This window comes from Prevotella sp. P5-50, assembly GCF_002251295.1.
Taxonomy (GTDB): domain Bacteria; phylum Bacteroidota; class Bacteroidia; order Bacteroidales; family Bacteroidaceae; genus Prevotella.
Window position 1 is genome coordinate 1 of sequence record NZ_NPJA01000013.1, and the last position, 115,343, is coordinate 115,343.

The 115,343-nt window shown below is 45.8% G+C and carries 87 protein-coding genes, 2 tRNA genes and 1 pseudogene; 37 read left to right on the plus strand and 53 right to left on the minus strand.

Going from position 1 to position 115,343, the window contains the following annotated elements; all coding sequences use genetic code 11:
- Positions 1-625 precede the first annotated feature (625 nt).
- The 3 genes from CIK88_RS01765 to CIK88_RS01775 all read right to left on the minus strand — a co-directional run bounded on the left by CIK88_RS01765 (position 626) and on the right by CIK88_RS01775 (position 5,046).
- Positions 626-2,953, minus strand: a complete 2,328-nt coding sequence (locus CIK88_RS01765; RefSeq protein ID WP_094390836.1) for a transglycosylase domain-containing protein — start codon at positions 2,951-2,953, stop codon at positions 626-628.
- Positions 2,954-3,091: 138 nt separating this feature from the next.
- On the minus strand, positions 3,092-4,426 hold the full coding sequence (locus tag CIK88_RS01770; RefSeq protein ID WP_094434129.1) for an outer membrane beta-barrel protein: 1,335 nt from the start codon (positions 4,424-4,426) through the stop codon (positions 3,092-3,094).
- 5 nt (positions 4,427-4,431) lie between these two features.
- Positions 4,432-5,046 carry an RNA polymerase sigma factor gene (locus CIK88_RS01775; protein WP_094434131.1) on the minus strand — a complete coding sequence of 205 codons (615 nt, stop codon included), beginning with the start codon at positions 5,044-5,046 and terminating at the stop codon, positions 4,432-4,434.
- Between the two features lie 152 nt (positions 5,047-5,198).
- Here CIK88_RS01775 and CIK88_RS01780 point away from each other — a divergent pair, with 152 nt between their 5' ends.
- From CIK88_RS01780 to recA, 6 genes are all read left to right on the plus strand, one after another.
- The gene (locus tag CIK88_RS01780; protein WP_094434133.1) at positions 5,199-5,801 is read left to right on the plus strand and encodes a DUF4840 domain-containing protein; all 603 of its coding nucleotides are present in this window, start codon (positions 5,199-5,201) and stop codon (positions 5,799-5,801) included.
- Positions 5,802-5,833: 32 nt separating this feature from the next.
- A complete protein-coding gene (locus CIK88_RS12260; protein ID WP_144269564.1) occupies positions 5,834-6,061 on the plus strand; it encodes a hypothetical protein in 228 nt (75 codons plus the stop codon).
- Positions 6,062-6,116: 55 nt separating this feature from the next.
- Positions 6,117-7,202: a tRNA 2-thiouridine(34) synthase MnmA gene (gene mnmA / locus CIK88_RS01785; RefSeq protein ID WP_094390840.1), complete on the plus strand. Its 1,086-nt coding sequence runs from the start codon at positions 6,117-6,119 to the stop codon at positions 7,200-7,202.
- Between the two features lie 57 nt (positions 7,203-7,259).
- The gene (locus CIK88_RS01790; protein WP_094390841.1) at positions 7,260-7,856 is read left to right on the plus strand and encodes a DUF6621 family protein; all 597 of its coding nucleotides are present in this window, start codon (positions 7,260-7,262) and stop codon (positions 7,854-7,856) included.
- 49 nt (positions 7,857-7,905) lie between these two features.
- Positions 7,906-9,141, plus strand: a complete 1,236-nt coding sequence (locus CIK88_RS01795) for a saccharopine dehydrogenase family protein (RefSeq protein WP_094390842.1) — start codon at positions 7,906-7,908, stop codon at positions 9,139-9,141.
- 63 nt (positions 9,142-9,204) lie between these two features.
- Positions 9,205-10,233 (plus strand): recombinase RecA, encoded by a 1,029-nt coding sequence (gene recA / locus CIK88_RS01800; RefSeq protein ID WP_094390843.1) that lies wholly within the window; start codon positions 9,205-9,207, stop codon positions 10,231-10,233.
- 92 nt (positions 10,234-10,325) lie between these two features.
- Here the strand turns inward: recA and CIK88_RS01805 are convergent, their stop codons facing one another.
- The gene (locus tag CIK88_RS01805) at positions 10,326-11,489 is read right to left on the minus strand and encodes a hypothetical protein (RefSeq protein ID WP_094390844.1); all 1,164 of its coding nucleotides are present in this window, start codon (positions 11,487-11,489) and stop codon (positions 10,326-10,328) included.
- Between the two features lie 244 nt (positions 11,490-11,733).
- Here CIK88_RS01805 and dnaK point away from each other — a divergent pair, with 244 nt between their 5' ends.
- Together dnaK and CIK88_RS12535 are read left to right on the plus strand one after the other, a co-directional pair.
- The gene (gene dnaK, locus CIK88_RS01810) at positions 11,734-13,674 is read left to right on the plus strand and encodes a molecular chaperone DnaK (RefSeq protein ID WP_094434135.1); all 1,941 of its coding nucleotides are present in this window, start codon (positions 11,734-11,736) and stop codon (positions 13,672-13,674) included.
- A 213-nt stretch (positions 13,675-13,887) separates the two neighbouring features.
- A pseudogene (locus CIK88_RS12535) lies at positions 13,888-14,010 on the plus strand (DNA-binding protein); the annotation flags it as partial.
- Between the two features lie 370 nt (positions 14,011-14,380).
- On the opposite strand, the gene CIK88_RS01825 reads toward CIK88_RS12535, so the two are convergent.
- The 10 genes from CIK88_RS01825 to CIK88_RS01870 all read right to left on the minus strand — a co-directional run bounded on the left by CIK88_RS01825 (position 14,381) and on the right by CIK88_RS01870 (position 27,726).
- Complete coding sequence (locus CIK88_RS01825; protein ID WP_094434139.1) at positions 14,381-15,808, minus strand: ATP-binding protein; 1,428 nt, start codon at positions 15,806-15,808, stop codon at positions 14,381-14,383.
- A gap of 37 nt (positions 15,809-15,845) precedes the next feature.
- On the minus strand, positions 15,846-16,235 hold the full coding sequence (locus tag CIK88_RS01830; protein ID WP_094434141.1) for a (deoxy)nucleoside triphosphate pyrophosphohydrolase: 390 nt from the start codon (positions 16,233-16,235) through the stop codon (positions 15,846-15,848).
- 2 nt (positions 16,236-16,237) lie between these two features.
- Complete coding sequence (locus tag CIK88_RS01835) at positions 16,238-19,411, minus strand: DUF3427 domain-containing protein (protein WP_094434143.1); 3,174 nt, start codon at positions 19,409-19,411, stop codon at positions 16,238-16,240.
- 17 nt (positions 19,412-19,428) lie between these two features.
- Entirely contained in the window at positions 19,429-20,259 is an 831-nt protein-coding gene (locus CIK88_RS01840; protein WP_094434145.1) for a hypothetical protein, read from the minus strand.
- A 9-nt stretch (positions 20,260-20,268) separates the two neighbouring features.
- Entirely contained in the window at positions 20,269-23,922 is a 3,654-nt protein-coding gene (locus CIK88_RS01845) for an ATP-binding protein (RefSeq protein WP_094434147.1), read from the minus strand.
- Positions 23,906-24,463 carry a hypothetical protein gene (locus tag CIK88_RS01850; RefSeq protein ID WP_094434149.1) on the minus strand — a complete coding sequence of 186 codons (558 nt, stop codon included), beginning with the start codon at positions 24,461-24,463 and terminating at the stop codon, positions 23,906-23,908. The genes CIK88_RS01845 and CIK88_RS01850 overlap by 17 nt, the downstream gene beginning before the upstream one ends.
- Complete coding sequence (locus CIK88_RS01855; protein WP_094434151.1) at positions 24,453-25,652, minus strand: hypothetical protein; 1,200 nt, start codon at positions 25,650-25,652, stop codon at positions 24,453-24,455. Before CIK88_RS01855 ends, CIK88_RS01850 begins: the two co-directional genes overlap by 11 nt.
- A 6-nt stretch (positions 25,653-25,658) precedes the next feature.
- The gene (locus CIK88_RS01860) at positions 25,659-25,865 is read right to left on the minus strand and encodes a hypothetical protein (protein ID WP_094434153.1); all 207 of its coding nucleotides are present in this window, start codon (positions 25,863-25,865) and stop codon (positions 25,659-25,661) included.
- A gap of 36 nt (positions 25,866-25,901) precedes the next feature.
- Positions 25,902-27,431, minus strand: a complete 1,530-nt coding sequence (locus CIK88_RS01865; RefSeq protein WP_094434155.1) for an RNA-binding domain-containing protein — start codon at positions 27,429-27,431, stop codon at positions 25,902-25,904.
- A gap of 79 nt (positions 27,432-27,510) precedes the next feature.
- Positions 27,511-27,726, minus strand: a complete 216-nt coding sequence (locus CIK88_RS01870; RefSeq protein ID WP_094434157.1) for a helix-turn-helix domain-containing protein — start codon at positions 27,724-27,726, stop codon at positions 27,511-27,513.
- Between the two features lie 477 nt (positions 27,727-28,203).
- Here CIK88_RS01870 and CIK88_RS01875 point away from each other — a divergent pair, with 477 nt between their 5' ends.
- On the plus strand, positions 28,204-29,460 hold the full coding sequence (locus tag CIK88_RS01875) for an ATP-binding protein (protein WP_094434310.1): 1,257 nt from the start codon (positions 28,204-28,206) through the stop codon (positions 29,458-29,460).
- A 325-nt stretch (positions 29,461-29,785) separates the two neighbouring features.
- Here CIK88_RS01875 and CIK88_RS01880 read toward each other — a convergent pair whose 3' ends face one another.
- The 4 genes from CIK88_RS01880 to CIK88_RS12685 form a co-directional block, all read right to left on the minus strand.
- On the minus strand, positions 29,786-30,298 hold the full coding sequence (locus CIK88_RS01880; RefSeq protein WP_094434159.1) for a macro domain-containing protein: 513 nt from the start codon (positions 30,296-30,298) through the stop codon (positions 29,786-29,788).
- Positions 30,299-30,398: 100 nt separating this feature from the next.
- A complete protein-coding gene (locus CIK88_RS01885; protein WP_144269565.1) occupies positions 30,399-30,812 on the minus strand; it encodes a hypothetical protein in 414 nt (137 codons plus the stop codon).
- Positions 30,813-31,347: 535 nt separating this feature from the next.
- Positions 31,348-31,797 carry a hypothetical protein gene (locus CIK88_RS01890; RefSeq protein WP_094434163.1) on the minus strand — a complete coding sequence of 150 codons (450 nt, stop codon included), beginning with the start codon at positions 31,795-31,797 and terminating at the stop codon, positions 31,348-31,350.
- The gene (locus tag CIK88_RS12685) at positions 31,797-31,922 is read right to left on the minus strand and encodes a hypothetical protein (RefSeq protein WP_256387684.1); all 126 of its coding nucleotides are present in this window, start codon (positions 31,920-31,922) and stop codon (positions 31,797-31,799) included. The genes CIK88_RS01890 and CIK88_RS12685 overlap by 1 nt, the downstream gene beginning before the upstream one ends.
- A 223-nt stretch (positions 31,923-32,145) precedes the next feature.
- Between CIK88_RS12685 and CIK88_RS01895 the strand changes: the two genes are divergently transcribed.
- Entirely contained in the window at positions 32,146-32,733 is a 588-nt protein-coding gene (locus CIK88_RS01895) for a hypothetical protein (RefSeq protein WP_144269566.1), read from the plus strand.
- On the opposite strand, the gene CIK88_RS01900 is transcribed toward CIK88_RS01895, so the two are convergent.
- Positions 32,670-33,626 (minus strand): NAD-dependent epimerase/dehydratase family protein, encoded by a 957-nt coding sequence (locus tag CIK88_RS01900; RefSeq protein ID WP_094434167.1) that lies wholly within the window; start codon positions 33,624-33,626, stop codon positions 32,670-32,672. The two genes, CIK88_RS01895 and CIK88_RS01900, sit on opposite strands and share 64 nt — an antisense overlap.
- Before the next feature lie 174 nt (positions 33,627-33,800).
- Here CIK88_RS01900 and kbl point away from each other — a divergent pair, with 174 nt between their 5' ends.
- The 5 genes from kbl (at position 33,801) to CIK88_RS01930 (ending at position 39,557) form a co-directional block, all read left to right on the plus strand.
- Positions 33,801-34,988 (plus strand): glycine C-acetyltransferase, encoded by a 1,188-nt coding sequence (gene kbl / locus CIK88_RS01905; RefSeq protein WP_094390869.1) that lies wholly within the window; start codon positions 33,801-33,803, stop codon positions 34,986-34,988.
- 379 nt (positions 34,989-35,367) lie between these two features.
- Positions 35,368-36,177 carry an N-acetylmuramic acid 6-phosphate etherase gene (locus CIK88_RS01910; protein WP_094390870.1) on the plus strand — a complete coding sequence of 270 codons (810 nt, stop codon included), beginning with the start codon at positions 35,368-35,370 and terminating at the stop codon, positions 36,175-36,177.
- A 291-nt stretch (positions 36,178-36,468) separates the two neighbouring features.
- On the plus strand, positions 36,469-37,071 hold the full coding sequence (gene rfbC / locus CIK88_RS01920) for a dTDP-4-dehydrorhamnose 3,5-epimerase (RefSeq protein ID WP_094434171.1): 603 nt from the start codon (positions 36,469-36,471) through the stop codon (positions 37,069-37,071).
- Positions 37,072-37,156: 85 nt separating this feature from the next.
- Entirely contained in the window at positions 37,157-38,407 is a 1,251-nt protein-coding gene (locus CIK88_RS01925; RefSeq protein WP_094434173.1) for an adenylyltransferase/cytidyltransferase family protein, read from the plus strand.
- Positions 38,373-39,557: a sugar MFS transporter gene (locus tag CIK88_RS01930; RefSeq protein WP_094434312.1), complete on the plus strand. Its 1,185-nt coding sequence runs from the start codon at positions 38,373-38,375 to the stop codon at positions 39,555-39,557. Before CIK88_RS01925 ends, CIK88_RS01930 begins: the two co-directional genes overlap by 35 nt.
- 505 nt (positions 39,558-40,062) lie before the next feature.
- On the opposite strand, the gene CIK88_RS01935 is transcribed toward CIK88_RS01930, so the two are convergent.
- From CIK88_RS01935 to CIK88_RS01975, 9 genes are all read right to left on the minus strand, one after another.
- Positions 40,063-40,150 (minus strand) — tRNA-Ser (locus CIK88_RS01935).
- 133 nt (positions 40,151-40,283) lie between these two features.
- Positions 40,284-41,075, minus strand: coding sequence for a TatD family hydrolase (locus tag CIK88_RS01940; protein ID WP_094434314.1), 792 nt, complete (start codon positions 41,073-41,075; stop codon positions 40,284-40,286).
- Positions 41,075-42,052, minus strand: a complete 978-nt coding sequence (locus CIK88_RS01945; protein ID WP_371327163.1) for a polyprenyl synthetase family protein — start codon at positions 42,050-42,052, stop codon at positions 41,075-41,077. Before CIK88_RS01945 ends, CIK88_RS01940 begins: the two co-directional genes overlap by 1 nt.
- A gap of 31 nt (positions 42,053-42,083) precedes the next feature.
- Complete coding sequence (locus CIK88_RS01950; RefSeq protein ID WP_158214624.1) at positions 42,084-42,812, minus strand: energy transducer TonB; 729 nt, start codon at positions 42,810-42,812, stop codon at positions 42,084-42,086.
- A gap of 143 nt (positions 42,813-42,955) precedes the next feature.
- Complete coding sequence (locus CIK88_RS01955; RefSeq protein ID WP_254046305.1) at positions 42,956-43,894, minus strand: 4-hydroxy-3-methylbut-2-enyl diphosphate reductase; 939 nt, start codon at positions 43,892-43,894, stop codon at positions 42,956-42,958.
- Entirely contained in the window at positions 43,891-44,997 is a 1,107-nt protein-coding gene (gene meaB, locus CIK88_RS01960; RefSeq protein WP_094434175.1) for a methylmalonyl Co-A mutase-associated GTPase MeaB, read from the minus strand. Before meaB ends, CIK88_RS01955 begins: the two co-directional genes overlap by 4 nt.
- Before the next feature lie 90 nt (positions 44,998-45,087).
- Complete coding sequence (locus CIK88_RS01965; RefSeq protein ID WP_094434177.1) at positions 45,088-46,182, minus strand: DUF1573 domain-containing protein; 1,095 nt, start codon at positions 46,180-46,182, stop codon at positions 45,088-45,090.
- Between the two features lie 14 nt (positions 46,183-46,196).
- Complete coding sequence (locus CIK88_RS01970; protein ID WP_094434179.1) at positions 46,197-51,617, minus strand: alpha-2-macroglobulin family protein; 5,421 nt, start codon at positions 51,615-51,617, stop codon at positions 46,197-46,199.
- 375 nt (positions 51,618-51,992) lie between these two features.
- On the minus strand, positions 51,993-53,318 hold the full coding sequence (locus CIK88_RS01975) for an MATE family efflux transporter (RefSeq protein ID WP_094434181.1): 1,326 nt from the start codon (positions 53,316-53,318) through the stop codon (positions 51,993-51,995).
- 112 nt (positions 53,319-53,430) lie between these two features.
- Here CIK88_RS01975 and CIK88_RS01980 point away from each other — a divergent pair, with 112 nt between their 5' ends.
- A complete protein-coding gene (locus CIK88_RS01980) occupies positions 53,431-55,491 on the plus strand; it encodes an acetate--CoA ligase family protein (protein ID WP_094434183.1) in 2,061 nt (686 codons plus the stop codon).
- A 40-nt stretch (positions 55,492-55,531) separates the two neighbouring features.
- Complete coding sequence (locus tag CIK88_RS01985; protein WP_094390515.1) at positions 55,532-58,027, plus strand: GH36-type glycosyl hydrolase domain-containing protein; 2,496 nt, start codon at positions 55,532-55,534, stop codon at positions 58,025-58,027.
- Positions 58,028-58,193: 166 nt separating this feature from the next.
- On the opposite strand, the gene CIK88_RS01990 is transcribed toward CIK88_RS01985, so the two are convergent.
- The 12 genes from CIK88_RS01990 to rsfS all read right to left on the minus strand — a co-directional run bounded on the left by CIK88_RS01990 (position 58,194) and on the right by rsfS (position 71,069).
- Positions 58,194-58,763, minus strand: a complete 570-nt coding sequence (locus CIK88_RS01990) for an aminodeoxychorismate/anthranilate synthase component II (RefSeq protein WP_094390516.1) — start codon at positions 58,761-58,763, stop codon at positions 58,194-58,196.
- Positions 58,760-60,184 carry an anthranilate synthase component I family protein gene (locus CIK88_RS01995; RefSeq protein ID WP_094434185.1) on the minus strand — a complete coding sequence of 475 codons (1,425 nt, stop codon included), beginning with the start codon at positions 60,182-60,184 and terminating at the stop codon, positions 58,760-58,762. Before CIK88_RS01995 ends, CIK88_RS01990 begins: the two co-directional genes overlap by 4 nt.
- Positions 60,171-61,379 (minus strand): tryptophan synthase subunit beta, encoded by a 1,209-nt coding sequence (gene trpB, locus CIK88_RS02000; RefSeq protein ID WP_094434188.1) that lies wholly within the window; start codon positions 61,377-61,379, stop codon positions 60,171-60,173. Before trpB ends, CIK88_RS01995 begins: the two co-directional genes overlap by 14 nt.
- A 36-nt stretch (positions 61,380-61,415) precedes the next feature.
- On the minus strand, positions 61,416-62,192 hold the full coding sequence (trpA, locus tag CIK88_RS02005; protein ID WP_094434190.1) for a tryptophan synthase subunit alpha: 777 nt from the start codon (positions 62,190-62,192) through the stop codon (positions 61,416-61,418).
- Between the two features lie 60 nt (positions 62,193-62,252).
- Entirely contained in the window at positions 62,253-62,876 is a 624-nt protein-coding gene (locus CIK88_RS02010; RefSeq protein WP_094434192.1) for a phosphoribosylanthranilate isomerase, read from the minus strand.
- Positions 62,873-63,679 carry an indole-3-glycerol phosphate synthase TrpC gene (locus CIK88_RS02015; protein ID WP_094390521.1) on the minus strand — a complete coding sequence of 269 codons (807 nt, stop codon included), beginning with the start codon at positions 63,677-63,679 and terminating at the stop codon, positions 62,873-62,875. Before CIK88_RS02015 ends, CIK88_RS02010 begins: the two co-directional genes overlap by 4 nt.
- Before the next feature lie 4 nt (positions 63,680-63,683).
- Positions 63,684-64,685, minus strand: a complete 1,002-nt coding sequence (gene trpD / locus CIK88_RS02020) for an anthranilate phosphoribosyltransferase (protein WP_094434320.1) — start codon at positions 64,683-64,685, stop codon at positions 63,684-63,686.
- A gap of 313 nt (positions 64,686-64,998) precedes the next feature.
- Positions 64,999-66,051, minus strand: a complete 1,053-nt coding sequence (locus CIK88_RS02025; protein ID WP_144007363.1) for a hypothetical protein — start codon at positions 66,049-66,051, stop codon at positions 64,999-65,001.
- Positions 66,052-66,707: 656 nt separating this feature from the next.
- The gene (locus tag CIK88_RS02030; RefSeq protein WP_094434322.1) at positions 66,708-67,661 is read right to left on the minus strand and encodes a glycoside hydrolase family 5 protein; all 954 of its coding nucleotides are present in this window, start codon (positions 67,659-67,661) and stop codon (positions 66,708-66,710) included.
- Between the two features lie 63 nt (positions 67,662-67,724).
- Positions 67,725-68,594, minus strand: coding sequence for a phosphatidate cytidylyltransferase (locus CIK88_RS02035; protein WP_094434194.1), 870 nt, complete (start codon positions 68,592-68,594; stop codon positions 67,725-67,727).
- A complete protein-coding gene (gene ftsH / locus CIK88_RS02040) occupies positions 68,591-70,657 on the minus strand; it encodes an ATP-dependent zinc metalloprotease FtsH (protein ID WP_094434196.1) in 2,067 nt (688 codons plus the stop codon). Before ftsH ends, CIK88_RS02035 begins: the two co-directional genes overlap by 4 nt.
- A 52-nt stretch (positions 70,658-70,709) precedes the next feature.
- Positions 70,710-71,069, minus strand: a complete 360-nt coding sequence (gene rsfS / locus CIK88_RS02045; protein WP_094390525.1) for a ribosome silencing factor — start codon at positions 71,067-71,069, stop codon at positions 70,710-70,712.
- Between the two features lie 147 nt (positions 71,070-71,216).
- Between rsfS and CIK88_RS02050 the strand changes: the two genes are divergently transcribed.
- The 3 genes from CIK88_RS02050 (at position 71,217) to CIK88_RS02060 (ending at position 72,770) form a co-directional block, all read left to right on the plus strand.
- Positions 71,217-71,287: transfer RNA gene (locus CIK88_RS02050), tRNA-Gln, on the plus strand.
- An 824-nt stretch (positions 71,288-72,111) separates the two neighbouring features.
- The gene (locus CIK88_RS02055) at positions 72,112-72,438 is read left to right on the plus strand and encodes a type II toxin-antitoxin system RelE/ParE family toxin (protein WP_094434198.1); all 327 of its coding nucleotides are present in this window, start codon (positions 72,112-72,114) and stop codon (positions 72,436-72,438) included.
- A 2-nt stretch (positions 72,439-72,440) separates the two neighbouring features.
- On the plus strand, positions 72,441-72,770 hold the full coding sequence (locus CIK88_RS02060; protein ID WP_094434324.1) for a helix-turn-helix transcriptional regulator: 330 nt from the start codon (positions 72,441-72,443) through the stop codon (positions 72,768-72,770).
- 217 nt (positions 72,771-72,987) lie between these two features.
- Here the strand turns inward: CIK88_RS02060 and CIK88_RS02065 are convergent, their stop codons facing one another.
- Positions 72,988-73,635, minus strand: coding sequence for an OmpA family protein (locus tag CIK88_RS02065; RefSeq protein WP_254046829.1), 648 nt, complete (start codon positions 73,633-73,635; stop codon positions 72,988-72,990).
- 1,102 nt (positions 73,636-74,737) lie between these two features.
- Between CIK88_RS02065 and CIK88_RS02070 the strand changes: the two genes are divergently transcribed.
- Complete coding sequence (locus CIK88_RS02070) at positions 74,738-75,904, plus strand: FprA family A-type flavoprotein (RefSeq protein WP_094434200.1); 1,167 nt, start codon at positions 74,738-74,740, stop codon at positions 75,902-75,904.
- A gap of 13 nt (positions 75,905-75,917) precedes the next feature.
- Here the strand turns inward: CIK88_RS02070 and cmk are convergent, their stop codons facing one another.
- From cmk to surE, 5 genes are all read right to left on the minus strand, one after another.
- Positions 75,918-76,616, minus strand: coding sequence for a (d)CMP kinase (gene cmk / locus CIK88_RS02075; protein WP_094390527.1), 699 nt, complete (start codon positions 76,614-76,616; stop codon positions 75,918-75,920).
- 306 nt (positions 76,617-76,922) lie between these two features.
- The gene (gene porQ, locus CIK88_RS02080; protein ID WP_094434202.1) at positions 76,923-77,867 is read right to left on the minus strand and encodes a type IX secretion system protein PorQ; all 945 of its coding nucleotides are present in this window, start codon (positions 77,865-77,867) and stop codon (positions 76,923-76,925) included.
- Between the two features lie 37 nt (positions 77,868-77,904).
- Positions 77,905-78,630: a DUF5020 family protein gene (locus CIK88_RS02085; RefSeq protein WP_094390529.1), complete on the minus strand. Its 726-nt coding sequence runs from the start codon at positions 78,628-78,630 to the stop codon at positions 77,905-77,907.
- Between the two features lie 6 nt (positions 78,631-78,636).
- Positions 78,637-79,752: a lipid-A-disaccharide synthase gene (gene lpxB / locus CIK88_RS02090; protein ID WP_094434204.1), complete on the minus strand. Its 1,116-nt coding sequence runs from the start codon at positions 79,750-79,752 to the stop codon at positions 78,637-78,639.
- Positions 79,749-80,519 carry a 5'/3'-nucleotidase SurE gene (surE, locus tag CIK88_RS02095; protein ID WP_094434206.1) on the minus strand — a complete coding sequence of 257 codons (771 nt, stop codon included), beginning with the start codon at positions 80,517-80,519 and terminating at the stop codon, positions 79,749-79,751. Before surE ends, lpxB begins: the two co-directional genes overlap by 4 nt.
- 111 nt (positions 80,520-80,630) lie before the next feature.
- Between surE and CIK88_RS02100 the strand changes: the two genes are divergently transcribed.
- The 7 genes from CIK88_RS02100 to CIK88_RS02130 all read left to right on the plus strand — a co-directional run bounded on the left by CIK88_RS02100 (position 80,631) and on the right by CIK88_RS02130 (position 91,224).
- Positions 80,631-81,410 carry a ParA family protein gene (locus CIK88_RS02100; RefSeq protein ID WP_094390532.1) on the plus strand — a complete coding sequence of 260 codons (780 nt, stop codon included), beginning with the start codon at positions 80,631-80,633 and terminating at the stop codon, positions 81,408-81,410.
- Positions 81,410-82,333: a ParB/RepB/Spo0J family partition protein gene (locus CIK88_RS02105; protein WP_094390533.1), complete on the plus strand. Its 924-nt coding sequence runs from the start codon at positions 81,410-81,412 to the stop codon at positions 82,331-82,333. Before CIK88_RS02100 ends, CIK88_RS02105 begins: the two co-directional genes overlap by 1 nt.
- Before the next feature lie 48 nt (positions 82,334-82,381).
- Positions 82,382-83,173: a DUF5683 domain-containing protein gene (locus CIK88_RS02110; protein WP_254046772.1), complete on the plus strand. Its 792-nt coding sequence runs from the start codon at positions 82,382-82,384 to the stop codon at positions 83,171-83,173.
- 42 nt (positions 83,174-83,215) lie between these two features.
- Entirely contained in the window at positions 83,216-84,502 is a 1,287-nt protein-coding gene (locus CIK88_RS02115) for a lytic transglycosylase domain-containing protein (protein ID WP_094390534.1), read from the plus strand.
- 75 nt (positions 84,503-84,577) lie between these two features.
- Entirely contained in the window at positions 84,578-86,848 is a 2,271-nt protein-coding gene (locus CIK88_RS02120) for a bifunctional (p)ppGpp synthetase/guanosine-3',5'-bis(diphosphate) 3'-pyrophosphohydrolase (RefSeq protein WP_094434208.1), read from the plus strand.
- Between the two features lie 43 nt (positions 86,849-86,891).
- A complete protein-coding gene (locus CIK88_RS02125) occupies positions 86,892-87,866 on the plus strand; it encodes a pectinesterase family protein (protein ID WP_094434210.1) in 975 nt (324 codons plus the stop codon).
- An 85-nt stretch (positions 87,867-87,951) separates the two neighbouring features.
- Complete coding sequence (locus CIK88_RS02130; protein WP_254046830.1) at positions 87,952-91,224, plus strand: S41 family peptidase; 3,273 nt, start codon at positions 87,952-87,954, stop codon at positions 91,222-91,224.
- A gap of 191 nt (positions 91,225-91,415) precedes the next feature.
- On the opposite strand, the gene CIK88_RS02135 is transcribed toward CIK88_RS02130, so the two are convergent.
- A complete protein-coding gene (locus tag CIK88_RS02135) occupies positions 91,416-91,766 on the minus strand; it encodes a MerR family transcriptional regulator (protein ID WP_094434214.1) in 351 nt (116 codons plus the stop codon).
- A 578-nt stretch (positions 91,767-92,344) separates the two neighbouring features.
- Between CIK88_RS02135 and CIK88_RS02140 the strand changes: the two genes are divergently transcribed.
- Genes CIK88_RS02140 through CIK88_RS02160 form a run of 5 tightly spaced genes read left to right on the plus strand, consistent with a single transcriptional unit; the run spans position 92,345 to position 101,042 of the window.
- The gene (locus CIK88_RS02140) at positions 92,345-95,650 is read left to right on the plus strand and encodes a SusC/RagA family TonB-linked outer membrane protein (RefSeq protein WP_094434216.1); all 3,306 of its coding nucleotides are present in this window, start codon (positions 92,345-92,347) and stop codon (positions 95,648-95,650) included.
- Positions 95,651-95,691: 41 nt separating this feature from the next.
- The gene (locus CIK88_RS02145; RefSeq protein WP_094434218.1) at positions 95,692-97,323 is read left to right on the plus strand and encodes a RagB/SusD family nutrient uptake outer membrane protein; all 1,632 of its coding nucleotides are present in this window, start codon (positions 95,692-95,694) and stop codon (positions 97,321-97,323) included.
- Positions 97,324-97,346: 23 nt separating this feature from the next.
- On the plus strand, positions 97,347-98,237 hold the full coding sequence (locus CIK88_RS02150) for a putative zinc-binding metallopeptidase (RefSeq protein ID WP_094434220.1): 891 nt from the start codon (positions 97,347-97,349) through the stop codon (positions 98,235-98,237).
- Positions 98,238-98,247: 10 nt separating this feature from the next.
- Positions 98,248-99,558 carry a DUF4302 domain-containing protein gene (locus tag CIK88_RS02155; RefSeq protein ID WP_094434222.1) on the plus strand — a complete coding sequence of 437 codons (1,311 nt, stop codon included), beginning with the start codon at positions 98,248-98,250 and terminating at the stop codon, positions 99,556-99,558.
- Positions 99,559-99,590: 32 nt separating this feature from the next.
- Positions 99,591-101,042 (plus strand): BACON domain-containing protein, encoded by a 1,452-nt coding sequence (locus tag CIK88_RS02160; RefSeq protein WP_094390543.1) that lies wholly within the window; start codon positions 99,591-99,593, stop codon positions 101,040-101,042.
- A gap of 245 nt (positions 101,043-101,287) precedes the next feature.
- On the opposite strand, the gene CIK88_RS02165 is transcribed toward CIK88_RS02160, so the two are convergent.
- Complete coding sequence (locus CIK88_RS02165) at positions 101,288-102,577, minus strand: ATP-binding protein (protein ID WP_094390544.1); 1,290 nt, start codon at positions 102,575-102,577, stop codon at positions 101,288-101,290.
- Between the two features lie 634 nt (positions 102,578-103,211).
- Between CIK88_RS02165 and CIK88_RS02170 the strand changes: the two genes are divergently transcribed.
- Together CIK88_RS02170 and alaS are read left to right on the plus strand one after the other, a co-directional pair.
- Complete coding sequence (locus CIK88_RS02170; protein ID WP_094434224.1) at positions 103,212-103,565, plus strand: helix-turn-helix transcriptional regulator; 354 nt, start codon at positions 103,212-103,214, stop codon at positions 103,563-103,565.
- Between the two features lie 754 nt (positions 103,566-104,319).
- Positions 104,320-106,983 (plus strand): alanine--tRNA ligase, encoded by a 2,664-nt coding sequence (gene alaS / locus CIK88_RS02175; protein WP_094434226.1) that lies wholly within the window; start codon positions 104,320-104,322, stop codon positions 106,981-106,983.
- A 455-nt stretch (positions 106,984-107,438) separates the two neighbouring features.
- Here alaS and CIK88_RS02185 read toward each other — a convergent pair whose 3' ends face one another.
- Genes CIK88_RS02185 through CIK88_RS02195 form a run of 3 tightly spaced genes read right to left on the minus strand, consistent with a single transcriptional unit; the run spans position 107,439 to position 110,024 of the window.
- The gene (locus CIK88_RS02185; protein ID WP_371591474.1) at positions 107,439-107,960 is read right to left on the minus strand and encodes a peroxiredoxin family protein; all 522 of its coding nucleotides are present in this window, start codon (positions 107,958-107,960) and stop codon (positions 107,439-107,441) included.
- Positions 107,961-107,991: 31 nt separating this feature from the next.
- Positions 107,992-108,555: a 4'-phosphopantetheinyl transferase superfamily protein gene (locus tag CIK88_RS02190; RefSeq protein WP_094434230.1), complete on the minus strand. Its 564-nt coding sequence runs from the start codon at positions 108,553-108,555 to the stop codon at positions 107,992-107,994.
- Positions 108,552-110,024 carry an ATP-dependent RecD-like DNA helicase gene (locus CIK88_RS02195; RefSeq protein ID WP_094434232.1) on the minus strand — a complete coding sequence of 491 codons (1,473 nt, stop codon included), beginning with the start codon at positions 110,022-110,024 and terminating at the stop codon, positions 108,552-108,554. The genes CIK88_RS02190 and CIK88_RS02195 overlap by 4 nt, the downstream gene beginning before the upstream one ends.
- Before the next feature lie 281 nt (positions 110,025-110,305).
- Between CIK88_RS02195 and CIK88_RS02205 the strand changes: the two genes are divergently transcribed.
- The gene (locus tag CIK88_RS02205) at positions 110,306-111,115 is read left to right on the plus strand and encodes a DUF3822 family protein (RefSeq protein WP_094434236.1); all 810 of its coding nucleotides are present in this window, start codon (positions 110,306-110,308) and stop codon (positions 111,113-111,115) included.
- Positions 111,112-111,660, plus strand: coding sequence for a 16S rRNA (guanine(966)-N(2))-methyltransferase RsmD (rsmD, locus tag CIK88_RS02210; protein WP_094434238.1), 549 nt, complete (start codon positions 111,112-111,114; stop codon positions 111,658-111,660). The genes CIK88_RS02205 and rsmD overlap by 4 nt, the downstream gene beginning before the upstream one ends.
- On the opposite strand, the gene cls is transcribed toward rsmD, so the two are convergent.
- Complete coding sequence (gene cls, locus CIK88_RS02215; RefSeq protein WP_094434240.1) at positions 111,635-113,083, minus strand: cardiolipin synthase; 1,449 nt, start codon at positions 113,081-113,083, stop codon at positions 111,635-111,637. The two genes, rsmD and cls, sit on opposite strands and share 26 nt — an antisense overlap.
- 13 nt (positions 113,084-113,096) lie before the next feature.
- Entirely contained in the window at positions 113,097-115,025 is a 1,929-nt protein-coding gene (gene dnaG, locus CIK88_RS02220; protein ID WP_094434242.1) for a DNA primase, read from the minus strand.
- Between the last annotated feature and the right edge of the window lie 318 nt (positions 115,026-115,343).

Consider the following 115,343-nt stretch of genomic DNA (forward strand, 5'->3'; position numbering starts at 1 on the left):
CTTCTTAAAGAAGTGTCGTGTCTCTGTTCAGAACGAATCTCATATCCGGTAGTATCATGGATCATAAAGCACCTTGATTCCTAAAAATCGACGGTTCGTAAATTCACCCAAGACTGTACTCATAAAAGTAAGTCTCGCTTCTTGTACTACTACTTCTCTGTTTTTATGTAAATCTTTCAAAGAACTCTTCCTTCAGTGCTTGTCAGGTGTTGTATTCCTGAAAGCGGATGCAAAGGTACGGCTTTTTTCTGAACTACCAAACTTTTTCGAGAAAAAAAATGCAGATTGCATGAAACTTTTTTGCAGAGATTGATTTCTGTCAAGCCGCAAAACGGGAACTCCTTATTTATTATATATAAAGGACGTGTGGACGCGCACAAATCTTTTTCTTCATTTCCGATGGCTGAAAAAGCACCCGAAACGCACCAATGCCGCTATTCCTGAATTCCGTTTTTAGAGGGAAGCTTTGCGGAAATGTGCAAAGAACGGGGGGAAATTGATTTTTGCAAGGTCACTATTTGAGTCAATAAAGGACTATTATGGTTGCGATGGGGAGTTGGGATAAAAAGCACCCCCAAGAACAATTTCGCTCTTGGGGGCAGTTTTTCTTTATATCACAACGAGACTACTCGAATATATCTTCTATGTTTCCACCGGCATTGAAAGTTGCATCCAAACCACTTTCATCCATTTTGCATGGATTGTAACCTGGTGGCAGATCGAACACGGCTTCGGGTGAATAGCCTAAGCGCTTGTCTGCATAAACACTTTTCATGAAATAAGCCCAAATGGGGAGTGCACCTGATGCACCCTGGCCGATACTGGTCATGGAAAAGTGAATGTCGCGATCATCACCTCCTACCCAACAGCCGCTAACGAGGTTGGGAGTAATGCCCATAAACCATGCGTCGCTATTATTGTTGGTTGTTCCGGTCTTTCCTCCGACTTCTCCCGTGATATTATACATATAGCGTAATCGTCCACCGGTACCTCCATCAATAACTGCTTTAAGCATATAGAGCATTTTGTGGGCGCTTTCTTCGCTGATGACCTCGTTCATGCGTGGTCGGAACTGTGCCACTACATTGCCTTCATTATCTTCAATGCGTGTTACGAGAAGTGGTGCGGTGCGGATGCCGTGATTGACGAATGCAGTATATGCGCTAACCATTTCTGCCACTGTAATATCGCATGGACCGAGGCAGAGCGACATGGATGGGTGTATTTCCGGATTATTGATGCCATATTCTCGCAACAGGGTTACGAATGCCTGCGGATTGAGTTTACTCATGAGATAAGCCGAAATCCAGTTGTTCGACTGCTGCAATCCCCATTTAAGCGTGACCATTTCGCCATAACGGGAATGGCTGCTATTGCGTGGAGTCCACGGTTTTCCTGCCACCATATAGGTTTGTTGGACATTCGGTGCGAGGTCGCATGGCGAGAATCCATTTTCCATAGCGAGTGAATAGAGGAATGGTTTGATGGTAGAGCCCACCTGTCGTCGTCCTTCCATACACATATCGTATGCGAAATGTGTGAAATTGAGTCCACCTACATAGGCTTTTACGGCTCCGTTTTGGGGGCACATGCTCATGAATCCGCAACGCAGGAACGACTTATAATAGCGTATGGAGTCAAGCGGTGTCATGATAGTATCAACTTCTCCATGATAGGTGAATACCGACATTTCTGTTTTGGTATTGAACGACTTTCGTATCTGTTCCTCAGTAGCTCCCGACTCTTTTAGCACGCGATATCGTTCGCATTGGCGTACGGAGCGCATCAGGATTTTGTTGACTTGCTCCATGGTAAGGTTACCGGAATACGGTGCACTCTTCTTTCCTTTTATCTCGCGGTTGAATGCGGGTTGCAGATATTTTACAACATGTTTATATACGGCCTGTTCGGCATATTCCTGCATACGCGAATCGATAGTGGTATAGACACGTAGTCCGTCAGAATAGAGATTGTACGTTTCACCGTTTTTCTTTCTATTCTTATTGCACCATCCGTAGAGTGGATCGTTCTCCCAGTTGATAGAATCCTGATGGAAGCGTACCATGTTCCATGATGGATAGTCGGAGCGCTCTGGTCTTTTGGCCATCATGTAGCGGCGTAGGTAATCGCGGAAATATACGGCGACGCCATCTTTATGATCGTTGACATGGAAATTGAGTTTGAGCGGTTCTGCAGTATATCGTGCACACTCTTCTTCTGAGAGGTATCCTGCTTTCTCCATCTGTGAAAGTACTACGTTTCGGCGTTCGGTACAACGGTCGGGATGGCGCACAGGATTGAAATAGGATGGGTTTTTGCAAAGTCCGATGAGTACTGCCGCCTCGTTGACAGTAAGGTCTTTTGGTTCTTTACCAAAATATGTACTTGCCGCGGTTTTGATGCCCACGGCATTGTGTAGGAAGTCGAAATAGTTGAGATACATGGAAATAATCTCGTCTTTGGTATAGTTGCGTTCCAACTGTACGGCGATAACCCATTCGATGGGTTTCTGGAGCAGACGTTCGATTACACTATGTGCGGTAGATGAATAGAGCTGTTTGGCGAGTTGCTGTGTAATAGTCGAACCACCTCCGGCACTCTTGTGTCCAAGTAGTCCACGCTTGACTATGGCGCGTCCGAGTGCGAAGAAATCGATTCCAGAATGTTCATAGAATCGCACATCTTCGGTAGCCACCAGTGCTTGGACCAGTGCTGGTGCGAGTTGTGAATAATCTACGAGGATACGGTTTTCACGGTTGTAATTCCATGTTCCCATGATTTTTCCATCGGCACTATATATCTGTGTGGCATAGCGATTGATAGGGTTTTGGAGTTCTTCGATGGGTGGCATATAACCAATCCATCCTTTCGCAATGGCCCAGAAAGCCACTACAGCGGTCAGAACCGATGCTCCAAGGAAAGCCCATAGGCATCGCACAAATATCTTTCTCATTATCAGTTAGTGGTGTTTTTATATTTCTGTGCAAATGTACTGCTTTTTGTTGAAATACGGAAACTTTTCGGTCAATAATCAGCAATACGGCACTTCCAAGGTCGGAAGCGCCGTATTCATCAATCAGAACATTTGCCATTATTTCCAGTTAAACCTTAGTCCCATGGTGAGTCCAAATCCGAAAGGATGTTCCTGATAATAGGTAGGTATCTTTGACCCGTTGTCGAAATGATAATTGACCGTTGGTTCTGCATAGATACTAAACTGCCGGTCGATCATGAATTCGCCTCCGAGTCCACCGTCTATTGACAGTTGGAGTGGACGTATGGTAACTTTTTCACTGGACATGGGGTAGCTTTCACTGTCAGGGTTTGATGTGGCGCATCGGCGTCCACTAACCATTTTCTCGACTGTGCCGCCTGCTTTGGCATAGAAGTGCAAGCGTCTGCTATTCCACAGCGTATAGTTGACATGAAGCGGGATTCCCACATAGTGCAGTTTCTGTTCCATCTGTTGAACATAATGCATGCTCTCTCTGGTGAAATCTGCCGTAAGGCGAGTGTATGAGAGTCCTGCCTCGACACTCCACCGATTGTTGATATAATAACGCATAGATACTCCAAAGCGCAATGGGAAGTGGTGTTTATAGTGTTCCTTTGGTGTAGCCGAAGCCAGTTCGATAGGTCGTAATATATCTGGACCTTTCGCCCCAAAAACCTGAGTATCAGCAGGTGGCATTGCGTCGTACACGACAAGTTCTCCCCCTTTGTTGCCATCATTAGAGAATCCGTTGGAGAAGAATGCCTGCGCCGTGAGACGTTGGCTGTCACCATAAGCATCGTTGCCATGGGTATGTGAGAGATATTCAGATGCCTTCCGCTCACGTCCCGATACATTGGCAAGCGTGAGGCGGTTGGTTTTCGATGTGACCGGTTGAGTCTGCTCGTCGGTAGGGTTCGAGGCTGTTGCAGCAATCGTTTCAGTTGTTTCAGTTACAGCTTTGGCTGTTGTTTCGTCTGTCGCTGCCACAGCCAACGAGGATTGTTCTGTGTTTTCCACATCCACACGTTCGTCGGTTGTTAATATCCGTCGGGATTCCTTCGGCAACCGTTCGGCTTTCTGCGAATGTTGTTCGGACAGAGAAGCCAACAAGGGTTGACTGTCTGACAGAAGCTGCTTTTCTGTTTTTGCTGACAGCTGAACGCCTTGTTTTTCTGTACCGACAGAAGTCTGAATACTGGACTGCTGCGGGTTGAGGTGCGCTGGATTCCACAACAAACTGACTGCCACGCCAACACACAGGATGCCTACTGCCGCCACAGCTATCCATCGTTGACGGTAGAATACAACTTTCTTGGCTGGGCGCTGCTGTGCTGCCACGACTTGCTCCAACTCATCCCATGACAGGAGGGGAGCTGGCTGCTGATAGTCAGCCATCTTGTCTTGCAATTTTTTTCTCCACTGTTCTTTCATAGAATCTATTGTTGGGTGTTTGTATATTGTCTTATCATTTGTGCCAGCAGATTTTTCGCTCTGCTGAGTTGCGATGCCGAAGAGTCTTTCTTGATGCCCAGCAGTTGGGCTATTTCCTGATGGCTTTTGTGTTCGAAGACGTAGAGGTTGAATACCGTTCGGTATCCCGTTGGCAACCTTCTGACCATCTGTTGTATGACATCGGGGGGAATGTCGTTGACAGGCGGATCGTCTTCTTCCGGCACATCAGCCACGTCCCAGTCTATTGTCTGCCATTCGCGTCGTTTTTCTTCGCGCAGATAGCGTAACGCTTGAGTTACCACTATCTTGGTGGCCCATGCTCGGAGCGACCCTTCGCCACGATACTTAAAATCGGAAACATGGGTCAAGAGCTGCACCATACTGTCTTGCATCACATCTTTCAGACTTTCGCTATCAGTAATATAGCGCGCGCATACGGCAGTTAGCAGTCCACCATAACGGTCGTAGAACACCCTCATCGCTGCGGCATTGCCACAGCGAAGTTGTTCGGCCAACTGCTGTTCGTCTGTATCAGTATAGTGCTTCACGATGTTTTCGTTTCTATCGTTATAAAGTGCAAAAGTGGGAAAAACTTGCATAACTGCAATGGTTATTTTTGTTAAAAGACGTTAACTTATAGATTTTCCATGCAAGTTTTCCGCAACGGCAGTCTTTATGTTGACGGAAAGAGGCACCACGATGGTGTTCTATCGCCAAAGAATTTATTAACAAAACAAATAACAGAAAAGACATGACAACAAAGAAAATTATCACTATGCTGATGGGTTGCATGGCCGCCTTTACCTTTGTGGCTTGCAACAGCGACGATGAACCCGCACGTCTGACACCTGCTGAGATTGCTCAGCGCTACGATGTTATCAAGGGTGTACACGACGGAATGATGGTTTATGCACTTTCGGGCGAAGGCACTTCAAACTACAAGACCGATACTCTTGATGTAAAAATCGACATGTACAGCGACTCTGCTTTCGTAATAAAGAACATTCCTCCCAAGGCTTTCACCGTTAATCTGCCCGATGGCGATCTGAAGACAGCTATGGTGAATGCACAGCCTGTGGATCTGAAGTGTGTATATGGCTTCATGCCTTCTACTCAGATTCAGTTTCTGTTGAACCCCTCTACCATGGAATACCATCTTACCTACGGCGACAAGCCTCACAAGGTTAGAGTAGCATTCTACATCAACAACTATAGTTCGTATGGTCTTTGGGATTCAAGAAAGAACCTGATGTACATGCAGATGGTTGTGGCTGGTGTATTTGAAGACGATAGCAACACCAACAAACTGTCGAAAAACCAGGTTGGTCTGATGTTCTATACCAAGAAGAAATAAAACTCATCACTAATACTGAAAAACTTACACTGTTGTCACCGGTCGCAGACACGAATCTGCTGATCGGTGACTTTTTTGTAGCCCGTCATATTCCCATGCAGGCCAAATACATCCAAAACGACCAGTCAATCCCCCATCTACCTATCCATCGAGGCAAAGGCCGGCAAGCTGCCCTGTCACCTACATACAACCCCAATCCATCAATCGGGCAAGTGGATATGATCAATATCATGCAGAAATACCAAAGAAGAAAAAGATGAAAAAAAGATGGAAGAAACGATGGATAACTCATCTTTAATATGTAACTTTGCACACATGAATATAAAAGAACTACAAGGAAAACGCATTGCCGTGCTGCTCTCAGGAGGAGTAGATAGTTCGGTAGTGCTCCACCAACTGGCTCAGCAAGGATTGCACCCCGATTGCTTCTACATCAAAATCGGTCCTGAAGAGGAAGAAGAATGGGACTGTTCGTCGGAAGAAGACTTAGAAATGGCCACAGCCGTAAGCCATAAATACGGTTGTAAACTCGAAGTAATAGACTGTCACAAAGAATACTGGGAACAAGTGACCACCTACACCATGGATAAAGTAAAGGCAGGACTGACACCCAACCCCGACGTGATGTGCAACAGACTCATCAAGTTTGGAGCCTTCCACGACAAGCGTGGCAAGGACTATGACCTTATCGCAACAGGTCACTATGCACAGACAGAAATAGACAGCGAAGGAAGAAAATGGCTCACCACAAGTCCTGATCCGGTAAAAGACCAAACAGATTTTCTTGCACAGATATATGACTGGCAATTGAAAAAGGCACTCTTCCCCATTGGACACATGATGAAGGAAGAGGTGCGCGAAATTGCAGAAAGAGAACATCTGGTAAACGCAAAGCGCAAAGACTCACAAGGCATCTGCTTCTTAGGTAAGATCAACTACAACGACTACATACGCAGATACCTCGGAGAAAAGCCAGGCGAAGTGGTCGAACTGGAAACAGGAAAGCGCATCGGACAGCACCAAGGACTATGGTTTCACACCATCGGACAGCGCCACGGACTGGGTTTCGGAGGCGGACCATGGTTTGTGGTTAAGAAAGACGTAGCAGAAAACATACTCTATGTCAGCCACGGATACGATCCCAAGACTGCATACAAGCAGGATTTCAGAGTGCATGATTTCCATCATCTCACACTCCCACTCGATCCACAGCAGACCCATATTACCTTCAAGATACGTCATACACCAGAATACCATCCCGCCACTATCGAGCATGAAGGCGAAGGACAATTCACCGTACACTCCACACAACCCATCCACGGAGTGGCACCAGGACAATTCTGCGTTATCTACGACGAACAGCACCACCGCTGCTTGGGATCGGGAGAGATAACCGTATGAAAATAAATCGACGAGAATGTTTTGCTATTCGTCACTTTTAATGTAACTTTGCAAATTATGATACAACCCTCCATCGACAATACAACATGGAAAGAAAACGTCATCCTGGTTGATGCAGACTATATCGACAGGGTGACATTCGACCTTATCGTCAACTTTGAACGCATGATTGGGCGCCAAATACCCAAAGCCGACATGGCAAAATGGATTGACTGCATCGCACTCGACGGCGGTATGCGCGAGGGAAAACACGAGACTCAGGTCATACTGATACACGGCAAAAACAAAAAAGGCATGGATAATTTCATGCCTTCAACATTCGACGGAGAACTTGATGGAAAAGCTTTCAGCGATTCGCTCGGCGAATTTCAAATCAGTTGCGTAACCGTAGAAGAACTCGTTTCGGCAGAAGAACTCTTCACCGATGCCATGCAAATCATCGCAAATAGCGCCGACGTGAAACGAATGATGATTATCCCTGATGCTGAAAAAAACATCGAACAGGTGAAACAGGGACTCCGACATGCCGACCCCGAAAAGCACATTACCGTGTTTAGCATGCAACCCATAGCCGGAGGAAACTTCCGACAGGAAATACTCGGATACTCGCTCATGGCAGCACTCGGCATTAGGGGAGACGAAATAAAACCCTGAAACGATAACATAACTAGAAAATTATAAAAACAATAATAAAAATAAGAAAATGGGAAAAGTACTGATGATTGGTGCAGGTGGTGTGGCCACCGTAGCCGCATTTAAAATCGCACAGAATACCGACGTGTTCACCGACTTCATGATCGCATCAAGACGAAAGGAGAAATGCGACCAGATAGTAGAAGCCATCCACAAAAAAGGATACACCATGCCCATCAAAACCGCACAAGTAGATGCAGACGATGTGGAACAACTCAAAGCGCTATTCAACGACTACCAGCCCGAACTGGTCATCAACCTCGCACTGCCATACCAAGACCTCACCATCATGGAAGCATGTCTGGCTTGCGGATGCAACTATCTAGACACAGCCAACTACGAGCCAAAGGATGAAGCTCACTTCGAATACTCATGGCAATGGGCCTATAAAGAACGATTCGAACAAGCTGGACTATGCGCTATACTCGGTTGCGGATTCGACCCAGGTGTCAGCGGCATCTACACCGCTTATGCCGCTAAGCATCATTTCGACGAGATGACACAACTCGACATCGTCGATTGCAACGCAGGAAACCACCACAAAGCATTCGCAACCAACTTCAATCCAGAAATCAATATCCGCGAAATAACCCAAAAGGGACTCTACTACGAGAACGGAGAATGGAAAGAAACTGATCCTCTGTCAGTACACAAAGCACTCACCTACCCCAACATAGGACCACGTGAGAGCTATCTCATGCACCACGAAGAACTGGAGTCACTCGTCAAAAACTACCCATCAATCAAGTTGGCACGCTTCTGGATGACCTTCGGACAGCAATATCTCAACTATCTCGATGTGATTCAGAACATTGGCATGAGCAGAATCGATGAAATAGAATATGAAGCTCCACTGGCTGACGGAACAGGTACGGCAAAGGTAAAAATCGTTCCTCTGCAATTCCTCAAAGCCGTTTTGCCCAATCCACAAGATCTCGGAGAAAACTATGAAGGAGAGACTTCCATCGGATGCCGCATCAAAGGAACTAAAGACGGCAAACAGCGCACATACTACGTATATAACAACTGCTCACACCAGGCAGCCTACGAAGAGACTGGCATGCAGGGCGTAAGCTACACCACTGGTGTGCCTGCCATGATTGGCGCCATGATGTTCCTCAAAGGAATATGGAAGAAACCAGGCGTTTGGAACGTGGAAGAGTTTGATCCAGATCCTTTCATGGAACAACTCAACACACAAGGACTGCCTTGGCATGAAGTGTTTGACGGAGACTTAGAACTCTAATCCACAAACACTACACCTATTTTATAATTTTATAATATATACATTTAGATACAGAAACCTACCATGGCAAAAAAAGAAAACGAAAACGAGACCATCAACGCGCAAAGCGAAAAGATGAAGGCCCTGCAAGCGGCCATGTCGAAAATAGAAAAAGAATACGGAAAAGGCTCCATCATGCGAATGGGTGACGAACAAATAGAGAATGTAGATGTCATACCAACAGGAAGCCTCAACCTCGACCTCGCACTCGGAGTGGGAGGATATCCACGCGGTAGAATCATTGAAATCTATGGTCCGGAATCTTCTGGTAAGACCACACTGGCCATACACGCCATTGCTGAAGCACAAAAGGCAGGCGGCATCGCTGCATTCATCGATGCAGAACATGCCTTCGACAGATTCTATGCGCAGAAACTGGGAGTAGATATCGACAACCTCTGGATATCACAACCCGACAACGGAGAGCAGGCACTTGAGATTGCCGACCAGCTCATACGATCATCTGCTATTGATATATTGGTGGTCGATTCAGTAGCTGCACTCACTCCGAAAAAGGAAATTGAAGGAGACATGGGTGACTCGGCTGTAGGACTGCATGCGCGTCTGATGAGTCAGGCACTACGCAAACTCACAGCCACCATCGCTAAAACAAACACCACATGTATCTTCATCAACCAGTTGCGAGAAAAAATCGGAGTCATGTTTGGTAACCCCGAAACAACTACTGGTGGTAATGCGCTGAAGTTCTACGCTTCTGTAAGACTCGATATCCGCCGCGTCAGCCCCATCAAAGAGGGTGACCAAGTCATCGGAAACCAAGTGCGCGTAAAGGTAGTGAAAAATAAAGTAGCTCCCCCATTCCGTAAAGCTGAGTTTGAAATAACCTTTGGCGAAGGAATATCGAAAGTAGGCGAAATACTCGATCTCGGCGTACAATACAACATCATACAGAAGAGCGGATCATGGTTCAGCTACGACGGACAAAAGCTCGGACAAGGACGTGATGCTGTCAAACAACTGATGAAAGACAACCCTGAACTCTGCGAAGAACTTGAAGCTAAGGTTGTTGAAACCATCAAAAACGAAGAGTAATACACAGATCACATAGATGAAAAGGCGCATCGGAAATATCCGATGCGCCTTTTATCATAGTCCCGTCTCTGGACCATATATACAATCCGAGATTATCTGCGACGACGGGTATGAGTCTTAACAGGAGTTTTACCAGACCCTTCCGAGAAAAGATACCCGAAATAATCTTCCTTCTGACCATCTATATCACCTGTCACATTTTCATTCTTAAAAGTCACATTCTTCGTATAAAGGCGACCTGTAACAGTTTCGGAAAGTGTCAAAGTGACATACCGGCTATTACGCACAGGACGCATACCGTCAATGCGGAAAGTGGTTTCCTTGGCCATTGTCACCACACGACTACCCGCACCATTGCGGATAACCTTCATGGTAGTAGGATACTTCAAATGAACTGTTTTGTTCATATATTGGGCATAATCACCCAAAGAAGCTGACTGCTGGCGCTCGTCTTCTTCCTCAAAAGTAAACGAACCGTAGAACAGATGTTTGGCATTGTCAACAATAAACTCATCATCGCGCATACCACAATTGGTTTTGCTCATGGCCACATTCTGGAAGAATTCACTGCCATCCTTACCCTCAACGATAATCTTTACAGGGAACGAGCGAGTTCCAACACCAACGGCAACAACCTTCACTTTCTGTCCCTTCTCTACCTTCACCAAATCAGCAGCATCGCTTTCATAATCGGTATCAACATAATAATCAGTAGTGGTAGTTACCAATGTCTTGCCAACAAGCAATGAACGAGCAATATCTACATCACCCAGATAGGCTAACGTTGGCACACCTATCTTATTATAGCAATAGTCTTCATAATTGCCGTTGGGCAACTCAAAATAATACTGTTTGTTGTCATCTTGGCAAGTAAAGTTGAGCCGTGCACGACCGTTACTGCCAACAGCATGGCCACGATACACCATCACCTTGCGACGGAAATAACCGTTGCTCACCTCCTTATTATTACTTTCGTCACGGAAGGTATTCACCAACATGTCATATTTTTCAGGCAAAACCATGAAACGCATGCCATCTTGCCAGTCGCACAAACCATATCGAGGAAAGTTACGACCTACGAAATCCTGAGGCTTGTCTGCCTCTTGTGTTGTAGAACCTGCCACCTGTTTGGCATCAGTTTTTGGTGTCTCCACCTTTTTCACTCCTTTCGTCTTCACGATATAGGAATCACTTCCCTGTGCCATAACCGTTGTGGTCATTAGCGCAAGAATACCCATTGTTATCAGCTTTTTCATAATAGTTGTTTATAGTTAACGCTTGCAAAGTTACGATTTAGTAAGGGAAAAACCAAATTTTAAAGCAACAAACATGACCGAATACTATAATTAATATAAAAGCGATAGTACATCATGACACTAATACATGCCAAAATGTCATACAACACCCACTTTTAACAGCTGTCAAACACCATTTGGCACACGCTTTGCTATTAAGTTATCGTTAACATTACGAATATTAAAAATTAAAAAGAAATACATTATGGGAAAAATTATTGGAATCGACTTAGGAACAACTAATAGTTGTGTTGCCGTTTTCGAAGGCAGCGAACCAGTTGTAATTGCCAACAGCGAAGGTAAGCGTACAACACCTTCTGTTATTGGTTTCGTAAAAGACGGCGACCGCAAGGTAGGTGATCCTGCCAAGCGTCAAGCTATCACAAACCCCAAGAACACCGTTTATTCTATCAAACGTTTCATGGGTGAAACATACGAGCAGAGCCGTAAAGAGGCTGAAAGCATGCCTTACACAGTAGTCAACGAAAACGGATATCCACGCGTTGACATTGAAGGACGCAAATACACTCCGCAGGAAATCTCTGCCATGGTGTTGCAGAAGATGAAGAAAACCGCAGAAGACTACCTCGGACAAGAGGTAACCGATGCAGTTATCACCGTACCAGCATACTTCTCTGACTCACAGCGTCAGGCCACTAAAGAAGCCGGACAAATTGCAGGTCTCAATGTGCGTCGTATCGTCAATGAGCCTACTGCTGCCGCTTTGGCATATGGTGTAGATAAGGCCAACAAGGATATGAAGATTGCAGTATTCGACCTTGGTGGTGGTACATTCGATATCTCTATCCTCGAATTTGGTGGTGGTGTATTCGAAGTGCTCTCTACTAATGGTGATACACACCTCGGTGGTGACGACTTCGACCAGGTCATCATCAATTGGCTGGCAGACGGCTTCAAGAGTGAAGAAAACGTTGATTTGCGCAAAGATCCTATGGCCATGCAGCGTCTGAAGGAAGCTGCAGAAAAGGCAAAGATTGAACTGTCAAGCTCTACATCTACCGAAATCAACCTGCCATACATCACCGCTGTTGACGGTATGCCTAAGCACTTGGTTAAAACTCTGACCCGCTCACAGTTCGAGCAGTTGGCACATAACCTCATTCAGGCATGCCTCGTACCTTGTCAGAAAGCAATGGCAGACGCAAAGCTCTCTAACTCAGACATCGATGAAGTAATCCTCGTTGGTGGTTCAAGCCGTATCCCTGCCGTACAGGAGCTCGTCAAGAACTATTTCGGTAAAGAACCTTCTAAGGGAGTCAACCCTGATGAAGTAGTTGCCGTAGGTGCTGCCATCCAGGGCGCCATCCTCAACAAAGAAGAAGGTGTAGGCGATATCGTTCTGCTTGACGTCACTCCACTGACCCTCGGTATTGAGACCATGGGCGGTGTGATGACCAAACTGATTGACGCCAACACTACCATCCCCTGCAAGAAGAGCGAAGTATTCTCTACCGCAGCAGATAATCAGACCGAGGTTACCATCCACGTTCTGCAAGGTGAGCGTCCTATGGCCAACCAAAACAAGAGCATTGGCCAGTTCAACCTGACAGGTATCACTCCTGCCCGTCGTGGTGTTCCTCAGATTGAAGTTACCTTCGACATCGATGCCAACGGTATCCTCAAGGTATCAGCCAAGGATAAAGCCACCGGCAAGGAGCAGAGCATCCGCATCGAAGCCTCTTCAGGTTTGAGCGAAGACGAAATCAATCGCATGAAGGCTGAAGCTGAGCAGAATGCCGAAAACGATAAGAAGGAGCGCGAGCGCATCGACAAGATGAATCAGGCCGACTCTATGATTTTCCAAACAGAGAATCAGTTGAAGGAATTGGGTGACAAACTCCCCGCAGACCAGAAACCCGCTATCGAGCAGGCACTGCAGCAATTGAAGGATGCCCACAAGGCAGGCGACGTTGCCGCCATCGACAATGCTATCAATGCACTGAATGCAGCATGGCAGACCGCTTCACAGCAAATGTATCAGAATGCCGGTGCACAGCCAGGAGCTGGCGCTGGAGCAGGTGCTGGACAGGAGCAGGGCCCATTCTACAATGACCAGCAACAGTCACAGCAGAACACCCAGAAGGATGACAACATCCAGGATGCTGACTTCGAGGAAGTTAAGTAATGCCAAAAGGTAAACACATAATATACAGTAAGCAAAAGCGTGCAGCTCAATGAGTTGCACGCTTTTTGCATTTATGAGGTTCTTGTTTCTTATGCCTTTGTTATGCGCTTGTTTATCGCTTATTTGCAGCACATTTGCAACACAACAAAAAAGTAGATAACGTGGGACTTGTTCCTACCAATACATACTAATGCATACTTAAAAGTAGAAAATATGCCAGCAATAGGATTTGAAATCAAACGCAAGTGTAAGGTCTGTGGTGAAGTTTTCCTTGCCAAGACTCTTGACAGCCAGTATTGTTCGCCTAAGTGCAGCAAGGTGGCTTGGAAACGAAAGTATTGCTGTCCGCTAAATCTTTTTTTTGAGCATAAAAAAATTAGGGCTAGATTCCTCGGTTGGAATTCAGCCCTTTTAGTTACCTTTGTTTCTTGTTGTAAATTTCAATTCAAGTAACTATGAACAAAGGTACACATTTTAGCGGACAGTAATAAATCAGAATGAAGAATTGCTGTCACTCATAAAGTCGGGCAAAGGGGTATACCCGCCACCCAAAGTATTCTGGTGGTGGGTAGGCATTACGTATTTCACCTCGCTATATTCTCTCTGGTGTCTTTTGCAATTGATTTTTCAATGGTTGAAGTGGTAATCGAGTCTTGTCTAATATAGACAAACGTTGAAACCACTGTCGCATTTCGCGACGGTGGTTTTATTCTTTGTCAAGTACCTCCCAGTGACCACTAAAGCCACTACCCACATAACGGATGTGTGGCATTTTGGCAAGGTGACGTTTTATGGTTTTTGAACTTCGATTACTCAATTTGGCCAAATCTTCTGTCGAGATTTGAGGATTGTTTCTGATTTGTTTCTCTATCCAATCATCAAGTTCTTTATCTTGAGGGACACCTTGAGGGACATCTTGAGGGACACCTTGAGGGACACCTTGAATATCACCCTTTGCCGGTCTCATGAATGTTACCACAACAAAACCACCATTGATAGACCATATAGGGGCTGCTACACCTCTCTTTTGACAAGCCTCCATGATGCGCTTCACACCTGACCCCCAGTTCTCAATATAGGTTGTACTATACAACACATTAGCTATAAGCGGATTGTATGGATATGAAATATGTGGCTGTAGGATATTCTCAGGTGTAATCTGTGGGGGCAGTACACCAGGATTCTCGATTTCGATACGATCATCATAGATGGCAATACCTATGGTCAGATTATATCGTTCGTATTGACGATGGCAAAGTGCATTCAATACCACTTCACGCAGAGCTTCAGCAGGGACCTCCAGATATTCATCACGAACGAGCCCGACTATTTTACCATGCATGTTCAGGTGCTTGCGGAAGAAGTTCATAGCCTCATTGAGTAGTACGAAAATATTTCCCTCCACACGTTGGTTGTCGATAAACTCATTCTTATCAGTTCCTTGAAAACGAGCCAAGCGCATAGTGAACTGCGTGTACATACCTGTATCTTTTGTAAAGAGTGCGGTGGCAGCGTTTAGAGGTTTGTTACCTGTCGTCAACTTCCATTTTCCTAACACATCCTCAATGGGTTCTGTTAGAGCCAGATCAGACAACCTGCCTCTTTCAACACCAAGACGCACGACACCACGTATCAGTTTCTCATCCAATGAACTGATGTCTGTAAACTCTGAAGGCTGCCTTTCCCAAGCAAACATGTCTGGCTTACTTCTACGCAATCGTTCTTCGTACATGTCGCGTGGCATCTCCTTCGTTGTACTCTCCACCTTGTAGTAAGGACAACCATGATAAGTATAAGGCACCATTCCCCACGCCCATCCATCAAAGTGCATGGCAATCACTTTGTGGTCTGGCCGATCAGGAATGTCGATATACTCGACCCGCACATCAACTTGCGGTTCCATGTAACTCAGAGCCTGGGCAATCTCCCGTTGGGTGTTGTCAGTAACCTGCTGACCCTGAATCTTCAATGATTTGGGAGCAACACCGAAGATGAGCCAGCCACCTTCGGTGTTCAAGAAGGCGCAAGCAGAATGCATACCATCCTTCAATTCACCTGTGGTCTTCTTCAACTCCAGCTGACGATGCTCGTCACTCTGTATCTGTATTTTCAGTTCATCTATTGTAAGTGCCATATACTAATAACGCCTTTACTCGTCTTTATATTATTGCTTATATTATTTCGCATCTCACTTTCTCTATTACCTTCAAATCCGCAGGCAACCAGTTGACGTTCTCCAGTTCATCCTTGTTGAGCCACTTCGCTGCCTCGTGTTCTTTCAGTTCCAGATGTCCGCTCTCCACATGACAGAGGTAGCAATGCATGGAAAGATGAAATTGAGGATAATCCCATTCCACCGTCTCCACTAGATTCTCTACCACAATCCGCGTTTCCAGCTCTTCCCATATCTCACGCCTCAATGCCTCTTCAGGTATCTCACCCGCTTCCATCTTCCCACCAGGAAACTCCCACCAGTCTTTCCACTCGCCGTATCCTCGCTGTGTGGCGAATATCTTATCATCTTTGCGAATAATCGCAGCTACAACTTCTATCTGTTTCATAATTATGCCATTTCTTTCATTCGTGCGAAATGCATCACGCTGCCGGGAATCGGTTCCACCATATTCCAACGTATCTGCATTTGCATCCTATTTCCTAAATTCTTGTACTCCCAGTCGCTCAGGGTAACACGACCCAAATAAACATATCCCATTGTGCGAGTCTTGTCCTCAACAAAGTTCTTTTGCTCACGGACAAAGAGCAGCATGGTCTGTGTCTGATGGATATAAGCCTGACCTTCATTTGATTCAGGCTTTACTCGGTTCCGAGTATCCCATTGGAATAGATAGGGTGACAACGCCTTGTCGTCGTAATCAGTCGTAGAGCCCTCTTCACGATTCTTGATGATATCGACAAACATAGCCTCCACATTCAGCAGTTTGTTGCGTTCCATACCCTCGCGAGCTGGCGATTTTCGTGCCAACGTCGATGTTCCGATAGCAACCTGAATCTGTGCCTTTGTATATACGCCATGGAGCTTCAATGGGAAATTTGGCAACAGGGAGTTATCCGGCTTCTCGTAGGCTTTGTTCTCTTGAAGCATCACTCCTATCACCTCAGCAAGCTCTTCAAAGAATAGTTTGTCAGCAGCAAGGGTATCAACCATATCTTGGAGGCTTACAAATCTTCCAGCCGTCTCAAAAAGGTCGTAGTAGAGCATCAGCAATCGCTTTTGATCAACAGCATTCATTCTGTTTACTCTCACTTTGAACGCTCGTTTTGCAAGTTGTTCGATAAAGCTCAAATAGGAATACGAGTCCGTTGCAGACCACTTACGGAATACGGCACGACTTAGCTCCTCATTAAAACGAGATTGCTCTTCGCCCACCCCAGCCTCAAACAATATCTGATTCCACGTTCTCCCTTTGTAGAGCTTATCTACGGGCATCTGATAGATTCTTACGAAATTGGAGAGCGTAAGCGGAACTGAGTGATGTCTCTCGAAGTTCTGTACCAATGCGATGACCTTTCGTACCGTAAAACGCTGAATAGCCCCCTTGATATTGTTCAGGATATGCTCCTTTGCCTTTGGCTCCAGTATAATTCGGCAACCTAAAGGCAAGTGAGGGCAATCGCGTTCCATTTCCTCTACGACACTCATTGACGTTCTGCCGAGCATCACACGCATACGGTCGGTATAATTGAATTCAGCTCGACTGTTACCTACAAAATCAAGTATATTAACATGTGTCTTTCCCTCTGCTTTGCGGAGACCTCGTCCAAACTGCTGGATAAACACAGTGAGACTCTCCGTGGGACGAAGGAAAAGAATTGTATCAACCTCGGGTATATCTACACCCTCGTTGAACATATCCACTACAAATAGATAGTTGATTTCCTTATTCTTCAATCGTCTGTAAAGCGGTGCTCGCATCTGTGCGTTTTCACTGGTCAGCACATCGGCTTTCAATCCACATAGCGTAAATTTGGAAGCCATATATTTGGCATGTTGCTGGTCAACACAGAAACACAAAGCCCTGACATTACGAATATTGGTCAGATACTTCTGCAAAGACTGCAAAATTACAGCAGTACGTGCATCATTGTAACTATAAATACGAGAAAGCTCAGATGCCACATAATGACCTTTATCCCAGGCAACCTCTGAATAATCAACGGAGTCTGTTATACCATAGTAATAGAACGGAGCCAGCAAGCCTTTGTTCAGTGCATCATCAAGACGTATCTCAGCAGAAATGGTACCATCAAAGTCTTGTGTAATGTCTTCTCCATCCATTCGCTCAGGAGTAGCCGTCAATCCTAAAAGCACTTTAGGTCTAAAGTGGTTGATTATCTTACGATAAGAAGATGCTGCCACATGATGAACCTCATCAACGACAATATAATCATAATAGTCTTCAGGTAATGACAAACTATCCAAACGGTTGTTCAATGTGTCCTTTGAGGCGAACACATATTCATAATTTGCAGGTTCTTCGCCTCCATACCATTTCTCGCCAAAATTATAGTCAGAAAGTACTTGCCGGAAAGTCTGGAGACTCTGTCGGAGGATTTCTTCCCTGTGTGCCACGAACAACAGACGGGCACGTTCGTGTTTTTCTGCAAATGCCTTGTAATCGCTGGCAGCCATTACGGTCTTGCCTGTTCCAGTTGCAGCGACCACCAGATTCTTCCAATGATTCCGCACCTCGCGTTCAACCTGAAGTCGTTCTAGAATCTCTTGCTGATAATCGAAAGGACGAATTAAGCCCTTAAGTGTCGAGAAATCTATTTCATTATCCACTTCTTTGTTTAAGGCTGCTTTCAGCCTCTCGTTATCTTCGCCATTCACAAAAGTCTCGTAACCATCTGCCCACCATGAAGCATCAAATGCACCAAGAATGGTCTTCATCATTCGTGGCTGCTCCATTTGCGTTACCTTCACATTCCATTCTGCACCTGTATCAAGTGCTTGTTCGGAGATATTTGAAGAACCTATATATGCTGTATTAAAGCCTGTATCACGAAGGAAAACATAAGCTTTTGCATGAAGGCGCTCAGAGGAGACATCGTATGTAATTTTTATTTCTGTATTCTTCAACGATGATAGCTGGATAATGGCATCATAATCAGTAGCCTGCATATAGGTTGTTGTGATTACCTTCAGTTGCCCTCCTCTGTTGGTAAACTCTTTCAACCGTGGCAAAATAAGAGCAAGCCCACGTTTCTTGATAAACGACACCATCAAACGGATTTCATCAGCTGAGGCTATTTCTTTCTGTAACTCCGTATACATCTTCATCCCCTTGCCTGTAAACAGAGCCCCGTTTATGAGCCCCTTCATTGGCATCATCTCCTCCAGACGTTTTGCCAAATCTGGATAATCCGATTGAGTCTTATCAATTACTGCTGTCAAAATCTTGGCCTGAGCAGAAACCAAGTTGCCAGAATCCAAATGGAACTCATTTACCAGTTTACGAATGATGGAATTGGCTAACTCCAGCCCCCTTTTGACAGATGAATCTTTTTGTTCGTCTTCTTCATCAGTCTCATCATTTATATCAACCATATCCGACAGCACCTGTTCAAAGATGCTCGTCAAATACATCGACAGCAACTTTGCCACCTCATCCTTCTTAATGACCCGCTTCCCGATGTAAAACCGGTTCTGGTCAATCGAAGAGATTTTCTCTTCGAACAACTGGTTGATTATCTGCTCATAAATTCCAATCTTCATATGCGTAACTATTGTTTTTATTTTATAATGTACCCTTCCTGGTCATAACATTTATGATAATTCATGATCAACCCAATCAACGACTGCAATTTTGTATCAGTACACCGAAGTGTATGAAATTTGTTGTATTGAATATTATACCTAGTTGCAGAACCTTGAGTCAATCGTTGTTCAATATCAGAAGGGATTAAGAACGATGCACGATCACCAAGATATTTTTGGAATTCTGTCAGGAAGATGTGAATTCCTGCTAAATCGAAATCACCGAAGTGTACGTACCTATTTGGAATACCCATAAGCCAATTACGCAGGTCTGTCGATTGTGGATAGCGAGAGACAAACAGCAGCGGCATATTACCCAGCACAGATTCAAACAATTTCTTTTGCTGACGAATCCTACGGAAGTTCTCCATGTTCTCAATACCCACAACGACTATGTCTTGAGGAATAGAAAATTGCCGCCAGTTGTCGATGAACACAAAGCTGCCTTCATGTGGATTGACAACAAAATCTTTGTCGCAAAGTGAACATGAGATGGGCTCGTAGCTATTAACAGGGAAGCCAGGGCAAGAGCGAACTGTCATTAACTTAGAGTTTCCTGTTTCTGCCGCCAAAGAAGCACGAGAATCGAAACTGCTGACTTCAAGCGTTCGATAGCTTTCATCCTTGTCTATGAGACATCTTTTCAAAGCCTCAACGTCACGAGCGCGATATGATTTTCTCGAACCATGAGTCACCACTGACAACAGCCCTTCTGCCATCAGTTCATCAAGCAGTTTGCTGCTTAGCTTTGAACCAGCCACCTGCTCACCAGAAATCAATGCTTGTATGGATGCGCTTATTGCCATAATTCAGTCCTATTTTGTTCGTTTCAACAATTTGTCCACTCTTGTCTTTACACCATGCTTACTGAGTAGATAGGTGTATTTGTAATCGTATGGGTTATATGACGTTGGCGAACTGTTAATGAGATAGATGTTACGCGAATTGGCAAACTGTAGAATGCCTTTGATGTTATTGGGATGAAGTCGCCCAATCTCATCCATCATACAATGTACGATGAAATTGCCATTCTTCCTTTCTGCTTTCTTTTTGAACACGTTGATAAGCATGATATTCACCATTGCCTTAACCAAAATATCAGTTCCATCAGACCCCACATTATTGATACGTTCTACCCAGTTCGTATCATTATCGTTTTCTTTCACTCTGAACTGCAGACGGAATGCATCGCCAAGTGATACCGTTGGGCGACTTTGTTCATCCTGCAACTGATGGGAGAGACTCTTCAGGTAATCTACAACCTTGCGGTTCACCTCGTCACGATTGTCGCTTGAGAAAAGGTTGAGTTCACCAATCGACAACGCATTATCCACTGTATAGTCATGAATGGACATGAGCAACTGCATGAGTCTGTCGGATGACTCATTGGCTCTGAGTTCGATACTTTTAATGACACCAGCAAAGTTCTTCTCTACAAAATCCCTGTTGATATCGAGTATCACGCTGTCCACATCTGACCTACGCTTCATTAGCGCACCAATTTCTGTAGAGATACGTCCCAGAATATCTTTATAATGCTCACTGGTGCGACGGCGGAACTCTTCAATTTTGTTGTTGTCCATAAAGTCTTGCAAATCAACAGCAATCTGCAAATAATCATTATCTGTTACAGGCATCGTATTGAAATGGAACGCATTCTGAGGCTTGAAGTTGCGATTGAAGTTGATAACAGTATCCTTCAGTTTTTCTATCGTTTCCCGCTTCTGATTGACTATTCCTCTCAATTGGCTGATGAGTTGTTGACAGTCCTGATGGCCCACTATCAGTTTGTCATCTGAGAGGAATGTGTCTGGCACAAGATGCTCGTTCTCCACCATTTGATGGTATTGGTTTAGTCCCTCACGTCTGTGCGTCAAGTCCTTCAGAATCGACTTCTGACGTTCTTCCAACTCCTGCTGTTTCTTCTCGATACGGGTACGCTTGTCTTCATAGCGTTGACGCATCATTGCAAGCTGTTGCTCAATGTCCTTGATACTCTTCTTGATTACAGGTTCTTTCGCAAACAGATTTTGCTCTGCATCACGATATCTGATGACCGTTGGACGTTCTGCTTCTATCTGTTTCGACAATTCCTTGAGAGCGTCTAAAGCTTTGCGGTATTGTTCCAGCAGCGTCACATCCACGCCATTTCCTGCCAGTTCTGCTTTCTGCTGTTCGTCAAGTTGAGACATTTGAGCATCGAACTCTTGATCTCTAGTGGTCGCTTCTTTGTCCTGCAACACCTTGAATGCACGCAATTCTTCGTCAAGGGCTTTTGAGGTTTTGTTGAAGGCTGTATCAAGATCTTTGAGTTCCTTTTTATTCTTAGCCTCTTTCGCCTCGCGAACTTCTTTTTCTGCCTGTACTTTAAGCAGAGCCTCATTGAAAGCCCGTTCACGCATTTCCTTTTCCTGTGCAATCAGATCTTGCTCTTCCATCTCCAACTTGTGTTGCTGATTTTGCAGATCCTGACGCTTTACGGGAATCTGTTCTTCTTCCACTTTCAACAATGTTGCTTGCTGACGGAGCGGATTGAGCTGAACAGCATATTTCTTTCCAAGTTTCGAAATGTCCTCTTGAAGTGTGACAGGCAGTTGTGTCAGTTCTCGGTTTGTCTGTTGCAGTTGCTCTTCCAAATGTTTCTTCTCTGTACGATAATCATCGGGGGTACGATGTACGGCATCAATGTTGTCTAAGTTCAGCTTGACACCAAATAAGCCATCAGATGCTGCTTTTACAAATTGGGGTTCAAGTCCTCCGGCATATAGGATTCTTTCTTCATCAACCACTTTTCCGATGGTCTCTTCCCAACCTTCAGCATTTTCTGTTAACCATTGATACAACGAACCGTCAAGATTTGAAAGCAATTCTTCAATCTTGGTGATTTGCTCTCTATACTGTGATCGGTTAGTTTCTAAACGTTCTTGCTCGCGCTGAGAGACCTGTTTCAGTTCTGCTTCTTTCATCTCATACTCAGTGGTGATCTGAGCAATCTGACTCTTTACGGCTGTTTGTCGTGCAGCGTTCTCCTTTTCTGTTACCTCCAATTTCCGAAGCTGTTCCTTTATCTGAGTCACTTCATAAGCCTTGGGATGCCACAAGCGCAAATCTTTTACGGCATTGTCAGCCCTGTTTTGTTCTTTCTGTAACAACTCCAGTCGCTCATCCGATTCATGCCGCCAATTGTTGAAGGCATCCATTAGTGAGTTTCTGTTTTTCGTTCGTTCATCCTCTAGCAGCTTTCGTTCCTTTTGCAATGACTCTTGCTTCTGATAATAGGCTTCTTTTTGAGCATTTTCAAATGACTGACGGGCATTCTCCAGCTTCCCTTTGGCGATATTGTATTTTTCCTCTATCGACGCATGGGTTTTCAATAGGTCATCCAATAACATTTGCTTATCAGCAGTCTCTTGTTTGATGCTTTCTTCACGAGCGGCCAATGCAAGTTTCTCTTCGATACCCAGTGCTTCAAATTCTTTTCTTGCCTGAACGATCTCTTTCAGTTTACTCTTTTTGCCTCCCAATTCTTGGTTCAGCGCATCTTTTTCCTTTTCATATTCTGCTGTAAGTTCTTTTTCACGGGTGCGCTCTTTATCGATGTCTGTTTTTAGTTCAGTAGCCTCAGATTCCAAGAGTGGTATCTTCTCTTCGCTTTCAGCCACAGCGTGATTCAACATCCGCCATACATCTAATAATTGCTGGTCGAGAGCCACGATTCTCCTCCCCTGTTCAGCAATCTTCACTGCCTGTTGGCGCACAGGGTAGTTACCGTCACGAGTCTGCCTGAACCAGCAGTCTATTTCGTCATACTCGCGTTCAAAGTCAGTCACCAGTCTTCTATAAGTCTGCAGGTCGATGGGAAGATCCTCATCTGCCATAGATTGTATGATGGTGTTCTTCACGAAGTCGGCATCCAGTTTGGTGTTCAGAAATACGTTCTGAATGCTTCGTGGAATATTCTGATAATGGGCACTCTGCACCAAGGCATAGCGAGTGTATTTGTGGTCGTGAGTATTGCCAAAGATGATATCCTTAAACATCACGCTAGAATCTATTCTTGCAGATACAGACACGTTTTTGTCGATTCGCTCGCGTATTTTAACCCAATCGCTCAACACTTGTTTGTCTTCATCTACGAGCCAATCACGCTGATAAGGAGCATCTATGAATCGCCATGAGGCACGTCCCTGATAACGGCTCACCAAAATAGTGTATGCCCCATTGTCGCGCATTACCTCGTAAAGGATATAAGAGTTTGACTGGCGGAAATAGAACTCGTCAAACGACTTTTGAGCTTGCTGTATGCCAAGGCGATGCTTATCAGCATTATAAAAGAAAAGTAATGCCCTCAGCACAGTACTCTTGCCCACACCTTGGGTTCCCGTGAAATGTACGTTGCCATCTACAGAAATTTCAGCGTAGGGTATATTGGCGCTATTGATAAATATGATCTTATTCAGGTATTTCATCTTCGTTGGCTATTTGAATCATGTTAACCAGTTCTTCAGCATAGTGAAATGCAGATGTAATCTTATAGGTTTCGTCCTGCTCACTGACACACTCGGCAAAGCCCATACTCTGCATTTCCTGCAACAGTTTGTTCACTATCTCTAAATAGGAGCCTACGCCATATTTCTTATAGAGATGACCTGCTTTCTCTTTCAGTTCAATGTCCAGGCTGATCTGCTCTATCAGATTGCTCTTTCGGAACTGATAGCCCGCCGTAAACGACTGGTTATAGGTCTTCAGGAAGTCCAGATAGTCAAGCCATTTCGAAAAACTCTCTAACTTTTGTTCTATGGATTGTTTACCCTCACCAATACGTGAGAAGTAAAAGTAGCCGTTGCCACTCTCCAATTGCAAACCAATCTCTTTGAAGAAGTCTGCATAATCGTCGAAGTTCTCCTCAATATCCTCGTACAGATGACGGATAGAGGCTTCAGTACTGTCCACCGAAAGGAATTCTCCGCGGCTCAGTCGCTCGTATATTCGTTGAGTATTATTTCGCATAGATGATAGGATATTCAATGTCTTGATAGGTGGCGTATTTCCCTGTCATTCGGCATTCTTCAGGATGCAAAATGACCAGTTGGCAAAAGAGAGCTGCGTGATCTTCTATATCACGCTTGGTCTTATAATCATATCTCAGGATGAAATCAAACAGGTTGTAGCTCGAAGCAGAAAAGGCATTCCATACCTCAGCAGGATCGACACCTTTTAACCGCTGCACATGGTCTTGCAAGTCCTCGTCTGTCAGCGGTTCCGCCTCTGTCCTGGCTGTTTTCCGCAGACCATTGCGCTCGGCTATCCGTCTCAGAATGCTTACTATCTGGTCATTCTCTCTAAGCATTTCCAAAGAGAGCCTTATTTTGCTGTATTGGCGGGATTCCATCCATAGCGGATTACTTTCATCCAGCACCTGCACCAGATTGGTATCTGTCTTGATAAGCAACTGGTCTTGCAGATATTTCAGCTTACGTATCTTCTTATAGAGTTGGTTCTGCTGTTCTATCTGGTTGATATAAACAATAATCTGCCTGTCTATTTCCATCAACGCATGGTACGCCTCTACAAAGTCGTGTTTCACGTCGCTGCACGTCTTTGCCATGTGTGGATCATTGGCCATCAGGAAGAAGGCGTACTCATTGTCCATCAGTTTCTCACATTCACGTATCATCGAACGGATACTGTGACTTTTCTCATCAAGGTTCTGAAGTTTCTTTTTCTTGATAATATAGTTAGGCTCTTGCTTATACGCATTATCCATATTGCGTTTCAGGTCCACCACATTCTTCAGAGTCCTGAATCCCGTTTTCTTCAGTAGTTGCCGTACACTATCCTGATATCCTGCCTTACGGTTAGTATTCGTTTCTTGTAAGAAATAGCCAATGTGTTCTTTTAGAGTGTTGATACATTCCTGTACGCTCAGAACACTAATTTCCTCGTTCACGTTCAATACTTCTTCAAAGAAATTGAGATAGTCACTCTCAATCTCTACTGTATTACCCGTTTCCACTAGTACACCATAATCCAGCAGTTTTCTCAGTCGGGCTTCATTACCACCCACCAATTCCAAAGCCAGTCCTTGCGGAAACTTCATCAGTTTCCGCTTCTCAAACATCTCGCTCAGTAATCCTTGTTCTCGCGAGAGTGTTTTAGTAAGCTCTTCTATGGTTCTGAAATGTGATAGTATCTCCATAAAGTATCAAACTTTCAAATGTTCATACAGCTTCAGCCGCAATACCTTACCATTTGGGAACTCGAACTGGAACTTCTTGCGGTTGAAGTGTGGATTGTTCTTGTGGATGATACGGTGGTAATTGGGACTGATGATAATGATGTTCGTGGAGTTGTCATTCAGCAACGACCAGTCCACCGTCTTCTGCAATATGAATCCATTGTCGTAATCCATCAGAGTTATATTTCGTTTTTATATTCTTGTTTACTTCTAATAGTATTCTTGGGTATCTTTCTCCAAAGACTGTGGTGCTATTATTTCCCAGTGTCCACCTTTATCTGGCCCAATGCGACGGATAACACATTGTTCTTTCAATTTGGTCATGATACGCTGTACCTGTCTTTCAGAAAGAGAACACATCGCTGCCAGTTTTTTTGTGGATATGGTTGAATTCTTAGATATGCTTGCAAGAATGTTTTCTACGACATTTTCTATGTTTTCTACGACATTTTCTACGACATCTGAGGTTTTTTCTACGTCATTAAGATCTTTTCCTACGACATTTTCTACGATATCACCGCCATCTTTACCGCCATTGTTATTGGTATAACTCTGTGAGACTCTCACATCAACCTTGAATGCCGTGATAAGATTAACGTTGAACTCTGCGGGTTGGTTGCCATTTTCCTTCAAGTCTGTCTGGACTTGTCCTACACCTCGATTGAACATATTGACATAGCCCAGCGTCTTCATGGCACTGGCTACAAGTGGGTTGCGATAGTCGTTCACACTGGGGAAATTCTCTGGGCGTGCGTTTCCATAAAGCCCTCCAGCATTCAGTATTTCCAGATGGCTGGCAAACTCATAGAAACGCAATGGGGTATTGCTTTGTAGATCGCGATGCATGCAGGCGTTGAGAAGAAGCTCTCGGATAGCCAGATAGGGGTAATTGCTGACCATTTCCTCGCGTAGGATAGAAACAAAAACAGGTTTCTTCTTGATGACAGACAACTCCAAAAGCGATTCTATACGTGGCAGCAGTTCGCAATAATTGCCTTCCAACTGCATTTCGTTCTCTACCTCACTGGTCACGTCTTCACCCTTGAAGCATACATACTGCACATAAAGACCTGGCATGAAACGGCGTGGCTTGTAGCCAAACAGTACGACTGCTGCATATGTGGGGCATTGGTGCTCCGTGTCATACATGCCCACAGCGGCCATCTGTTCCTCGATGGGACGAGTATCAGATTCCACTAACTCATTGCCTAATAACGGTATCAGATACTTTGTATGCAGCAAGTCCGTGTTGACATCATTCAGTTTGGCAGCCAAACAAGGCATGGTATCGAAGGTGGCCATGAATGACATTCTTCGTTCTGCAAGGATGCGCTCTTCTGCTTCTGTAGCTATGTCACGACGAGGACCGATACGAATAAAAGTTCGTCCACGATAGCGCACAGGTGGCAGGTCAGACGGACTGACCTCAGCAACCAGCAAGTCACCTTCCGGGAACTGGAAACGGTCAACACTCATAACAGGTATAGGCAGGATGTTTCCGTTGCTGCGTATGGCTGCAATCTTCTTCAGTAAGTCATCAGTGACCTTCAACCCCGACAACTCTCCGTTGTCGTAAGCGCCCAATATCAGGTAGCCATTCTTGCGCGAATTGGGCAGATCGTTAGCAAAGGCACAGATGGCCTCTTGGAACTTATCCATGTCACCTGTTGACGTGGTTAGCTCCACACGATAGGTTTCCGTGCTATGCAGCAGTTCTTGTATTTCGTCTTTTGTTATCATTTGACTTCGTCTTCTTCCTTCTTGCAAGGCATAGCCAAAACAAGCTTTGACTCTGCTCTTGCTTCGTTCGTCAGTTGACTTATTTCTCTTGATTGGATTCTTCCTGTCTCACCAACTCCTGCACAGGCACTTCAAGCGCATTGGCTATTGCAATGAGGGCTTCAAGGCTTGGCTGGGTGGTATTGGTGACCCACTTGGACACAGTAGCAGGATCCTTACCGAGTTTGTCGGACAGCCACTTATTGTTCAAGTCGCGTTCTGCGAGAACAACTCTTATACGATTTAACTTTGCCATGATAGATTTCTGTTGTTTGACGGCAAAGTTAAAAAAAATAATCGAGACAAATGCTGATATGCTCAAAAAAACTCCATAAATAAGCCAAAATTTGATTAAAAGACCAATCTTTTGATGAGTACATGACAATATTCATGCTTATTATTAAATATAATGTGTATTTGAAATATCTTTTGAAATGACTGACAACCATATGGTTTTCTCCGCGGAAATCGCATTCATATATGGAGGCAATGATAGTTCGGAGGAGGATGTATTTGGTTCGGAGAAAAGTTCAGAGAAAATCATAAAAAGTTCGTTTCTCCAAATGCTTTGAGATTGCCTCAATTTGAAACTAAATTTTGGTCACTCTTGCTATCTCTGCATTAAAATTATGTCAAGATTGGCAGTTTTTTAATGTAAAACTTGTGTAGTAGAATAAAAAACGTTATCTTCGCATCATAAAAAGTTGCCAATACTGGCAAAAATATAATGCAAATGATGGAGATAAAAAGAGACAGGTATCTAAAGCAGTTGATAGAAAGCCGTCAGAATGGCTTTATCAAAGTTGTAACAGGTATTCGTAGATGTGGCAAATCATATCTGCTGAACGTCTTGTTCTATCACTACCTATTAGATAATGGAGTGGCTGATGACCACATCATCCGCATTGACCTTGAAGACCGCATGAACAAGGAACTGAGAAATCCAGACACTATGCTTCACTATGTTCATGACAGAATCAAGGACAAAGAACTGTATTACATCATTATTGATGAAGTGCAATTGATGGATGAGTTTGTTGATGTGTTGAATAGCTTCCGGCATATTGATAATGCTGACACATACGTGACAGGCAGTAACTCTCACTTCCTATCATCAGACATTCCTACGGAATTTCGTGGTCGAGGAGAGACTATTCATGTTAATCCATTGTCTTTTGCGGAGTTTTATTCTGCCGTTGGCGGTGACAAGCAGGATGCATGGCGCGAATATTATACCTATGGAGGTTTGCCACTTATACAGTCTTTTGAAACCGAAGAAAAGAAAATCAACTACTTGAAGGGTTTGTTTGAAACAGTTTATTTGGCAGATATTATCGAAAGGCATAAAATCAAAAACGATAATGAACTGCGTGAGTTGGTGCTAATTTTGGCTTCGTCTATAGGTGCTCCATGCAATCCTACTAAATTGTCGAACACCTTCAAAAGCGTTAAGAATGTAAGCATTGGCAGTCAGACGATTGCGAATTACCTCACCTATCTGTCTGAGTCGTTCCTGTTAAATAAAGCAATACGCTACGACATAAAAGGTAAGAAATACATCAACACGCTATCCAAATACTATTTCTCTGATATAGGTCTGAGAAATGCCATCTTAGATATGCGCCAACAAGAGGAAACGCACATCATGGAGAACATCATTTACAACGAACTGATCACACGCGGCTATAGCGTAGACGTTGGAATGGTGGAGATTAAGAAGCAGGACAAGAATGGCAAGTGGGTTCGTATCCAACTTGAAGTGGACTTTATTGCCAGCCTCGGCAGCAAGAAATATTATGTGCAGTCTGCCTTGTCCATCCCTGACAGGGAGAAAGAGATACAGGAATCTCGCCCACTTACAAACATTAATGATTCTTTCAAAAAGGTTATCATTGTGAAGGACCACATCATGCCACGTCGCAATGAAGAAGGCATACTAACAATAGGTCTTTTCGACTTCCTTCTAAAAGAGGATAGTTTGGATTTATAGAACAAATAGTCCCTTACTTGGGATTTCTATTTTTGTTTGGCTTTACAGCCCCTTTTACATTCTCTTATCGTTTACGCGTATTTGTAATCGCATGATACACAATAGCGTTTAGATTTGAAGAAGTGAAGTAAGTATAGATAACTACCGAAAGGTATAGATAAATAAATCCGCATAGCTCAGGTGAGTTATGCGGATTTTCTTTTTAGTTATTCCTTTCCAATAATAGAACGATACATGAGTAATTATGTTTTTTCTAGTATCAAGCCAGACTTTGCGATGCAGAATGAGTGATATTTAAGGAGCTGAGCTATAAGGCCCAGTTCCCCTACAGATAATACCGGGCATCATCTTCAGAGAAGCAACAAATGATAACCTCTCCATCATAGCCGTTTCGGATATGTTCGCAGATAACACGTTTTGCAATTTGTGCTGCTTCAGCTTTCGGAAAGCCAAATACTCCGGTACTGATACATGAAAAAGCAATACTCTTCAAATGATGTTCCTCTGCAAGTTGCATCGCGGTATCATAACAAGATTCCAGCATTTTGCGTTCATTGTCAGAGCCACCATACCATATAGGTCCAACGGTATGAATGACTTTCTTACAAGGCAGTTGATATGCTTCTGTCATTTTACTTTGACCCACATTACAGCCACCTAAGGTTCTACACTCTTTCAGAAGTCCAATACCAGCGGCTTTATGAATAGCGCCGTCCACGCCACCTCCACCCAGCAGAGTCTTGTTGGCAGCATTAACGATGGCATCTACTTCTAACTTAGTTATGTCACCTACAACAATTTTTATTTTCTCTCCGGTTTCAGATGTAATCGTTTTCATATCTTATATTTACTTGATTTTATGCCACAAAATTACGAAAAAAAAATCGAATGTTGTTCAAAAACATACCTATAACAGATACTTTTCTTCATTATGCATTTTACAATTCCTCTTCAGAATAAGAAAACATCAGAGAAATCACCAAGAGATGTGGCATGTCTGCCGACTCTTCCGTTTGCCAATACGTTGACTCTTGCAGGTCAAAAGCTTTGTCTCCAGTGTGATTTCCATTTTCGTTCTCGCTATTAACATATTTCACCTGCCATTGGTCGCGTGCAATGCGTTGCCCGTTGACATCTCTCAGATATATCTCAGCAACAGAGAGCGGAGTACCGTCTTGTGTATCGAAACACTGTAGAGCGATATATCTGCCAGTTGCCGGTTTGCCAAACTTCACACTCTGCCATCCGTTTCCTGACGCCATAGCGCCGGTAGTAACGGGAATGACAGAATTGAGATCGGGCCTGTTGCCTATATTATTGTGTTTGTTAGTCTTGACAAGGGTATCGTCCAACGTTTGGCAAGGGTATTGTCCAACGTTTGGCAAGAGTATTGTCTAACGTTTGGCAAAGTTTTTTTCAACGTTTGACAAAAGTATTATCCAACGTTTGATAAAAGTATTATCTAACGTTTGATAAAGGTATTATCTAACGTTTGATAAAGGTATTATCCAACGTTTGATAAAAATATTATCAAGGTTTGAAAAAGCGTTGATAAACATCAGCAACCCCAATTAGACATCGACACCATGGCCCACTTAGTATATCTTGTTTACGATAGATGAAAAAATTCGCGTGGTCGATGGTGGTCGATGGCGATCGAATACTTTAGGCTTCGACCACCACTTAAATTTCAAACCTACTGCATGTTATACTATAGGTATGGTCGAGTGGTCGAAATTTTCTTGAAAACTGAATTTTCTGTATGCGAACATTGCGCCACGCCTTGCATTATGGAATCAATACTAAGAGAAGCGAATAGGGTTGGATTCCACATTGGGAAACCAGCCCTATCTTTCACATCATACAAATGTAATATGACGAAACATATTACTTTTTCTTCTTGCCAAACACGCCTTTGACTTTTCCAAATGCACCTTTAGCCGCATCTTTCACTTTATCGGCAGTTCCTTTGGCACCTTGTTCCTTCACATCTTTCACGCTGGTAGGAGCATTCATTTTGCCTTTGCCGACAGGCATAGATGTGTCGGTAGTGGGATTGCCAGCCAATCCATTGAAATATTTTTTCAGTCGATCGTCTTCATAATCACTTCCCAAAGTGTTTCTTACCTTACCCGAAAACTTCTGCACACCATAGGATCCCTTGCCCGAAACGATCAGTTCCACGGTTTTGTCACCATCCACAATAAGTGTGGCATTATAGGTTGCGGGGCTTCCATCATTTTCTTTTTCCTTGCGTTTCAGGGTAAATGTTTCCTTATTGCCAGCCTTTTTATAGTTCACAATATCGAAACAGGGATCCTCGTCACCGGCATCCATCAAGTAGAGTTTTTATTACGTTCGATAACGTGGCGACCGCCGTCAAAAAACAGCAGTTGCACCTGTGCTGACGCTGACATCGCCATGGCGAGGAGGGCAAAAGTCATTAAACCTTTAATTTTCATAGTTTTCTGTGTTTTTTAATTATTATTGTTTTTCTGCAATCTATCTGTTTACATTCATCATGATGCAAAATTAGGGGAAAAAACAGGAATAACAATACTATCGGTAATAAAAATTTTATTTCATTACTTTTTTATTTTTGTTTCCAAAGTTTTTTCATTACCTTTATCACTTCAAACAACCTATGGACTATGAATACGAAATACGACATCACCCGATGTTATCTTGAACACAGTTTATACACAAGGCGCGCAACAAAGGCTTCATACCAGTGGTTACCACAACGGTACTCTCCTTTCACAACGCTCTGACATGCTGGATGCCCTACCCCACAAACTGCAAATTTCACTCCATTCGCGCGAAGGAAACAACACAGACAATCCTCAACAGTACATCAACGAAGTAATAACATTTGCCCAAGAGGCTGCCCGCCGAGGATGTATTGTTGTTTTACGTCTATGGAACGAAGGGGACCATAATCAGATGAACGATTCCATTCTGAGAATGATAGCCGGTTATCAGCCTCAACCGTGGACTTCGAGAAACGACGGATGGAAACTTGCAGACAATCTGCTTATCGAAAATGACAACATGTTCGACTGGTCTGACCTCCAGCAGAAGAGCTATGGAGATGAAGAAGTGTTGGATTTCATCCTTCGTTTTCTCGCCATGGCAGAATTAAAGCGAGCTTTATTCTGCTCATTTGGCTTAACGAAAACGTTCTCCACTTGTATGTGCTTTCGATATGTTTATCCTTTGAGCTTTATGGTAAGTTTCTCAAGCATATCCTTTGTCATGGTGTCGAGGTCGTAGGTCGGACACCAGTCCCATTCATTTCGAGCGCAAGAGTCATCCATGCGATCGGGCCAGCTCTCTGCGATGCTCTGTTTCAACGGATCTACATCGTAAACCATTTCAAACTCAGGTTTGTACTTCTTGATTGCAGCAAAGACGGTCTCTGGTCCAAAGCTGAGCGAAGCGATGTTGAACGCGTTGCGGTGAACAAGGCGTGTGGGGTCTGCCTCCATAATGTTGATGGCAGCCTTCAATGCATCTGGCATGTAGATCATGTCCATGAGTGTGCCCTCCTTAATCGGACAGACAAACTTCTCGCCACGAACGGCTGAGTAGTAGATGTCAACAGCGTAGTCTGTAGTGCCGCCGCCTGGAGGTGTCATGTATGAGATAACACCAGGATAGCGCACAGCGCGAGTATCTACACCATACTTGTTGAAGTAGTAATCGCTGAGAAGCTCTGTTGTTACCTTTGATACGCCGTAGATGGTGCGCGGACGCTGGATGGTGTCCTGCGGTGTGAGCATCTTTGGCGTGCTCAAACCAAACGAACCGATTGAACTCGGAGTGAATACAGCGCAACCGCACTCGCGAGCTACTTCGAGGATGTTCCATAGGCCGTCAATACCGATTTTCCATGCCAGGCGTGGCTTCGACTCTGCAACAACAGACAGTAATGCTGCGAGGTTGTAGATGGTGTCGATGTTGTACTTTTTCACTACATCGGCAATCATCTGAGGATTTGTTACATCGCATTCTGCCATTGGTCCTGCCTCTGCAAGTTCCCCTTTAGGCTCAGCGCCTTTTATGTAACCAGCTACAACATTTGCGTTTCCGTAAATGCTTCTTAACTTCCTTGTAAGCTCTGAGCCAATCTGGCCTGTTGAGCCTATAACCAAGATCATGTTCATAGTATTATGTATTTTAGCGTTTATAGGTACAAAGGAAAGCATTTTTTTCCAAATAGCAATACAAAACCGCTCATTTTTTTGTTCTATTGAAAAAAAACACAAAAACCTTTTTTAGTTTGAAAAAAAATGAGTTATTTTGCATTTCAACAACTAAAACTTTTAAATAATCCTATTATGTACGGAAAAGTAAAAGAACATCTCGCAAGCGCTTTGGAGAATCTGAAGCAAGCAGGCCTCTATAAAGAGGAGCGTATCATTGAAAGCCCACAGCAGGCAGCTATTCAGGTAAAGGGCAAGGAAGTGCTCAACTTCTGTGCAAACAACTATCTTGGTTTGGCTAATAACCCACGCCTCATTGAGGGTGCAAAGAAAATGATGGATCGCCGTGGTTTCGGTATGTCGTCGGTAAGATTCATTTGTGGTACACAGGATATCCATAAGGAACTTGAGGCAGCCATCTCAGAGTATTTCCAAACAGAAGATACTATCTTATATGCAGCATGCTTCGATGCCAATGGTGGCTTGTTTGGCTCGTTCCTCTCTGAGGAGGATGCTATCATCTCTGATGCACTCAACCACGCTTCTATCATCGACGGTGTGCGTTTGTGTAAGGCAAAGCGCTACCGCTATGCTAATGCAAACATGGAGGAATTGGAGAAGTGCTTGCAGGATGCCCAGGCTCAGCGCTTCCGTATCATTTGCACCGATGGTGTGTTCTCTATGGACGGCAATGTGGCACCTATTGATAAAATCTGTGACTTGGCAGAGAAATATGATGCTCTTGTCATGGTTGACGAGTCTCACTCTGCAGGTGTTGTGGGTGCAACGGGTCATGGTGTGAGTGAGCTTTGCAAGACATACGGTCGTGTAGATATCTATACCGGCACTTTGGGCAAAGCCTTCGGTGGTGCTCTCGGTGGATTCACTACTGGTCGTAAGGAGATTATCGACATGCTGCGCCAGAGCAGTCGTCCGTATCTCTTCTCCAATTCGTTGGCTCCATCAATCATCGGTGCAAGCCTTGAGGTGTTCAAGATGCTGAAGGAGGATAACACCATTCACGATCGCCTCGTAGAGAATGTAAACTACTTCCGCGACAAGATGCTCGCTGCCGGCTTTGACATCAAACCTACTCAGAGCGCTATCTGTGCTGTAATGCTCTACGATGCTCCGCTATCTCAGCGCTATGCAAACCGCCTGCTTGAGGAAGGCATCTATGTTACGGGATTCTATTACCCCGTAGTTCCGAAAGGTGAGGCTCGCATCCGCGTTCAGCTCTCTGCCGGTCATACACGTGAGCAACTTGACAAGGCTATCGCTGCATTTATCAAGGTGGGCAAGGAACTTGGTGTGCTGAAATAGTATTACATCATTAACTGAGCCCACTTTGAAAAAGGGCTCAGTTAATGATGTAATCTGAAACAAACTGCAAATTTGAAACATAAAATCTCCCGATATATTACTAAGAGGGTGCATCAAAAGTGATGTATCCCTCTTTTGTTTTTCTGAAAAGTACCTTATAATACTTTTCTCGCCATGGCAGAGTTTAAGTGTACTTAACTTCGTTGACTTTCCTCACGTTCGGAAAACTTCAAGCGAGCTTGATTTTTCGCTCACTTAAACGGAAAGTTAACTCTGCTCATCTGGCTTAACGAAAACGATCAAAAAAAACATCCTAATATGAACATGGTTCAATAATTTATTGTATTTTTGCACCTAACATCCAAAAAAGCATCACACAATGGACAAACGAATTACAGAGCAACCATCACACTATGACCATCTCGAACAAATGACCATAGCACAAATCACAGCTGATATAAACTGCGAGAACATGAAAGTTCCCGTTGCCATAGGCAATGCACTACCGGCAATCAACAAACTCATCGCTACGATAGAACAAAAACTTAAGTGTGGCGGAAGGCTATTCTATGTGGGATGTGGAACTGGCGGACGACTTGCAACACTCGACACCATAGAAGTGCAAAACACATACGGCACTGACGGCACACAAATACAAGCTATATTCCCTGGCGGAACGGAGTGTCTGACACAAACACGTGAGTCGCGTGAAGATGACACAAAAAACAGTTGGCAACAACTGATCGACAAAAACATTTCCACTGCCGACATCGTTGTAGGCATCTCAGCCAGCGGAACCACTCCGTTCGTACTTGCAGCATTGCAACACTGTCGTGCTAACGGCATCACAACAGGATGCATCGTCAACAACCCCAACTCACCCATAGCCAGCCAAGCCGACTATAAAGTGGAGGTTATAACAGGACCCGAGTTCGTCTCGGGAAGTACCCGAATGAAAGCCGGCAGCTCACAGAAACTGATATTCGACATGATAAGCACCACAGTACAGATACGTCTCGGACGTGTTGAAGGCAACAAAATGGTGAATGCAAAACTCATCAACGCAAAGCTCATCGACCGTGCTGTGAGAATTTTCATGGAGCGCAATCCCAAATACAAAGACTATGATGAAGTTAAAAAACTCATATTAAAAGCCGGTAGCGTGAAAAAAGCCGAAGCACTTCTATAAGACATAAAACGTTTTTTAACCATTCAACAGAGGCTATTGCCATCAAGACATTCGTCACATCACCGGCAATTCCCATACTTATCATTACTCATAGACAATGGCTGTTTTGCAGATGCTGACAACAATACAGAACACTTTTCCATCATCTGCTATGAAGAAACACAGCAGCAAAAATGCAACAATAAATTTTGCAATGTCACAATAATACGCTAACTTTGCATGATACAATAATATCATATCGTTAGCGAATACATCGCTATTTCCTATCAACCCCTATAGAACAGGGTCATTATGAATGTAATAAAAACAAATATCGAAGGCGTACTGATTCTTGAACCAAAAGTGTTCAACGATGCACGCGGCTATTTCTTCGAATCCTTCTCACAGCGCGAATTCGACGAGAAGGTCGCACCAATACTGGGCCACACTATACGCTTCGTACAAGACAACGAGTCGATGTCAAGCTATGGAGTCATGCGCGGACTGCATTTCCAACGACCACCATTTACACAAAGTAAACTCGTGCGGTGTGTCAAGGGAGCTGTACTCGACGTTGCAGTAGATATACGTAAAGGATCACCTACATTTGGTCAACACGTTGCCGTAGAACTGACAGGAGACAACCGCCGACAGTTTTTCATCTCCAAAGGATTTGCACATGGTTTCGCCGTACTATCGGAAACGGCAGTTTTCCAGTATAAGTGTGACGAATTCTACCACCCAGAGGCTGACGGCGGCATCTCTATCATGGACCAATCGTTGGGCATCAACTGGAAAATACCCACCGACCAAGCCCTACTGTCGGAAAAAGACACCAAACACCAGATGTTGGCCAACTTCGATAGTCCGTTCAATATAAATACAAATCTATATATTGAATCAGAGACACGCTGACGCTATTACCACTATAGAAATACAACCCAAAACTCATAAACAGGATGCACTTGTAACGTTGTATCCACCTATTACAACAAAAAACATGAAGAAAAAAGTATTTGTAAGCGGCTGTTACGACCTACTACATTCCGGACATGTGGAGTTCTTTCAGCAAGCAGCACAATATGGCGACCTATACGTGGGCATCGGATCCGATGCCACCTATTTGGAATATAAACACCGCAAACCTATGTTTCCGCAAGAAGAACGCCTCTTCATGGTGAAAAACATCAAGGCGGTAAAAGAAGCCTATATCAACCAAGGAAGCGGAGTGATTGACTTTCTACCCACACTCGACTTGGTGAAGCCCGACGTCTTTGTGGTCAATGCAGAAGGTGGTTCTGACGAGAAACGTAAACTCTGCAAAGAAAGAGGTATAGAATATGTGGAATTGCAACGCACACCACACGAAGGACTCCAAGCACGTTCGTCATCATCACTAAAGGCTGAACTTGCCAAAGGGCAACAAGAAACAGATACGACACAGGCTGGAAGCACAAACGGTGAATCTATCCCCACCCGACTGGACTTGGCAGGCACATGGATAGACCAACCATACGTGAGCATGCACCATCCCGGATGGGCAATCACCATCTCACTCGAACCAACATTTGAAGTAAGAGACCGTTGCGGACTATCAACGTCAACACGAAAAATGATACAGAAGATATGGCCTGTGAAGCTCCCTAATATGGATCCGGAAATGTTGGCGCGACTGGTATTCTGTTTTGAAAACAATCCTGAACGCCACGATGGAATCATATCAGGCGCACAAGACTCAATCGGCATCTGTATTCCAGGACTCTGCCGACACTATTACGACCACAATTTCTGGCCGGAAAAGATAGAGACAACACAGGACGAAATGACACTCCGATTCCTTGAAGACCATCTCGTAATGATACCGATGGCTCCCAGACGACCAGGATGTAGTGTGGTAGAGGATAAAGACATCACCCCCGACAAGGTGAAAGCTCTGGCTGATGCTGCTGATGCCTGCTGGACTGCCATCCTCGCACACAATATTGACGATTTTGCCGCAGCTTACAAAGCATCGTTTGAAGCACAAATTGCCATGTTCCCTGGCATGGTCACCCCCTCCATCAACGGCGAGAAGCTCCACGAAGCAAGCGTACAACCCACAATAGACCAATACAGCGCCATGGACGATGTACTGGCTTGGAAAATGCCTGGTGCAGGTGGAGGAGGATATCTCGCCTTGGTAGTAAAGGACAGTAAGAAATTTACAAATGCTCACCATGAAGCCATCAATCTTCAAATACGAAGGGCATAATTACCTTATCCCCTTCTTGCTCATCAGCTCCCTGTTTTTTATGTGGGGCTTTGCACATGGTATATTGGAAGTGTTAAACCCTCACTTCCAGGAATCATTCCATATCAGCAAAGCCATGTCGGCACTGACACAGGCTGCTGTCTATGGAGCTTATTTCCTCATGGCACTACCCGCAGGATGGATTATTCAGAAATGGGGATACCGCAAAGGGGTAACGACTGGACTCATGTTATTCGGCATCGGTGCACTGATGTTCATACCTGGATTACTGGTTAATAGCTTCTACTATTATGTGTTGTCACTATTCGTCATTGGGTGTGGACTGACATGTCTTGAAACAAGTGCAAACCCATATACTACCGTTCTCGGACATCCCGACAAGGCAGAGAGTCGCATCAACCTATCACAATCGCTCAACGGCATAGGATGGATTGTGGGACCGTTGGTGGGCGGTCAGCTGTTGTTCACTGGAGTAAGCATCGCCGTTCCCTATGCTATCGTTGGCATACTTGTACTTGTCGTGGCATTTATATTCTCTCGTGTCAAACTACCTGACCCTCGCAAAACCCATGAAGCGGAAACGCAAGAAACGAGAAAAGACATACCGATCAACGTTGTCGCCTTTACTTTCGGCATGCTCACTTTGTTTCTCTATGTAGCCGCTCAAACTGGCGTAAACAGTTTTTTCATCAATTACGCCGTAGAGTGTATCCACATCGAAAAACAAGAAGCCAGTATGTATCTTGCTTTTGGCGGCATGGGATTGTTTTTTGCAGGACGCCTGATAGGAGGAGTGTTGATGAACTATATCAAACCCAAATATATATTAATGGTATGTGCCATGCTCACCATATTCTCCACTCTTGTCATTGTCACTTGTAACGGTTTGGTATCGCTTGCCGCCTTCTTCACTTTATATTTTGGTGAGAGCATCATGTTCCCTACCATTTTTTCCTTGGCATTAAGAGATGCAGGAACCCATACCAAGATAGCCTCATCGCTGCTCATTATGACCATTGTGGGTGGTGCCGTTGCCCCAATACTGATGGGATATATTGCCGACACAACAGGCAGCATGGCTACATCATTCACCATTCCCCTACTCTGTTATGTCGTAATTGCAGGATATGCCGCAACAAGAAGGAAATAGCGAACAACCATTCCACGTCAAGCATAAGAATTACTGTGTAGGCGGTATTTTCCCTTTCTGACCGTAACATCTCCCATCTATTTCCCATATTGCCCGTAAGTTCATTGGGACTTACTTAGGAGTTTCAGCGGACTTACTTAGGACTTACTTAGGAAATAGCACGCACAGGGAAGGAAGATTTCCTTTGGGCTTTTAACAATACAAAACGATATACGTATGTAAAGAAACAATATCAGAATTAGATATTTTACATCGTTACAGTTTTACAGTTTTACAGTTTTCAAAAACGTTTTTTGAGGCTCATTAGATAGTTTTTTGTGGTTTTTAACTGGTAAAAACGCTACGAACCCATCGTTTTTGCTTTTCAAAAACTGTAATACTGTAATACTGTAACGGCATGATGTTTTATACAAGTAAACATATTTCCACATCAGCACTCTATTAAAAGGTTTTCTAACAAGCACACAAAAAGGGAACCTGATTGATTCCCTTTAAGATAGAAAAGCGGAGAGAGGGGGATTCGAACCCCCGAACCGGTTTTGCCGGTTACACGCTTTCCAGGCGTGCCTCTTCAGCCACTCGAGCACCTCTCCTTTGCGTTAGCGGATGCAAAATTACTACTTTTATTTTGCATTGGCAAGAAAAAGACAGAATATTTATATCCCGCAAACATCAACTTCGCCATGCGAAACAACCATATTATTTACCAACAAATAGACTGTTATTCTACTGACAGGCGGCAAGACGAGGGAAGATGCGCAAGACTGTCGATTCAGTGACTTCACATATCTTCTCTTCACTAACACCATACGCTTCTGCCAATCTTCTAATAATATGCTGAATGAATGCCGGTTCATTACGCTGACCGCGAAGAGGAACAGGAGCCATATAGGGAGAGTCGGTTTCAAGAACGATACGGTCAAGTGGAACACAAGCAGGAAGAACCTCTGGCAGATGGCTTTTCTTGAATGTTGATACTCCGCCGATTCCCAATACAAAACCAGGAAAATCCAACAACTGACGAGCCTCTTGCTCATTTCCTGTGAAGCAATGGAATATGCCACCAGGAAGTTTGTCGGCATATCGACGGAGAATAGCCACCATTTCGTTTTGTGCCTTACGACAATGTATCACCAAAGGCAACTGCATCTCTACAGACCATCTAACCTGCTCTTCGAACACTTCAAGTTGTTCTGTTTCAAATTCACGACTCCAATAATAGTCGAGCCCCACCTCTCCAATTGCAATATAGGATGGATTGGTTAGAAGTGATTCGTGCATTTCGCTTAACACATCATGCCAATCAGCCTTCACCTCTTCCGGATGCAGTCCCATCATAGGAAAGGCATAATCAGGATAGCGCAGACAAAGAGCCGGCACACTCTCAAGCGAAGATCTGTCGATAGCGGGAATAAGAACTCGATGACACCCAGCGTCCTTTGCGCGCTGTACAACAGCCTCAAGGTCGTTTAGAAATTCCTCGCCATCAAGGTGTGTATGAGTATCGGTATAGTGCATCATTTGTTACGATGAAGCAATTGATCCATATACTGACGGAGCATCTGTTTTCGTTCGCCATCAACTCCAACCTTATCAAGACTCTCTGCTGCCTGTTGGAAATAATCATTGATTTTCTCCTCACAGAGTTGACGTATGCCAATCTCATCGTAGAGTCTGGTCACGGCAGCAACCTTTTCTTGTCGATCGAATGTAGTGGCCTCAACCCATCGAGTCAGTTCGGCACGTTGTTTGTCGGTTGCTCGGTTGAAAGCATTGATGAGCATATAGGTTTTCTTATTAGAGGTAATGTCGCCACCAATAGCCTTACCAAATACTTTTGAGTCACCATATACATCAAGCAGGTCATCTTGCAATTGGAAAGCGAGTCCCATACGTTCACCAAAGCGATAGAGATTTTCGACATCTTCTTTAGGTGCATCAGCCAATATAGCGCCAATCTTAGTAGCACAAGCCAACAACACCGAAGTTTTCAAGCGAATCATTTCGATATATTCCTCTTCGCGCACGTCATTTCGGGTTTCAAATGCCATGTCGTATTCCTGTCCTTCACCTATTTCCAATGCAGTCTCTGTAAAGCAGTCGAGCACCTGCGCCAGTTTTTCAGCAGGCACCTGTGCCATGCGCTGATAGGCCAAGACCAACATTGAGTCGCCCGACAGAATTGCTGTATTGGCATTCCAACGTTTGTGAACGGTCTCATGACCACGTCTGAGGTCAGCATTGTCCATAAGATCATCGTGCAACAACGTGTAGTTGTGATACGTTTCCAATCCACATGCAGGCATAAGGATGTCCTCTGGTTTATCCTTGTAGAGGTTGTATGCCATCAGCATCAGCACAGGTCGAATACGTTTGCCACCGAGCGACAACACATATCGGATTGGGTCATAGAGCGACTGTGGTTTACGGTCATACGGAAGTTTTTCCAAGAAATCGTTGACCGCTTGAAGGATTTCGTTTGATGATAGTATCATTGTTATTCGTTTTTATTGTTTCAAGAGTTTTTTATAGTTTAAAGACGATAGGTATGCACACCTTAGTGCGACATGGCTTGCCGTTCTGAATGCCAGGTTTCCATCTTGGCATCTGTTTTAGTACTCGTAGTGCTTCATCGTCACATTCTTTCGACAACGACTGATGGATGGTTATTCCCGTGATTTTTCCATCTTTCTCCACATAGAAGAAAGCCACCACCTTGCCTTGTGTTTTGCGACTTTGTGCAACTTTTGGATAGGTCAGATTACGTGTAAGCCACTTCATCAGTTCTACGGCACCCCCAGGAAACTGTGGAAGATCTTCCACAATACGAAACATTAAGGGATTGTTGTTAGGGTCGATACCCACAGGAGTTAGCACCTTTGGGTCTTCTGTATCCACCTGCTGTGGTACAGAAGAATCATCTTCCCCATTTTTATCGCCATCAGTATCGTCTTGCTCATTTTTCTCTTCATGAGCCAGTTCCACATTGTCATCCACCACTCGCAGTTGTTCACTCTCTTCTGCTTTGGCTCTGGCCGGTGGCATCTCAGCCATCTGCTGTTCGATGGACATAGGCACCAGTTCGTCTTCATGGACCAGTTCGCTGATATCCATATCTTCGTCTGTCTCCACATTGGGCATACTGTTCCATTCAAGTGAGACAAACAGCAGAGCCAACACCAGTACTAGTCCCAACAGGAAACCTGTGGTTCGCTGGTGATCGAGATCAACCTGTGGTATCTTTTTCTGTTCCATTTGTGCAAAGGTACGATTAAGTGAGCGAAAAACCAAATCCATTTGAGCTTTTCAGAACGTGAGTACCTAAAATCCGAAGGATTAAAGGTACGATTAAGTGAGCGAAAAACCAAATTCATTTGAGTTTTTCAGAACGTGAGTACCTAATCTGTCAACGCAACAATAGCATCACGACATTGTTCCATAAGCCATTTTGGTGTACTGGTAGCTCCACAAATGCCTACGGTTCCTATGCCTTCTAGCCATTCCGGTTGTATTTCCTCTGGTCCTTCTATGAGATGCGAATTGGGATTGATATGCAGGCATTCGTTATAGAGCACTTTTCCGTTACTGCTTTTCCGTCCACAGACAAACAGTATGAGGTCATGGTGTGTTGCAAACTGTGAGATATTAGGCATACGGTTAGCGACCTGTCTGCAAATAGTATCGAAACTCTGGAATACTGCATTAGGCTGAATATGTTCTTGAATATAGTCAATAATGCGGTGAAACTCATCGAGTGATTTTGTAGTCTGTGAGTACAGATAAATATCTCGTTCGAAATCAAGACACTTCACATCGTCGAATTTCTCAATGACGATAGCTTCGCCTTGAGTTTGTCCCACTAATCCAAGCACCTCTGCATGTCCATTTTTTCCGAAGATGACAATTTGTCCTCCGCCAGCCTCATATTGTTTTTTGATGCGTCTTTGCAACTGCAATACTACCGGACAGGTTGCATCTATAATTTCGATATTGTTTCGTTGTGCCAAGACGTAGGTTTCTGGCGGTTCGCCATGTGCTCTAAGTAACACTTTTACGTTGTGCAACTGTCTAAGGTCGTCATGGTTGATGGTGACAAGTCCCATCTGTCGCAATCGTTCGCATTCCATTCCATTATGAACGATGTCTCCTAAACAATACAACTTCGTTCCTTTAGCCAGTTCCTCCTCTGCTTTTTTTATGGCAGTAGTCACACCAAAACAAAAGCCGCTCCCTTTGTCTATTTCAATTTGGATTCCTCCGTCATTCCTTTTTACGGGAGACGTAGAGGAATCCTTTGTTTCACACGAATTGTTCATTTTCGGTTGTTCGTTCTTCATTTACCATTTTTGAGTTGTTCGAAATACAAATCGAGCAGATTTTGTGCAGCCACAAACGATGTCTGCTGTCCAGCCAAGACTTCCTTTTCTGCCTCTTGCATTCGTTTCTGTATGAGTGCATCATTATAGAAATTGAGTCGCAGATGCTCGTTGATACTTTCATACATCCAGTATTTAGCCTGCTCATTACGGCGATAGTTGAAGTATCCATTGTCTTTGACAAAGTCGATATACTCATAGATCATATCCCATATTTCCTTGATACCCAAGCCATAGAATCCACTATAACATAGTACCTTGGGCAGCCAACCACTCTCAGGCATAGGGAAGAAGTGTAATGCATTGCGGAAATTGGTTGCAGCCAGATGACATTTATCAACATTTTCGCCATCACACTTATTGATAACAATACCGTCGCTGATTTCCATAATACCACGTTTGATGCCTTGAAGTTCATCGCCCGTACCAGCCAACTGTATGAGTAAGAAGAAATCGACCATAGAATGACAAGCCGTTTCGCTCTGTCCTACGCCCACCGTTTCTACAAAGATTTTGTCGAATCCAGCAGCTTCACATAGGATAATCGACTCACGAGTTTTACGTGCCACTCCTCCCAAAGACCCTGCCGTTGGGCTAGGACGGATAAAAGAATCTGGATGAATAGACAGTTTCTCCATGCGCGTTTTATCTCCAAGGATACTACCTTTAGAGCGTTCGCTACTTGGGTCGATAGCCAATACTGCGAGTTTTCCCCCTTTCTCTTTCAGCACATGTATGCCAAACTCGTCGATAGACGTTGATTTTCCTGCCCCCGGTACGCCACTTATACCCACACGGATACTATTGCCGCTATAGGGCAGACACTTATTGATAACCTCCTGTGCCTTAGCCTGATGATCAGGATTGACACTTTCTACGAGTGTGACAGCCTGTGAGAGCACAGTCACATCGCCTTTTACGATACCCTCCACCATTTCGGCAGCAGTCAGCTCGCGGCGTTTGAATCTATTACGTTTGAGATAAGGATTGATGATAGACGGCTGCTCTACGCCACCGTTCACTTGCAGTCCTACAAATTCTGCGTTGTTTTCGGGATGTTCCATATATCGATAATTATGGGTTACGAATATTTTAGTCAATAATAGTTTCTTTTACATTGTAATGCCTCACATGCTTTTCCGTTAGGCTGACTATCAAGTTGCGCTAACCGGTATCACGACTTTCGAGTGGTCTGGATCGTTGGTAATCATCAGAATACGTGGTTGTGTACGTGCCTTTTTGATTTGGTCGCGCAATACAGTTATCTTCAAGCGTGCGGTTTCTCCCGGTTTAAGAATTCGCTTATTGAGCGACACACGCAATCCTACGGTAAAAAGTTGTATGGACGAGATTTTCAATTCGCTTCGTCCTGTATTTGTTATGTTGACGACATCACTCTTTTTTGATTTTCCTGCCATTACCACGTCCACCTTCTCTTTCGACAATTGCATGTTTGGTGCAAACTTTCTAAGTTCAGATGTCATTCCCTCGAATGCTGGCAGCAATACTGTAGATACTCCAACGAGATTGTCTGCCGTAGCTTTATCGCCCGGATTAGTTGCGAGATAGATGCTTGATTGCGTCAATCCGAATCCTCCGACCTTTTCCGACTGCAACGTGACCGATATGGTTGCGGTACGTCCTGGGTTGATTTTCTCAGGGACGACAGTTGCAGAGAGATACGATGGCAGGTGCATAAGATTAGGACGGCATGGCTTGTCGCTGTTATTATATACTTGTATCTGCTGTATAGGATGTTCTCCTTTGTTGACGTTATCAAACTCCAGTTCATTTTTGTCGGTTCTCAATTCTCCAATCTCTATAGGGAAATTGCACGACACATCTTGATAGTCTGCCAGCACGACACCTTTCATACGTATATATACAGGTTTCTTAGTACCATTACTGATAATAGCTGCCTGCTTGTCGAAATGTCCAAGCATCCGTGCATCGTATGTCATCCGTATCTGGAAGCGTTCTCCCATACCAACCACGGTCTTAGGATATTCTACTACTGTACAGTTACAATCTGGATCTACCTTTTCGATTTTCAGTCGTCTTATGCTTTTGTTTCTGAACTCGAAGACAGCAGTAACGGGTTGTTGGAATCCTGTCTTACCCACATCTATTGTAGTTTTCTGGGCAATCAGTTTCTGTGCCATAGCCCCGAAGGGCAGCATTGTCATCAGGCAACAGGCTGCAAGCCATCGCCATCCATTTGTTGTCTTTCTTTTGTTTTTTAAAATCATTATTTCGTTTTTTATTATTCAATATTGAGTGTCATCGAAGCGCCAGTTGCTTGGTATTCGGGGGCATAGGCACATTGTGCCGTACAAGTTCCCGTTTCATAGCATCCCGCTCTATCAACATAGTATTCTGTTTCTATCACATGTTTGCCTTTTGGCAGTTTTTCAAAGAAATAATGTGTGGCTCCATCCTTAGGTGCGCAATAAGCTCCGCGAAGGTATCCTGACAATTGACCGACAGGTTCGAGACATGCCGCCCGCTTTTCCACCACCTCAACGAAGTCGAGGTTGCGCTTTGTTTCAATGGTAATACGCACCTTGATACGGTCGCCCACGTGCAACATGCTTGGTCCGCCCACCAATTGACGCTCTATGGTCAACGCCCCATTAGTTGCAGTAATTTGCTTAATGGGCTGTAAGGACTGTGCATAGACCGCTCCCCACGAAGCGTTATTGTCTGGCTTACGGATGGTGAGAGTCTTACCTTCCGATGGTTGAATAGTTGTTTTCACATAGCCCATTCCTGCAGTAGCCTTAGGCAGTTCCAATGGCTTCCCGTCAATCTCCATCTGTACCGGCTGTGGTGTTGCCAACACCTGTTCATTCCCTTGCAAGAACGCATAGATGGCGTTAACCGTATTGATAGGAGTATCCCATTGTTGGGTACGTTTCTGCTGAAGTAGCCAACGTCGCATCTCTTCGATGGTTGTTTCGTCATCGGGAGTCACCATGTGCAAGGCCTCGATAGCCGCAACCTCCGTAGGAATCTTATAACTATACCACGAATTGAATGCCCGTGGTGTATCGAAATAGCGCCCCACCTCTTTGTTATAGACTGAATATTCCTTGATGCTCTTCACATCGTTGGCTGCCTCCGTATGCAAACCTTGCTGATGAAGGATTATGGCCTGCGTTGCCTTTCCATAGATGCTTATGCGCTTCGATTCTTTGCGCAATAATGTTATAAGATAGTCGCTTGCCTTGCGAACCGATGTTGAAAGTTGGCGCTTGCTTATAGCGTTGACATAGAGCCAACGGAAAGCATTATCTCCAGGGAACGTAATGCGCTCACGTTTTGCCTCTCTGCGTTTGAGTTCTGTCACGGTTTCAAGCATTCTCTTGTCCATATAGTCCATGGCTTTACGCAGTAAGAGATTAGTTCTACTATCTTCGCCGGTCAGGAGCGACAGACGTGCGAGCATCTGTGCCACCTCCATCGTAATATAGTCGTTGGAGCGCATACTTTCATACCACGCGAAGCCTCCATCCGCATTTTGCAGACGTTGCAATTGTTGTCGGTTCTGCTCCAGTCTGTTGCTGACATTATAGTCGTTGAAGAAGTCTGCCAACTGACGTTTTTGTTCGCGTTCATTATCTGCTTCGATCGCCCATGGTGTTTCATCGAGCAACAGGTCGCGGAGTTCTTGATTCTTCATCAGTTGCGCTTGGAGCGAGTTCGTTTCTTCTGTTTCGCGGCGCCATAGTTCAAACACATGCTTTACCTGCGGCAGTCGGTCAACAAGTGACTTGGCGAGGAAATTGGAATAATAGGCAGCCGCTTGTCCAATAGCACTTTTCTCTGAGGGCTGTCCTGCTGCCGCTAACGCCTGAACCATCATCCACACAGGGTTGTTGGTATATTCTATTGTCAATTTGCGATGTGTTGCTGTTTTGGCAAATAGTTTGTCGATATTCAGCGTCATGCCTCCGGCTTCGTATTGCGTGATAGGTTGTGTCACGATGACACGTTCGGTAGCTGGAAGCACAGCCAAATAGCGCTGTTCACCATCCGAATGGTTTTGTCCATTGGCGATGATGCGACAAATGAGGAGCGGGTGATTCCCGTCTGCCTGATAGTGGAATGTCGCAGAAGTGTTTTTTCCAGCATCGACACTAAATGTGGTATCTTCTGTATAAACCACTTTTTCGGTTTCAGCGTCAAGCAGTTCAAGTCGCACCGTTCCTGTCTCTACACTATTGCTGAGATTAGCAATGCGCACATTCCACTGGCTATTGTCGCCCTCACGAATAAACCGTGGCAGATTGGTCTCTACCATGAGTTGTTTCTGTGCCACAATCTCACTCTCAATATATCCAGTACGGATGTCTTTGGTATGGGCTACTCCCATGAAGCGCCACGTGGTGAGCGTCTCAGGCATGGTGAAACGAATAGTTACCATACCTGCTGTATCTGTAGCGAGAGTTGGATAGAAGAATGCTGTTTCTGTCATGTTCTCGCGGAGGGCAACAGGCTTGTGCGTATTGTTTTCGTCAATTTTCGCCATTCCTGAGTCCTTCATTTTCGATTCCATAACAACACTCTCCATGCGGTCTGCACTTTCTTCTACAGCCTCATATACTCTCCCCACCTGTTTGGCCATTTCCTTCATTCTTATTCCATTTGTAGCGAACGAGCGCAACACCATTCCCATCATGCGATAGGGATAGACCGAATGATCGAACACGCCAACTGAGCGAATATCGTTTACAACATAGGGACAGGGAAGACTGTAATCGAGAAAAAGGCTGGAACTGTATAAGATTCTCCAGTTGCCATACGGCACTTGATAATAAATGCGGGGAGTGAACGACCATTGGTGTTTGGCGAGTGCATCAAGACTTTTATCGTATAGCACAGCCATGAGTTGTGCCGTTGCCGAACGTCCTTTGCTGTCTGCGACATGCAGTCTCCACTCTTCCTGCTGACCAGGGAGCAGACGGTTGCGGAAGGTTTCCCATCGCAGAGTCAATTTATTGTCTGGTTCCGGTGCATACAAAGTGGTTGTATGGCGATGATATTTTCCATTTTTCACCCATACGAACGAGAGCTGGATACCGTCGCCATATTCCGGTTTGTAGGTCAGTTTGCGATTCCACAATGTGCCGTTTTCACGGCGGAAACCTTTTTCCACCACTTTATTGGCAACACAGATCTCGTAGGCCATATAGACGTCTGCATCAGAAGAACCCACTTGTAGGGTTACCGGACTACCGTCAGCTGGGAAACGATCGTGACTCACATAAAACCATTCGTCGGTCTGGACGGCAGGACGGTGGTCGTCGAGTGAGAACAACACAAAACCATGCTGCAAAGTATCGCCTTCGCATACGGCTTCGAGATGATGCTTGCCCGACGTATAAGCGGTCCATGATTGTCCAACCGTATCGTTGGCTTCTACGGTCTGCCATGGGTTTTGGTCAATACGGTATTTCATCTTTCCACCGATAGCTTGTCCGGCAGCATTGAAACGATTGATGCGCCATGGGGTATTTTGGTCTTTTCTGATTTTCGAAGGCAAGGTTGTAGTAAGCACAGAGGACCGTGTTCCCAACGGAAGCGACATAGTGGCTTGGCGGGTTTCTCCCTGCAAATCGGTAATATCTGCTTCTACAACAAACTGATAAAATCTTGGAGTTTTATCCTCTTTCTTCGATAATACTAATGGAACATTTACCTTCAATAGTCCATCGGCATCGGTTGTAGTTTCACCTGTTGCCACTACGCCATTATCGCCATCCATACTACGCCACCACCATGACTGCTGACGGCGCACTTGATAACGAACCTTTGCCTGCTGTACAGCCACACCCGAATAGGTTTTTGCTCTTGCACTCACAGTAATGGTGTCGCCCGCAGCATAGCGTTCCTTATACTCGTCAAATGCCACATCGAAGGTGGGTCGTTTATAGGTTTCAACACGAATATTCTGATTGCAACCGTCCATATTGAGTCGGCAATTGCCGGTGAGCATCTGTTCGGGCAATAGGAAATCGGAAGATGCCTTTCCATATTCATCGGTAGTCAGTTGCTTTTCAGCGATATTTCTGCCTCGTGCATCATAAAGTTTCAAGGTATAGGTTTTACCATTCAGCGCATGGGTCTGCTTGTCGGTTTCCACCCGATAGGCAATGGCTGCCACATGAACGGTTTGTCCTGGACGATAGATGGCACGGTCGGTGAAGAGTTCTACGATATTGTCGGCTGTAGATTGTCCACCATAGGGATAGCGCTCACTATAGAGTTTCGGGCAATATTTATCCTGTGCAGTATAGGCAAAAAGTGGAGTCCAATTGTCCTTGGAGGTGGCTGTACGAAATGCTTCGCCTGCTGCGTTGGTGGTCAACAACATGGCTTTTTTGTCGTCACCTATATGCAACTTAGCTCCCGCAACGGGCTGTCCGGTCGTGGCATTAACCACCACATAACGCATTTTTCCATCGGGTTGTGCAAAAATCATAGTACGCAAATTGCTGACGCAACACAAATGGCGCTGCACTTCTTTTGTTTCAGGAATAGAAAATTCCAATAGATAAATGCCTGCAGAAAGTCCTGCCAACGTCACGGAATCGTTGAAAAGTTCGTATTCAGGACGTGGCGCAAAGGTACGGGTTTGTGCGGCAGACTTCTGTTCTACAAGGCCTTGGCGTATTCTGCGATAGGCCTCATCGTTGATTTGTCCCATGATGCGCTCCTTACTGTCGCCCTGCAAAGTTGTGCGGTAAACCCGAAGTGTGAGCGATGTGAGGTGTCGAAGATTGCGCAATCTGATGGTTTGTGAAACATGTGGAATGAAAAGTGTTTCATCAATATTGGCAGAATATTGCGGCGCTGTTAGTTCATGACGAAACACCAGAAGCTCCTTCAAGCGACCGGCTGTTCCCCATCTTTCTATGGCTTGGTCGATATAAGCCACGGTCTGCATGGTAGAAGTCTCCTCATTGCGCATCATGCATCTGACACGCTCTACCGCAAGCCACCCTACTTCTTTCTCCTCCGCATAACGGCTGATGAGCGAATCAAGCGTAGCCACATCGTCCGCCGACTGACTTCGTTCTGCGAAATAGGCTGCCAAACATGCGGCACGACGGTTACCTGCTTGTTCATAGTAGGCTTGAGCCTCAGTCCACACATCCAATTCGCCTGCCACCACGCTGAGCATATCGTGACCAAAGCCATCTACTGTCTTTGCATCAAGCACAAATGGGGTGTAATCGGCTGTTGGAGTTTGCGCCAAAAGTACAGGATTTGCCATTGCCAAGTGCCTACAACTGTCGGCTTTGGCTTTCCAATCGTTTCCGAAAGCGGTTGTTTCCTGTTCGTAGATTTGACAGAGTACAACGCAACAAACGGCCCGAAGCACCTTATCGGCTGTAGTGCTGGCTATGTTTTCCAGTTTTTGCACCTCCGAGAGGAGCGAATCGGGAGTTATTTCAGTTTGCAATTTGGTTTGCAGGAGTGCTGAACGCAAAAAATTGCCATACGATTTTTCCTTCAAAGCCTTCTCACGAATAGGTTTCAGCTGTCGAATGGCAGTTTGCGGAAGATCTTTTTTCTGCGCTTCTTCCACCTGTTTCCACAACATCTGATAGGTCTGCGCCGACACGTTTGTCAGTACAGAAAATACCATTATGAGGAGTAAAAAGGCTAATTTCTTCATAGCACATGCGTTATTAGTAGCACAAAAGTACAAAGAAAAAGTCAAAACACAAAGTGTTTTAACACGAATGGCGAGTTTTTTGCCTTTATTATCAAATATACGAGCAACATGAGGACGATTTCTTTTGTTTCAATTCGTTTCACTTCTATACGGACGTTGATCAGTTTTGCCGTCCTTTACCCTCCCTTCAAACTCCAATTATTTTCCGCATGAAAATGGGACTTACTTGGGACTTACATGAGATTTACGGCATACTTTTGTAGGCCAAGCGCATCCCGAACACATCCCGAAGGCATCCCGAAGACAGAGCACATTAATAAACAGAAAATAGATACACTATTTGAGCCATAGAGCAAATGGCTCATAAAGGAGGCTTCACTTTAGCCTTATGTTACAAAACAACAGGGTCTGCACCAAACCACGAGTCAACAAATAAAGGGTCATCGCACACCAAAGGCCATGATTTCCCCATAGTGGCATGAGCAATAATGCCGTAAAAAAGAACACCATAGCTGCGACAACCGATGAAATCAACATGGCTCGAGTAGCGGTAATTCCGATAAAAATACCATCCCAAACAAAAGCTGCCACTCCTGCCAAGGGTAAAAGATAAGCCCAACCCACATACGAGCGGGATGCTTTCACCACAGAAACATTATCCGTAAGAAGATGCAAAAACGGTTCGCCACCCACAATATATACAATCGAAAAGAGCAAAGCCAATGCTCCACCCCAACGGAAAAGTCGTCGCACCACATCATGGAAAGCATTTGCATCTGAAGCTCCCCAATAACGGCCTCCAAGGGCTTCACCTGCATAGGCAAATCCATCTAAAAAATATGACAACAGTAAGAATAGTTGCATCAAAAGTGCATTGACCGCAAGTACCACTTCGCCCTGACGTGCGCCAGCCGAAGTAAAGAACAAATTGACACCTACCAAGAACAACGTACGAAGGAAAATATCACGATTTACACGGAAATAGCGTCCCCATTCCGACCGCAACGATTGCCATCGAAAGCCACGACCCAGTCGGCGCCAAGACCTACGACCGCGAGACAAAAAGAATGACGGAGCCAACGACAATACAGCCACTATAAGTCCTGCATATTGTGCCACGACCGTTCCCAACGCCACTCCTTCTATTTGCATGTCGAGCGCATAGACGAAGAATAATGACGCACAGATGTTTACAACATTCTGAGCCACAGAAACCAGCATGGGAATGCGAGTATTCTGCATGCCGATAAACCACCCCGTCAATCCGTAGAGCGAAAGCACGGCAGGAGCTCCCCATACCGCAATATTGAAATAAATTTCTGCCAGTTGACGGACGCCTTCTCCGGGGTGGATCAACATCAACATCAGTTCACGCAACGGCCATTGAAAAACCAACAACAACGAAGCAATAGACAACGAAACCGCTACCGAGCGGCCCAACAACCTGACAATATCCTCCACCTGACGACGGCCACGAGCCTGGGCGGTCATTCCAGACATTCCCATGCGCAAAAATCCGAACACCCAATAAACCAGATTAAAAATCATACTACCCACCGCAATAGCGCCAATAAACGACGCACTCCCCATATGGCCCACGATGGCAGTATCTACCAAGCCAAGAAGCGGGACGGTAATATTGGTAACAATAGCCGGCAGAGCTATCTGAAGTATATTTTGGTCTGTCTTTGAAAGTTTCATACATGCAAAGGTACTATCAAAAGAAGAAAAAACACGAAGAAAAATCATTTTTTTCTTTGCATTTAGCCGACTATATCGTAACTTTGTAGGCAATTAAATCTATATTACTACTATGATTACTCCAGAACTGCTCCATCCACAGTCAATTGTTGTCATCGGTGGTTCAAACAATGTCCACAAGCCAGGAGGTGCCATCGTGCGTAATATCCTGCAAGGCAACTATCAAGGCACACTACGTATTGTCAACCCAAAGGAAGACGAAGTACAAGGCATCAAAGTGTTTCACGATGCTAAAGAACTGCCACCTACAGAACTCGCCATACTGGTGATTCCAGCAAAACTATGCCCAGAAAGTGTGGAACTGCTTGCCAGCGAAAAAGACACAAAAGCCTTTATCATCATATCGGCTGGCTTTGGTGAAGAGACAAAAGCTGGAGCTGCAAGAGAGCAACGCATACTCGACACCTGTGAGCGATATGGGGCAGCACTCATCGGCCCCAACTGCATCGGACTGCTCAACAGAAATCATCATAGTGTGTTTACAAAACCTATCCCATCGCTTAATCCACAAGGTGTTGATTTCGTCAGCGGTTCGGGAGCTACTGCCGTATTCATCTTAGAGAGTGCCGTTATCAAAGGCCTACAATTTAACTCGGTATGGTCGATTGGCAACGGTAAACAAATCGGTATAGAAGACGTGCTTCAATACATGGACGAACACTTCGACCCTAACACCGACTCGAAAGTCAAACTGCTCTATATCGAAAACATATCCAACCCCGACAAACTGCTCTTCCATGCCTCATCACTTATTCGCAAAGGATGTCGCATTGCCGCTGTCAAAGCTGGAAGTAGTGAAAGCGGAAGCAGAGCAGCATCAAGCCATACAGGTGCCATTGCAAGTAGCGACTCGGCAGTAGAGGCACTCTTCCGTAAAGCAGGCATCGTGCGCTGCCATTCACGTGAGGAACTGACCACCGTGGGATGTATCTTCACCTTGCCACCATTGGCGGGCAAACGCTTCGCCATCGTCACCCACGCAGGAGGACCAGGCGTAATGCTGACCGATGCATTATCTAAAGGCGGACTGGAAGTTCCCAAGTTGGAAGGTCCTGTAGCAGAGGAACTCAAGAGCCAGTTGTTTGCAGGTTCGTCAGTAGCCAATCCTATCGACATATTGGCAACAGGAACCCCAGATCAATTGGGTATTACACTCGACTATTGCGATCAACGTTTCGACAATATCGATGCCATTGCTGTGATATACGGAACACCAGGTCTGACCACACTCTATGAGGCCTACGAGGTACTACACAAAAAGATTAGCGAGTGTAAGAAGCCTATCTTCCCCATCCTACCCAGTCTGCATACCGCCGGACCAGAAGTGGCTGAGTTCTTGGCAAAAGGTCATGTAAACTTCAGCGACGAGGTGACTTTGGCTACTGCCCTCTCACAAGTGATGCGTACACCACAGCCAGCACCACCTGAAATAGAACTCTTCGGCGTGGATGTGCCTAAGATACGCGAAATCATTAGCGGTATTACCGACAACGGATATGTGTCACCCGACATCGTCCACCAACTACTGGAATGTGCCGGAATACCGATGGTACCCGAAATGGTAAGCGACGACAAACAAACTCTAATCGATTTTGCCAACCGCACAGGATATCCAGTAGTGGCGAAAGTAGTAGGACCCGTACACAAGAGTGATGTGGGCGGTGTGACACTCAACATCCGCACTCCTGAACATCTGGCATTGGAGTTTGACCGCATGATGAATATCAAAGATGCGCAAGGCGTCATGGTACAGAAGATGCTGAAAGGTACCGAACTCTTCATCGGCGCTAAGTATGAAGAACGATTCGGACACGTAGTGCTCTGCGGATTGGGCGGTATCTTTGTAGAAGTATTGAAAGATGTACAAAGCGGACTTGCACCGCTATCATACGGCGAAGCATACTCGATGATACGCTCGCTACGTGGCTATAAAATCATCAAAGGCACACGTGGACAACAAGGCATCAAAGAGCAGAAGTATGCAGAAATCATCGTGCGCTTATCTACACTACTGCGCTTTGCCACAGAGATAAAAGAGATGGACATCAACCCACTACTGGCTGACGCCGACGATATAGTGGCTGTAGATGCAAGAATACTTATAGAAAAATAACGAAATAAATAATATTAACAACTATCAAAATCAATTGACGATGGAAAACAAGCTCTATGGTCACTACAATGACCAACAACGTGAGTATGTCATCACAGACCCTAAGACCCCGTTTCCTTGGATAAACTATCTGGGCAACGAAGACTTCTTCTCACTCATCTCTAACACAGCAGGTGGATACAGTTTCTACAAAGACGCTAAGTTCCGCCGCATCACACGTTACCGCTACAACGGCGTACCAATGGACAACGGAGGACGCTACTTCTACATCAAGGATGGCGATACCGTGTGGAACCCAGGATGGAAGCCTTGCAAAACACCACTCGACTTCTACGAGTGCCGGCACGGTATGAACTACACACGCATTACTGGTGCAAAGAACGGTATAGAAGCCAGCGTACTATTCTTCGTTCCATTAAAGACATGGGCTGAAGTACAGCGCGTAACCTTGAAGAATACCACCAACGAAACTAAGCGTATCAAGCTCTTCTCGTTTGCTGAATGGTGTCTGTGGAATGCGGCTACCGACATGGAGAATTTCCAACGCAACTGGTCAACAGGTGAAGTGGAGATTGACGGTAGCGTTATCTACCATAAAACAGAATACAAAGAGCGCCGTAACCACTATGCATACTATGCTGTGGCTAATTCTAAAATCGACGGATATGATACAGACCGTGAGTCGTTCATCGGACTATACAACGAATTTTCAAACCCACAATGTGTCATGGCTGGCAAGCCAAGCAACAGCCTGGCACACGGATGGAGCCCTATTGCCTCACACTATATCGAGGTTGAACTGAAACCGGGTGAGACCAAAGACTATATCTTCATCCTCGGCTATGTAGAAAACGAACAAGACGAAAAGTTCTGCAAGGAAGATATCGAGCGCAAGAAAAAAGGTGAACTCATTTCTTCACAGGATAGCGACGTGACACTCGTCAACAAAACCAAAGCCAAGGCTACCATCGAGCGCTTCGCTACCGTAGAGGCTGTAGAGGCTGCTTTTGCTGAATTGCGCACCATGTGGGACGAACTACTCGATAAGTATGTAGTGAAGAGCGACGACGAGAACTTGAACAGAATGGTCAACATCTGGAACCAGTACCAATGTATGATTACCTTCAACTTCTCACGTTCTGCGTCATTCTTCGAAAGCGGCGTAGGACGTGGAATGGGATTCCGCGATTCCAACCAAGATCTTGTTGGCTTCGTTCATCAAGTACCAAGTCGTGCACGCCAGCGCATTATCGATATTGCATCAACACAATTCCCCGACGGAGGATGCTACCACCAATACCAACCACTCACCAAGCGCGGCAACAACGACATCGGTGGCGGTTTCAACGACGACCCCATGTGGCTCATCTTCGGTACAGTTGCTTATATCAAAGAGACGGGCGATTTCTCAATTCTCGACGAAATGGTACCTTGGGACAACGAGCCTGGAACAGAAGTCACACTATTTGAGCACCTGAAAATATCATTCAACCACGTAGTCAACAACCTCGGTCCTCACGCTCTACCACTCATCGGACGTGCCGATTGGAACGACTGTCTCAACCTGAACTGTTTCTCATGGGATCCCAACGAGAGTTTCCAAACTACCGAAAACAAGACAGAAGGTTCAAAGGCAGAATCCCTCATGATTGCCGGCCTCTTTGTACTCTGCGGCAGACAGTATGTAGAACTCTGCAAACAGATTGGCAAGCCAGAAGAAGCAGATCGTGCACTCGGACATATTAATAATATGGTGAAGGCCGTAAAGGAACACGGATGGGATGGCGAATGGTATCTGCGTGCATACGACTTCTATGGCAACAAGATTGGTTCTAACGAAAACGAGGAAGGAAAGATATTTATCGAGTCACAAGGATTCTGCACCATGGCAGGCATCGGACTTGAAGAAGGCATGTGCGACAAAGCAATCGACTCCTGCAAGAAATATCTCGACTGCGAACACGGTATGGTGCTCAACAATCCCGCATACACCACCTATCATGTGGAAATGGGTGAGATTTCTTCATACCCCGCAGGATATAAAGAGAATGCAGGTATCTTCTGTCACAACAACCCATGGGTTATCATCGGAGAAACTGTTGCAGGACGCGGTAACGATGCATGGGAACTCTTCCGCAAGATTTGTCCTATGTACATCAAAGACCAAGACCTCCACAAGGTTGAACCATACGTCAACTGTCAGATGGTGGCAGGTAAAGATGCTGCTAAACCCGGTGAAGGAAAGAACTCATGGTTGACCGGTACTGCCGCATGGATGTGGTACACAGTCAGTCAGTTCCTATTGGGTATCAAGCCTACATACGATGGTATTGAAATCGATCCTTGTCTCCCATCAGACATGAAGGAATATAGCATCAAACGTATTCTGCGCGGAGCCGAATTTGACATCGTAGTCAAAAACCCACGCGGAAGCGAGAAGGGCGTGAAACAGATTACCGTTGATGGTCAACCCATCGAAGGAAACGTCATCCCCTGCACAGCAGGTAAGCACGCTGTAGTTGTGGAAATGGTATAATACACAACAATCAATAGGCCACGGTATCCAATTCAAATAGAGCATCGTAATTAGCAATCAAGCTATCCCAACAGTTGCTCGATACAATGGTCGATCTAACTTAAGAGCCAGTCTGAACAACATCAGACTGGCTCTTTCTTCAGCATATAGTCAACTGGAATTCCGATTATTTACCTAGTTCTAACCAATTGGCAAGCATAGCATGTCCATCGGGAGTCAGTACACTCTCTGGATGAAACTGAATGCCGCGAATGTCATACTGCCTATGGCGAAGTGCCATAATCTGACCGTCATCGCTCTCGGCAGTTATTTCTAAGCAATCAGGAAAATTCTCACGATCAACCACCCATGAATGATAACGTCCAACTTCTATGCGACGAGGCAATCCGCGGAATATCGGATCATCTGCCACAATACTGCAAGGAGTGGCGATTCCATGATACACTTCCGAAAGATTGGCCAACTTACCACCAAACACTTCGCCAATAGCCTGATGACCCAGACACACACCAAGTATAGGTTTGCGACCAGCATAATGACGAATAACTGCCAGCAACAAACCTGCCTCAGAGGGAACACCCGGTCCGGGACTGAGGATAATCTTATCGTATTGTTCCAGTTGTTCCAATTGAAACTGGTCGTTACGTACTACGCTGACTGTTGCTCCCAACTCCTTCAACAAATGAGACAGATTGTAGGTAAACGAGTCGTAGTTGTCAATAATCACTATATTCATAATTCTTCTGCCATTCGGATGGCCTTGACAAGGGCACCCAGTTTATTATTACATTCTTCTAACTCATAGTTGTCATTACTCTTGGCAACCACACCACTTCCAGCCTGGAACCACAGTTCGCCATTGCGACTGATAAAGGTTCGGATGACAATAGCTTGGTTTAAGTCGCCATTGAGCGATATACTACCTATACATCCGCCATAGGCTCCACGATTATGGGGCTCCAGTTCGCTTATAATCTGCATGGCACGTACCTTAGGCGCACCACTCAATGTACCCGCAGGAAAAGTATCGATAAAGGTACGGATGGTATTAGCTCCCTCGTCAAGCGTACCGCTAACACGGCTGACAAGATGAATGACATGACTGTAGAACTGCATATCCTTATAGAAATCAACTTTGACATCATGACAGTTGCGGCTCAGATCATTACGTGCCAGATCAACCAACATGACATGTTCGGCATTCTCCTTTGGGTCGTTACGTAGAAACTCGGCATTCTTCCGATCCTGTTCTGTATTGCCTGTACGACGGGTTGTGCCAGCAATAGGGTCTATATAAGCCTTATTGCCCACGATGCGGTTATGGGTTTCGGGTGAGGAACCGAAGATACGAAACCCACCGAAATCAAAGTAGAACAAATAGGGCGAAGGATTGATGCTACGCAAAGCGCGATACAGTTTGAAGTCATCACCCTCATAGCGCTGTACAAAACGGCGACTGACCACTATCTGAAACACATCTCCACGCATACAATGTTCCACACATCTACGGATGTTAGCCTTATGTTCCTCATCGGTCAACGTAGATGTTGTATCGCCAACAGGATGAAAATCATAGGCTTTGACCGACGCCTTGTTGATGGCGCGCAGCAACATATCCATCTCAGAAGTATCATCAGGTCGTTCGCCAAGTGTGACAAGCGTCATGGTATTGTTAAAATGGTCGAACACAATAACATCGCGGAAGAGCACATAATAGATATCTGGGGCATCATTTTTCTCCATCGTTGTGTCACGCACAGCAATATTCTCAAAATAGCGCACAGCGTTAAACGACGTAAAGCCATAGAGTCCACAGTATTCCTGTCCTTCTCCACAAACGTGAAACGAATGTATAAAACGGTCAATGGCATCGGCGATAGCCAGTTTGCAACGGTCTCCATCATCGGTTCGTGGTAGCGTTTTCTGTTGGTTGGTACCATCGGGATATTTACAGGTCACCACTCCATGTCCTATAGCAATACTTGCCAAAGGATGAACACCAATAAACGAACGCGCATTGTCATTAGCATGATAGTCAGAGCTCTCCATCAGCGCCGACTGTGGATAGAGGTCTCGCAAGCGCATATAGACCCCAACGGGTGTATGCAGGTCGGCCAGAATATGCCGACAATAGGTTGTATAGTTAAAAGTTTCCATATTCTTTAGCCATTGATTTGTTACTGAGATAGGTTTCCACATCCTTATCACCGCGTCCGCTGACGGTCAGCACTACCACATCATCGGGTTTGAACAAATGTTTCATCTTGGCAAGTGCCGCAACAGCATGAGCACTCTCAATAGCAGGAATAATACCCTCCATACGAGTCAGTTCATAACCGGCATAGATGGCCTCATCATCATTAACAGCCAAAATATGGCTTCTGCCACGCGTTGCTAAATCTGCATGCATCGGTCCAATACCAGGGTAGTCCAGTCCGGCACTAATGGTAAAGGCCTCTTTAATCTGTCCACCATCGGTCTGCATCACCAAAGTTCGTGCGCCATGTATGATTCCCTCGGTACCACAGTGCATTGTGGCAGCAGTATAGTCGGTATCAATACCATGTCCGGCGGCCTCAGCCAGATAGATTTGCACGCGGTCGTCATCAATATAATGGTAGATAGTACCTGCGGCATTTGAACCACCTCCCACACAAGCAATAAGATAGTCAGGATGGTCACGACCAACCTTTTCTTCCAATTGTACTTTGAGTTCCTCACTGATAACACTCTGCAAACGGGCAACGATATCAGGATAAGGATGTGGTCCCATCGTGCTACCTACTATATAGAAGGTATCTTGCGGATGACAACACCAGTCGCGAATAGCTTCTGAACAAGCATCACTCAATGTCATATTGCCAGTACGTACAGGATGTACTTTGGCGCCCAGCATGCGCATACGTTCCACATTAGTATGTTGACGCTCTACGTCAGTTGCTCCCATGAATATCTCACACTCCATATTCATCAGGGCACATACCGTTGCCGTTGCCACGCCATGCTGTCCAGCACCGGTTTCAGCAATAATGCGCGTCTTCCCCATACGCTTAGCCATCAGAATTTGTCCCACGGTATTATTAATCTTATGTGCACCAGTATGGTTCAAATCCTCACGTTTCAGATAGAGTTGGCAACCATATCGTTCGCTCATGCGCTTAGCATAGTACAGAGGTGACGGACGTCCTACGTAATCACGCAACAGCGCATAGTATTCGCGGCGAAAGTCCTCACTTTCCAGAATAGGGCGATAAGCCTGCTGCAAATCAGTTACACATTTATATAAGATTTCGGGAACGTAGGCTCCGCCAAACTTTCCGAAGAATCCTTTCTCGTCAACTTGATATTTCATATTGTATAGATGTTATAGTATGGATAATGGTCTGTTTTATTTTTGAAGAGCTTCATAGAGTGCATCGAGTGCTTGATTGGCATTAGCAGTTTCTCTGAGTAGCGTCACAAACTTGCTACCGATAATAGCTCCTGCTGCATTCTGTTGCGCACTCTCTAAGGTCTGTTTGTTGCTGATGCCAAACCCTATCATGCGCGGATTGCGCAAATGCATATTATTGATGCGGTTGAAATAGGCAAGTTTAGCCTCATCGAAACTGTTTTGCGCACCAGTAATGGCAGCCGAACTGACCATATAAATAAAACCGTCAGTATGTTCATCGATGAATCGGATGCGCTCTTCACTGGTTTCAGGTGTAATCATCATGATAACTCGAATGTCATAACGGTCGGCAATAGGTTTGACCACATTCAGATAATCATCGAAAGGCAGATCAGGAATGATGGTTCCACTGATACCGCTTTCAGCACAACGACTGAAATAGGTTTCATATCCCATATGCATAACGGGATTCAGATAACCCATCAATACCAGTGGTATTGTGACTTCATCCTTGATGGCAGCCAACTGGCGCAACAGCAGATCGAGTGTCATGCCGTTTTTCAATGCTACAGTACCAGCACTCTGAATGACAGGACCATCTGCCAATGGGTCACTAAAGGGCATACCCACTTCTATCATATCGATGCCACGACGCTGCATGGTCTTGATGACATCTGCTGTATTGTCAATATCTGGACAGCCTGCACAGAAATACAACGATAGCAGTTTGCGCCGACTGGCATTTTGGAAAAGTTGATTTATCTTGTTCATTGTTTTTTATTCTTGTCGATGTTGTCGGAGTACCAACTCCTTATTTATTATTAATGTATATCACAATATTTCGCGAACAGTTTGCAGATATTGCTTGAGTAGCGCCACATCTTTATGACCAGGTGCTACTTCAAAACAACTGTTGAGATCGATACCACACCATCGTGGATGTTGGAAGCGGAGTAGCTCTTCGGTGTTGTGCATGCCAAGTCCGCCACTCAATAGGAAAGGTGTAGTTCCCTTGTAATGACGCAACACCTCCCAGTCAAAACATTTTCCACTACCTCCATAATCTGGAGTCTTTGTATCGAATACGAAGTAATCTACAATTCCATCGTATGCGCCACATTGTTTCAAGTCGTTGACAGATGCCACACTGACAGCCTTGAGTAGCAATTCCACCCCATTCGTTTTCAGCCGACGACAAAATTCCGGTGTCTCTTGACCATGAAGTTGCACGCCATTGAGGTTGTAATCATTGATACATTGCAGAATATGCATTACCGAATCATTAACAAATACACCAATACGCTCCACACCGGCATCCGCCTCACAACGTGATACAGGACGACTGACGCAACGGGGAGATTTCTGATAGAAGATGAATCCCATCATATGAATACCCAACTGGGCTACTTGACGGATATTATCGGCATCGCGCATACCACATACTTTAACGATCATCGTGCCAAATCTTTGATAAACGCATCAAGAGCAAGTCCTGGATGTTCTTGTTTCATAAACTGTTCACCCATTAGAAATCCGCGATAGCCGGCAAGTCGAAGGCTATTGACCGTTTCGGGATTGGAGAGTCCACTTTCGCTGACCTTGCATCCTTCTTTTGGTAAACGGCTTGCCATGTGAAAACTGTTTTCCACATCAGTCACAAAACTTCCCAGATTACGATTGTTGATACCGTAAAGATCAGGAGCGAGGTCGGCATAATCGAGGTCGCGCTCACCATGCATCTCCAACAACACTTCCATTCCTAAATTGTGAGCTTCACGACACAGTTGACTGCAAGTATCATGGTCGATGGCTGCAGCTATTAGCAATACGGCAGAAGCTCCACAGCGACGAGCTTGTAACAACTGGTATTCGTCAATCACAAAATTCTTGTAAAGCACAGGGATTGTTACCCCACTCTGTCTCGCATCAACAATAAACGAGTCGTTACCGCCAAAATAAGTCTCATCGGTCAAGATACTCAAAGCGGCAGCACCATGCTGTTGATACGAGAGGGGAACCTCTGTTGCCAGTGCCGACTGGTGTATCCAACCTTTAGATGGTGAACGACGCTTGAACTCGGCAATAATGCCCGAAGTAGAATCTATAAGCGCTTTACGCATACTGCCACCCTCTGCCTGCTGTCCTTTGCTTTCCATCAGCCGATCGACCTCAGTAGCAAGTTTCCTTAATGGCATAATTTGGCGGTTGCGCTCATTCTCAATTCGCTTATGGGCGATGATCTCTTCCAGAATATCCATAGCATCAATTGCGGTTGAGTTCCACAAACTTACGGAATGTAGCAAGAGCTTTTCCACTGTCAATACTCTCACGGGCAATATCTATACATTCCTCAATGCTCTTACTACCCTTTTCCATGACTTGAATACCAAAGGCAGCATTGGCAAGTACAATATTCTTTTGTGCGGGCAAAGCACGGTTTTCAAGTACAGCATCGAATATTTCCTTCGCCTCTTCCTCTGTGGCACCACCTTTAAGTTCTTCCGGACTTGCAACAGCAAAGCCAAGATCTTCAGGCCGGAACACCCGTTCATAGTCGTTGGTAGTCACTTTAAAGTCGCCAGTCAGTGATATTTCATCGTAACCATCAATACTATTGACGATACCATAGTCGATTCCAATTTTCTGATATACCTGACGGTAGAGTCGCATCTGGTCGAGATTGGCAACACCGAGCAACTGACACTTGGGCTGACTGGGATTGACCAACGGACCTAATAGGTTGAATACTGTAGGAAACTGCAATGCCTTGCGGATAGGACCGACAAATTTCATGGCCATGGCAAAGAGTTGGGCGTGTAGATATACGACACCAGCCTCGTTGATGCTTCGGTTGAGTTTATCGATATCATCGGTAAAATCCACACCATGGTTTCTGATAACATTCGATGCGCCGCTTACCGATGTGGATGCAAAGTTACCATGTTTTGCCACCTTATAGCCAGCACCGGCAATAACGAAGCACGAAGTCGTTGAAATATTAAACGTATTTTTGCGGTCACCACCAGTTCCCACCACATCAATATATCTGTCGCAATCGAGGATAGCAGGTACACCCGTTGCTAAAATACCGTCACGAAATCCCAGCAATTCATCCACTGTCACGCCACGCATTTGCAGTGCAGTGAGCAGTGCGATAATCTGTTCTTCAGGAAATTCGCTTTGTGTGATTCCCACAATGATGTTCTTCGTTTCTTCACGAGTCAGCGCCTCGTGATTCAACATTCTGTTCAAAATGTCTTTCATTTCCATGATGTTATTCTCCTTTTATTATTCATTTTATGTTTGTTATCTATAAAGAAAAGAGGCCCATCGTAAGAACGACAGGCCTCTTGTTTATTCTTTAAGTATCCACACGGCTGTTCGACTCACGATTCTTTCAATCTTGAGTTGCGCCACCACCATGCTGTAGATACAAATATTGTCATTGTCTTTTTTTGTTTGAATGATTATTCGGGTACAAAAGTAATCATTTTCTTTTAATCTGCAAATAAATCGCCAGAAAAAACTACATAACGCACATAAAAAGTACAAATCTCCTACAATTTGTTTTTTGTCATCACCTTACCATGATATCCTGAATATCTACATACCCCCTCATGCGTTCTTCGAGTTTATCTTTGAGATTGTCTTTCGGCTGAAGTCCCAGCTTTCTGCGGATATTAGCACGTTGGGTATTGATATTCGACTCCGTTTTATTGAGTAGCGAGCAAAGATCGCTGAGTTTTCTGTCACGCAGAATAAGCTGTACTATACGTCGCTCAGAAGGTGTCAGTTCGGGGAAAGCCTTCTCAATGCGCTGGCTAACTGAAGCCTCAGCACGTATGAATCGCGTCACATTGGCAATTATATGTCGCTGCGTTGTTTCATCAAACTGTGCCAACAGCAACCGTGTTTGGTCTTCCGTGTATTCAGCCCTTGCCAGTCTGATATACGATTTCACTTGTTTCTTATTGAGTCGCAAGATGTGCAGTAATTCCGCTTCATCGTGTTTCATCATCGTGTTTTCCTTCTGCAGTCGTTCCGCATTGCTGGAAATATGCACACCAAGTACTCCTGTATAGAGCAAAGTCAGCACCACGATAGCCAGACTCTGTATCATCATCGGATCGTTGGTAAATAGTGCACACAATACATACGCCAATATCGATACACCTATATTAATAAGTGAAAACATGGTCTGATACGTAGCAAGTGAGAAAGTGATATTTCCCAATAGCACTATCATTTGTATAAGAATCACCACATGCATGTGTTGCATATCTGGCACAATAGCTCCATAGATAGCATTTGTAGTCATCACCACCAGTGTGGTGAGTGTCATGAGCCTTACTACTGTATTGACACGAAACCATTGCAGTGCATATCCAACAAACCAGATCCAAGTAAGAGCCAACAATGTTCCATTGCTATACTTAAAAAATTCACTTGTAGGACCAGTGAGTTCCATCAGATTGGCAACCAATCCAATGGAAAGTAGGAACGTGTACCAGCAGGTAATCAGCTGGCGTTGTGTGTCAAGATAGTTTTTCTCCCTATGGAAGAATTTCTTGGCCATTTGAACGAACGGTTCAAAATCCGCTCTGAATGACATATCGTCGTTACTATACATAATGGTCTGGGGTGGGTTGGTAATTACTACATTGATATCATTGACAAAATTACGAAAAAAGTTTGAGATTGACCGTTTTTTAGGTAAAAATTTGATAATTTATTGTGTTTTTGACTATATTTAAGGTGCTGTAAATTTGTATATTGCAGTATATTACTGTAATTTTGCAATCGTCAACAGGATGGATGCGCCGGGATAGAAGTTCCCATAACGAATCAATCAACCCGACTCATAAACACTACATGAATGACTATTTTGAAGATTTTACACCATGAAGCACTGATCTTTCTGTTAGTTACCGGTGCATTCACTTGATGACCTTCGTTGTTCGTATTCTCACCAAGCGTGGTATAGCACAAAAGCGAAGTATAAAAACACAAAAGGATATTATTATAGTTCTGTTTCTTACAGATGTGAATCTGCTACCCACAGAACCGAAAGGAGAAGTAAAGAGTGAGTGACTTCTCCATTTCGAAATTGCAACAGACAGCGATATTCATTAGTCCTTTTTTTATTCAAGAAAGAGCGACAGCCCAGCGGGGTCGTCGCTCTTTCCTATTTTTGTATTCATCATCATCAATCAGAATATCGGCTCAGACAGAATAATCCTCATCAAACAGATTCATCCCACTACACCTCATTTGGCAATGGGAATATTATTTATTGTATTTCCAAAGCAATCCTTTCACCAGTTTGCCATACTCCTTGATGACATCGTCGGGCCAAGGACCGGTGGCAGTAGCACGTGGCAAGAGCATTGAGCAACTCTCGTTTTTGTCGCTGATAGACCAGCATACCCAACTGATGCCAAGTCTTTCACACATCTGAATCCATTGTTCTTCACTCACAGGGTCAATCTTTCCATCACCACTGGCTTCAGTAGCACCACTTTCAGAGATAAACACGGGGATTCCTTTCTTTACAGCCTCTTCTGTTCGCTCACGCAGATAGTCGCCGTGTGTGGCTGCATAGAAATGTACGGTGTACATGATATTATTGAAACCCTGCAATGGACTCTCAGCCACCAAATGGATATCCTGATCCCAGTGTGGGCAACCTACGAGGACAATATTATCAGGGTCATACTTTCTGATTTCTAAAATCACCTCAGTAGCATACTTCTTCAGGTCAGCCCATGTATCTTCCACAGGTTCGTTATATATCTCGTAGATGACGTGCGGATACTTGCCGTAGCGCTGCGCCATACGACCGAAGAAGTCTTTAGCCTCAGCAGTTTTGAGGTTATGGCTGTGCCAGTCGATGATGACATAGACATTATTCTTGATAGCCGACTCAATGACCGGTGTCATGCACTGCATAGCGAAATCTGGATTCTCCAAGTAATTGTCTTCTATCAGTATTCCCATAGCGGCACGAATGACCGAAGCATTCCAATCCGTCTTGAGGGTCTTCACTACCTGTTTGTTATAGAATCGTGGCCAGAGATTATGCCATCCCAGACTGACGCCACGCAGGATAACAGGGTTTCCTTGTTGGTCACAGAGTTGTGCACCTTTCACTTGCAACTGTCCATACTGTTTTACGGGGTCTGCAGCCTTAACTGTTGCAGCTGCCATAAGCATAACGACAGCAAGAAAAAGCGTTTTCAATGCTGCCGGAAAGTGTTCATTCATCATTAGTTTTCTGTTTTGTTATTGTTAGGAGAAATTGGTTCAGAACAAAGAGATGGTGTAGAGATAGACCACAGCCGCAGGAATAGCCAAGAGCGAAGAGTCGAAGCGGTCGAGCATTCCTCCATGTCCTGGCAGTATATTGCCACTGTCCTTGATACCCATGGTGCGTTTAAACAGGCTCTCCACCAAATCGCCCCAGGTACCAAACACTACAACGACGAGTCCTAATCCGAGCCATTCCCATGTGGCCAGCATCGACGTCATGCCCAACAACTGCCCGTTATCTACATAATTAGCAATGACCCATGCCACAGCCAATACTACGACACATCCACCGATACTTCCTTCCCATGATTTTCCTGGCGATACTCTTGGGAAGAGTTTGTGACGTCCAAGTAGCGAGCCCACGCAGTAGGCACCCGTGTCGTTCATCCACAAGAAAACAAATACCGACAGTGGCAGTATGGGATTAAACATCACGATTCCCTCTGGTGTTGCATTAAATGCCAACACATTAAGCAGTGAGAACGGCAGTGCAATATACATCTGTGAGAACATCGTATATGCCCAGTCGTTGATTGGATCAGTTTGTTTCAGATAGAGTTCTGCAACGATAAGATAGATGACCGTCACCAGATAAGGGATAAACACCACCGATTTTGCCATTCCTCCATAGACATCGCTACAGAAGAAAGTCATGGCAAGGAAGAAATACACGCCAGCCACAGTAGTGATGAAGCGATTGATGGCCACCCCTTCGCGCTGATTTACCAGTCCTCCAAACTCCCATATAGTGAGTCCGGTGATGAATGCGAAGAGCAGCACCATAGCTTCAGGGCGCAGAAAACTTGCCACAATGGCAGCCACAAATAATATACCGGTAATGGCTCTTACTATAAAGTTTTTCATTGATTTTCTTCTTTGTTTTGATTATCCGTATCGTTGTCATCCACTGGTGTGGCATTATTCTCTTGTTGTGCTTTCAGTGCAGCCTCAGCCTCCAGTCGCTTGCCACGTTCCTCTGCCATGCGCTCTGCTTCCGCACGCTGCTGAGCCTCAAGCAATTCTTCCGCACGACTGGTCCATGGGCGCTTGCCGAATATTTTCTCCACATCCTCTGCGAATATCACCTCACGCTCTATCAGTAGCTGAGCCAATTGAGCATGTCCTTCCTTATGTTCGCTGAGAATCTGCTTGGCACGGTCATATTGTTCGTTGATCATCTTCAGCACCTCATCGTCCATCACCTTAGCGGTCGTTTCAGAGTAAGGACGCTGGAACTGGTATTCGTTATTGTTGTAATAGCAGATATTGGGCAATTTGTCACCCATACCGGCATAGGCAATCATGCCATAAGCCTGTTTGGTAGTGCGTTCCAGATCGTTCATCGCTCCAGTAGAGATATGTCCGATGAAGAGTTCCTCTGCCGCGCGTCCGCCCAACAGTGAGCACATCTCATCGAGCATAGCCTCCTTGGTTTGGATTACGCGCTCTTCGGGCAGATACCATGCAGCGCCCAGTGCTCCGCCACGTGGCACGATGCTCACTTTGACGAGTGGGTTAGCATGTTCTGTAAACCATGATATGGTAGCGTGACCCGCTTCGTGTATAGCGATCGAGCGTTTTTCCTCGTTGGTCATGATTTTGGTTTTCTTTTCCAATCCTCCGATGATGCGGTCAACCGCATCAAGGAAATCCTGCTTGCCCACTCTATGGCTATTGTGGCGTGCTGCAATCAGGGCAGCTTCGTTGCACACATTAGCAATGTCAGCGCCAGAGAATCCTGGAGTCTGACGTGCCAAGAAGTCCACATCTACAGTATCGTCGAGTTTCAATGGTCTGAGGTGTACCATAAACACCTCCTTGCGTTCGTTCAAATCGGGCAGATCCACATGAATCTGTCTATCGAAGCGTCCTGCACGCAGCAGTGCCGAGTCGAGCATATCCGCACGGTTGGTGGCTGCCAGCGTAATAATTCCGCTGTTGGTACCAAATCCGTCCATCTCCGTGAGCAGCGCATTGAGCGTATTCTCACGTTCATCGTTTCCACCCATTGATGGATTTTTCGAGCGGGCACGTCCCACGGCGTCAATCTCGTCGATGAAGATGATGCAAGGAGCCTTTTGCTTAGCTTGTTGGAAGAGGTCGCGCACACGACTGGCCCCCACACCTACAAACATCTCTACGAAGTCACTTCCACTCATAGAGAAGAACGGCACGCCAGCTTCGCCCGCCACGGCTTTGGCAAGCAGCGTCTTACCCGTTCCTGGAGGGCCTACGAGCAGTGCGCCCTTGGGTATTTTTCCTCCCAGTTCAGTATATTTCTGTGGGTTTTTGAGGAAATCCACAATCTCTTGCATTTCCTGTTTTGCCCCGGCTTGACCAGCCACATCTTTAAAGGTAATGTTCAGTTCACCACCCTTTTCATACATCTGAGCCTTTGACTTTCCGACATTGAATATTCCTCCGCTTCCCCCTTTGCCACCGCTCATACGGCGCATGATGAAAATCCAAATAGCCACAATAATCACCAATGGCAAGACATTGATGAATATAGTATGAAGCAGCGCACTGTCCTGTTCGTTGTCGTATGAGAAGTCGCCACTGAATTTCTTCTGTGCCCGCGCCTGCTCCACAAAGCGTTCCACTTGTTCCACAGAACCGATTTCCACTTCCACTGTAGGGTTCTGCCCCACTTGTTTCACACCACCGTTGAAAACATCTCTCAGGTGTTCCTTTTTAGGATACATGTGAAGTACATCCTTGTTTTTATTGACCACAATCTTCTGGGCATATCCTTTCATCACCATAGTCTGAAACTGGGTGTATGTTCGTTTTATGTTGACGCTGGATGAAGAGCCACCCTGTGTGAACATTGCGATGGCAATGCCAATGATGACAAGTCCATAAAGCCAGCTCATATTGAAGCGTGGCATATTCATGTTAGGTTCTTTCTTTTGATTATCGTTCATACCTTATATATAATATATGGCCCGCCGCATGGGGGCCGTCATTGTTTCAATGTCAGTCTAAGTCGGGAAGATGTTTCACATCAGCATCGTCCCAGAGATGTTCCAAATCGTAGTACTCTCTCACGTCAGGCAGAAACACGTGCACCATGACATCGGCAAAGTCGATAGCCACCCACTGTGCCGCTTCCGTTCCAGCCACCGCAATAGGTTTCTCTGCGAGTTCCTTTCTGACGGTTTCCGCCACCGAGTCCGCAATAGCATCCACCTGTGTAGGTGATGCACCTTGGCATATTACGAAATATTTGCAGATGGTGCCTTCAATGTGTTGCAAGTCAGCCACCACGATGTCTTTACCTTTTTTCTCTTGTATTCCTTTTATTATAGTTTCTACGAGTTGTGTCGATTGTTCCATTTTTATTCTATTTGAATTGCAAAGATAAGTTTATTTCTTGATAATAGTGCTTATTATGCTGTTTTTTTGCAGTTTTTTAGAAAAAAATCGCGTTTTTTTTTGTTGTTTCAAAAAAAAGCCGTACCTTTGCATCCGCAATTAAGGCATTGGGGTATGGTGTAATGGTAACACTGCAGATTCTGGTCCTGCCTTTCCTGGTTCGAATCCGGGTACCCCAACACAGTGAGAGTGTTGCAAACTACGATGGTTTGCGGCACTTATTTTTTTGCTTTTTCCTTAGCAAAATCTGTTTCTGCCGATGAGTTTCATGTAGTCTGACCGTTACTTCATCAGAACTACATTCCTTTTCAGTTCGCCGCATCTCCCCTCTTTCTCCCATTCCGACCGTAATTTATTGGGACTTACTGCGGACTCACTTGGGACTTACTACGGAAGCACCACAGCCATGAGTCGATGAAACACACAGTGCCACAGCAGCGCAATTAGTATAGCAATGTAATAAAATAGTACCATGACTACATTTCCCGCTCCATTACAGTTTTACAGTTTTCAAAAACGATTTTTTGGTCTAATCGAGTCGTTTTTCATGGTTCCCAACCCGTAAAACCGCTATAAAACCATCGTTTTTGCTTTTCAAAAACTGTAAAACTGTAAAACTGTAATAGAGTAATGAATGCAGAACGTATTACGCAAGTAAACATATTTCTATAATACATTACAAAGACGGAGTCATAAACTAAATACCAGAATGATCTTATGATAAAAATACGCTGAAACCTGCAGAATAGCTTAAAATAAACAGTTTTGTAATCTTCTCACCTCTAATAGAGGTACACAATTAAGTGGATTAACGAAAATCATATCTATTTACAAGTTGGATATTTCTTTATTCCAATTTAACCATTATAAGTTCTTTATGTGCATTTTTTCGCTTTCAAAATGTTAAAAATGAGCTATAAGATACATTTAAGTCCAAAATGTTTCTTGTTTATGAAACATAATATCTATCTTTGCAGCAAATTGAGAATGTACGGCACAAAACATCTTCCGTCTTGTCTTAACTGACGAGGCACAAAACTTTATTGAAAGTTTACCCGAAGCGGTATCTTACAAGATCTACTACAACATCAAGCGTGTTGCAGGTGGAGAACGCAACAAGGAACTTTTCAAAAAGTTGGAAAACTCGGAAATATGGGAATTTCGTACATTGTACAACAAAACTGCTTATCGTTTATTTGCTTTTTGGGACAAAGAAAAAGAAACATTGGTAATTGCCACTCACGGAATCATCAAGAAAACCCAAAAGACACCAAGCAAGGAAATTGCGAAAGCAGAAACTATTAGAAAAGAATATTTTAAAAACAAATGATTATGGCACAGATGAATCTTACTCCATTGGACGATGTGCTTGACAAGCACTTTGGAAAAGTTGGCACTCCGAAACGTGACGCTTTTGAAAGTGACGTGGACGAAGCTTTACATGCTTGCCGTTTGGGAGAAGCCATCAAGAAAGCTCGTATAGAGCAGAACTTGACCCAAGAACAACTGGGTGAACGTATTGGTGTGAAAAGAGCACAAATCTCTCGATTAGAAAAAGGTTACAGCATAACTATACCTACTATGAGAAGAGTATTTAAGGCTCTTGGTGTAGTAACTGCAACCGTTGATTTAGGTACTGCAGGAAAAGTGGCTTTATGGTAAAGAATACCTAAAAAGGACTGCGTTGCCTATTGGCAATCGCAGTCCCAACCACTTTTAATAATTGTTTCTGTCCTGTTATTCAAGTTTCCGCTTATTTTTATCAGCCAGAAGTTTTAGTATCAGGACAATACAGATACCCACTAAAATGGAGTATCCTAAAAAAACACAGAAAATGATTGCAGAAGTATTCAATGCTCTAACTATTTATATCTGTTTATTATTTCGCAATCACAATAGACACACGGTTTTTGTCGTTTTCAGCAAACGGCTGCACACGTGCGCCCTTTGAATCAGAAGTGATACGGTCTTTGGCAATACCATACTGTTCGGTCAGCACTTTAACAACAGCATTGGCACGCTGAGCAGCGAGACGGTCGTTGATGGTATTGTTTCCAGTTCCTGCATCAGCATATCCAGTAACGGTCACCTTTGCTTCAGGATAAGAGTTGAGGAAATCAACCACTTCCTTGATTTTATCCTGTTCAGCCTTGGCAACAACTTTTGAATTGATGACAAAGAATACGTCGCGACGTATTTCTTCCACCTTCTTCACCTCTACGGTTTCAGCTTTAGGCTGTTCTACAGGAGTCACAGTCTGAGGAGCGGGTTCCACAACTTGCTGTGGCTGAGTTTCAATCACCTGAGGTTTCTGGCGTTTAGTATAGCTTTTGCCCAAATTGATGCGCACTCCTGCCAGTGCATTGAAGTACCAGTCGGCATTTCCAGCCTTCTTTGAGTTATACTTATCGCTGATGATATTGGCGTTACCCTCTACCATAAAGCTCAGTGTATTGTTGATGCGAATAGCCACATCCACACCAGCACGACCGAAAGGACGCACCTTTTTACCTTGCCAGAGACACAAAGTGGTTCGTATGAGGCACTTTTCTGTATCTTCTGTGCATTTTAACCTATAATTCGTTTTTTTTTCAAGGTTTTTTTCAGCATATTTTTAAACGTTCTTTTATTACATTCTGATTTTCGCTTTATACCGTTTTAATGCATCAATAAATTGTACACCTATTTATATTAATATCCAACAATAATATTACATTGGTGCAGGCGACGTATCGTTTTTACCTATTTATATTGTGTAAAAGCACAGAATAGGTCTGTAAGCATCGGTTCGCCACGCATACTTCCCCCCCATCATTACGTTTGACCGTGCGCTCAGTTATTTCAGTTTTCAATAAATTTCGAACACTCGAACACCAATACAACCTAACTCACAGTAGTTCACGGTTTTGAGTGGTGTTCGAAACCTTAAGATTTCAAACACCCTTCGAACACCACTCCGACCACGTGAACCGCCAGCTATCCTCAACAGGAGACTCTGATTGAGCATACATATCGAAGTATAAGTAGGGAGGCTTGAGTTTATCAGACTTTTCTCAAGCCTTGATAATATTATTATCAAACGTTAGATAACACCATTATCAAACGTTGGATAACACCTTTATCAAACGTTGGATAACACCTTTACCAAACGTTGGATAACACCAGTGTCAAACGTTGGATAACACCTTTTTCAAACGTTGAAAAGACCTTTTTCAAACGTTAGACAACACTCTTCCATACATTAGACAATACCTTTGCCATACATTAGACAATAGTCTTGCTAAACGTTATCAAAAGACTGTCGATCCGTTTTATTTCTGGCTGATTTCTGAGTGGCAATTGTTATTTTGACGGATAGATCTGAGTTTTCGCAATATGTTTTCGAAATTGTGTGGTCGATGTGTGGTCGATGTTTCATGCATCGACCACACTATAAAATACTAACCAACAATACGTTGCACGCTTCTGTGGTCGTGTGGTCGAAATTTCTTAAAAACTAAAACAACTGTAGCCTGGCGCAAAGCGCCGAAGATACTCACACTCGGAAGTACAAAAGAAAATCGGAATTTTCTTTTGTACTTCTCTCGGTTTGCACTATCTTTGTACCCAGAAACGAAAACGCAAGAAATATGAAGAACGTAACAGAAACTATTAAGTATATCGGCTGCGACGATGCTGATGTACGACTATTTGAATCACAGTATAAAGTGCCGGAAGGCATGAGCTACAACTCGTTTGTAATCCTCGATGAGAAAGTTGCCATTATGGATACCAGCGACAAGCGCACTATGGAACAATGGAAAGCCAACCTCGCTGAAGCACTCAACGGACGTAAGCCCGACTATCTCGTGGTGCACCACTTGGAGCCAGACCACGCCAGTGGACTCGGTGAAGTGCTGGCACTCTATCCCGATATTAAAATAGTATGTTCGGCACGTGCGCTGACCATGATTCCACAATACTTCCCCGATGCAGACCTTGCCGATAAGGCTATTGCCGTGAAGGAAGGCGACACCCTCTCGCTGGGCGAACACACCTTGACATTCATCATGGCACCTATGGTACACTGGCCCGAAGTGATGGTGAGCTACGACAGTAAGGACAAAGTACTCTTCTCTGCCGATGCTTTCGGTAAGTTTGGCGTGATGGATGCCGATCCCGATGACTGGGCTTGCGAGGCAAGACGCTACTATTTTAATATCTGCGGAAAATATGGCAACCCCGTGACAACACTGTTGCAGAAGGCTGCAAAACTCGATATCCAACAGATTCTGCCTCTCCACGGTCCACTGCTGAAAGGTGAACAAATGGCTGAAGCCGTGCGTCTCTACAACATCTGGGGAAGCTACGGCGTGGAAGCAGAGGGTGTGTTTATCGCCCACGCTTCTATCCATGGATGCACCAAGGCTGCTGCAGAGATGCTGGCAGAGATACTCAAAAAGAAAGGCTGTAAGAAGGTGGCCATCTCTGACCTGTGTCGCGAAGATCAAGCAGAAGCCATAGAAGATGCATTCAAATATGGCAAAGTGGTGCTGGCTGCATCAAGCTACGACGCTGGACTGTTTCCACCGATGTACGACTTCCTGCACCATCTGACCATCAAGACATGGCAGAAGCGCGAAGTGGCACTCATAGAAAACGGAAGTTGGGCCCCAACAGCTGCCCGTGTGATGAAGCAGATGCTGGAGCCCATGAAGGATATTACCATAAAAGGCGACACCGTGACACTGCGTGGCGTGGTGAAGCCTACAGATATACCGGCTCTTGAAGCTTTGGCTGACGCCATTTTGGCGTAACAGCCTATAGGCATCAGGCTTTTGCCAATGCCTGACGGAACTGGTTCATCAACCACTCTTTCTGCTCGGCAATCGTCATCTGCGAATTGTCGAGCAGAATTGCATCTGATGCCTGACGTAAGGGAGACACCTCACGATGGGAGTCGATATAGTCGCGTTCTTCTACATTGCGCAAAATGTCGGCGTAATCAGCCTCCATACCCTTGCCTTTCAACTCATCATAACGGCGGCGGGCACGCACTTCGGCAGAGGCGGTGACGAAAATCTTCAGTTCAGCATCAGGAAACACTACGGTACCGATGTCGCGACCATCCATCACAACTCCTTTATCCTTGCCCATCTGCTGTTGTTGCGCTACCATGGCGGTGCGCACAAATGGTAAGGCTGCGATGGGACTGACGCGACTCGACACCTCCATGGTGCGGATGTCGTGCTCTACCAACTCGCCGTTGAGATAAGTGTCGGGGCGACCTGTCTCGGCATTGAAACGGAAGGAGATGTTGACATCGCCCCGGTCGATATGCTCGCGAAGGGCTTCTTCATCAATACCTTTATCGGTAAAGAGTCCGTTGCGCAGCGCATAGAGCGTCACACTGCGATACATGGCTCCCGTGTCAACATAGACGTATCCCACTTCGCGTGCCAAGTCCTTGGCCATGGTACTCTTACCACACGACGAATGACCGTCGATGGCTATCGTTATCTTCTTCATATCGTTTGTTTTTTTCGTTTGTAATTACAATCTTGATTCAAGTTTCGCAACTGAGGGAATTGATTGAAGTTAAAGAACGTTTTCGTTAAGCCAAATGAGCAGAATAAAGCTCGCTTTAATTCTGTCATGGCGAGAAAAGGTGCCATAAAATGGAAGTTATCACTCCCTACGGTCGTTCGGGAAGTTAAGAGACAATAGCCTTTTGCCGTAAGACCTAGGACATTTGTCCCTTAACTTCTCTCTAACTTCCCTAACTTCCCTTAACTTCCCCACATGCGATAGTTCAGTAATCTTGATAATTTGTTGTTAAAAACTATAGGACGCTCCCAACAGTAGCGACGAGGCTGACACATGGTAGCGAGCATACGCCACATGAAACTTGAAGCGCTCCAACTGCAGACCGGCACCACACGACAAGCCGGCGCCATGGCTGCTCTCACCATCGCCATCACTGAGACGCATCTCGCTGGGGCGACGGAAATGGTAGCCGGCAGCTACATAGACATGGTCGCCCAAGAAGACATCGGCACCGATGGTGAGGTGTTTCAGAAGCGACACATCCCAACTGTTGAGTCGCGACAACGTTGCAGAGAAGCGCAACGGAGCAGCAGAAAGGCGCTTGGAGATGCCTACTGCCACATCCAAGGGCAGATCTTCATGGGTGTCGGCATAGGTTTGGACCTGTCCACCCAGATTGCGTGCAGAGGCTGACAGGGAGATACCGTGATCTTCGTCGTAATAGTTGAGTCCTAAATCGGCAGCAATAGCCTGCGAATGGTAGCCTGCAAGATCGGAAGTGATATAGCGAAGGGTTACTCCACCACTCCACCTATCGCCCAAGAGATAAGCCAACGAGGCAGAGAGTGCTATGTCCTTGGCTGACAAATCGCCGAGGTCGGTGCCCGATGCATCCATCTGTCGCATGTCGCCATAGTCCATATACTGTGCACTCACAGCCCATGTGGCTCGTTCGCCCCAAGCCTTGACAAACGCTGCCGACGCCGTTTTCACTCCTTCCATATAGGTCATATAGTTGAGATTGAGCGTGCGGTCGGAAACATTGCTGATCAGGGCGGGATTATGAAACACCAGCGATGCGTCGTCGTCGCTAATACTGATATTGTCGCCACCCAATGCCGCAGCATGCACACTGACAGGCAAGCGGAGGAACGTATATACCTCCTGGCTTTCCTGTGCAACGGTGGCTGATGCCGTGCAGAGGCTGATGAGGGTCAGTATGACTTGCTTCATCGCTGATAATGTTTCCTGTGATTCTATTACGCAAGAATTAGAATGTCCACTTCACTGCCAATGTTGGATTGACAAAGAAGTTTTTGCCATTGTAGGTGTTGTAAACGAAGTTGTGGCTGATCTCTACCTCGGAACCTACGCTGAGATTAACGTCTTTCATGCCAGGCAGGGTGTTGAGGTTGTACCAGAACTGCGGTTCGGTGAGCATCACCAGTTGTCCGTGACCGTTAGCTTTCTCTCCACGCCAGAAATCAATGAAGCCAGAGAAGGTGCAAGCCTTGTTGGCAAAAGTGATGCCCCATACACCGGTCAGCTGCATGCTATGGTAAGCGTGAGTATAGTCGTAGCTCTTGAAGTAGCGTTTGTAGAGCACTTGTACGGAATAGGTCTTGGAGAAATCGGAAGAATGACCGTTCCAGGCGGGACCCAACAGGGCTGCATGCTGGAAACTACCCGAACGGTTGAGACCGCCGTCATACTCTATATGGGCTGCAAGGGGTGATCCCTTGCCAAGATTGAACTCGCGCGAAATCTCGGTATAAGCGGCCTCCATGAACTTGCGGCTGAGGTCGAAATCCACAAAATAATACCATGAACCGAAGCGGTCGGCTTTGAACTGTTCAAGGGTGAGAGTCACCTTTTGACGGCCTGCTTCCTCGTCGGAATAGATATTACGGCCAAAATCGTAGTGCAGTTGTACGTTCTGTGCCTGTGCGGCAAGGGCAAAAATAGCCACAAGGCTACTGAGAATAACTTTTTTCATTGTTTGTTATTTTTGGGTTAATAATTGTATCATCTGTCGGGCTGCCACATCGGGAGCCTTGCTGTCACCAAGTATTTGCTGTACCTGCCGGTAACCTTCGAGCATCACCTGACGTTGAGCGCCACCAGGCAGGATGGCTTCGAGTTGCATTCGGATATTGTCAACACTGAAAGTGTCTGCCACCAATTCGGTAACGACTTCGCGGTCGGCTATCAGATTGACCAGCGACACATAGCGTACCTTCAGCAGATGGCGACGAAGATAGCCAATGAGCCAAGGCAATGGAGTTTCATAACATACCACTTGCGGCACATTGAACATGGCGGTTTCAAGTGTGGCAGTACCACTGGTGACAAGGGCTGCCGTGGCTGTGGATAACAAATCGTAGGTCTGATTGCGCACCATACGGACTGCCGTGCCACGCAGAAAACGGTCGTAACAAGAGGGTTCGATGCCCGGTGCTCCTGCCAACACGATATCGTAACGGTCTGACAGATGGCGCGTGGCGGCTATCATGGCAGGCAGATTGTCTTTGATTTCCTGGCGGCGCGATCCTGCCAACAAGGCAATGACCGGACGCAAGGGCTGTTCGGCATGATGGGTGCTCTGGTATTCGCGCACCTCTTGTGCGGTGGGATTGCCCACATAATGGATGGGGTAATGGTGCTTGCCTTCAAAAAAGGCCACCTCGAAGGGAAGTATCGAGAAGAGTTCGGCTACATCGCGCTTGATATTCTTGATGCGATATTCCTTCCATGCCCATATCTTCGGGGCAATATAGTAAAAGACGGGTATATCAGTATGGCGTTTGAGCCATGCTGCTATGTCGAGATTGAAACCGGGATAATCGACAAGGATTACCACATCGGGGTGCCACGCTACGATATCGGCTTTGCATCGGCGCATGTTCTTGAGGATGGTGGGCAGATGGAGTAATACGGGAATGAAACCCATATAAGCCAACTCACGATAGTGTTTGACCAGCGTGCCACCAGCCTGCTGCATCTGTTCGCCACCGAAAAAGCGAAACTCTGCCCGTTCGTCAAAGGTCTTGAGCGAACGCATCAGACGTGAGGCATGAAGATCACCGCTCGCCTCGCCAGCTATCAAATAGTATCTCATTCGGTCCAATTGCTCATGCGGTCCAACATATCGTATGCCGTTACGTCAATGCGAGTCGGCGTAATAGCTACATAGCCATGGTCTAATGCCCATTCGTCGGTATCGTCCGATTCGGGCTCAAGATTGGCATAATGGCCTACCATCCACCAATAGTCGTAGTTGCGGGGATGATGACACTTCTCTACTTCATTATACCAGATGCCTTTGGTCATGCGACATACCTTAACACCACGAAACGAAGGCAACTTCGGAAAATTGACATTGAGACAAACTCCTTCGGGCAAACCTTCGGTCAATACACGTGCTACCATGCGGCGAACATAAGGGCGAAGAGGCTCGAAATCGGCATCATCACGATGGTCGCAAAGGGAAAAAGCTACGGAGGGGATGGACTTCATACAGCCTTCACGCACCACGCCCATCGTGCCGCTATAGTGGGAATTGACCGAAGCATTGTCGCCATGATTGATGCCGCCAAGCACCAAAGCAGGCCGACGATCGGGGCAAAGTTCTGCCATTGCCAACTTCACACAATCCACAGGAGTGCCGTTGCACGACCAAATCTCTACTCCTTCCTCCTGATGCTGCTGATGTAACGTCAGCGGTAACGTGGCAGAGAAAGCACACGAATAACCGCTACGGGCTGAATCGGGCGCACAGACCAGCACGTCGGCAAGGTCGCGAACCATCGCCACAAGACTGTTGATGCCCTTGGCTGCATAGCCGTCATCATTGGAAATAAGTATCAGTGGTTTTCTTTTATCCATGCTCTGTTATATGATTTTGTTTGCAAAAGTACTAAAAAAGGTTGATATTTGACCGATTCTCAGAGAAAATTCGTAACTTTGCAACCTATATAACTTATTTAGAGATTGGATATGGGAAAGATTATCGCACTGGCAAACCAGAAAGGCGGAGTTGGAAAGACTACTACCACCATCAATCTGGCAGCATCACTCGCTACACTGGAGAAGTCGGTTCTCGTGGTCGATGCAGACCCGCAGGCAAATGCTTCCAGCGGACTGGGCGTTGACATCAAAGAAGTGGAATGCTCACTCTATGAGTGTATCATCGACAAAGCCGACGTGCGCGATGCCATCTATACTACCGACATCGACGGACTCGACATCATACCAAGCCACATCGACTTGGTGGGAGCTGAAATAGAAATGCTCAACCTCGACAATCGTGAGCGAGTGCTCAAAGACTTGCTGGCTACCATCCGCAACGACTATGACTATATACTCATAGACTGTTCACCATCGCTCGGACTGATTACCGTCAACGCACTTACGGCTGCTGACTCGGTCATCATACCCGTGCAGTGTGAATACTTCGCACTGGAAGGTATCAGCAAACTGCTGAACACCATACGCATCATCAAGAGCAAACTCAATCCGCAACTGGAGATTGAAGGATTCCTACTGACGATGTACGACTCACGTCTGAGACTGGCAAACCAAATCTACGACGAAGTAAAACGCCACTTCCAAGAGCTGGTATTCAAGACCGTCATACAGCGTAACGTCAAACTGTCGGAGAGTCCAAGCCACGGACTGCCCGTCATACTCTATGATGCCGACTCTACAGGATCCAAAAACCATCTGGCTCTCGCCAAGGAAATCATCAACAAAAACAGTAATCAGACCAAACGATAATGACCGTAAGAAAGAAATACGACCGCAGCGTACTGGGAAGAGGACTCGATGACATGGGTGCAGGAAGAGGACTCGATGCACTCATCGACACGGGCAACGTACACACACAGGGTTCGTCAAACCTCAACGAGATTGACATCACTGAGATTGAACCCAACCCCAACCAGCCACGACGCGAGTTTGATCAGGAAGCACTACAAGAATTGGCCAGCAGCATCAGAGAGTTGGGCATCATACAGCCTATCACTCTCCACAAAACAACTGGCGACAAATATCAAATCATTGCAGGAGAACGACGCTGGAGAGCATCACAACTGGCTGGACTCACTAAAATTCCTGCCTATATCGTCACAGTAGAAGATGAGAACGTCATGGAAATGGCACTCGTCGAAAACATACAGCGCGAAGATCTCAATGCAATTGAAATTGCACTGGCATACCAACACTTGGCAGAAAAGGGAGGTATGACACAGGCACGCATCTCAGAGCGAGTGGGCAAAAGCCGTACCGATGTCACCAACCATATGAGACTGCTCAAACTGCCTGCACAAGTGCAAATGGCACTCAAAGAGCATGAGATTGACATGGGACATGCAAGGGCGCTACTTGCCATTGACAGCCCATCTATACAAATCAGACTCTTCAAGGAGATCCAGAAAGAAGGATACTCCGTCAGAAAAGTTGAAGAACTGGTGCAAGCGCTCAAGAACGGCGATGATATCAAAACCAGCAAAGGAAAAATTGCAGCAAAAAACAAATTGCCGGAAGAGTTCTCTTTGCTGCGCGACAGACTCTCACAATTCTTCCAAACTAAAGTGCAGATGACTTGTTCACCAAAAGGAAAAGGCAAAATCAGTATTGCCTTCGACAACGAAGAACAGCTGGAACGCATCATGAATGCACTCGACAACAGCAATCAGTAATAAACAAAGATATGTCGTGTGCAACCTGTAATGGGTTGCACACGCAATATGTCTAACAACGCTATCTATCAGTTGAAACACTATAATAACATATCAACGCTGAAATTCGCAATATGCTCGCTACTGCTGGCAATATGCACCTCGGCCTATGCACAACAGCATAAGACCATCAAAGAGGATACTGCACCAGTGGACAGCATTGACCTGATGATGGCACGCATCGACTCGCTGGTCACTGCAGACTCTATCATCAACATGACTGCCAATAAAGACGAGCGATCAATACTACAGGTGGATTCCACCAAGCGCATCAAAGCGAAACGCGACTGGTCAACATGGAAACCTGATCCACAACGCGCACTTTGGCTGGCTTTGGTACTGCCGGGAGCAGGACAGATATACAATCGGAAATACTGGAAACTACCTATCGTATATGGAGGATTCATGGGATGTATCTATGCCATGACATGGAACAACATGATGTACAAGGATTACTCACAAGCCTACCTCGACATCATGGACGATGATCCAAATACCAACAGCTACAACAAATTCCTGCACCTCGGCATGCAGATAAACAGCAGCAACGAAGAAAGGTATAAACAGATATTCAAAAGTCGTAAAGACAAATACCGCCGGTGGCGCGACATGAGTTTCTTTGTGATGGTAGGTGTCTATGCCCTATCGGTCATCGATGCCTATGTTGATGCCGAACTATCGGTGTTCGATATATCAAAAGACCTCAGTCTGAAAGTAAAGCCTACAGTCATTCCCAACCATAACGGGGGGAATCCGCTGACGGCACAGTCGCTGGGTGTGAATTGCAGCCTCAACTTCTAATCACACACCACACTCACTAAAAAGAAAGCAACAAGAAAAGGAATGAACAAAAGACTTATTAGCATATTCACCCTGCTGACCGTCTTAATCATGGGCGTACAAGCACAGGTGGTGACTACAAACGAAGAAGATACCGACGAAGAGGATGAACTCATCGTTATTGACGAAGAGGGTAAAGAGGAAATTATCGAATTTCCTGAAGCAATGACCTATGACCTCGACAGTCTGCTCAACGAGTATATGGCGAAAACATATCTCACACCCGAAGACTGTAATACAACAAATGAAAATCCTTCATATCCCACAGAGGTGTTTGTCGAACGCCTCTACAGACTGCCTACCGTCATGGAAATGGCACATAATGAGGTAGTGCAACAGTTTATCGACAGATACTGCACCAGACTCAGACGCACTATAGGCTATGCACTTGGAGCATCCAACTTCTATATGCCTATCTTTGAAGAGGCACTCGATCTCTACCAGATACCACTCGAACTACGCAATCTGCCTATCATAGAATCGGCACTCAACCCCAAAGCCGTATCAAGAGTGGGAGCAACAGGACTCTGGCAGTTTATGCTCACCACAGGAAAAACATACGGCCTGCAGGTCAACTCACTCGTTGACGAACGTCGCGACCCCATCAAGGCTTCGTTTGCTGCTGCACACTATCTGAGCGATCTCTATAAGGTGTTTGGCGACTGGAACCTCGTCATCGCTGCTTACAACTGTGGACCGGCTAACGTCAACAAGGCAATACAAAGGTCTGGAGGAGCAAAAGACTATTGGCAGATTTATCCCTATCTGCCAAAAGAAACAAGAGGTTACGTGCCGGCTTTCATAGCTGCCAACTACATGATGACCTACTACTCGAAGCATAACATCTGTCCGATGCACAGCACATTGCCTGCACAAACAGATACAGTGATGGTGGCGCGAAACATCCATCTGCAACAGATTGCTGGGGTGTTGGGAATAGACATCGAACAGCTTCGAGCACTCAACCCGATGTATCGACGCGACGTGGTACCCGGTGCCACACAGCCATACGCCATCAGACTGCCACTGGCAGACGTCAACCGATTCATCGAAATGGAAGACTCTATCAGCAACTATAGGGCAAGCGAACTGCTGACTAACCGCATGCAGGTGGAGGTTAACGATGATGTGCCTACCTACTATCATAAGAGCAAACGCTATGTGAAGAGCCGAAAGTGGCGCGTCACAAGACGCTCCCATATGCATCGCGGATCAAAATCAAAAGCACGACGCGGCAAGGCAAGGCACAGCAAGAAACGCAGCAAGGCACGCAGCAGAAGACGCAGATAAGACACTGCACCAATAACGATTCTTCCCTATATATATAAATAAGGTATAGTATTCACCTATAATTGGCAAACGACAATGGACGAGGACATCAAAAACAAGGAAACAGCCGACAATGAATTGATTAACGGAGCCTTCCAACACTTGTTGGATACGTATTTGGCATCACGTCACCGCAAGAAAGTGGACATCATCACAAAGGCTTTCAACTTTGCAAGACAAGCACATAAAGGTGTCCGCCGACTGTCGGGGGAACCCTATATCATGCACCCTATCGCCGTAGCACAAATCGCATGCGAAGAAGTGGGACTCGGTTCTACAAGTATATGTGCTGCATTGCTGCATGATGTGGTGGAAGATACAGACTACACCACCGAAGATATAGAAAACATCTTCGGCTCGAAGATTGCACAAATTGTTGATGGACTGACAAAAATCAGTGGAGGTATATTCGGTGAACAGGCTTCGGCACAAGCTGAAAACTTCAAGAAGCTCTTGCTCACTATGAGCAATGACATCCGGGTCATACTCATCAAAATATGCGACCGACTGCACAATATGCGCACACTGCAGTCGCAACCTGCCAACAAACAATACAAGATTGCAGGAGAAACACTGTATATCTACGCACCATTGGCGAACCGTTTGGGACTGAACAAAATCAAATCGGAACTGGAAAATCTGAGTTTCCAGTATGAACATCCCGACGAATACAATAGCATCAAGGCTAAACTCGCATCTACAGAAGCATCACGCCGAGAACTCTTCGACCAGTTTACAGCTCCTATCGAAGAGGCACTCAAGAAGATGGGTATCAAGTATGAAATCAAAGAACGCGTCAAAACACCATATTCCATCTGGAATAAGATGCAGAATAAACATGTGACCTTCGACGAAATCTACGACATACTGGCAGTGCGCATCATCTTCACACCTGAGAAACGTGAGGAGGAGGTCAACGAATGTTTCAACATCTATGTTGCTATCTCTAAGATATACAAGTCGCACCCAGACCGATTGCGCGACTGGCTCAACCACCCAAAGGCCAACGGATACCAAGCACTCCATGTCACCCTGATGTCAAAACAAGGACGATGGATTGAGGTGCAGATTCGCTCCGACCGTATGGACGAAATTGCAGAACAGGGATTTGCCGCACACTGGAAATACAAAGAGGGCGAAGAGAACGAATACACTGAAGATGAGAGCGAACTCAATGAATGGTTGCGTACCATCAAGGAAATTCTTGACGACCCGCAACCCGATGCTATGGATTTCCTCGATGCTATCAAACTCAATCTCTTCGCATCGGAAATCTTTGTGTTTACACCGAAAGGTGAAATCAAAACGATGCCTGCAGGATGTACAGCACTCGACTTTGCATTCAGCATACACACCTTCTTGGGCTCTCACTGTATTGGCGCAAAGGTAAATCATAAACTGGTACCGCTGAGCCATAAACTCAACAGTGGTGACCAAGTGGAGATCCTGACATCGAAATCACAACACGTACAACCTTCGTGGATCAACTTTGTATCTACCGCCAAGGCAAGAGCTAAGATACAAGCCATACTCAGACGTGACGGCAGAGAGATGCAGAAACAAGGCGAAGAAATACTCAATGCCTTCCTGACCAAGAACGAGATAGAGAATACCGCTGCTACCATTGATAAACTCGCTGCGTTCCATGAAGTGAAAAACCGCGAGGAACTGCTTCAAGCACTGGGAGAGAAGACTATTCTGCTGGGAGAAAAAGACCTCGACGAACTGCACGGCAAGAACAATCCAAGCACTATAAAAGGTTGGCGACGACTCGTACCGTTCCTCGGACGTGGCAAGCAACAGAAGAAAGAGAATACCACACAACAGGAATTCTTTGTGGTTCCAGAAAACTTCAACCGCAAGAAACCAATCTATATCACCGACGACAATATCGGACAATATAAGTTCCGACATTGCTGCCACCCTATTCCTGGTGACGATATCCTGGGATTCATCGACAACAAGCACCGCATCGAAATACATAAGCGTGCCTGTCCTGTGGCTGCAAAGCTCAAGACCAGCTATGGCAACCGCATACTCGATGCCAAATGGGATATGCACAAGAAACTGTTCTTCGATGCATGCATCCGCATACAAGGTATCGACCGTGTCGGTATCGTTATGGATATCACAAGCATCATATCCTCACAACTCAATGTCAATATCCATAAATTCTCTATTACCAGCGAGGAAGGTCTCTTCGATGGATCTATCGAACTGCGCGTCCACGACAGAGAGGATGCCAAGATTATCATGGATAAACTCAAGAAGATTGAGGACGTCAAAGACGTGTCACAGATTATGTGATCGTCGGTATGGACTATAACTGAACATCAAACTGCTATACAACATGAAAAAACTAATCTGCATGATTTATGCCTTATGTGCCGTAGTCGGTATGGAGGCCAAAGAGAATTTTGACAACCCAGACACCATCGTAGTGGCACGTGATGGTACGGGACGCTTCCGCAATGTGGCAGAAGCTATCGAGGTGTGCCGCGCCTTTATGGACTATCACAAAGTGATTTATGTCAAAAAGGGTATCTATAAAGAGAAGCTCACCGTTCCACAGTGGCTCACCAATATAGAAATATGTGGAGAAGACCGAGACAATACCATCATCACATGGGATGACCATGCCAACGTATATCTACCAGAAATCGGTAAAGGCATGGGAACTTTCCGTACCTATACCTTGCGCATAGGAGGTAGTCATATCACTTTGAAGAACATTACCATCGAGAACAATTCTGCACGACTCGGACAGGCTGTAGCCCTACATACCGAAGGTGACTGCCTGCTTTTTGTCAACTGCCGATTCTTGGGACATCAAGACACCATCTATACAGGTAATGCCAGCACACGCCTCTATTTTTCCGGATGCTATATAGAAGGTACTACCGACTTTATCTTCGGTCCTTCAACAGCATGGTTTGAAAACTGCGACATCTACTGCAAAGCTAATTCATATATCACAGCGGCTTCAACGCCAAAAGAGGTGACCTACGGTTACATCTTCAACAACTGTCGCATCACTACAGCACCCGATGTAACAAAAGTATATCTCGGACGTCCATGGAGAGACTATGGCTATACACTCTTCATGAACTGCCAGTTGCCTCAACAGATACGTCCAGAGGGTTGGCATCATTGGCGCGAAGAGGCTAAACAGACCGCACGTTACATGGAATACAACAACCAAGGTGAAGGTGCTGCCACCGGCAAGCGTGCCACATGGAGCAAACAACTCACCAAGAAGGAAGCACAGAAAATCACAGTGGCTAATGTCTTTGCTCGCAACGACAACTGGACGCCCCTACCCTAAAGCTAACGGAGGGATAGTGTGACAGAGTCCGAGCTTTTCCGTCATAATCATTACTATCAATATCAATTACTTATCAAAAAAAACTATGACTATGCACAACGTGTTTTCAGCGGCTTGCCGCTTGTTCATGGCCTTGTTCTTAATGGCCATGCCTCTGTCATCACGTGCTGAAACACCGCTATGGTTGCGTTTCTGCGCCCTGTCACCAGACGGACAGACCATCGCTTTTTCCTATAAAGGCGACATTTTTACAGTGGGAACTAATGGTGGCAATGCCCGTCAGCTAACGACCAACAGTGCCTATGATGCTTATCCGGTATGGAGTCCTGACGGAACAAACATTGCCTTTGCCTCTGCACGCGAAGGTAGTCTCGATGTCTATATCATGCCGGCTACCGGCGGAACGCCTACCCGACTCACCACACATAGTGGCAATGAGATTCCATTGGTATTTAGCGATGCACAACACGTACTCTTTAGTGCCAATATGATGCCTGCCGTTTTGTCGAGCCAACTCGCAAGCAGCACCTTCCCTCAGGTTTATGAGGTCAGTACTACTGGCGGACGTCCACGACTCTACTCCACCATCACCATGGAACAGCCAAGCATCAATGCCAATGGCGATGTGCTCTATCATGATGTGAAAGGATATGAAGACCCATTCCGCAAACACCATGTGTCGGCTATTACTCGCGACATCTGGTTGCTCTGCAAAGGACAATACACCAAGCTGACTTCCTTCCGTGGCGAAGACCGCAATCCGGTATGGGCTCCCGATGGTCGTTCATTCTATTATCTGAGTGAGAAAGACGGCACTTTCAACGTATGGAAGCGCAATACCGATGGCAGTGGCGAACAGCAACTGACCCATCATACCAAGAACCCCGTACGATTCCTTACTGCTGACAAGAAGGGCACTTTGTGCTATGCTTATGACGGCGAAATCTATGTCATGCAGAACGGACAGGAACGTAAGGTCAATATCAATATCACAACCGACAACAACGACCGTAGCGTAGTGCGCAGAATACTACATTCTGGTGCAACAGAGATTTGCCTTTCTCCCAACAACAAGGAGATTGCCTTCATTCTCCATGGCGATGTCTATGTGACAGCCATCGACTACAGCACTACTCGTCAGATTACAGATACTCCAGAACAGGAGCGCGACCTCTCGTTCTCACCTGATGGACGCAGCCTTGCTTATTCTTCTGAGCGCAATGGAGTATGGCAGATCTACCGCACTACACTGACAGAGAAATCAGAGTCACAGTTTACCTATAGCAGCAATCTGACAGAAGAACGTCTCACCGACGGACAACATATTTCACAACAGCCAAAGTACAGTCCCGATGGTAAACAACTGGCATTCTTCGAAGACCGTGGCGACCTGCGTGTACTCGACATCGCCAGTCGTTCGGTACGCACCGTGCTCGATGGAAAATATCAGTGCAGCTATACCGATGGCGACCTATGGTTTGAATGGAGTCCCGATAGCCGTTGGTTGTTGGCAAGCTATATTGGCAACGGTGGATGGCATAGTCCCGATGTAGCACTGGTTGATGCTTCAGGTCAGAAACCCGTATTCAACCTGACCAACAGCGGTTATAGCGACGACAATGCTCGGTGGGCATTGGGTGGTAAAGCCATCATCTACCAGAGCGACCGTGCCGGTTATAGAAGTCATGGCAGTTGGGGAGCTGAAAGCGATGAATACATCATGTTCCTCGACCAAGAAGCCTACGAGCGCTTCCTAATGAGCAAAGAGGAGAAGGAAATCTACGATAAGAAGCAGGCAGAAGCTCGCAAGGCAAACAACAGCCAGAGCAAATCTGCAAAAGCAAACAGCAAAAACAACAAGAATAGCAAAACCGACAAGGGCACTCAAAAGCCTGCCGTCAAACCATTGGTATTCGACCTTGACAACTGTCAGGACCGTATCATCCGTCTCACCGTCAACTCAAGTCATCTGGGCGACGCCATACTCAGTCCTAAGGGTGACACGCTCTATTATCAGTCACGTTTCGAAGACGGTTACGACCTCTGGTGTCATAACCTCCTTGAAGAAAAGACCGAACTGGTGATGAAGAATGTGGGCTATGGCAATATGCAGGCTGACGCTTCATTCAAGCACATCTATCTGTTGTCAAGAGGCATCAAGAAACTCGACCTTGCGAAAAACAAGAAAGAGACTGTCGAGTTTGATGCACCATCCAACTATCGTGGCTATGAAGAACGCCAATATCTGTTCGACCACACTTGGAGACAAGTCAAAGAGAAATTCTACGATCCCGAACTGCATGGTGTTGACTGGGAAGGCTATCGTGACATCTATGCACGTTTTCTCCCACATATCAACAACAACTACGACTTCCGTGATATGTTGAGCGAGATGCTCGGTGAACTCAATGGTTCACATACTGGTGCACGTTACCGCACTGCTGGTGCCACATTGAAGACTGCAAGTCTCGGAGTGTTCATCGACCAGCAATATGATGGCAACGGACTGCGCATCGAAGAAGTCATCAAACGCAGCCCATTAGCACTTCATGGTTCTGAAGTAAAGGCAGGATGCATCATCGAGAGCATCGATGGTCATGAAATCAAAGCAGGTGCCGACTACTTCTGGATGCTCGACGGCAAAGCAGGAAAGTCTGTCCGCCTCAGCATCTACAATCCCCGTAACGGACAGCGTAAGACCATCAACGTGAAAGCGATTAGCCAAGGCCAACTCCAGACTCTGCTCTACAAACGTTGGGTAGAACACAACGAACACTTGGTAGATAGCATTTCCGGTGGACAGGTTGCTTACGTGCATGTAGAATCTATGGACAGCGAAAACTTCCGCAAGGTATATAGCAAATTGCTCAACGACAAGAACCGCAACCGCAAGGCTGTAGTTGTTGACGAGCGCCACAATGGTGGAGGTTGGCTTCACGACGACCTCTGCACCCTGCTCAGCGGGAAACTCTATCACAACTTCGTACCACGTGGCAAATATGTGGGACGTGACCCACTCAACAAATGGGTAGCTCCCTCTTGCATCTTGATGGATGAAGACTGCTATAGTAACGGTTCGGGATTCCCTTGGGTATATCGCGAACTGGGCATTGGCAAACTCATCGGTACACCTGTGGCAGGTACAGCTACCAGTGTATGGTGGGAAACCCAGATGGACCCCACCCTCGTTTTCGGTATTCCGCAGATTGGCAAGAAGGATATGCGTGGCAACTATATGGAAAACCAAGAACTCTTGCCCGACATCGAGGTTTACAACACCCCCGAAGATTTCATCAACGGTCGCGACCCACAGTTGGAGACTGCTGTTCGTGAGATGATGCGTCAAGCAGGATTGTAGGATTCCATCCACAAATACCTATAAATATATAAAACGCCCCAACTCCTCTATATGGATTGGGGCGTTTTTCAATTTCAACCGGTCATAATCATATTGAGTTCACCCAATTCGACCATTAGGACTCAATATATATATGTATTCAAACAAAAAGAATTGTTCATGAGGATTTATATTCAAACAAAAGGACCATCTCAAACAAGATAGTCCATTTGTTTTTTCAGTGCTTGCAATTCCGTTCGGATATCAATCAACCTACTTAATACATCAGTTTTGTTGGCAGTACCTCGTTTGTTGGAATTGAGAATTTTCTTGGCTGCAGCAATCTTAAAACCGCGCACCTTCACCAGATTATGTATTGTGCGCAACAGATCGATGTCACTTTGCTGATACTGTCGTATCTTTGCCGGTCCCGAAGTTTTTGGTTTGAGCGTAGGAAATTCAGTTTCCCAGTAGCGCAATGTGCTTTCGTTAACGTCAAACATAGCCGCCACTTCGCGGATAGAATAATACATCTTCAGATTCTTGTTCAAGTTGAGTGCCATAATCGTATCGGTTTATTTCTTTGCAAAGATACGATTAAGTGAGCAAAAAACCAAATTTATTTGAGGTTTTCCGAGCGTGAGTATCTTCGCAACTATGTTGCAGAGATACGATTAAGTGAGCGAAAAACCAAATTTATTTGAGGTTTTCCGAACGTGAGTATCTTCGCAACTATGTTGCAGAGATACGATTAAGTGAACAAAAAATCAAATTTCCATGCCATTCTAATATTATGATACCTAAAATATGTAAAAAACGGCACACGGTTTTAACCAATCTTTGCAAACTAACATTTTTTTGTTAATTTCATGTTTTATCTTACGATTTCATGCTTTTACCTTTGATTTTCTACCTTATTCGTGGTATTTTTCATGCTTTATATAAAAAACATCATATAATATTTGGTAATTAGAACAATTTACTGTACTTTTGCACTATGTTAATTTGTGAAAAGAACTTAAATAGGAACAAAAATAGTTATTAACGATCACACAACGCTTGTCATTCGAGACAACACAAAATAGTTATTCAGAGTATAATTTAGTGATATGTTTAATTTTTAATCAAAATGAGAGTTTTTATGGAAAAGAAACTGCTTATCTTGTTGGTCAATATCTTCCTTCTATGTGGAGGAGTGTTGGCACAGACAAAAGTAACAGGTACCGTAGTATCTCAGGAAGACGGTGAACCAATCATCGGTGCTTCGATCATTATTCAGGGCCAGCGCTCAGGAACAGTGACCGATGCTGATGGTAAGTTCAGTCTTTCAGTACCTGCAGGTAAAAAGATTAGTGTCAGTTACATTGGTATGGAAACACAGACACTGGCTCCTAAAGCCAAGATGTCTATCAGCCTTCGCCCCAGTGCAGAGCTGGAAGAAGTGGTTGTAACTGGTATGCAGAAGACCGACCGTCGTCTGTTTACTGGTGCTACCGACCGTGTGAATGCCGAGGATGCCATTCTTAATGGTATCGCCGATATCTCGCGTTCACTGGAAGGTCGTTCTGCTGGTGTATCTGTACAGAACGTCAGTGGTACCTTCGGTACAGCACCAAAGATTCGTGTACGTGGTGCCACCTCTATCTACGGTTCCTCAAAGCCACTGTGGGTAGTTGACGGTGTTATCATGGAAGACGTAACCGACATTGACTCTGATGCATTGTCATCAGGTGACCCAGAAACCCTTATTTCTTCAGCCATTGCAGGTTTGAACTCAGATGATATCGAGTCGTTCCAGATTCTGAAAGACGGTTCTGCCACCTCTATTTATGGTGCACGTGCCATGGCCGGTGTGATTGTAGTAACCACCAAGAAAGGTAAGGCAGGTACAGCACACATCAACTATACTGGTGAATTCACCATGCGTTTGAAACCTACCTATGGTAACTTCAACATTCTGAACTCTCAGGATCAGATGGGTATCTATCGTGAGTTGTACGATAAAGGATGGTTGAACCTCAGCAACACACTGAATGGTAGCGACTATGGTGTATATGGTAAGATGTATGAGTTGATCAACACCTACAATCCATCAACCGGCGCTTTCGCTTTGGCTAATACTACAGAGGCCAAGAATGCCTATTTGGCAAATGCAGAGTTCCGCAACACCGACTGGTTTGACGAGCTTTTCTCTACCAGCATCCAGCAGAACCACTCTGTCAGCATGAGCGGTGGTACAGCCAAGTCAAACTACTATGCTTCAGTCAGTGCCATGACCGACCCAGGATGGTACAAGCAGTCAAAGGTTGACCGCTACACCTTGAACATGAACGTGAACCACAAGATTCTCGACAACCTGTCACTGAACATCATCGGTAGCGGTAGTTACCGTAGTCAGCGCGCTCCTGGTACTCTGAGTCAGGACGTCGATGTTGTATCAGGTAATGTAAAGCGTGACTTCGATATCAACCCATACTCTTATGCGTTGAACACTTCACGTGCACTCGATCCCGACACCTATTATCATAGTAACTATGCAGCTTTCAACATTCTGCACGAATTGGAAACCAACTTCATCGATGTCAACTTCCTCGATGCTAAGTTCCAGGCAGAGTTGAAATACAAACCCATCAAGGATTTGGAGATTGCTGTACTTGGTGCTTTGAAATACACCACCACTTCACAGGAATATAAGATTCTCGACAACTCAAACCAGGCAGAGGCTTATCGCGCTATGGACAACACCATCATCCGCGATGCCAACAAGTACCTCTATACTGATAAAGACGTACTATACTCTCTCCCTATTTCTGTACTGCCCGAAGGTGGTATGTACAAGCGCACCGACAACCGCATGCGCGACTACAACTTCCGTGCAACAGCCAACTACGTACATACCTTTGCCGACATCCACTACGTAAACCTGTTCGGTGGTATGGAGACAACCGAAATCCAGCGTTCAAGATCATGGTTCAACGGTTGGGGTATGCAGTATGCTAAGGGTGAAATTCCTTACTACACCTATCAGTTCTTCAAGAAGAGCTTGGAAGAGAACACCGACTACTATTCACTTTCAAACACCAACTCACGTTCGGCAGCCTTCTTCGCCAACGCCACCTATGGTTACGACAACCGTTATGTGTTGAACGGAACCGTTCGTTATGAAGGTTCAAACGCCATGGGTAAGAGCCGTTCTGCTCGTTGGACACCGACTTGGAACATTGCAGGTTCATGGAATGTTGACCAGGAGAAATTCTTCAAAGCATGGGAGCCAACCATTTCCCACTTGAAACTGAAGGCCAGCTACTCTCTGACCGCCACACCTCCTCCCACATCTTATACAAGTTCAACCAACGTATTCAAGGCTTTCAACCCCTACCGCATCTTCACCAGCGATAAGGAAACTGGTATCCAGCTTTCAGACCTTGAGAACAGCGAATTGACTTATGAGAAGAAGAACGAGTTCAACTTCGGTGTTGAAGCAGGTTTCTTAAACGACCGCATCAACGTATCGTTTGATATCTATACTCGTAAGAACTACGATGAAATCGGTCCTGTTGCCACACAGGGTATCGGTGGTCAGATTATCCGCTGGGCCAACGCAGCCGACATGAAATCACATGGTGAGGAACTCTCTATTTCTTCTACCAACATCAAGTTGAAGGACTTCAGCTGGATCACCTCTTTGGTTTATTCACACACCAAGACCAAAATTACCAATTTGGCAAGCCAGGACCGTGTGATTGATATGATCACCAACTTCGGTGGACGCCGCGTTGGTTATCCCGTACGTTCACTGTTCTCTATCCCCTTCGCAGGACTTGATGAAAACGGTCTTCCTACTTTCTACAACGAAGCAGGAGAAATCACCACCGACAACATCAACTTCCAGGAGCGCGACAAGGTTGATTACCTGAAGTATGAAGGTCCTACCGATCCTACCGTACAGGGTTCTTTGGGCAACCTCTTCAAATATAAAGGTTTCACCCTGAACCTCTTCATCACCTACTCATTTGGTAATGTCGTTCGCCTCGATCCTGTATTCTCAGCCACTTATAACGACCTGAGTTCTATGACCAAGGAGTTCAAAAACCGCTGGATGGTTCCTGGCGACGAGAAGAAGACCAACGTACCTGTCATCTTGAGTTATGCACAGTACACCAACAACTCACAGTTGCGTTATGGTTACAATGCCTACAACTACTCAGATGTACGCATCGCCAAGGGTGACTTCATCCGCATGAAGGAAATCTCTCTGCAGTATGATTTCCCCAAGAATTGGATTAAGCCTCTGACCAACCTCTCTCTGAAGTTGCAGGCCACCAACCTCTTCCTCATCTATGCCGACAAGAAGTTGAACGGTCAGGATCCTGAGTTCTTCCGCTCTGGTGGTGTATCAGCTCCTGTGCCCAAGCAGTTCACTGCAACTCTTAAAGTTGGCTTCTAATCAAGGTAATGGAATAACGAAACAAACAAAAGAACAACAATATGAAAAAATACATAGGATTTTCAATCATTGCACTGGGCCTTACCTTGACATCGTGTGACGATTGGCTCGACAAGTTACCCGACAACCGTATGGAGCTTCAGACTCCAAGCGATGTCAGCAATCTATTGGTAAGTGCTTACCCCAGCGCACACCCTGCCTATCTGCTGGAGATGTATTCAGACAATACCGATGACTGTGTCAACCCTTCATGGTCAGAAGCATCACGTTTTCAGGCTCAGGCTTACAACTGGGAAGACATCACTGAAACAGGTGAAGATGAATCACCTCAGGAACTTTGGAACCGTCATTACCTCGCCATTGCTTCTGCCAATGCTGCCATTGACCTGATTGAGGGAAAGGGTAGCCCTGCTGAGTATACCGAACAGTTGGGTGAGGCTCTGCTCTGCCGTGCTTATGCTATGTTCCAACTCTCTACCGTTTTCTGTAAGGCTTACAATCCTGCTACTGCTTCAACAGATTTGGGTCTGCCTTATCCTACACATCCAGAAAAGGTAGTAGGAACAGTATATACTCGTGGCACTATGGAGGATCTCTATGGTCAGATTGATAAGGATTTGCAGCGTGGTCTTCCTTTGGTTAGCAGCAACTACAGCAAACCTAAGTTCCACTTCAATACCGATGCCGCCAAAGCATTTGCCGCTCGTTTCTATCTTTACAAGGGCGACTTCGCCAAGGCCATCACCTATGCAACAGAAGTATTGGGCGCCGATCCTACTGCCAAAGCTCGCGATTGGGATGCCTACGCAGCTCTTAACATGAACGACCAGATTCGTCCTGAGGCTTGGGTATCTGCCGACGAGAAGTGTAACTTCCTGCTCCAGACCGTATATTCAGAATGGGGAGCCATCTCTGGTCCTTACTTATACGGTGAGAAATATGCTCATAGCTACCGTATCACCTACGATGAGGATATTGCCTCTAAGGGTCCGTTCGGCGCAGCCAACTCTACTTTCAAACAGCGTGTATGGAGTAACACCGCATTGGCAAACCTATTCCATCGCAAGGTGCCCTATGAGTTTGAATACACCGACCTTCAGGCTGGTATCGGATTTGCCCATGCTGAGTATGCCGTATTCACCACTGAGCAACTTCTGTTAGAGCGTGCCGAGGCTTATGCGCTGAGTGGCGAACTGCAGAAAGCCGTTGATGACTACAACACCATCATGAAGATTTATCAGAAGTATCCGAAGACCTTCACCTTGAAGCAAATCGTTGACTTCTACAATGGTGTTGACTATTACACTCCAAAGAAAGCCACCGTTAAGAAGCACTTCGTAAAACCCGTCTATACCATCGATGCCGAGGGTTCAGACCAGGAAGCACTGCTTCAGGCCATTCTTCACTTGCGTCGTATCATGGAACTCGGCGAAGGATACCGTATGCAGGACGTGAAACGTTATGGTATTGTGATTTACCGTCGCCAGACCAACACAAGTTTCACTATCTCTGCTGTAACCGACTCACTCACTGTTGACGATCCACGTCGTGCCATCCAGCTGCCTCAGGATGTAATAACCTCTGGTTTGGAGCCTAACGACCGTATTGCAGTGAAAGACCAGGGCGGTAACATTATGCAGGACTCTGGTTTTATCTACGAGATTAAAAAGTAACGACACACTAAATCAAGAACACAATGAAAAAGATATATTTCATCCTGTTTGCCGTTGTTGCAGCACTCAGCTTCACGGCATGTTCAGACGGTGACCAGCCTTCCGGCAACAGCATCTTTGTGAACGACGAAGCCAAGCCCGATGCCTTTGAGCAGTGGTTGCTGGAAAACTTCACCTATCCTTACAACGTAGAGGTGCTCTACCGCATGAAGGATACCGAGATTGACCACAAATACACACTGACCCCAGCAGACTCTGCCAAGTGTGCTAAGCTGGCCATGATAGTGAAATACCTTTGGTATGACGCATACGCTGAGGTAGCAGGTCCTGACTTCGTGAAGGCCAACACCCCACGTGTACTGCAGTTCATCGGTTCACTTGCCATTGAAAACAACGGAACCGTTGTGATGGGTACTGCCGAGGGCGGTTACAAAATTACCCTCTACAATGTGAACAACCTGGGTTCTGCAATCAAGCTTGACGACTATGAAGCACTGAACCAGTGGTACTTCACCACTCTGCACCATGAGTTCCAGCACATTCTGAACCAGAAGAAGCCATACGATACTTCGTTTGACCTCATCTCAGAAGGTAACTATGTCAGCGGTGACTGGTATCAGTACAACACCGACATACAGGCACTGCCACTCGGTTTCATCCGCAACTATGCGATGAGTGAACCTGCTGAAGACTATGCAGAGCTCTACTCACAGTATCTGACCAACAATGATGAGCTATGGAATTCCAAGATGGAGAAAGCCGGCGAAGAAGGAGAGGCCATCATCGAACAGAAACTGGCTCACATCCGCACCTATATGCGCCAGAACTGGAACATCGACCTTGAAGAGTTGCGTGCCGTAGTTCAGCGCCGTGCTGTGGAATACAAGAAACTTGATTTCGAACACTTAAAGTAAAGACAACGCTATGAAGAAAATATTTTTCTATATCATGTTTGCCGTAGCAGGACTGTCACTTCAGTCTTGTCTGCACGATGACGACGAGATTTTCGACAAGTCGGCTGCAGAGCGTATCAACGAAGCAGTTGCCAATGCCAAGGAAGTGTTGACCAGCTCACAGGAAGGTTGGGTCATGCACTACTATGCTGGTCGGGAATATGCTTATGGCGGTTTGAACCTTGCCATGAAGTTTACCGACGGTAAGGTACAGATGTACAACGAAACTGCAACAAACAAAGACGGTTCCTACAAGTCAGTAGTTTCTACTTATAAGATTACGCGCGACCAGGGTCCTGTACTCGCTTTCGATACCTACAATGATCTGCTCCATATCTATGGTGACCCCGCTGGAAGCGGCGCTCCAACAGATGTTGACGGATGGGAAGCCGACTATGAGTTTGTCATCATGAACATCAGCGAGGATCAGAACACCATTACCCTCAAAGGTAAGAAGTTCAACAACACCATCGTTCTTGAGCGTCTGACCCGTCCCGTAGCTGAATACTTCGATGCTGCATCTAAGATAGCTGAGAGTCTGACCAACGCAGGTATTCTTGCCTATACTGTTGGTGACAAAAGGGCTAAGTTCTATCCTGGTTCAAGCGAATACTCAGTGAAATATGTAGATGATAAGGGCGAAGTAGCCTCACTGACTGTTCCCTATACTTCTACCGACAAGGGTCTTCTCTTCAACGAACCTATCGAACTCTTTGGCGATACGCTCAAAGGCATCAACGCAAAAGATACTGCTACCGTCAACGATGTACTGACAGCCAACACCATCGTAGTCTCCAACGACGAGTCGAAGACCTTTAGCTTATCAAAGGATCTGAGCGATATTTTCCAGGCAGGCAACTGGTATCTTGCTCTGAGCAATATAGGTGAAGTAGCAGGTCCTGGTTTGCAGTCATTCATTGATGGCTGTAAGAGCCACGAAGGTGAAGACGTGAACTACTGCTACATCGGAACCTATAAAGGTAACTATGGTTTCTATTTCCTCAGCGGAGGTGCATACTACGGTGTTGCAACATTCGCTGTTGATGCTCCAATAAACGAACCAGATGTCATCACCTTCGATTTCAACGTTTACGTAGGTAGCGGTACATACTATGCGCTCTTCTGTAACTTCGAAGATGCTTACACACCATTCCTCTCTACTTTCAAGCTGAGTACTGACGATGTTAACAATCCTACCGTAATGACATTGACTGACCAGAACAATGCGAAGAATGTCATCAAACTGGTGAAGGACCCTGTGCTCTATCCGGGAAAGCATTAATATTAAATCACATAATATAGACTTATAAGCGTATGAAAAAGATATATAGTCTGATCGTCTTTGCCATAGGAAGCCTCACGCTGGCTTCCTGCGGCGACGACGACTTCACAGAGAAAGTCAACACCATTCAGGTGGAAAAATCGGAAACGACTATTCCTGCCACTGGCGGTTCGGTAGATATTACCCTCACTGGCGAAGGACTGACAGTTGCTTCGGCTGCTGACTGGCTCACCGCCACTATCAACGGCAACGTGCTGACTGCAAGTGCAACAGCCAACCCTACTCGCGAGTCACGTGCCTCACACATTGATGTAAAGGCTGCCAACGGTGACACCTATCTGGTAAGTATCGTACAGACTGGCGGTATGCTCGCACTGGAAAGCAATGAACTCGCAGCCACCGACCTCGACGCTTCTTACAACGTAGCTATCGAAAAGGCTGTCGGTTCAGTTACGGTAAAGAGCCTGTCCGACTGGGTTAAGGCTTCGGTTAACGCAAAGAGCGATTCTATCAAGGTTGAAGTTGCATCAAACGACTATGCCGTTGCCCGTCAGGGTAAGATCTTGGTGACCAGCGGTGTACTGGAAGATACCCTCTTCGTAAACCAGGCTGCCATGAAGTTCAGCCTCTCCACCAATGTTGCCAGCATACTGAGCAACGCTGCCGGCAGCAAGACTGTTACCGTTTCCCACAGCAGACCTGTCACCGTGGAGAGCAAGGCTGACTGGATTACCGCCAGCATCACCGGCAATGTGATCAAGGTTTCGGTTGCTGCCAACGCTACTAAGCGCCGTGTAGGTGAGGTTGCCGTGAAGTCAGGTAAATCAGAGAAGACACTCTATGTGAGCCAGCTCGACTTTGCCGATCAGTTCTCAGGAACATACGATTTCGTGTTCTACGACGTAGAAGAAGGACACGAAGGATGGTACTATTTCCCTGCCGATGTAACCGATAAGGGTATCAGCATCAAACCATTCAAAGACTTCGATGCCTATACTATTCCTCTGATCGTCAACAAGACTGCCAGGACTGTGAAAACAGCCAACAGCGGTACCTATCTGGGAGAATGGAGTATCGAAGGAACAACTTTATACGTGTATCTGGCATGGGCTAACTTCTTCGGAGGAGCCGATTGGATTTGGTCAACTGCTACAGTTACCGACGCAGCATCGACGGGTACTGTTTATGCAAAAAAGCAGAAATCAGGTGATGTAGTAACCATCATCGACTGGGCTGGTACCTGGACCTACAATAACGTCACTTACCAGATCGACACTTGGTTGTTCCAGACCATGATTGCTAAAGCATTTACCACTGCCAACAATGTAGGTCCTCTGCTTTTTTTATCCAAGCCTTCCTTGATAAGTAATCCTGAGGGCACCACTGCCAAGTATGCGAATAAGAATGGTTGTGCCATTCAGCTGCCTAACGGCGAGTATGCACGTCCTGCAGTATTGAAGAATATTCTAAGACCACTGAAATAAATGGATAGAATATAAACACCTAACAAAACACACTCTCACTATGATTGGTGGACGGGAGATGCCGGCGAGGCATGTGCCCGTCCACTTTTTTTTGTTTTTATTCATCCTTTGCATTTGAAGGAAAAAACTTTGTTTCCTTGTCTATCAAATGGCTGTTTTGAACCCATATCATACAAAGCGGGACACTCCTACTACCTTTAGGAATGTCCCGCTTTGAATTTACTCCAAAGACCGATCAGGTTTTGTCAATCCTTCAAACAGCCTATTGGCACTACATACACCCCGTCTTGCGGACGCTGAAAGGCATATTGCCCCACTCCTGTCAGCACCATCTTAAACGAAGGTATTTTCATCTTTGTCGTATCAATCTTGTCTGCAAGAGCAGTAAGGGTCTTCGCACCCTCTTCTATCAACTTGTCGCCACCAAGCTTTATCTCTACCAATCCATACTTTCCATTACGCAAATGGATGACAGCATCACACTCCAAACCATTTTTATCTCTATAATGAAATACTGTGCCGCCAATGGCATCGGCATAGACACGCAGATCTCTGACACACAATGTCTCAAAGATCAAACCAAATGTATTCAAGTCATTCACCAAATCGTTGGGGCCAAGACCTAATGCAGCAGTAGCTATCGAAGGGTCTGTGAAATACTTGGTATCGGATGTACGAATAGCAGCCTTACTTCGCAGATTAGGATTCCACGCAACAGAATCTTCTATCACAAAAATTTTCTTCAAGGCCTTCAGATATGAATAGATGGTATTCTCACTGATCTCAGAACTTTCATTACTTATAATATCAGCCAATATAGTTCCTGCAGTAGCCTGACTGCCTTGGTTCCGTGCATACGATCGCATAATCCGTCGTGCCAATTCACTGTCGCGATTGGCATCATCGACACGAGAAATATCAAAGCTTGTAACAGCCTCAAAATATTCGATTGCCTGCTGGAGTGCTGCCTTTTCTGTCTTCTTATTCAGTGCCTTTGGCCAACCGCCACGACATGTAAGATAAGCCAAACGCTCTAAATCTATCTGATTGATGCCTTCCACAAAATAATCTTCCGCATCGTTGGCAAACAGTCTTGCAAGACTTACCTCACCAGTAGAGTCACCAGACTCCCAAAGACTCATGGTACGAAGTTTGAGCCAAGCAAAACGTCCTGTACCAGTATGAAATATCTCATCGAAGTTTGGAGGCACAGCAGACCCTGTCAGTATAAACTGCCCATCTTCATCACGCTGATCCACTTCATTTCTCACCGCATCCCAAAACCTTGGTGCTATCTGCCATTCGTCAATAAGTCGTGGAGTGTCGCCACGGAGCAACAGTTTGATATTGGTTTCTGCCATGGCCATATTCTGTTGTAGGGTGTCGGGATCAGACATAGACAATATACTGTTAGCTTGCTGAGATGCTAATGTCGTCTTACCGCAATACTTGGGTCCTTCGATAAGCACTGCACCCATCGCTTCCAACTTTTCTGCTAATATTTTGTCTGCAATTCTCGCCTTATATTCTTTCATTTTTATAGCTTTTATATATTCTGATGCAAATATACGATATTTAATTGTATATCAGCACCATATAATCGTTAAATCTTGTTATTTTACCTCCATATTGTGGCAGTTGGCGCATTTTCGTTGTGGCAGTTGGCGCATTTTCATTGTGACAGTTGGCGCATTTTCGTTGTGGCAGTTGGCGCATTTTCGTTGTGGCAGTTGGCGGAAATCTATAGGAGCGGAGAGAGATAAAGACCTTATTATTTCTCGCACACATACGCGCACACGTGCGCATACAGGCACACGCGATGTCGAAAAAATCGACCACTCGACCACCAATACCGCTTAACCGACAGAGAAACAGCGACTTAATGGGTGGTCGATGACTTTATCCTGACGCGTTTCGACCACCATTCGACCACCAACTGACCAACAACCGACCATCATAATGCTTTTGCAACAAGAGAAAAATGCTTTGACATAGAGGATTTTCATGGCAAACAACGTGACTATTGCGTGACTGCAAGGCAGGTCACAGACCCGTCGCGCCGCATTGTTGCTTGGTTTTCGGAGTTGACATAACTTTGCAGCGTGTTCTTCCAACCGATGGAGGGACAACGTCTAAGAAAACAACAAACCATTAATTCCAAAAGCAACAATGATGACCTCAACACTTCAAATCCAAATGGACAACGCCCGCACTTTCATCCATCACAACTATCAGCGCATGCCCAGTCTCCACCGCTTGGCACTTCTCGTGGGCACCAACGAATGTACGCTGAAGAAATGTTTCAAGCAGTCGTTTGGCACTACCGTGTTCGGCTACCTGTTTAATCTGCGCATGGAAATGGCTGTGCAACTGCTGTGCAATACCGACGAACCCGTTTCCACCATCGGCTATCATCTGGGTTACGAGCACCAAAGCCACTTCTGCACTGCCTTCAAGCGCAAATATGGCGTATCGCCATCGCTGTTTCGTGACCAGCAAAACAAGGCCGTTGCAAGTGCATGACAGTCAAAAGGATAGTGCGCTGTTTTGCAAATTCATTGAATTTGGTCAGCAATCTCATTGAATTTGGTCAGCAAATTCAATGAATTTACTCGGCAATTTCAATGATTTTGCCCTACTGTCACGATGATATTCGTGCGCTAAAGAACTGCTTCACGTCTCAAACGAAAGTTGCTCTTCTCAGCAAATCAATTTATTTTGCCGAGCAAATCAATTTGTTTTGCCGAGCAAATCAATTTGTTTTGCAAAGGAAATCAATTTGTTTTACTGAGCAAATCAATTTACTTTGCATTCGCATCTGCTGCATGTTTATATGAAACATCTGTTTCTCAACATATTATACCGACGACCGCAACACCGTCAACAATAGTCCGCAAACAAGAAGACAATCATGGCTTTTCTGCGGACAAACGAGGGGGATATCTGCCATTGTTGAAAATTTCCACACCATTAACCTTAATTAACACGAAAAAATGAACGTACGTAACTGTTAATTATATATAATTTTGTGTTGCACCAACTTTCAGTTGGAGAAAAATTCCGTAATTTTGCATAATATATAACCATGTGGCTCATAGACATGTGGCATCGGTAGGCAAAGGCTTCAACCTGTGCAAGGCCATACAACGGGGAATTTGCCCATTGAACCGATGGCAAGTTATAAGACAACGATGAAGAATATATAATAACAAAACATAACCAATGCCTCCATCCGCCACTATGTGGCAGATGGGGGATAAACTTTGTAGAAAAGACAATGATGACAGCGAACGAAATCAGAGAGTCGTACAAGAAATTCTTCGAACAGCACGGACATACCATCGTGCCATCGGCTCCGATGGTCATCAAGGATGACCCCACACTGATGTTCACCAATGCTGGAATGAACCAGTGGAAAGACATTATCCTGGGCACAAGAGAGCCCGAACCACGCCGCCGTGCCGATACTCAGAAGTGTCTGCGCGTCAGCGGAAAGCATAACGACCTTGAGGAAGTGGGTCACGACACCTACCACCACACCATGTTTGAAATGCTTGGTAACTGGTCGTTTGGCGACTATTTCAAAGAAGGCGCTATCGATATGGCATGGGAATACCTTGTCAGTGTGCTCAAACTGAATCCAGAAGACCTCTACGTGACCGTGTTTGAAGGTTCACCTGAGGAGAATATCCCACGCGACGAAGAAGCAGCAAAATACTGGGCGAAGCATGTGCCAGAAGACCATATCATCAATGGTAATAAGCACGACAACTTCTGGGAGATGGGCGATACGGGACCATGTGGTCCATGCTCGGAAATCCACGTTGACTCGCGAACTCCAGAACAGAAAGCTGCCAGTGGAAAAACTGGTCGCGAACTGGTCAATCAGGATGATCCACAGGTGATTGAAATATGGAACCTCGTGTTCATGCAGTTCAACCGCAAGGCTGACGGTTCACTCGAAAAGCTCTCCATGAACGTGATCGATACGGGTATGGGCTTTGAGCGACTGGTGCGCATGATGCAGGGCAAGCACTCTAACTACGATACCGACGTGTTCCAGCCCATCATCAAGGCTGAGCAAGACCTGACAGGACTGAAATATTTCACCTTTGAGGAAGAGACTGCCAACCCCATCAGCAAGGAGCAAAACGAAATCAACATCGCCATGCGCGTCTGTGCAGACCATCTGCGCGCCGTGGCATTCTCTATAGCCGACGGTCAACTGCCCTCCAATGCAAAGGCAGGATATGTCATCCGCCGCATCCTGCGCCGTGCCGTGCGCTATGCATACACCTTCCTGAGACAGAAAGAGGGATTCATCTACAAGCTCGTGCCTACACTGGTGCACGAAATGGGTGACGCTTTCCCCGAACTGAAAGCCCAGCAACAACTCATCACCAAGGTGATCAAGGAGGAGGAAGACTCTTTCCTGCGCACACTGGAAAAGGGCATCTCGATGATTGGCGATGCTATGGAGAAACTCAAGGCTGAGGGTAAAAACCAATTGGATGGTGTTCAGGCATTCCGACTGTTTGACACCTACGGATTCCCACTCGACCTCACCGAACTGATTTGCCGCGAAAACGGATTCTCGGTGGATGAGGAACAGTTTAACGCTGAAATGCAGAAACAGAAAGATCGTGCACGCAACGCTGCCGCTGTGGAAAACTCCGACTGGACAGAACTCATGGCTGGCGAACAGCAGTTTGTGGGCTACGACTATACCGAATACAACTGTCATATCCTGCGCTACCGCAAGGTGACACAGAAGAAGAACGAATTCTATGAACTCGTGCTCGACTACACCCCTTTCTACGGAGAGATGGGTGGACAGGTAGGTGACTGCGGTGTACTCGTCAACGAGGCTGAAACCATCGAAATCATCGATACCAAGCGCGAAAACAACCAGAGCATCCATATCGTGAAGCAGTTGCCTAAGGATCCCGCTGCCGAATTTATGGCTTGTGTAGATACCGACAAGCGCGACGCTTCTGCTGCCAACCATACGGCAACCCACTTGCTCGACTATGCCCTCCGCCAGGTATTGGGCGACCATGTAGAGCAGAAGGGATCGTATGTCAGCGCCGATACCCTGCGCTTCGACTTCTCTCACTTCCAGAAAGTGACCGATGAAGAACTGCGTCAGGTGGAGCGTATCGTCAACGATATGATTCGTCAGGACATCCATATCGATGAGCATCGCGACGTTCCGTTTGAGGAAGCCAAGCAACTGGGTGCCATCGCCCTCTTCGGCGAGAAGTATGGCGACAAGGTTCGCGTAGTGCGCTTCGGTCCTTCATGCGAGTTCTGCGGTGGTATCCACGCCACTTCAACAGGTCGCATCGGCTTCTTCAAGATACTGACCGAGAGCAGCGTGGCTGCCGGCATCCGTCGTATCGAGGCTAAGACTGGCAAGGACTGCGAAGAAATGCTCTATCAGTTGGAAGACACACTGAAGGCTGTACGTGCATTCTTCAACAATGCAAAGGATCTGCAGGGTGTCATCAAGAAGTATATTGATGAGCACGACACCATGAAGAAGGATATCGAGCAGTTTAAGGCACAAGCCGTAGAGCGCACCAAAGACAAACTCGTGGAGAAGGCTCAGGTGCTCAACGGAGTGACGCTCATCAAGGCTGTATTGCCTCTCGACGCTCAGTCTGCCAAAGACTTGGTATTCAAGATTCGTGAAGCCGTTCCCTCACATCTGCTTTGTGTCATTGGTACCATCAGTGCCGACAAACCCATGCTGAGCATCATGATGAGCGACGATATGGTGAAGGAGCAGGGTCTCCACGCTGGACAGATGATTCGCGAAGCTGCCAAACTCATACAGGGTGGCGGTGGCGGCCAGCCTCACTTCGCTTCTGCCGGTGGTAAGAATACCGACGGTCTGAATGCTGCTATCGACAAGGTTGTGGAATTGGCAAAACTCTAACTGCCTGTTTCCAGCCACATCATAAAGCGACGCGCCGCGAGTAGTTGACTCACGGTGCGTCGCTCGTTGTTATATCCCATGTATTGCACGAATGAAATTCACACAGCAATTCTGAAGCATCGAAGGCAAAGGACAACGGGCTGAAAGCCCAATGGTTTCCTTAGCCCAGGGCAACGCCCTGCGGACACAATGCACATTCCTAACCTACGTCCTGTAAGGACAAAAGTAGAAACCTTGTTGGCGCCAAATAAAATCTTTAACGAAAATCTTAAACAAAATGCGCTCGAATACCTCGCTTTTGGGAAGAATTTTTATAGGGATCGCATCGGAGATGCTCGAAATCTTAACGAAAATCTTAAAAATAATCTTTAACCAAAATCCTTTTTTCTGTGATTTCCGTGTTCTCCGTGCCTTCCGTGGATAAAATCTTTCCGTGATTTCCGTGTGATAAAAAGTTACCGGAGCGCCTCCAGATAACTGGCGAGTCGTTCCGTCACAACAGTAGCAAGAGCCACTTTACCATCTTGATCAATCACGACAATAGAAGGAATCCACTTCACACCATAAGCCTTAGAGATATCGGTATCATGAAACTTCTTCAACTCCGACACCTGAGGATACGTAATGCCGTATTTCTCGCACGCTGCACGCCACGCCTCAACATTGGTATCCATCGACACACCGACAAAAGCAACACCCTTGTCGCTATATTTCTTATAGAGTTCTACAACGGCAGGAGCTTCCTTTCTACAGTCGGGGCACCATGATGCCCAGAAGTCGAGCACTACCACACGACCCTTCAGTTCCGACAGGGAGAACGGTTTTCCATCGATGGTCTGCATCGTGAAATCGGGTGCCACACTACCCACCTTCACCAATTCTGTGGCATACTTGGCATCGAGGTCTCCCTCTTCTGTCTGTTGTGCTTGTACCGAAGCGGTCATCATCACCATCACCGCCAATAATAAATGTTTCATTGTCTTCATATCTTTATCTATAATATTGTTTTCACTGATCACTATACGCCACCGAATACACATAGCGCTGGTCGGCGCTTACCACGGTATCTACCCTGCCCGCACCATCGAGCACAGATTTCATATCGCTGCGGATGCCTTCGCCCGAACGCTTCTGCACCGCCTCTTTCATCGTCCACAGGCGCACAAACTCCAGTTCCGGATTGGCTGATTGTCCGATCTGCAGCAGCTCGTCATCACTCATGGTGTGGCGCACCAATGCCTCACGATAGCCGCGCATCGACTCGATATCGACGCCCACAGGATGGGAATCGATCACACAGATGGCTGCCTCACGACAATGACTCATATTGAAACAGATGTCTGGATGCCCCACGATAAACGGTTTGCCGTGTTCGCCATAAGAGAACACGGGCGGCTCCATGATGCCAAACTCCCGTTGCAGTCCCTCGCACAACAGCAGATAGGCTGCCACACAAGTGCGACGTCCAAGGTCGTGCTTGAAAGCTAAAGCCTGTTGGCGGCGCTGTTCCGACAGGAGTGACAGGGCGTGCTCCACATCGAGTTGGTCTAAATGGTCGTTGAGATATATCATGGGGCTGTTTCTTGAGGGTTTTGATGCGTATTGTCGGTCTGCGTCTTGGGCCAGTTGACTAAATAGAGGCGCTCCGACGCACGGGTAAAGGCGGTATAGAGCCAGTGGATATAATCGGGAGTGAGCATCTCATCGGTCATATATCCCTGATCCACATAGATGTGTGCCCACTGTCCTCCCTGTGCCTTATGGCAGGTGGCGGCATAGGCAAACTTCACCTGTAGCGCATTATAATAAGGGTCTTGCTTGAGCTGCTTGAAGCGTTCCTGCTTGGTGGGAATGTCGGCATAGTCTGCCATCACCTGTTGGAAGAGTTGTTCCTGTTGGTCGCGGGTCAGTGCGGGAGCTTCTGATGTCAGCGTGTCGAGCAGTATGGTGGCTGTCACTTCGGCATCGTCATAATCGGGGAATGCCAACGTCACATCGGCAAAGCGAAAGCCGTAGAGCTTTCGGATGTTGCGCACACGACGCACCTCTGCCCTGTCGCCATTGGCAATAAAGGTTTCGCTGGCATCGGTAGCCTGTCCGGTGGTGGGCAGTTTCCAGTAATAATTGTTTTTCACGATCATCAACTGGTCGCCAGTGGTCAGTTCATCCTCCCGTCCGAGCACCATATTGCGAATGCCTTGGTTGTAGATATTGGCACGCTTGTTGGATCGGGTGATGACCATGGTCTCGTCGAGTCCTACCTCCGAATAGCTTCCTGCCAATGTTTCTATGAGTTCGTCGCCCATCACCAAGCGGATATCGTCAAAGCCTTCGAAGCGTACCTTCGGCAACGATACGTCGCCATATTCCTCCATGGCATCAAACATCCGACGGATGGTAGTGGCATTGTAGAGGATGCCTGAATCCTGACTCTGTCGCAACACTTCGTTGAGATCACACTCGCTGACATGCAGTCCGTAGCCTCGCAGGATATCGCCCACCAGTGCAGGACTCTCGTCTTCGCCCACTGGTGGCAACTGGGCGCGGTCGCCGATGAGCATCAACCGACAGTTGCGCCCGTTATAGACGAAGCGAATCAGGTCGTCCAACAGTTGACCTTGTGCAAAGGGTGTATCGCCATAGGTCGATGCGTTGGCTATCATCGAAGCCTCATCCACGATGAACAGCGTATCTTGTGCGTTATTGTAATTGAGGCAGAATGCCCCTTCCAACGACTGTTGCCGATAGATGCGACGATGGATGGTATAGGCTGAATGGCCCGAATAGAGCGAGAAAACCTTGGCGGCACGACCTGTTGGAGCAAGCAACACCATCCGCTGTTGCAGTTCTGCCATGGTCTTCACAATGGCTGCGGCAAGAGTGGTCTTACCTGTTCCTGCCGAACCGCGCAACACCATGACAGCTTCTTCACGACGGTTGGTCATGAAGGAAGCAAACTGCCCTATGGCTTGCTCTTGTTCGGCGGTTGGCACATGACAGAAGTTATGTCTGATGCGGTAAATCAGTTCGTCGATTATCATACGGTGGTCAAAGTTACGAAATATTGCAGAAATAGAAAAGCATTTTGGGATGATTAACGTTGATGACTGTGATTTTTACTACGGATTGGAGTTTGAGATAATTCGATGCACCTCGGAAATACAAAGAAAATTTTTGATTTTCTTTGTATTTCGCTCGGTTTGCACTACCTTTGCAATGAATATGTCTAATAGAACGACGAATGCAATACTGGGCTTGGCAGCCCTGATACTGGCAATACTATGCCTGCTAAGCATCGTCAGCAACTAAAACCACTGGCAAGATGCACGACTATAGCCAACCCGTTTCACGTAAACGACTCATCATCAGAGTGAGCCGTAAGTCATTGTCGTTCTCTGTTTTAGACAGCGGCAACGGACAGATTTCTTTCAGCCCCTACCCACTGAAAAGCGGTATCTCACTATCGGCAAACCTTCGTGAGGCGTTCCGCGATGAAGAAATTCTAAACGATAAATACCAACACGTACTGGTATCGGTGGTGGCACCGACACTCACCGTTCCTACCGAACAGTTTAAAGAACAGGAAAAGGAAATATTGTTCCGACACGCCTTCACCAATCACGAACAGGATTGTGTGGGATATACGGTGATGGACGACCTCAACTGCGTGGTGCTCTTTGCCATCAACAGAAATCTGAAGAGCGTCATCGCCGACCACTACCCCGAAGCAAGATACATGGCGGCGGTGGCTCCCGTATGGAGACACCTGCACCAAAGGAGTTACATGGGCACGAAAGCTAAACTCTACTGCTACTTCCACGACCAGCGCATGGATGTGTTCTGCTATGGACAAAACCGCTTTAAGTTCTGCAATGCCTTCGACGGACGCGATGCGCACGATGCCCTTTACTACCTGCTCTCCGTTTGGAAACAACTGGGCATGAAGGTGGGACACGATGAAATATTTCTCGTAGGCGATATTCCCGAACAACAATGGCTGATTGAGGAACTGAAGAAATATGTGCAGCGCGCCTATGTCATCCTACCCACTGGCGATTTCAACCGTTCTGCCGTGACGCAGATAGAAGGAATGCCTTATGACCTCATGACATTATTCGTAAAAGGAAGATGAGAATTATTACAGGAATATACAAGGGACGTCACTTCGACATTCCGCGCTCGTTTAAAGCGCGACCCACTACCGATTTTGCCAAAGAGAATATCTTCAACGTACTCACGCAGTATGTTGATTTCGATGGAGCGGAGGCACTCGACCTCTTTTCGGGCACAGGAAGCATTTCCCTCGAACTCGTGTCGCGTGGCTGCCAGACGGTGGTCAGCGTGGAAATGGATCGTGACCACCATCGTTTCATACAGGAGTGTCTGAAGAAACTCAATACCGAGGCGTGTATTCCCATCCGTGGCGATGTGTTCCGCTTCGTGAAATCATGCCGCCAACAGTATGATTTCATCTTTGCCGATCCTCCTTATGCACTCAAGGAACTGCCACAGATTCCTGACCTCGTCTTGCAGAAAGGCATACTGAAAGAGGATGGCATCTTCGTCTTTGAACATGGCAAAGACCATGACTTCTCCGAACACCCCAACTTCATAGAACACCGACAGTACGGCAGCGTCAATTTCACACTGTTCAGAGCAACGGCGAAAACAACCTAGTGATACTCTCCCACAAACGCACGCCAAACTTTGGATGTACGCGCCTGGGGAGGTCTGCCCATGCCACCGACTGCTCTTCATCACGCAGGAAGATACGCTTCATGCGCAAGGCGGTGCCTTCGTCATAGATGAAGGCATTGGCTTCGAAATTGTTTTCAAAAGACCGGAAGTCAACATTGGTGGAACCGCACGATGTCAACGCATCATCACACACCAACATCTTGGCGTGCAGGAAACCGCCTTGATAGAGACTGACCTTCACACCGGCTTCTTCCACTTCACGCAGATAGGATCGTGATGCCCACTCCACTAACCTCGCATCGGCTTTATACGGACACAGCAAACGCACATCGACACCTGCCGTGGCTGCGGTCTTGAGCGCAAAGAGCACGGGTTCGTTGGGCATGAAATAAGGAGTCTCGATATAAACATAGCGACGGGCTGCCAGGATGATACGCACATAACCCTGCATAATCTCTGGATAGAGTGAGGTGGGTGCACTCGTCACCACCTGCATCAAACAGTTGTTGGACAGACTGGCATCGTCCAGCGAGGGATAATAGCTGCGGTCGCTGATAAGGGTGCGATCCACAAAATACCAATCCACCAGAAATGCTCGTTGCAAGGCATAGACGCCACTTCCCACAATGCGCAACATCGTGTCGCGCCAAGCCATACCGTGGATGCCTTTCACATAGCGTTCGGCAATATTCATGCCGCCGATATACCCCACCCGTCCGTCTATCACCACTATCTTACGGTGGTTGCGGTAGTTGACCTTACTGGTGAACAACGGGAAGCGAACGGGAAGGAACGAAACGACTTCTATGCCCGACTCGCGCATCTCCTCATAGAACCGATTCTTCACGCGCCAACACCCTACATCATCATAGATGACACGCACCTTCACACCTGCCTTGGCTCTTGCTCGCAGGGCGTCGAGGATCTGTCTGCCGAGACTGTCGTCTTCGAAGATATACATGCAGATATGAATATGATGGGTGGCACGGTTGATATCGTCAATCAACTGGCGGAAGAAGGCTTCGCCCTCGGTGATGATGTCGATGCGGTTGTCTTTGAAGGGCAATGAGAACGACTGGTTGACAAACAGATCGACCAACTGTTTATGGCGGTCGGCAACACGCAGATTCTGCTGACCTACAAACTCCAGCATCGAACGTTTCGTCAACTGATTCATTGACCGTTGACTGATGACCCTTGCACGCCGATGGTTCACACCGAAGAACACATAAAACAGCAATCCCACTACTGGCAAGAAGATGATTACCATAATCCATGCCATGGTCTTCACCGGCTGACGGTTGTCGAGCAATACATGGAAGATAGCGATAAAGCCTGCTGCGATAACGGCTATCGTCAGCAGCAGCATCAATGTCAGATAGAAGATGGAGAATGTCATCATGCCCGTGTCTCTTTTAGTTGCGTCCCAACTGCCGCCCCAGTTCCTGGTAGATCTTGCTGGTGTCCATATACGCCTTCATCAGTTCGCGCAGCTTCTCCATATCGCCTGCCGAGGTCTTGAGTTGCTGGTTGATGGTTTTCAACCGCTCACCCACGATGATATAACGGTAGTCGAGCATCAGATGCTGCACCCGTTGGCGCAAGGTCTGTCCGCTGTGTTTCATCTCAAAACCCCGACCCAACTGATAGTTGTCGATGGCAAGACGCGTTGCCAACTGGCTGATGTTCACATCGGGATGCTGGGTGAAATAGGCTTCGGCACGAAAACCGGCATTGGCTGAGTGCTCTACGGCTTCGTGCAGTATCGTATTATAGAGGGGTTCGGCAAACGAGAGTTCGTCGCAGCCAAACTCATAATCCACATATTGCGCCACATTCATGCTGACCGTCTGACCGTCTTCTGTCTCCAGATCATCGAAGATAATCTCTTCACCGTGGCGCACCACCTGTTGTATCAACAGACGCTCCACCTCGGCTGTGGCGTTCACCTGAACGGCAAAGGCTACATCATTGGCTGAGGTGGTCTGCGCATCAGGCGCCAGCACATCCTGCGGGCGTTCCGTCGTGGGTTTCTCGCGCTCTTGCGCTATAAACTTATTGGTTTGCGTGATCAGCGTGCGCTCATCCACACCCAAGCGGCGCGAACAATCGGTCAGATACGTGGAACGCACAATGGAATCGGGTATCACACTCACCGAACGCACGATGGAGTTGATGGCTTCTGCACGGCGCAAGGGGTCGTTCACTCCTTTCAGCAGCAGGTCGGTCTTAAACTGTATGAAGTCGGTCTGGTGGTCGTCGATATACTTGCGAAACTCCTCGGCAGTATGTTTGCGCGAGAACGAATCGGGGTCGTCGCCATCGGGCAACAGCAACACCTTCACATTCATGCCTTCCTGCAACAACATATCCGTACCGCGCATGGCTGCATGGATTCCGGCAGCATCACCGTCGTAGAGCAGTACGATATTCTGCGTGAAGCGGTGCAACATACGAATCTGATAGATGGAGAGTGCCGTACCTGAGTTGGCCACCACATTCTCCAATCCACATTGGTGCATGGCAATCACGTCGGTATAGCCTTCCACCATATAGACGCAGTCACACTTGACAATGGCTTTCTTGGCTTGATAGATGCCATAGAGCTCATGGTCTTTATGGTAGATTTCCGAATCGGGTGAGTTCACATATTTCTGTTGCACACCCTTGGTAGCTGCATCGAGCTTGCGACCGCCAAAAGCCACCACCTTACCACTCACATTAAACCAAGGGAAGATGGCGCGACCCGCAAAGCGGTCGTAGGTGCCATGTTCACCAGTGTAGCACAGGCCGGTCTTCACCAGATACTCATCCTTATAACCTTTGCGGCGTGCCTCCTCCAACAGCGCATCACGCTTGGTGAGGGCAAAGCCCAACTTAAACTTACTGATGATATCGTCGCGGATGCCACGGCTGCGGAAATACTGTTTACCGATAGCCATGCCATCCTCATCCTGTTGCAGGATGGTATGGAAATACTGACATGCCCATTCATTGACGATAAACATCGACTCGCGGTCACCCTGCTCTTTCTGTTCCTCGGCAGTCAGTTCGCGCTCCTCCACCTCGATATTATATTTCTTGGCAAGCCACCGCAACGCTTCAGGATAGGTGATCTGCTCATGCTTCATCAGGAAGTTGATCGCATTACCACCCTCTCCGCAGGCAAAGCAATGGCAAATCTGTTTCGATGGCGACACCATAAACGACGGTGTCTTATCGTCGTGGAAGGGACACAATCCCTTATAGTTAACTCCCGCTTTGCGCAAGCTAACAAACTCGCTCACCACATCCACAATATTGGTGGCGTCCATGATTTTGTCTATCGTCGCTCTGTCTATCATAGCCTTCGAAATGCGAAATTACGAATAAAACAGCGAAGTACAAAACAAAACCCCACATTTTTTAATGCCGCACACGGATTGCGAGGTACTCGAGCGCATTTTGGTCAAGGATTTTTATTTAAAGATTATTATTTCTGGCCAAAGGCCATATTTCATTAAAGATTTCCTTCAAAGATTTCTTGCGCTCGCGCACCCCCAAAAACATCCGTATAAATTCCGTTTAAATTCCGATGATTGTTTAAAGATTTCCTCCAAAGATTTACCGTAGGTTAATTTTATCTTTATAATAAGCAAAAAAAATCAATAAAACATTGGCGG

Excerpts from the sequence above, each read along its gene's own strand:
- dnaK (WP_094434135.1), top strand. The coding sequence starts at position 11,734 with ATGGGAAAAATTATTGGAATCGACTTAGGAACAACTAATAGTTGTGTT.
- CIK88_RS01910 (WP_094390870.1), top strand. The coding sequence starts at position 35,368 with ATGGACAAACGAATTACAGAGCAACCATCACACTATGACCATCTCGAA.
- CIK88_RS01900 (WP_094434167.1), bottom strand. The coding sequence starts at position 33,626 with ATGAACATGATCTTGGTTATAGGCTCAACAGGCCAGATTGGCTCAGAG.
- CIK88_RS01925 (WP_094434173.1), top strand. The coding sequence starts at position 37,157 with ATGAAGAAAAAAGTATTTGTAAGCGGCTGTTACGACCTACTACATTCC.
- lpxB (WP_094434204.1), bottom strand. The coding sequence starts at position 79,752 with ATGAGATACTATTTGATAGCTGGCGAGGCGAGCGGTGATCTTCATGCC.
- CIK88_RS01860 (WP_094434153.1), bottom strand. The coding sequence starts at position 25,865 with ATGGATTACGACAATGGATTCATATTGCAGAAGACGGTGGACTGGTCG.
- CIK88_RS01880 (WP_094434159.1), bottom strand. The coding sequence starts at position 30,298 with ATGAAAACGATTACATCTGAAACCGGAGAGAAAATAAAAATTGTTGTA.
- CIK88_RS02115 (WP_094390534.1), top strand. The coding sequence starts at position 83,216 with ATGAACAAAAGACTTATTAGCATATTCACCCTGCTGACCGTCTTAATC.
- CIK88_RS02205 (WP_094434236.1), top strand. The coding sequence starts at position 110,306 with ATGCACGACTATAGCCAACCCGTTTCACGTAAACGACTCATCATCAGA.
- CIK88_RS02145 (WP_094434218.1), top strand. The coding sequence starts at position 95,692 with ATGAAAAAATACATAGGATTTTCAATCATTGCACTGGGCCTTACCTTG.
- CIK88_RS01950 (WP_158214624.1), bottom strand. The coding sequence starts at position 42,812 with ATGGAACAGAAAAAGATACCACAGGTTGATCTCGATCACCAGCGAACC.
- CIK88_RS01995 (WP_094434185.1), bottom strand. The coding sequence starts at position 60,184 with ATGGAAACTTTTAACTATACAACCTATTGTCGGCATATTCTGGCCGAC.
- CIK88_RS02150 (WP_094434220.1), top strand. The coding sequence starts at position 97,347 with ATGAAAAAGATATATTTCATCCTGTTTGCCGTTGTTGCAGCACTCAGC.
- CIK88_RS01805 (WP_094390844.1), bottom strand. The coding sequence starts at position 11,489 with ATGAAAAAGCTGATAACAATGGGTATTCTTGCGCTAATGACCACAACG.
- CIK88_RS01875 (WP_094434310.1), top strand. The coding sequence starts at position 28,204 with ATGATGGAGATAAAAAGAGACAGGTATCTAAAGCAGTTGATAGAAAGC.
- cls (WP_094434240.1), bottom strand. The coding sequence starts at position 113,083 with ATGATGACATTCTCCATCTTCTATCTGACATTGATGCTGCTGCTGACG.
- rsfS (WP_094390525.1), bottom strand. The coding sequence starts at position 71,069 with ATGGAACAATCGACACAACTCGTAGAAACTATAATAAAAGGAATACAA.
- alaS (WP_094434226.1), top strand. The coding sequence starts at position 104,320 with ATGATGACAGCGAACGAAATCAGAGAGTCGTACAAGAAATTCTTCGAA.
- CIK88_RS01825 (WP_094434139.1), bottom strand. The coding sequence starts at position 15,808 with ATGGCACTTACAATAGATGAACTGAAAATACAGATACAGAGTGACGAG.
- CIK88_RS02140 (WP_094434216.1), top strand. The coding sequence starts at position 92,345 with ATGGAAAAGAAACTGCTTATCTTGTTGGTCAATATCTTCCTTCTATGT.
- CIK88_RS01990 (WP_094390516.1), bottom strand. The coding sequence starts at position 58,763 with ATGAATATAGTGATTATTGACAACTACGACTCGTTTACCTACAATCTG.
- rfbC (WP_094434171.1), top strand. The coding sequence starts at position 36,469 with ATGAATGTAATAAAAACAAATATCGAAGGCGTACTGATTCTTGAACCA.
- cmk (WP_094390527.1), bottom strand. The coding sequence starts at position 76,616 with ATGAAGAAGATAACGATAGCCATCGACGGTCATTCGTCGTGTGGTAAG.
- CIK88_RS01845 (WP_094434147.1), bottom strand. The coding sequence starts at position 23,922 with ATGAAATACCTGAATAAGATCATATTTATCAATAGCGCCAATATACCC.
- CIK88_RS02010 (WP_094434192.1), bottom strand. The coding sequence starts at position 62,876 with ATGATCGTTAAAGTATGTGGTATGCGCGATGCCGATAATATCCGTCAA.
- CIK88_RS02015 (WP_094390521.1), bottom strand. The coding sequence starts at position 63,679 with ATGGATATTCTGGAAGAGATCATCGCCCATAAGCGAATTGAGAATGAG.
- CIK88_RS02085 (WP_094390529.1), bottom strand. The coding sequence starts at position 78,630 with ATGAAAAAAGTTATTCTCAGTAGCCTTGTGGCTATTTTTGCCCTTGCC.
- CIK88_RS01965 (WP_094434177.1), bottom strand. The coding sequence starts at position 46,182 with ATGATTTTAAAAAACAAAAGAAAGACAACAAATGGATGGCGATGGCTT.
- kbl (WP_094390869.1), top strand. The coding sequence starts at position 33,801 with ATGTACGGAAAAGTAAAAGAACATCTCGCAAGCGCTTTGGAGAATCTG.
- CIK88_RS02035 (WP_094434194.1), bottom strand. The coding sequence starts at position 68,594 with ATGAAAAACTTTATAGTAAGAGCCATTACCGGTATATTATTTGTGGCT.
- CIK88_RS01865 (WP_094434155.1), bottom strand. The coding sequence starts at position 27,431 with ATGATAACAAAAGACGAAATACAAGAACTGCTGCATAGCACGGAAACC.
- CIK88_RS12685 (WP_256387684.1), bottom strand. The coding sequence starts at position 31,922 with ATGAAAATTAAAGGTTTAATGACTTTTGCCCTCCTCGCCATGGCGATG.
- meaB (WP_094434175.1), bottom strand. The coding sequence starts at position 44,997 with ATGGAACATCCCGAAAACAACGCAGAATTTGTAGGACTGCAAGTGAAC.
- CIK88_RS02160 (WP_094390543.1), top strand. The coding sequence starts at position 99,591 with ATGAAAAAGATATATAGTCTGATCGTCTTTGCCATAGGAAGCCTCACG.
- CIK88_RS01930 (WP_094434312.1), top strand. The coding sequence starts at position 38,373 with ATGAAGCCATCAATCTTCAAATACGAAGGGCATAATTACCTTATCCCC.
- CIK88_RS01985 (WP_094390515.1), top strand. The coding sequence starts at position 55,532 with ATGGAAAACAAGCTCTATGGTCACTACAATGACCAACAACGTGAGTAT.
- CIK88_RS02155 (WP_094434222.1), top strand. The coding sequence starts at position 98,248 with ATGAAGAAAATATTTTTCTATATCATGTTTGCCGTAGCAGGACTGTCA.
- CIK88_RS02170 (WP_094434224.1), top strand. The coding sequence starts at position 103,212 with ATGATGACCTCAACACTTCAAATCCAAATGGACAACGCCCGCACTTTC.
- CIK88_RS01835 (WP_094434143.1), bottom strand. The coding sequence starts at position 19,411 with ATGAAGATTGGAATTTATGAGCAGATAATCAACCAGTTGTTCGAAGAG.
- CIK88_RS01975 (WP_094434181.1), bottom strand. The coding sequence starts at position 53,318 with ATGAAACTTTCAAAGACAGACCAAAATATACTTCAGATAGCTCTGCCG.
- CIK88_RS02165 (WP_094390544.1), bottom strand. The coding sequence starts at position 102,577 with ATGAAAGAATATAAGGCGAGAATTGCAGACAAAATATTAGCAGAAAAG.
- CIK88_RS02110 (WP_254046772.1), top strand. The coding sequence starts at position 82,382 with ATGTCTAACAACGCTATCTATCAGTTGAAACACTATAATAACATATCA.
- ftsH (WP_094434196.1), bottom strand. The coding sequence starts at position 70,657 with ATGAACGATAATCAAAAGAAAGAACCTAACATGAATATGCCACGCTTC.
- CIK88_RS01795 (WP_094390842.1), top strand. The coding sequence starts at position 7,906 with ATGGGAAAAGTACTGATGATTGGTGCAGGTGGTGTGGCCACCGTAGCC.
- CIK88_RS01940 (WP_094434314.1), bottom strand. The coding sequence starts at position 41,075 with ATGCACTATACCGATACTCATACACACCTTGATGGCGAGGAATTTCTA.
- trpD (WP_094434320.1), bottom strand. The coding sequence starts at position 64,685 with ATGAAAGACATTTTGAACAGAATGTTGAATCACGAGGCGCTGACTCGT.
- CIK88_RS02100 (WP_094390532.1), top strand. The coding sequence starts at position 80,631 with ATGGGAAAGATTATCGCACTGGCAAACCAGAAAGGCGGAGTTGGAAAG.
- mnmA (WP_094390840.1), top strand. The coding sequence starts at position 6,117 with ATGAATATAAAAGAACTACAAGGAAAACGCATTGCCGTGCTGCTCTCA.
- CIK88_RS02120 (WP_094434208.1), top strand. The coding sequence starts at position 84,578 with ATGGACGAGGACATCAAAAACAAGGAAACAGCCGACAATGAATTGATT.
- CIK88_RS01955 (WP_254046305.1), bottom strand. The coding sequence starts at position 43,894 with ATGAAGAACGAACAACCGAAAATGAACAATTCGTGTGAAACAAAGGAT.
- trpB (WP_094434188.1), bottom strand. The coding sequence starts at position 61,379 with ATGAAATATCAAGTTGACGAGAAAGGATTCTTCGGAAAGTTTGGCGGA.
- CIK88_RS02070 (WP_094434200.1), top strand. The coding sequence starts at position 74,738 with ATGAAGAACGTAACAGAAACTATTAAGTATATCGGCTGCGACGATGCT.
- CIK88_RS02130 (WP_254046830.1), top strand. The coding sequence starts at position 87,952 with ATGACTATGCACAACGTGTTTTCAGCGGCTTGCCGCTTGTTCATGGCC.
- CIK88_RS01970 (WP_094434179.1), bottom strand. The coding sequence starts at position 51,617 with ATGAAGAAATTAGCCTTTTTACTCCTCATAATGGTATTTTCTGTACTG.
- CIK88_RS01890 (WP_094434163.1), bottom strand. The coding sequence starts at position 31,797 with ATGGATGCCGGTGACGAGGATCCCTGTTTCGATATTGTGAACTATAAA.
- CIK88_RS01945 (WP_371327163.1), bottom strand. The coding sequence starts at position 42,052 with ATGATACTATCATCAAACGAAATCCTTCAAGCGGTCAACGATTTCTTG.
- CIK88_RS01770 (WP_094434129.1), bottom strand. The coding sequence starts at position 4,426 with ATGAAAGAACAGTGGAGAAAAAAATTGCAAGACAAGATGGCTGACTAT.
- CIK88_RS01870 (WP_094434157.1), bottom strand. The coding sequence starts at position 27,726 with ATGGCAAAGTTAAATCGTATAAGAGTTGTTCTCGCAGAACGCGACTTG.
- surE (WP_094434206.1), bottom strand. The coding sequence starts at position 80,519 with ATGGATAAAAGAAAACCACTGATACTTATTTCCAATGATGACGGCTAT.
- CIK88_RS02185 (WP_371591474.1), bottom strand. The coding sequence starts at position 107,960 with ATGAAACATTTATTATTGGCGGTGATGGTGATGATGACCGCTTCGGTA.
- CIK88_RS02135 (WP_094434214.1), bottom strand. The coding sequence starts at position 91,766 with ATGGCACTCAACTTGAACAAGAATCTGAAGATGTATTATTCTATCCGC.
- CIK88_RS02025 (WP_144007363.1), bottom strand. The coding sequence starts at position 66,051 with ATGTATAGTAACGACGATATGTCATTCAGAGCGGATTTTGAACCGTTC.
- recA (WP_094390843.1), top strand. The coding sequence starts at position 9,205 with ATGGCAAAAAAAGAAAACGAAAACGAGACCATCAACGCGCAAAGCGAA.
- dnaG (WP_094434242.1), bottom strand. The coding sequence starts at position 115,025 with ATGATAGACAGAGCGACGATAGACAAAATCATGGACGCCACCAATATT.
- porQ (WP_094434202.1), bottom strand. The coding sequence starts at position 77,867 with ATGAAGCAAGTCATACTGACCCTCATCAGCCTCTGCACGGCATCAGCC.
- CIK88_RS01830 (WP_094434141.1), bottom strand. The coding sequence starts at position 16,235 with ATGAAACAGATAGAAGTTGTAGCTGCGATTATTCGCAAAGATGATAAG.
- CIK88_RS02125 (WP_094434210.1), top strand. The coding sequence starts at position 86,892 with ATGAAAAAACTAATCTGCATGATTTATGCCTTATGTGCCGTAGTCGGT.
- CIK88_RS02195 (WP_094434232.1), bottom strand. The coding sequence starts at position 110,024 with ATGATAATCGACGAACTGATTTACCGCATCAGACATAACTTCTGTCAT.
- CIK88_RS01790 (WP_094390841.1), top strand. The coding sequence starts at position 7,260 with ATGATACAACCCTCCATCGACAATACAACATGGAAAGAAAACGTCATC.
- CIK88_RS02105 (WP_094390533.1), top strand. The coding sequence starts at position 81,410 with ATGACCGTAAGAAAGAAATACGACCGCAGCGTACTGGGAAGAGGACTC.
- CIK88_RS01775 (WP_094434131.1), bottom strand. The coding sequence starts at position 5,046 with ATGCAAGTTTTTCCCACTTTTGCACTTTATAACGATAGAAACGAAAAC.
- rsmD (WP_094434238.1), top strand. The coding sequence starts at position 111,112 with ATGAGAATTATTACAGGAATATACAAGGGACGTCACTTCGACATTCCG.
- CIK88_RS01855 (WP_094434151.1), bottom strand. The coding sequence starts at position 25,652 with ATGGAGATACTATCACATTTCAGAACCATAGAAGAGCTTACTAAAACA.
- CIK88_RS02190 (WP_094434230.1), bottom strand. The coding sequence starts at position 108,555 with ATGATATATCTCAACGACCATTTAGACCAACTCGATGTGGAGCACGCC.
- CIK88_RS01980 (WP_094434183.1), top strand. The coding sequence starts at position 53,431 with ATGATTACTCCAGAACTGCTCCATCCACAGTCAATTGTTGTCATCGGT.
- CIK88_RS02060 (WP_094434324.1), top strand. The coding sequence starts at position 72,441 with ATGGCACAGATGAATCTTACTCCATTGGACGATGTGCTTGACAAGCAC.
- CIK88_RS01780 (WP_094434133.1), top strand. The coding sequence starts at position 5,199 with ATGACAACAAAGAAAATTATCACTATGCTGATGGGTTGCATGGCCGCC.
- CIK88_RS01850 (WP_094434149.1), bottom strand. The coding sequence starts at position 24,463 with ATGCGAAATAATACTCAACGAATATACGAGCGACTGAGCCGCGGAGAA.
- CIK88_RS01765 (WP_094390836.1), bottom strand. The coding sequence starts at position 2,953 with ATGAGAAAGATATTTGTGCGATGCCTATGGGCTTTCCTTGGAGCATCG.
- CIK88_RS01840 (WP_094434145.1), bottom strand. The coding sequence starts at position 20,259 with ATGGCAATAAGCGCATCCATACAAGCATTGATTTCTGGTGAGCAGGTG.
- trpA (WP_094434190.1), bottom strand. The coding sequence starts at position 62,192 with ATGAACAAGATAAATCAACTTTTCCAAAATGCCAGTCGGCGCAAACTG.